Genomic DNA, 115,343 nt, shown 5'->3' on the forward strand with positions numbered 1-115,343 from the left:
TCTACGACAAGCCCTGGGAGTGCGGGCGGTTTCGGAATCGCCGGGGCCGCTTCGCAGCCCATCGCGGCCAGGTCCGCTCCTACATGGATTTCGGCGGTTCATCCCTTAACTGACTGGCATTGGGGCTAGCCCGCGATGAACGATGACGCGCAATACCTGTAAAACCGCGGCGTCCTTATCGCGGCGGTGCGGCGATCCGACGAGCCCAGCTCCTACCAAAGGGAGGTGTGCTCGGGTTTAGTGCTTGAACATCACATGCCGCACCGTCGTGTAATCCTCCAGCCCATAGGCCGACAGGTCCTTCCCGTACCCCGACAGCTTCTGCCCGCCATGGGGCATTTCGCTGACCAGCATGAAGTGGGTGTTCACCCAGGTGCAGCCGTAGTGCAGCCGCGCCGACATCCGGTGGGCGCGGCCCACGTCCCGGGTCCAGATGGATGAGGCCAGCCCGTAGTCCGAGTCGTTCGCCCAGCCCAGCGCTTGTTCTTCATCAGTGAAACGGGTAACCGAGACCACTGGCCCGAACACTTCGCGGCGTACGATCTCGTCATCCTGCTCAACGTCGGCCAGCACGGTCGGTTCGAAAAAATAACCATCGCCGTCGACCGGCTTGCCGCCCGTCACCAGGCGGATATGCGGTTGGGCGATCGCGCGTTCGACAAAGCCTGCGACCCGGTCGCGGTGCTGGGCGGTGATCAGTGGGCCCAGCTCGGTGTCCGGATTGTCCTGCAGGCCGTATTTGATGCTGCTGACCGCCATGCCGAGCTGTTCCACGAAGCGTTCGTAGATGCCGTCTTGCGCATAGATCCGGCAGGCCGCCGTACAGTCCTGCCCGGCGTTGTAGAAGCCGAAGGTGCGAATGCCCTCGACCGCCGCGTCGATATCGGCGTCGTCGAAGATGATCACCGGGGCCTTGCCGCCCAGTTCCATGTGCAGGCGTTTGACGCGGTCGGCGGTGCTGGAAATGATGTTCGAGCCGGTGGCGATGGAGCCGGTCAGTGACACCATGCGCACCTTCGGATGGTTCACCAGCGGGCTGCCGACGCTCGGGCCACGGCCGAACACCAGGTTGAGCACGCCGGCCGGGAAGATTTCATTGGCCATTTCCGCCAGCCGCAGGGCCGTCAGCGGTGTCTGCTCGGACGGCTTGAGCACCACGGTGTTGCCCGCGGCCAGGGCCGGGGCGATTTTCCAGGCGACCATCATCAGCGGGTAATTCCACGGCGCGATGGAAGCGATGACGCCAATCGGGTCGCGACGAATCATCGAAGTGTGCCCCGGCAGGTATTCGCCTGCCGCGGAACCGGCCATGCAGCGGTTGGCGCCGGCAAAGAAGCGGAATACATCGGCAATCGCCGGGATCTCGTCATTGAGCGCTGCGCTGTAAGGCTTGCCGCAGTTCTTCGATTCAAGCCCGGCCAGCTCTTCGCCGTGGGCCTCGATGGCGTCGGCGAGCTTGAGCAACAGCAGCGAGCGTTCCTTGGGCGCGGTCTGTGACCAGCTGGCAAAGGCCGTGTCGGCGGCACGTACGGCGGCGTCGACCTGGGCTTCGCTCGCTTCATTGATATCCACCAGCACCTGGCCCAGGGCCGGGTTGTAGACCGGCTGGGCGGCACCTTCGCCGTCGACCAGTTGGCCATTGATCAGCAATCGGGTTTGCATGAGGGTGTGCTCCATCAGTTATTTACCGCCACTGCCGGCCACGCTTTCACCGCCGCGGGTCAGGTAGTAGGCGCCAAGGATCGGCAGCATGGTCACCAGCATTACCAGCATGGCGACCACGTTGGTCACCGGCACATCGCGCGGCCGGCTGAGCTGGTTCAGCAACCAGATCGGCAAGGTCCGCTCGTGGCCGGCGGTGAAGGTGGTGACGATGATTTCATCGAACGACAGGGCGAAGGCCAGCATGCCTCCGGCCAGCAGTGCCGAGCCCAGGTTGGGCAGGACGATGTAGCGGAAGGTCTGCCAGCCGTCGGCGCCCAGGTCCATCGAGGCTTCGATCAGGCTCTGCGAGGTACGGCGCAGGCGGGCGATGACATTGTTATAGACGATCACCACGCAGAAGGTCGCATGACCGATGACGATGGTCAGCACGCCCGGCTCGATCCCCAGGGTCTTGAACGCCGACAGCAGGGCGATGCCGGTGATGATGCCGGGCAGGGCAATCGGCAGGATCAGCACCAGCGAAATGCTTTCCTTGCCAAAGAAGTTGCGCCGGTACAGCGCGGCCGACGCCAGGGTTCCCAGCACCAGGGCAATCAGGGTCGCCAGGCAGGCGATCTGCAGCGACAGCTTGATCGACTCCAGTACATCGGCGCGGGCGAACGCCACGTTGAACCACTTCAGGGTGAAACCCTGGGGCGGAAAGCTGAAGGCGGCGTCTTCGGTGTTGAAGGCGTACAGGAAGATGATCAGGATCGGGAAGTGCAGGAACAGCAACCCGCCCCAGGCGGCCATGCGCAGGCCCAAGGACGCTTTTTCAGAGTGCATCGAAGGCCCCCAGGCGTTTGACAATGGACAGGTAAATGGCGATCAGTACGATCGGCACCAGGGTGAATGCGGCGGCCATGGGCATGTTGCCGATGGCGCCTTGCTGGGCGTAGACCATGCTGCCGATAAAGTAGCCGGGCGGGCCGATCAGTTGCGGCACGATGAAGTCGCCCAGGGTCAGCGAGAAGGTGAAGATGGAGCCGGCGGCAATGCCCGGCACCGACAGCGGCAGAATCACCTGCATGAAGGTTTGCCGGGGCCTGGCCCCCAAGTCCGCCGAGGCTTGCAGCAGGGACGGTGGCAGGCGTTCCAGCGAGGCCTGGATCGGCAGGATCATGAACGGCAACCAGATGTAGACGAACACCAGAAAACGCCCCAGGTGCGAGGTCGACAGGGTGCTGCCGCCAACCCCGGGAATGCCCAGTATCAGTTGCAGCACCGGCTCCAGGTTCAGCTGCTGGACGAACCACTGGGCCACGCCGCCCTTGGCCAGCAGCAGGGTCCAGGCATAGGCCTTGACGATATAGCTGGCCCACATCGGCATCATCACCGCGATGTAAAAGAACGCCTTGGTTTTGCCGCTGGTGTAGCGCGCCATGTAATAGGCAATCGGGAACGCCACCACGGCGCTGGCCAGCGACACGATCACGGCCATGCTCAGGGTCCGCAGGATGATGTCGAAGTTTGACGGCTTGAACAGCGCGCTGAAGTTGGCCAGGGTCAGGTCCGGCGTCACCGCCATGGTGAAGTCGTCGAAGGTGTAGAAGCCTTGCCACAGCAAGGTCAGTAACGAGCCCAGATAAACCGCGCCGAACCAGATCAAGGGCGGAATCAACAACATCGCCAGGTACAGGTTGGGGCGCCGGTAGAGCAGGTTGGAGAAGCGCCGCAAGAGTGAATCATCCTGCGTCAGCGCCGTTTTTTTCAGGGCCAGGCTCATGTCACTGGCCCTCGCTCAAGGCGGTTTCCTGCAAAGCGGTCATGGCCTCTCGGGCCCAGCGGGCGGTCAGGCGCTGGCCGGGTTGATGGGGGCTACCGTTTTCCTGCCATTGGTTGTTGGCGTGGCTGATGGCGAGAATCTGGCCACTGTCCAGCTTCAGTTCATAGCGGGTGGCGCTGCCCTGATACTGGACATCCTGCAACAGGCCACTGACTTCGATTTCATGGCTGGCGACCGGGCCTTCGGCAAACCGGATGTGTTCCGGGCGAATCGAGAAGGGCAGGCTGCTGCCACTCAGGTGCAGGGCCTGGTCGCCACGCAGCACATTGGAAGTGCCGACGAATTCGGCGACGAAGGTAGTGGCCGGTTTCATGTAGAGGTTGCGCGGGGTATCCACCTGCTCGATGCGGCCGCGGTTGAACACCGCGACCCGGTCTGACATGGACAAGGCTTCGGTCTGGTCGTGGGTGACAAAAATAAAGGTGATGCCCAGCTGGCGCTGGAGCTTTTTCAACTCGCCTTGCATCTGCTCGCGCAGTTTCAAATCCAGTGCACCCAGCGGTTCGTCGAGCAGCAGTACCCGTGGCCGATTGACCAGCGCCCGTGCCAGGGCCACGCGCTGGCGCTGGCCGCCGGACAACTGCACCGGCTTGCGCTCGCCGTAACCGCTCAGGGCGACCATGGCCAGCGCCTCTTGCGCCCGGGCCAGGCGTTCGGGCTTGGGCACACCCTTGACCTTCAAGCCATAGGCCACGTTGTCGCGCACGTTCATGTGCGGGAACAGGGCGTAATCCTGGAACACGGTATTCACGTCACGCTTATAAGGCGGCAGGCCGGCTGCTTCCGCGCCGTGGATACGGATAGAACCGGCGCTGGGCTGCTCGAAGCCTGCGATCAGGCGCAAACAGGTGGTCTTGCCTGAACCCGAGGGGCCGAGCATGGAGAAGAACTCGCCGTCATGGATATCGATGGACACCCCGTCAACGGCCTTCACGTCGCCAAATTGTCGAGAGACTTGGGTGAACTGGACTGCAAGGGTCATGGCGTGACGCTCGGAGCTAAGAATCTTCAAGCGCCAGCCTGAAGCTTCGGAGTCGAATGGGAGGTATTCGCGGCCTAGCGTCCTCCCATGATCGCGATATAGTCCTGGGTCCAGCGGCTGTACGGCACGAACTTGCCGCCCTCGGCCTGCGGAGTTTTCCAGAAGGCGATCTTGTCGAACTGGTCGATACCGTTGGTGGCGCAGCCTTCAGCTCCGAGCAACTCGCTTCCCTTGCAGGCCGCCAGTACCGCTGGCAACGACCCGAACCAGGCCGCGACATCGCCCTGGACCTTGGGCTGCAACGACCAGTCCATCCACTTGTAGGCGCAGTTCGGGTGCTTGGCGTCGGCATGCAGCATGGTGGTGTCGGCCCAACCGGTGGCGCCTTCCTTCGGAATCGTCGAGGCCACGGGCTGGTTGTCGGCTTTCAGGCCGTTGACCATGTAGCCCCAGGAGCTGGAGGCGGCGACGCCTTCGTTTTTCACGTCGCTCATCTGCACGGTCGCGTCATGCCAGTAGCGGTGGATCAACGGTTGCTGCTTGCGCAGCAGGTCTAGCGCGGCTTTGTATTGGGTTTCGTTCAACTCGTAGGGGTTCTGGATGCCCAGTTCCGGCTTGGCCGACTTCAGGTACAGCGCCGCGTCAGCGATATAGATCGGGCCGTCGTAGGCCTGGACGCGGCCCTTGTTCGGCTTGCCGTCCGGCAGGTTCTGTGGCTCGAACACCACGCCCCAGCTGGTGGGCGGGGTCTTGAAGACGCTGGTGTTGTACAACAGCACGTTCGGGCCCCATTGGTACGGGGTGCCGTAGACCTGCTTGTTGACCACATACCAGGCGCCGTCCTGCAGGCGCGGGTCGATGTTTTTCCAGTTCGAGATCAGCGCGGTGTTGATCGGCTGCACCCGTTTGCCGGCGATCAGGCGCAGCGAGGCGTCGCCGGACGCGGTCACCAGGTCATAGCCGCCCTTGGTCATCAGGCTGACCATTTCATCGGAAGTCGCCGCGGTCTTGACGCTGACCTTGCAGCCGGTTTCCTTCTCGAAGCCCGTTACCCAGTCATAGGCCTTGTCGCTTTCACCGCGCTCGATATAGCCGGGCCAGGCAACAATATCCAGCTGGCCTTCCCCTTTGCCGACCGCCTTGAGCGGTTCGGCAGCCTGGATGGCGACACTGGCCAGCAGGGTGGTGGTCAATGCGCTGAACAGTGCAGTCTTGTGCACGAACATTGGGTATCCCTCTTGTTTAAATTAGGGTCGGGGCAACGTTGAACGGCGGACGCGGTACCGCTTGTTATAAGCGTAGTGCTGTTATCGGGGCTTAACTCGGATCACTGCGGCGAAAATAGTCCGGGACCGTTTTCTTGAATTCTGGTGTCACAATATTTGTTTATCTCCCGCAAACGTATCGTCCTACTCTGGGTGCACTTTTCCTACTCAACAGTACGGCTCCCGTGGAGGTTCCCCCCGATGATCACCCGTGGCTTGCTCGACCAATTGCTTAAATCCGGCAAGGACCTGCTGCAAAACCAGACTGCCTCGCGCCCTGGCAAATCCTCTTCATCAGGCTTGGGCAGCCTGCTTGGCGGTGCCGGTGGTGGCGCGCTGGCAGCCGGGGCCATGGGTTTGTTGCTGGGGAATAAAAAAGCGCGCAAGTACGGTGGCAAAGCCCTGACCTACGGCGGCTTGGCGGCCCTTGGCGTATTGGCCTACAAGGCCTACGGCAACTGGCAGGCGCAACAGCGCAGTGCGCCTCAGGGCGAACCGCAAACCCTCGACCGCCTGCCCGCGGCGCAGGCCGAAGAACACAGCCAGGGCATCCTCAAGGCGTTGGTGGCGGCGGCCAAGGCCGACGGCCATGTGGATGAGCGCGAGCGGGAGCTGATCGAGGGCGAGTTCGTCAAGCTCACCCAGGACCAGGACCTCCAGCACTGGCTGCACGCCGAATTGAACAAGCCGCTGGACCCGGCCGACGTCGCCCGGGCTGCCCGCACGCCGGAGATGGCGGCCGAGATGTACATCGCCAGCGTCATGCTGGTCGATGAGGAGCATTTCATGGAGCGCGCCTACCTCGATGAGCTGGCCCGCCAGCTGGCGCTGGACCCTGCCTTGAAAGTCGAGCTGGAAAATCAGGTGCGCCTGGCGACTTGAAAAGTAAGACCCAATGCCCGTCAGCGAGTAGGAGCCGGGCTTGCCCCAATACCAGTCAGTTAAGGCATAGACTTGTGGGAGCGGATTTATCCGCGAATGAGCGCACCGCGTTTTTTCAGGCATTGCGCGTCGTGTTCATTCGCGGATAAATCCGCTCCCACATGGATCTCGCCTTAACTGACCGGCATTGGGGCGAGCCCGGCTCCTACACACGGGCATTGAGACCTGTGTCCTGTTCTGTAAGTAAAAGTCCCCAAGAGTGTCAGAAAGTTAACAGCTAATCGCTATATCGCTCGGATATACTCCGCGCATTTTAGCTGGCTGGCGACCAACACTTGAGGGCTGACTGTGAAAAACTGGACTTTGCGCCAACGGATCCTGGCGAGTTTCGCCGTGATTATCGCGATCATGCTGTTGATGGTGGTTGCTTCCTACTCCCGGCTGTTGGCCATCGAATCCAGTGAACAAACAGTCCGTACCGACAGCGTCCCCGGGGTCTACTACAGCTCGATGATCCGCAGTGCCTGGGTCGACACCTATGTCCTGACCCAGCAAATCGTGGGGCTGAGCGATCAGCACGTGATTACGACTGCCGACCTTGAGCAGTACAAGAGCTTTGACGAGCGCTTGAAAACCCAGATGGAAAACTACCGTGGCACCATCAAGCGGCAGGATGATGCCGCCAATTTCGAGCAGTTCGCCCAACTGCAGGAAGCCTACGCGCTGACGATCGAGCAGACGCTGGACGCCTACCGGAACAAGGATTACGCCCTGGCTGAGCGCTTGTTGAGCGAGGAAGTCACGCCGGCCTGGATTGCCGGGCGCAAACACCTCAATGGCGTGATTGACTTCAACCGTCTCGCGGCTGATGGCGCCACCCGCGCAATCGAAGATGCAGTCGCTGAAGCGAAGATCAGTATGGTGGTGTCGCTGTTGCTGGCGATCATTGCTGCCGCCGTCTGCGGCTTGTTGCTGATGCGCGCGATCCTGTCACCGATGCAGCGCATCGTCAAAATTCTTGAAGTCATGCGTACCGGTGACCTCAGCACCCGCCTGAATCTGGACCGCAAGGACGAATTCGGCGCGGTCGAAACCGGCTTCAACGATATGATGACCGAGCTCACGGCGCTGGTTGCCCAGGCGCAGCGCTCCTCGGTTCAGGTCACCACCTCGGTGACCGAAATCGCCGCCACTTCCAGGCAGCAGCAGGCCACTGCTACCGAAACTGCCGCCACCACCACGGAAATAGACGCCACTTCGCGGGAAATCGCCGCCACCTCCCGTGATCTGGTGCGCACCATGATCGAAGTGACCTCAGCGGCCGATCAGGCCTCGATCCTTGCAGGCTCTGGCCAGCAAGGCCTGGCCCGCATGGAAGACACCATGCACCAGGTGATGGGGGCTGCCGATCTGGTCAATGCCAAGCTTGCGATCCTCAACGAGAAGGCCGGCAACATCAACCAAGTGGTGGTCACTATCGTCAAGGTCGCCGACCAGACCAACCTGTTGTCCCTCAACGCTGCCATCGAAGCCGAGAAGGCCGGTGAGTACGGCCGCGGCTTTGCCGTGGTCGCCACCGAAGTGCGTCGCCTGGCAGACCAGACTGCCGTGGCCACCTATGACATCGAACAGATGGTCCGCGAGATCCAGTCGGCGGTCTCGGCCGGTGTGATGGGCATGGACAAATTCTCCGAAGAAGTGCGCCGTGGCATGTACGAGGTCACCCAGGTCGGCGAGCAACTGAGCCAGATCATTCAGCAGGTTCAAGCCCTGGCACCGCGGGTGCTGATGGTCAACGAGGGCATGCAGGCCCAGGCCACGGGCGCTGAACAGATCAACCATGCGCTGGCACAGCTGAGCGATGCCAGCAGTCAGACCGTCGAGTCCTTGCGCCAGGCCAGCTTTGCCATCGATGAGTTGAGCCAGGTGGCCGTCGGGCTGCGTGGCGGCGTATCGCGCTTCAAAGTCTGAGCGGCCGATGAGCAAACCTGGCTTGGCAAAAAGCACCGCGAGCGCGCGGGCTGGCCGCTTGTTTCTGACCTTTCGCATCGGTGCGGAACGTTTCGCCCTGGCCGTCACTGAAGTCGCCGAAGTGCTGCCGCTGCAGACGTTCAAGCCCATTGCCCAGACCCCGCATTGGGTCCGTGGCGTGTTCGCCCATCGCGGCGAACTGGTGCCGGTGATCGACATGAGTGCCTTGAGCTTCGGTCAGTCCGCACCGCAGCGCACCAGCACACGGCTGGTGCTGGTGCATTACCGGTTTGACCCGCTGCGCCCGCAGCTGCTGCTGGGCTTGATTCTGGAGCAGGCCACCGACACCTTGCGCTGCGATCCGGCACTGTTCCGTGATACCGGCCTGGATAACCGCGACGCCCCTTATCTGGGGTCTGTGCTCGAGGATGAGAAGGGTTTGTTGCAGTGGGTCAGTGTGCAGGCGCTGTTGCCTGATTCGGTGCGAGCCTTGCTGTTCCCGCAACCGCCGGCACGGCTGCAGCTGGGCGAGGAGGGGTGATGGACCAGGAGCGGTTCTTTCGATTTCTGCAAAACCGGATCGGCCTCGATGTCGCCTCGGTGGGCGCCGGCATGATCGAACGTGCCCTGCATCAGCGCTGCAGCCTGGTCCAGGCACCCGACCTGGACGATTACTGGATGCGTTTGCAGCAATCGGCGACGGAGCAGCAGGCGCTGATCGAAGCCGTGATCGTTCCGGAAACCTGGTTCTTCCGCTACCCCGAGTCATTCACCGCCCTGACCACGCTGGCACAGGCGCGTCTGGCCGAGCTCAAAGGCGTCCGGCCGTTGCGGCTTCTGAGTTTGCCCTGTTCGACTGGCGAAGAGCCCTATTCGATCAGCATGGCCTTGCTGGATGCCGGCATCCCGGGCGCCTCGTTCAAGATCGATGCGATCGATGTCAGCCCATACTCGGTTGAGCGAGCACGGCGTGCACTCTACGGCCGCAACTCGTTCCGGGGCCATCAACTGGACTTTCGCGAGCGGCATTTCACTGCGGTTGAAGACGGCCACGCGCTGCATGAAACCGTGCGTGCTCAGGTGCGCCTGCAGGTCGGCAATGTGATGGACCCGACTTTGCTCGCGGGTGAAGCGCCCTATGATTTTGTGTTTTGCCGCAATCTGCTGATCTATTTCGATGTGCCTACCCAACAGCGGGTCTTCGAAGTGCTCAAGGGCCTGACGCGCGAAGACGGCGTGTTGTTTATCGGCCCCGCCGAAGGCAGCTTGCTGGCCCGTTTGGGCATGCGCCCGCTGGGCATCGCGCAGTCGTTCGCGTTCGTGCGCCAGAGCGAAGCGCTTCCCGTCGCAGCGACTGTTGTGCCGGTGTCGCCCGCCCAACCCTTGGCACCCGCCGTGGCCCGAGTGGTGGCGGAGCTACTGCCACGCACTCGGCCAAAGCCCTCGGTAGCGGCGCGGCCGCCACGGGTCGAACCACCGGCAGCGAAGGAATCCAGCCCAGCGTTGCTTGAGCAGATCGCAACCCTGGCCAACGAAGGCAAAAGTACCGAGGCGCGGATGGTCTGCGAGGCCTATCTGAAGCAGCACGGGCCGCATGCGCAGGTGTTTTACTGGCTTGGCCTGCTCAGTGATGTGGCCGGTGATGAGCTTCAGGCCCAGGGCTTTTATCGCAAGGCGTTGTACCTGGAGCCACAGCACGCCGAGGCGCTCGCGCACCTGGCGGTGTTATTGGCATCACGCGGCGACAGTGTGGGCGCCAGGCGCCTGCAGGAACGCGCTGCACGCAGTGAGCGCAGTAATCAAGGAAGCGCTAAACGATGATCAGCCTGACTTCGCTGAACATGATTCACCCGGATGCCGGCAGCATCGATGACTGTTGGAATCGCATCGGCGTGCATGGCGACAAGTCCTGCCCGTTGCTGGACCAGCACGTGCATTGCCGCAACTGCCAGGTGCAGGCCGCCGCGGCTACCCGTTTGCTGGATCGCTACGCGCTGTCGCGAGACACCACCCAGCTGCGGGAGGTGGAGCAGGTCAACGTCGGCTTGCGCTCTTTGTTGCTGTTTCGTCTGGGCGAGGAGTGGCTGGCCTTGCCGACGCGCTGCCTGGTTGAAGTGGCGCCCTTGCAACCGGTGCATTCGTTACCGCATCAGCGCTCGCGCGCCATGCGAGGCGTGGCCAATGTGCGTGGCGCGCTGGTGGCGTGTCTGTCGCTGAGCGAGCTGTTGGGATTGCCCGTCAGCGTAGCCGTGGAAACCGCCGCGCGGGTCATGCCGCGCATGTTGATTCTGGCGGCCGAAGGCGGATCGGTGGTGGTGCAGGTCGATGAAGTGGACGGCATTCACGGTGTCGAGCCGGCGTTGCTGGAGCGCGGCGCGGGTACCAACCCTCAGGCTGGCACGCGCTTTACCCTGGCGGTGTTGCAATTCAAGGGGCGCAGCGTGCGGGTACTGGATGAAGCGCAATTGTTGTCTGCCATGAGCCGGAGCCTGTCATGACCCCCGACCAGATGCGCGACGCCTCGCTGCTCGAATTATTCGCCCTGGAGGCCGAGGCCCAGACCCAGGTGCTCAGCGCAGGCCTGCTGGCGCTGGAGCGCAACCCGACCCAGGCCGACCAGCTTGAAGCCTGCATGCGCGCGGCGCACTCGCTCAAGGGCGCGGCGCGGATTGTCGGCATCGATGCCGGTGTGCGCATTGCCCACGTGATGGAAGATTGCCTGGTCAGTGCCCAGAACGGCCGGCTGTACCTGCAGCCCGAGCATATCGACGCCTTGCTGCAGGGCACCGATTTGCTGATGCGGATCGCCACGCCGGCCGGGGCCTCGATCGGCGCGGCGCAGATTGAAGCCTTTGAGTTGCAGTTGACCGCGTTGGTTGAAGCCGGCGCGCGAACACCCGGCACTGCGCCAGCAGCGGCACCGATGTCGCTCGAAAGTCTGCTGACGCTGCCCGCAGAACCTGCTCCAGTGCCCGCTTACGAACCGCCACCGGCACCGCCTGAGCCGGAAGCGTCGATGGACGCACCGAAAAACAAACGCATCAACGAAGGCGGCGAGCGTGTCCTGCGGGTCACCGCCGAGCGCTTGAACAGCCTGTTGGACTTGTCGAGCAAGGCGTTGGTCGAAACCCAGCGCCTCAAGCCCTATCTGGCGACCCTGCATCGCATCAAGCGCATGCAGACCCAGAGCATCCGCGCGCTGGAAGAACTGAAAACCCAGCTCGACAGCGAGGGCCAGCGCACTGAGGTGCAGGAAGCCATGACGTTGGCCTTGCAACTGTTGGGCGAAACCCGGCAGATGATGCAGGAGCAGACCGTCGCCCTTGACGAGTTCGGCTGGCAGACCGGCCAGCGCGCCCAACTGCTGTACGACACGGCGCTGGCTTGCCGCATGCGGCCCTTCGCCGATGTGCTCACCAGCCAGTCGCGGATGGTGCGCGACCTGGGCCGTTCGCTGGGCAAACAGGTGCGCCTGGACATCGAAGGCGAGAAAACCCAGGTCGACCGCGACGTGCTGGAAAAGCTCGAAGCGCCGTTGACCCACCTGCTGCGCAATGCGGTGGACCACGGTATCGAGTCCCCCGAGCAACGCCTGTTGACCGGCAAGCCGGTCGAAGGCCAGATCCACTTGCGGGCCTCTCATCAAGCAGGCCTGTTGGTGCTGGAGATCAGCGACGACGGCGGCGGTGTTGACCTGCAGCGCTTGAGTCGGAGCATTGTCGAGCGTGAATTGTCCACGGCCGAGACCGTCGCCCAGCTCAGCGAGGAAGAACTGCTGAGCTTCCTGTTTCTGCCGGGGTTCAGTCTGCGCGACCAGGTCACCGAAGTGTCCGGGCGCGGTGTTGGCCTGGACGCGGTCCAGCATAGGGTTCGCCAACTGCACGGCTCGGTCTCGCTGACCCAGGTGCGCGGGCAGGGCAGTCGTTTCCATCTGGAAGTGCCGCTGACCCTCTCGGTGGTGCGCAGCCTGGTGGTCGATGTCGGCGGTGAGGCCTATGCCTTTCCGCTGGTGCATATCGAACGCACCCTGGAGCTGCCGGCCGAGGCCATTGTCCAGCTTGAGGGCCGCCAGCATTTCTGGCATGAAGGCCGCCCTGTCGGGCTGGTCGCCGCCAGCCAGTTGCTCAACCGCCCCGCCGCTGAAGGTGGGAGTGAAACCCTCTGCGTGGTGGTGATTCGCGAGCGTGATGCGATCTATGGGGTCGCCGTGGAGCGCTTCATTGGTGAGCGCACGCTGGTGGTCTTGCCGCTGGATGCGCGCCTGGGCAAGGTACAGGACATCTCTGCCGGAGCCTTGCTCGACGATGGCTCGGTGGTGTTGATCATTGACGTCGAAGACCTGCTGCGCTCGGTGGAAAAACTCCTCAGCACCGGGCGCCTGGAGCGCATCGATCGCGGTCGGCGTGCCGTCAGCGAGGTGCAGCGCAAGCGCATTCTGGTGGTCGATGACTCCCTCACCGTGCGCGAGCTGCAACGTAAACTGCTCAGCAACAAGGGCTACGAAGTGGTCGTGGCCGTCGACGGCATGGATGGCTGGAACGCCTTGCGCGCCGAAGACTTCGACCTGTTGATCACCGATATCGACATGCCGCGCATGGACGGTATCGAACTGGTCACCCTGCTGCGCCGCGACAGCCGCCTGCAATCGCTGCCGGTCATGGTCGTCTCCTATAAAGACCGCGAGGAAGACCGTCGACGTGGACTGGATGCTGGCGCTGACTACTATTTGGCAAAGGCCAGTTTTCACGATGATGCCTTGCTCGATGCCGTGGTTGAGTTGATAGGGAGTGCACAGGGATGAGAATTGCCATCGTCAACGATATGCCGCTGGCCGTAGAGGCTTTGCGCCGGGCTCTGGCGCTGGAACCGGCCCATGAAGTGGTGTGGGTGGCCGCCAACGGCGCCGAAGCGGTGCAGCGCTGCGCCGAATTGACCCCGGACCTGATACTCATGGACTTGATCATGCCGGTGATGGATGGCGTTGAAGCCACCCGGCGGATCATGGCCGACACGCCGTGTGCCATTGTGATTGTCACCGTTGACCGTGAGCAGAATGTGCATCGGGTCTTCGAAGCCATGGGCCATGGCGCCCTGGACGTTGTCGACACCCCGACGCTGGGGGCCGGCGACCCGCGTCTGGCCGCAGCGCCGTTGCTGCGTAAAATCCTCAATATCAGTTGGTTGGTCGGCCAACGCCACGCGCCGGCCCGGCCTGTAGCGCCAACCCTGCGCGATGTGGTGCAGCGCCAGGGGCTGGTGGCGATTGGTGCTTCGGCCGGTGGGCCGGCCGCCCTGGAAATCCTCCTCAAAGGTTTGCCGAAAGATTTTACCGCCGCCATTGTGCTGGTCCAGCACGTTGACCAGGTGTTCGCCAGCGGCATGGCCGACTGGCTGGGCAGTGCCTCGGGCCTGAATGTGCGCGTGGCCCGTGAAGGCGAGACGCCGCAATCCGGCGCGGTACTGCTGGCCGGCACCAACCATCACCTGCGGCTCTTGAAAGGCGGCACGCTGGCTTACACCGAGGAGCCCGCCAATGCCATTTATCGCCCCTCGATCGATGTGTTTTTCGACAGCGTCGCCGATCACTGGAGCGGCGATGCGGTCGGGGTGCTCCTGACCGGCATGGGCCGCGATGGAGCGCAGGGGCTCAAGCACATGCGCGAGCACGGCTTTCTGACCATTGCCCAGGACCAGCAGAGCAGTGCGGTCTACGGCATGCCCAAGGCCGCCGCCGAGATCAACGCCGCCGTGGAGGTGCGGTCCCTGGACCGAATTGCTCCAAGGCTGATGGAGGTTTTTTCGAAATGAATCCGAATATTCGGCTATGCCGGATGGCAAGCAGTAATCAGGTGACAACGCATGAATGATCTACCGATCGACGGTTTCAAGACCGCCAACGAAAACGCCGCGATGGTGCTGCTGGTCGACGACCAGGCCATGATCGGCGAAGCCGTGCGCCGCGGTCTGGCCCAGGAAGAGAACATCGACTTCCATTTTTGCGCCGATCCCCACCAGGCCATCTCCCAGGCGGTCCGCATCAAGCCGACAGTGATCCTGCAGGACCTGGTGATGCCGGGCCTCGACGGGCTGACTCTGGTGCGCGAATACCGGGCCCACCCGGCCACCCGGGACATCCCGATCATCGTCCTGTCGACCAAGGAAGAGCCGTTGATCAAGAGCGCCGCGTTTGCCGCCGGTGCCAACGATTACCTGGTCAAGCTGCCAGACAATATCGAGCTGGTAGCGCGCATTCGCTACCACTCGCGGTCCTACCTGACCCTGCTGCAGCGGGACGAAGCCTACCGCGCCCTGCGGGTCAGCCAGCAGCAACTGCTGGACACCAACCTGGTGCTGCAACGGTTGATGAACTCCGATGGCCTGACCGGGCTCTCCAACCGTCGCCACTTCGACGAGTATTTGGAACTGGAATGGCGCCGTGCCCTGCGTGAGCAGACACAATTGTCGCTGTTGATGATCGATGTCGACTATTTCAAGTGCTATAACGACAACTTCGGCCATCTTGACGGCGACGAGGCCCTGCGCCGGGTGGCCGAGGCCATTCGCAACACCTGCAGCCGGCCGTCGGACCTGCCAGCCCGCTACGGCGGAGAAGAATTCGCGCTGGTGCTGCCCAACACCTCACTCGGTGGTGCGCGGCTCGTGGCCGAAAAGCTGCGCCAGACCGTCGCCGCCCTGAAAGTCCCGCACATCGCCCCTGACCCGGGCTTGCACCTGACCGTCAGCATCGGCGTCGCCACCCAGACCCCGCAGCCGGGCAGCCATTGCCGGCAATTGATCTCGGCGGCGGACAAGGGCCTGTACCTGGCCAAGCACAATGGCCGTAATCAGGTCGGGGTGGACTGAGGCAGCCGCTTTCAAAGGCCTCATCGCGAGCTTCCCCACAGATGTTGAGCGGGGGCTTTTGTAGGAGCAAAGCTTGCTCGCGATGAGGCCGGGTCTGGCAACAGCAATCCTGCCGGATCAGTTATAACCATTGCCGCAGCAACATCCTGCGGCGCCCCAATTCTCTGGGTCACCCCGTTCTCTGACCCCCAAACCCGCCAGGCGGGCTGCCGCCATCCCCCGGACTGGGGTATACTCTCCGGCTTTTGACAGCCTTACGTACGAGAACCGCCCGCCCATGGAAATCAACCCGATCCTGAACAGCATCAAGGACCTGACCGAGCGCTCCGAGTCCATTCGGGGGTATCTTTGACTACGATCAAAAGCATGACCGCCTGATCGAAGTCAACCGCGAGCTCGAAGACCCGAGCGTCTGGAACAAACCCGAGTACGCTCAGGAACTGGGCCGTGAGCGCGCTGCGCTGGCTCAGATCGTCGAGACCCTGGACGATATGTCCGGTGGCCTGAGTGATGCCCGTGACTTGCTGGATATGGCCGTCGAGGAAGATGACGAAGGCGCTGTCGCCGATGTCGTCACCGAAATCGACCGCCTGCGCGAGTCGCTGGAGAAGCTGGAATTCCGCCGCATGTTCAGCGGTGAAATGGACATGAACAACGCCTACCTGGACATCCAGGCCGGCTCCGGCGGTACCGAAGCCCAGGACTGGGCCAACATCCTGCTGCGCATGTACCTGCGCTGGGCCGACAAGCGCGGTTTCGACGCCACCATCATGGAGCTGTCCGCCGGCGAAGTCGCTGGCATCAAGGGCGCTACCGTGCACATCAAGGGCGAGTACGCCTTTGGTTGGTTGCGTACCGAGATCGGCGTGCACCGTCTGGTGCGCAAGAGCCCGTTCGACTCCGGCAACCGTCGCCACACCTCGTTCTCTGCCGTGTTCGTCTCTCCCGAGATCGACGACAAGGTGGAAATCGAGATCAACCCGGCCGACCTGCGCATCGACACCTACCGCTCCTCGGGCGCGGGTGGTCAGCACGTTAACACCACCGACTCGGCCGTACGGATTACCCACGTACCGACCAACACCGTGGTCAGCTGCCAGAACGAACGTTCCCAGCACGCCAACAAGGACACCGCCATGAAAATGCTGCGGGCCAGGTTGTACGAGCAGGAAATGCAACGCCGCAGCGCCGCGTCCCAGGCTCTGGAAGACACCAAGTCGGACATCGGCTGGGGTCACCAGATCCGTTCGTACGTGCTGGACGCCTCGCGGATCAAGGACCTGCGCACCAACATCGAGCGCAGCGACTGCGACAAGGTGCTCGACGGCGACATCGACGAATACCTGGAAGCCAGCCTCAAACAGGGGCTGTAAGCGCGACACCTGTGCTGCGGGCAGAGCACGCTTCTTGTAGGAGCAGGGCTTGCCCGCGATCCCTTGCCGCAGGCAAGGGGCAATGAACCCGTGATGGAAAATGTGACGACATGAGCGACCTCAAACTCGACCCGCAAGACCTGCAACAGGAAGAAAACACTCTGATCGCCCTGCGCAAGGAAAAACTTGCCGCAGAGCGCGCCAAGGGTCAGGCCTTCCCCAACGACTTCCGCCGTGACAGCTACTGCGATGACCTGCAGAAACAGTATGTCGACAAGACCAAGGAAGAGCTGGAAGCTGCAGCGATCCCGGTCAAGGTTGCCGGTCGCATCATGCTCAACCGTGGCTCGTTCATGGTGATCCAGGACATGACCGGGCGTATCCAGGTCTACGTCAACCGCAAGACCCTGTCGGAAGAAACCCTGGCCGCGGTCAAGACCTGGGACCTGGGCGACATCATCGCCGCCGAAGGCACCCTGGCCCGTTCCGGCAAGGGTGACCTCTACGTTGAGATGACCCGCGTGCGCCTGCTGACCAAGTCGCTGCGTCCGCTGCCAGACAAGCACCATGGCCTGACCGATACCGAGCAGCGTTATCGCCAGCGTTACGTCGACCTGATGGTCAACGAGGAAACTCGCCAGACCTTCCGCGTGCGCTCGCAAGTCATCGCCCACATCCGCAACTTCCTGATCCAGCGTGACTTCCTGGAAGTTGAAACACCGATGCTGCAAACCATTCCCGGTGGTGCGGCGGCCAAGCCGTTCGAGACCCATCACAATGCGCTGGACATGCAGATGTTCCTTCGTATCGCGCCAGAGCTGTATCTGAAGCGTCTGGTGGTTGGCGGCTTCGAGAAAGTCTTCGAGATCAACCGCAACTTCCGTAACGAAGGCGTATCGACCCGGCACAACCCCGAGTTCACCATGCTCGAGTTCTACCAGGCCCATGCCGATTACGAAGACAACATGGACCTGACCGAAGAGCTGTTCCGCGAGCTGGCGCAGCTGGTCCTGGGCAGCACCGACGTGCCGTACGGCGACAAGGTGTTCCACTTCGGCGAGCCGTTCGTGCGCCTGTCGGTGTTCGACGCGATCCTCAAGTACAACCCGGAACTGACCGCTGCCGACCTGCAAGACATTGACAAGGCTCGCGAGATCGCCAAGAAAGCCGGCGCCAAGGTGTTGGGCTTCGAAGGCCTGGGCAAGCTGCAAGTGATGATTTTCGAAGAACTGGTCGAGGACAAGCTGGAGCAGCCGCACTTCATTACCCAGTACCCGTTCGAAGTGTCGCCGCTGGCGCGCCGCAACGATGAAAACCCGAACGTCACCGACCGCTTCGAGCTGTTTATCGGTGGCCGCGAAATCGCCAACGCCTACTCCGAGCTCAATGATGCCGAAGACCAGGCCGAGCGCTTCATGGCGCAGGTGGCCGAGAAGGACGCCGGTGACGACGAAGCCATGCACTACGACGCCGACTTCGTTCGCGCGCTGGAGTACGGCATGCCGCCAACGGCGGGTGAGGGCATCGGCATCGACCGTCTGGTCATGCTGTTGACCAACTCTCCGTCGATCCGCGATGTGATCCTGTTCCCGCACATGCGTCCCCAGGCCTGACCGCCGTGAACAAGCCGCCTCCTCAGGCGGCTTTTTCTTGGCCAAAAAAAGTTGATTCGATAGACAAGTTCCGAGGGTTCGCGCAGTGACTCCTGTAATGGCTCAGCAAGGTGCCGCCGGTGTCGCCACCGCCGTGGCAGAAAGTGTTCAGTACCAGGGCCGCAAGGCCAGTCGCCAGGGCAGCGAGCTGCGCCGTCAGGAGATTCTCGATGCGGCCTTGCGCATTGTCGTGCGCGATGGCGTGCGTGGTGTACGTCACCGCGCGGTCGCCGCGCAAGCCGGTGTGCCACTGTCGGCGACCACCTATTACTTCAAGGATATTCAGGACCTGCTCAGCGATGCCTTCGCCCTCTACGTGGAGCGCAGCGCCGATTTCCTGGCCAAGCTGTGGACCAACACCGAGCTGATCCTGCGCCAGTTGATGGCCCAGGGCGATGGCAGCCCGGCCTCGCAGGCGCGGCTTGCCGATGAAGTGGCCAAGCTCACGGCCGACTACGTGGTGCACCAGATCAACACCCGGCGCGATTACCTGATGGCCGAACAGGCGTTCCGCCAGGAAGCGCTGATCAACCCGCGGTTGGCCGAATTGGTCTGCTCGCACCAGCGAATCTTGTTGCAAGGCACCTGTCAGATGCTTCAGGTCGTGGGTTCCCGCGAGCCGCAACAGGATGCCAAAGTGTTGACGGCGATTATCGGGCGGATGGAATATCAGGCTCTGCTCAATCATGCGCAGCCGCCTGCCGAGGACGAAACCCTCGCCATCCTCACTCGATATATGCATCTGGTGTTGGCGTCGACCTGAACGGCGGTCTTACAAGGAGAGCTGGATGAAAGCCTGGCGTGTCGTTTTGGCCGTGACGTTTTTGCTGTTGAGCGGGTGTCTGGTGACCTTCAAGGATCCGATCCCGGCCGATCAAGCGGCGCCGGTGGCGCTGTTGGGCAAGTGGTCCAGCAAGGATGCCTGGGGCGAGGCCCTTTACCTTGAAATCAGCCGCGACGGGCAGAACCGCTACCAGGCCGTCAGCTACCCCAAGGGCAAGAAAAGCCAGCGTCAGGCCTACCCGTTCACGGTTTCGCGGCATGGCAGCCGCTGGTACCTGTCGGCGCCGGTGCCGGATAAATACGGTGGCCATTACGCCATTGCCGGCTTCGAGCTGACCGACAACCAGGAGCTGGTGGTTTACAGCCTGGACCTGGAACGCTTCAAACTGATACTCGATCAGCGCATGATGAGCGGTGATACCTTCGAGACCGATGACGGTGACGGGGCATTCATTTCCAGCCCCTTGCCGCAGGTCTTCGCCTATCTGGATGACCCGGCCAACTCCGACGTTTTCGTCGAAGCCGCCCGTTACCAGCGACGTACAAGCAAGTAAGCCCCATAGCGTTCAAACAAGGAGCCAGGCGTGGACGAGTACCAGCAGACCATACGCGGCTTGTCCGATCGCATCGTGCTGGCGCAAACGCCGATTCGCGTGCTCGATGCAGTGAAGTGGGACGAGTCTATTCGCGACGGCTTTCTCAAGGGCAAGGGCAAGGAGCCGCCCGCGGTCGACCGTGCCTATTACCAGAGTCGGCCGCTGGGGTTCGACTCAAGCGCCGTCAAGCTTGAATTTCAGAACATCGAACGCGACATCACTCGCCAGCTGGGCCAGTTCAACCCGGTGGGGCAGATCATGCGGCGCATGTGCAAGGAATACCGCATGGTCGTGCGGATGCTCGAAGCACGCGGCACCGAGGACTTCGGGCTGATTTCCCAGGAGTTGTATGGCGCTGCCTCCGATGCCTTTCATGCCGGCGACCCGACGCTGTCGGACCTGGGCATCATGCTCTCCGACTACCTGAACAACATCGCCGGGCGCGGCGACCTCAAGGACGAGCCCAAGACCCTCACGGCGCCGCAAGCCGTTGAAATGCTCCAGCACCGGCTGAACAGGGTCTTTGGTGAAGCCGAGGAAACGGTGCGGGTGTTTGTCTCGGACGGTATCGTCGCCGATGCGGCCGCCGGCGCCGATTACATCAAGATCCGTGCCGACGCCATGTTCAACAGCCGCGACGTGCGCGCGCTGGAAGTGCACGAAGGGCTGGTGCATGTGGGCACGACCCTGAACGGCCTGAACCAGCCGATCTGCACCTTCCTGGCCAAGGGCCCGCCCTCGTCGACGGTGACTCAGGAAGGCCTGGCGATCCTGATGGAAGTGATTGCCTTCGCCTCCTACCCCAGCCGCCTGCGCAAGCTGACCAACCGCACCCGTGCGATCCATATGGTGGAAGAGGGCGCCGATTTCCTGCAGATTTTCGAGTTTTTCCGTGAGCAGGGCTTCGGCCTGCCGGAAAGCTACGGCAATGCCAGCCGGGTGTTCCGCGGGTCAGTGCCCAATGGCCTGCCGTTCACCAAAGACTTGTCCTATCTCAAGGGCTTCATCATGGTCTACAACTACATTCAGCTGGCCGTGCGCAAAGGCAAGCTGGAGCAGATCCCGCTGTTGTTCTGCGGTAAGGCCACCCTGGAAGACATGCGGACCCTGCGCCAATTGGTGGATGAAGGGCTGGTGGTGGCGCCCAAGTACTTGCCGGAGCAGTTCCGCGACCTGAACGCGCTGTCGGCCTGGATGTGTTTCTCCAACTTCCTCAACCACTTGAGCCTGGACCGGATTGAAGCCGACTACGCGAACATTCTGTAAGTTGTTGTTCCTCGCCATTACCCTGATGATGGCGGGCTGCAGCTCGCTGCTGTTCTATCCCGAGCCGGGCCAGCCTTTCACTCCCGAAAAAGCCAAGCTTGAGTACCGCGATCTGACCTTCACGGCGGCCGACGGTACTCGCCTGCACGCCTGGTGGTTGCCGGCCAAGGCGGGGGTTGAGGTCAAGGGCACGGTGCTGCACTTGCACGGCAATGGTGGCAACCTCGCGTGGCACCTGGGCGCCAGTTGGTGGTTACCGGCGCAGGGCTATCAGGTGTTGTTGATGGACTACCGCGGCTACGGTTTGTCCCAGGGCACGCCGAGCTTGCCGGCGGTGTATCAGGACGTGGCGGCGGCGCTCGACTGGTTGCAACGGGCGCCTGAAGTGAAGGGCAAGCCACTGGTGTTGCTGGGCCAAAGCCTGGGCGGTGCGGTCGGGGTTCATTACCTGGCCGGGCACCCTGAGCAGCGCCAACGCTTCAAGGCCATGGTCTTTGATGGCGTGCCGGCCAGCTATCGGGAGGTCGGCCGTTTTGCCTTGAGTACCCACTGGCTGACCTGGCCGTTGCAGGTGCCACTGTCGTGGCTGGTGCCGGACAGCGACAGCGCCATCTACGCCATCCCCAAACTCACCGGTGTGCCGCAGTTGTTCTTCCACAGCATCGATGACCCACTGGTTCCGCTTTCCAATGGCATCCGCTTGTATCAAGCTGCGTCGCCGCCCAAGGTGCTGCAGTTGACCCGCGGTGGTCACGTGCAGACCTTTACCGACCCCACCTGGCGACAGGTCATGCTGCGCTTCCTTGAAGATCCTGAGCACTTCAACGGCTTGCGTCGGCTGGCCGAAGACCCCAACTATCCGCCTTCCGCAAAATCCGAGAGTTCGCAATGAATGAAGAACGCAACGCCATCCCCCTGATCCTCACCGGCATCGGCAGCATCCTCGGCACCGTCGCTTGCCTGTGGTACTACGGCTACCTGCACTTCGCCAAGCCCGAGGACGCGCTGCTGTTGTCCGAGTTCACCATGCTCAAGACCGTGCCGGGCGAAGACTACAAGACCGCCCTGAGCCCGGCGCCGCAAGTGGCCCAGTGCATTGATGGGGTGCTGGTGTTGTTTGATACCGAACAAAAGGGGCTGACCGGGGTGCTGGTCGATGGCAAGAAGCAGGCGGTGAGATGCATGGGGCAGGAAACTCCGCAGCAGGTGCAGTAACCCGCAATTACAACCTCACCCAAGATGTGGGAGCGGATTTATCCGCGAATCCAGCCGCTGCGGTATATCAGGCAAACCGCGTCGCTGCTATTCGCGGATAAATCCGCTCCCACATTTTGAACTGCACCCCAAAGGTTGGATATCCATCTTACATTGGGGGTTCAAGCTTATTGTGTGCTGCTCACCGTCCGCGGCGCCACAGGCTGGTTATCGTTGGAAATCGTCACTTCCACCCGACGGTTCTGTGCCCGGCCAGCGTGAGGCACCGAGCCCGTGTCCGGGGCCGGTGCCTAAGGGGGGGTGAGCGCGGTAATCAGTGTTTCTTGTCGTCGATCTGCGCCGACAAATCGTGCAAGTAGCGGCGTGACAACGCGAGGAAGCGCGGAGTAGGGCCAATGTCTTCGTACAGTGGATCGCCTTCCTCATCAAGGGCCACCACTTGCTGGCCCTTGACATAGGGGAAGCTCGCTTCCAGTTCTTCCAGCGCAGCGCCGAGCAGTTCGCCCAGCAGCTCTTCAGGTTGGCGTTTGGGGTACATCTCGGCGATGGCCGCCAGCCGCGCTGCGGCCTCCACATCCAGGTGCAGCGCATAGCCGGTCTTGGTCAGACGACCCTTGGCATTTTCTTCCCAATGTTGGGCGAGTTCGCGGATTTTCATAATGACCTCATCGAATCCCGCATCCGCGGGAACTGGCGAGCCGGCGGCACGAACCGTATACGGCTTACTTGAGCTTAGCTGCGTTTGAGCAACGGCAACACCTTGGTCGCCTTGTCTACAGAGGCAAGGCTGGGGCACTCTGTTCCCCACGTTGTTTTTCCCGATGCCGGAGATTCACTGATGAGCGAGATCGATGCGCGCCTGCGTGAAGATGTGCACCTGTTGGGCGAGTTGTTGGGCAACACCATTCGTGATCAACATGGCGAGGCGTTTGTGGCCAAGATCGAACGCATTCGCCACGGCGCCAAGGCCGACCGGAGCGACGCTGAGGTCAGTGCCGAACAGTTGAGCTCAAGCCTCAATGACCTGCAGGAAGACGAACTGCTACCGGTGGCCCGGGCGTTCAACCAGTTTCTCAACCTGGCCAACATCGCCGAGCAGTACCAGACCATGCGCCGCCGCGACGCCAGTCAGCCCGAGCCGTTCGAAGCGCGAGTACTGCCGGAGTTGCTGGCGCGGCTCAAGGCCGGTGGCCACCGCGACGACGCACTTGCCCGTCAATTGGGGCGCCTGGACATCGAATTGGTGCTGACCGCGCACCCCACCGAAGTGGCCCGCCGCACCCTCATTCAGAAATACGACGCGATTGCCGCGCAACTGGCCGAAGGTGACCACCGCGACCTGATCCCGGCGGAACGCACACAGATCGCCGAGCGCTTGCAGCGGCTGATCGCCGAAGCCTGGCACACCGAGGAGATCCGCCGCGTGCGGCCGACCCCGGTCGATGAAGCGAAGTGGGGCTTTGCCGTCATCGAGCATTCGCTCTGGCAGGCCATCCCCAATTACCTGCGCAAGGCCGACAAGGACCTGCACGCCGCCACGGGCTTGCGCCTGCCGCTGCATGCCGCACCGATCAAATTTGCCTCGTGGATGGGCGGCGACCGTGACGGCAACCCAAACGTGACCGCCTGCGTGACCCGCGAGGTCCTGCTGCTGGCGCGCTGGATGGCCGCTGACCTGTTCTTGCGCGATGTCGATCGCTTGGCCGCCGAGCTGTCCATGCAACAGGCCAGCAACGCCTTGCGCCAGCAGGTGGGGGAGAGCGCCGAGCCGTACAGGGCGCTGCTCAAGCAGCTGCGCGAACGCCTGCGTGCCACCCGCAACTGGGCCCAGGCGTCGTTGCGTGAAACCCAGCCGACAACGGCCGAGGTGCTGGTCGACAACCGCGATTTGCTGGCACCGCTCGAACTTTGCTATCAGTCGTTGCACGAATGCGGCATGGGCGTGATCGCCGACGGGCCGCTGCTCGATTGCATTCGTCGGGCTGTCACCTTTGGCCTGTTCCTGGTACGCCTCGATGTGCGCCAGGACGCGGCGCGGCATGCATCCGCCTTGAGCGAAATCACCGCCTACCTGGGGCTGGGCAGCTACGGCGACTGGGATGAAGACGCGCGCATTGCGTTTCTTCAGCGTGAACTCGCCAACCGCCGGCCACTGTTGCCGACCGACTTCAATCCCGAAGACGAAACCGCTGAAGTACTCGCCACCTGCCGCGAAATTGCCGCTGCGCCGGCGGCTTCCCTGGGTTCCTACGTTATCTCCATGGCCGGTGCCGCATCCGATGTGCTGGCCGTTCAACTGCTGCTCAAGGAAGCGGGCGTGCGCCGGCCCATGCGCGTGGTGCCGCTGTTTGAGACCCTGGCGGACCTGGACAACGCCGGCCCCGTGCTTGAGCGCCTGCTCGGCCTGCCGGGTTATCGCGCCAGCCTGCATGGGCCGCAGGAAATCATGATCGGCTATTCCGATTCGGCCAAGGACGCTGGCACCACGGCGGCGGCCTGGGCCCAGTATCGGGCACAGGAAACCCTGGTGCGCATCTGCCGCGAGCAGTCGGTGGAGCTGGTGTTGTTTCATGGCCGTGGCGGCACCGTGGGGCGCGGCGGCGGCCCGGCCCACGCGGCGATCCTGTCGCAGCCACCCGGCTCGGTGGCGGGCCGGTTCCGTACGACTGAGCAGGGTGAAATGATTCGCTTCAAGTTCGGCCTGCCGGACGTCGCCGAACAGAACCTCAATCTCTACCTGGCGGCGGTGCTGGAGGCCACCTTGCTGCCGCCGCCACCGCCGGAGCCGGCCTGGCGCGAGATGATGGACCAGCTGGCGGCTGACGGGGTCAAGGCGTACCGGGCCCAGGTGCGCGACAACCCCGAGTTCGTCGAGTACTTCCGCCAGTCCACGCCTGAACAAGAACTGGGGCGCCTGCCACTGGGCAGCCGGCCGGCCAAGCGCCGCGCCGGTGGGATTGAAAGCCTGCGGGCGATTCCGTGGATTTTCGGCTGGACCCAGACGCGCCTGATGCTGCCGGCCTGGCTGGGCTGGGAAATGGCCTTGAGCAAGGCGGTAGAGCGCCAGCAAGGCCCGTTATTGGCGACCATGCGCGAGCAGTGGCCATTCTTTCGCACACGCATTGATATGCTGGAAATGGTGCTGGCGAAGGCCGATGCCGACATCGCCCGGCTATACGACGAACGTCTAGTGCAACCGCAACTGCGACCTTTGGGTACACATTTGCGCGACCTATTGTCGCAGGCCTGCGCCGTGGTGCTCGGTATAACCGGTCAGCCGGTGCTGCTGGCACACAGCCCCGATACGCTGGAATTCATCCGTTTGCGCAATACCTATCTGGACCCGCTGCATTTATTGCAGGCGGAGTTGCTGGCGCGTTCCCGAGGGCAGGAAACGACACAGGGCAGCCCTCTGGAGCAAGCGCTGCTGGTCACCGTGGCGGGTATCGCGGCGGGGTTGCGTAACACCGGTTAACGTCAAAAAGGTCTGATCAAGGGTTGCCTGAAACCCATTCGAACGCGTTCGGAATGTTGCACATTTCACGCGTTCGGATGGGGTTGCGCTCAGGGCAACCCGCTACAAAAAGCGCCCTTTGCAGGGGATTGCTCCAACTTTCGACGGCTTGTGTGGCCGGAATGTGCTGTGTATCTTGATCAGCCTTTGGCCGTATTGCGGCTTGAACAAATTTTTGCGATTAGTCCTTTTGGGCGGATCCGCCGATTTCCATATAAAAAATTGAGGAGCACATCGATGCGCGTAATTCTGCTGGGAGCTCCCGGGGCCGGCAAAGGTACTCAGGCAAAGTTCATCACTGAAAAATTCGCTATTCCCCAGATCTCCACCGGCGACATGCTGCGTGCCGCGGTCAAGGCCGGCACCCCGTTGGGCCTGGAAGCCAAGGCGATCATGGACGCCGGCAAGCTGGTCTCCGACGACCTGATCATCAACCTGGTCAAGGACCGTATCGCCCAGCCTGACTGCGCCAACGGCTTCCTGTTCGACGGCTTCCCGCGCACCATTCCCCAGGCTGAAGCCCTGGTGATTGCCGGCGTCGAGCTGGACCACGTGGTCGAAATCGCCGTTGCAGACGAAGAGATCGTGCAGCGTATCGCTGGCCGTCGCGTACACGAGGCCTCGGGCCGCGTTTACCACGTTGTCTACAACCCGCCGAAGGTTGAAGGCAAGGACGACGAAACCGGCGACGACCTGGTTCAGCGCAAGGACGACACCGAAGAAACCGTGCGTCATCGCCTGTCGGTCTACCATGAGCAGACCAAGCCACTGGTAGCCTTCTACCAGAACCTCGCCGTTGACAAGGGCAAGCCGGTCTACAGCCATATCGAAGGTGTGGGTTCGGTTGAAGCCATCACCGCCAAGGTACTCGCTGCACTGAGCTGATTCGTCGCACAGTGTTCGCCGACGGCCCGCTTGCGGGCCGTTGTTGTTTATAATGCCGCTCTTTTTCTCGCCTGGAATCACCGATGACCACCTTGTTGGCCCTGGATACCGCCACTGAAGCCTGTTCCGTGGCCTTGCTGCATGACGGCAAGGTCCTGAGCCACTACGAGGTGATCCCGCGCCTGCACGCGCAAAAACTCCTGCCCATGATCAAGGCCATCCTGGCCGAAGCCGGTACCAGCCTGTCGGCCATTGATGCGATCGCTTTTGGCCGTGGCCCAGGCGCGTTTACCGGGGTGCGCATTGCCATTGGCGTGGTTCAGGGCCTGGCGTTCGGCCTTGACCGGCCGGTGCTGCCGGTGTCCAACCTGGCGTTGCTGGCCCAACGGGCCTTGCGCGAGCACGGCGCGCAGCAGGTAGCGGCGGCGATTGATGCGCGCATGGACGAAGTGTATTGGGGCTGCTACCGCGAACAGGCCGGTGAAATGCGCCTGGTCGGCGCTGAAGCCGTGTTGCCACCGGAGCAGGCGGCGTTACCGGCGGATGCCAGCGGTGAATGGTTTGGCGCGGGTACCGGTTGGGGCTATGCCGAGCGGATCGACGTGAAACTCACTGGGCAGGATGCTTCGATGCTGCCTCATGCGCTGGACCTGCTGACTCTGGGGCGGTTTGCGTTTGAGCGTGGTGAAGCGATTGCGGCGGATCTGGCGCAGCCTGTTTATCTGCGGGATAAGGTTGCCACCCCGAAAGCGCGCTGAACCTTGGGGCTGCTTTGCAGCCCATCGCGGCCAGGTCCGCTCCCACATGTAGGAGCGGACCTGGCCGCGATGGGCCGCGAAGCGGACCCGGAAAACGCTGCTGTTCAACGGTTCACCCCCTCCGGCACTAAACCTTTAGCCGAAACTGTGGTCCAGTTACCAATCGAAAATTTGCAACACCCTTGCGGTGTCGCTAAATTGCCATCACTGGTCCTGAGTAAACCGCCATGCGTATCGAGGGTTTTGCTTCTTCGTCCTATCCGATCAAGCGCGCGCCGCGCAAACGTCCTGCGGCCAGTGCCGAGGTGGATGAAGACCTGGAGGGCGAATTCGAAACCCAGGCAGCGCCTGCCCGTGCCGGCGGCCAGGGCGAACCGAATCGGGCCTCCACCTTGCCCGCCCGCCAGCGAGACATGATCTTCCCCCGCGCCTGCAGCCGACGCACCGCCCAGGCACTGGCCAGCTACCTGAACACCGCCGGATTCGGCGATTGGGAACATGAAGTGTTGGGCCTCGATCTGTATATTTGAGCCCCATGACCAATGCCGACTTGCCGTATTTCATCGGGTGCCCGTCCTGGAGCGAAAGCGCCTGGCGCGAGTACCTGTACCCCGCAGATGCCAAACCCGCCGATTACCTGACTCTCTATAGCCAGGTGTTCAACGCCGTCGAAGGCAACACTACCTTTTACGCCAGCCCCGCGCCCGCCACCGTGCAGCGCTGGGCGGCGAGCATGCCCGAGCATTTTCGCTTCACCGCCAAGTTCCCTCGCGAAGTCAGCCATGGTGGTGACCTTGGCCAACAGGTGAGCGCCGCCGAAGACTTTATCGCGCTGCTCAAACCGCTGGGCGGGCGAGTTGCCCCGTTCTGGTTGCAACTGCCCGCCACCGTTGGCCCGCAGCAGCTTGGCCAACTGGTGGGGCTGCTGGACGCCCTGACCGTGCCGGTTGCGGTGGAGGTGCGCCATCCGGCGTTCTTCGCCAGGGGCGATGAAGAGCGCTTGCTCAACCGCCTGTTGCTCGATCGCGGTATCGAACGCATTTGCCTCGACCCGCGGGCACTGTTCAGTTGCACCTCGCAAGCGCCGTCGGTGCGCCACGCGCAAGCAAAAAAGCCGCGTGTGCCACCGCGCCCGGCCGCCTTCAGCCGATCCCCCCAAGTGCGGTTTATCGGCCACCCCGAGCTTGAGTGCAATGAGCCCTTTCTACTGCCCTGGCTGGACAAAATTGCGACCTGGATCGAAGAAGGGCGCACGCCCTATATCTTCCTGCACACCGCTGACAACCGCCTGGCCGCTGCCCTGGCGCAGCGTTTTCATCTACGGTTGATGGAACGATTGCCGGGCCTGCCGGCCTTGCCTGAACTGGACAGAGCGCCTGAGGTGCAACAGCTCGGGTTGCTTTGAATCCTGTCGGCCGATTCCAGGGGAGTATGACGATGGATGTGCAAACCCTCAGAGCAGACCTGGACGACATCCGTCGCCTGCAAGCCTTTGCCGAGGCGGGCGCCGATGTCTTGTATGGGCCGTTCGCCCAGCTCAATGCCAAGTTCAAGGGCTGATGCTCATGGGCGCCGTGCTGCGCCGCAGCCTGTTGCTGGTGCTGTTGGCAGGTTCGGGCTGGCTGATCTGGAATACCGGCTGGCGCCTGCCGGATGCATGGAACCCCTGGGCGCCGCTGGATACTGCGGCGCCCCCCAACCTGTTGACTGGCTTCAAGCTGGGGCGCCTTAAAGACAACCTTAAGCTGTGCGAACAGGTGCTCGGCACCTCCTCGCTGCGCTATACCCGTCAAGCCGATTCCGCCGCCAATGCCGCCTGCCCACTGACCAACATTCTGCGCGTGCAGGGCTCACAGGTCCGCTTGAACAGCAGCTTTCTGGCCAGCTGCCCGCTGGCTGTCGCGTTTGTGATGTTCGAGCGCCATGCCTTGCAGCCAGCGGCGCAATCGGTGTTTGGCAAAGCGGTAACCCAGGTCGATCATTTGGGCAGTTTTGCCTGTCGCAACGTCTATAACCGCGCTGACGGGCGTCGAAGTCAGCATGCAACGGCCAATGCCCTGGATATCGCAGGCTTTCGGCTGGCGGACGGGCGCCGAATCAGTGTGGCGCGGGATTGGAGCAAAGAAGGGGCTGATGCGGATTTTCTTCGCCAGGTTCACGAGGGTGCCTGCAAACACTTCAAAACGGTCCTGGGGCCCGAGTACAACGCGTCCCATCGGGACCACTTTCATCTGGACATGGGCGCCTGGTCGGCGTGCCGCTAAGGCGAGGTCAGGCAGCCAGCCGCACGTTCTGCAAGACCACCGGGCTGACCCAGCGGGTGTCAAAGTCCAGATGGCGCTGCTGCTGGTCGAGGGTCGCTTCGTCGTAAGGTTCGGCGGCGTTGTCGAGCAGGTCCGCCTCGAATTCGGCGATGGGCAGGCGCAGCGGGCGTGATTGTGGTGCCGGGCCGGGCTCGGGGATCGGCTCACCAAAGCTCATGACGATGGGGCGGCGCCAGCTGATGTCGAACTCAAGGTTCTTTTGCTGGGCGATCAATTCATCAATGGGGAAGGGTGGGGCGGGCTTGTCCAGCAGGTCCAGCTCGAACTCGGCGATCGGCAGGAACAGTGGCTCGGGCGGGTTCAAGTCAGTGTCTTTCACAGCGCACAGGCGCTGGGAGATGATCTGTGCCAGGACTTCGCTGCCGGTAATCGGCTCGCCGCTGCTGGCATCCACTTCACTGGCCAGGGCCGGAAACTGCACATCACCCTGTTGCTCGGCCAGCGCGCGGGCAAAGAAATCCTGCCAGAGCTGGCTGACGCCGCCCAGGGTCTGGATATTCTGAGCGCTGTAGCTGTCGACCGGCGACAGGTAACCTGGCGATAGGGACGTAATGTCGATCATGGCAGTCGCAGAGCCCCGGCTCTGGCAAAATGGCGATTACTGGGTTTATCGGCCGCATGTGCCGATCATTTAATGGTTGAGTGTAGAAATTCATGGTTGAGCAAGCAGCGGGCTGTCGTATTCGTGTCGAGGCCCTGGTCCCGGCGTGTCAGGCGCAGGCCGAAGAGTGGGCTGCGCGCCTCGGGTTGCCGTTGCAGGACGCTGACGCGGAGTTTGCCGTGCAAGTCGGTGAACACGGTTTGCAGGTCCAGCAACTCGGTCCGCAAGCGCCGGGCCCTGTGCGGGTGGACTTTGTCGAAGGGGCGGCGGCCCATCGGCGGTTGTTCGGCGGCGGCAGCGGGCAGATGATCGCCAAGGCGGTTGGGGTCGCACCGGGCGTGCGCCCGCGCGTGCTCGATGCCACCGCGGGGCTTGGCAAGGACGCTTTCGTGCTGGCAAGCCTGGGCTGTGAGATGAGCCTGATCGAGCGTCAGCCGCTGGTCGCCGCCTTGCTGGAAGACGGTCTGGCGCGGGCGCGGGACGACCTGGAGGTTGGCGCCATTGTTGCGCGGATGCGCCTGCTGACCGGCAACTCCATCGACCGCATCCGCCGTTGGGAAGGCGAGGCGCCGCAGGTCATTTACCTGGACCCGATGTTCCCGCACCGGGACAAAAGCGCCCTGGTGAAAAAGGAAATGCGGGTCTTCCGTCCGCTGGTCGGCGATGACCTGGACGCCCCGGCCTTGCTGGAAGCGGCACTGGCACTGGCCAGCCACCGGGTGGTGGTCAAGCGCCCGCGCAAGGCACCGTGCATCGAGGGGCCCAAGCCCAGCCACAGCCTGGAAGGCAAGTCGAGCCGTTACGACATCTACCCGAAAAAAGCCCTCAAGGCCGATAAGCCCGCATAAACAGCGCCACCACTTCCTGCACATGGGCCTCGGCCGTTGTGGCGTCCGGGGCCTCGGCGTAACCGAGCAGCAGACGGAAGTTGGCCGCGCCCTTGAGCAGGCAGAAAAAGTGCTCGGCGGCGTGGCGCGGCAGGTCGATGCGCAGCTCGCCGCGGGCATCGATGCGCTTGAGCAGCCCCTCCATCTCGTGCAGCACCCGCTGCGGGCCGGCTTCGAAAAAAATCTGGCTCAGGCGCGGGTCCTGGCTGCCCAGGGCCATGATCAAGCGGTGCAGTTTGATCGACTCGTTGCCGTTGATCAGCGCCTGAAAGCCTCGGCCGATGGTCGTCAAGACCGTCTCGATGGGCGCGCCGTCGGGCAGCTCGAAAAACAACTCGGGCAACTGCGCCTGGCACGTGGCGATCACTGCCGAAGAACACAGCGTCTCCTTATCGGTGAAGTGGCTGTAAACCGTCAATTTTGAAACACCCGCCGCAGCGGCGACAGCATCCATGCTGGTGTTGGCGTAACCGTTACTCAAAAACAGATCACGGGCGGCCTCGAGGATGGCCTGGCGCTTGGCCAGATCCTTGGGGCGGCCCGGGCCTGCCTGGATAGCTGGATCGTTTGGCATGGCTGGATGTGCACAGTGGTTTGAAACAATTGGACATCTTACATCGCCCGGCAGTTGCAGGGCATTGCCTGATCTGGACGCTTCCGTGTCTGGCGGCGCTGGATTAGTATACTGACCAGTATAAAAATTCCAGACCCCTTCTCGCGAAAGGTCAATCATCATGTTGCGCCATGCCTTGCCCCTCGCTTTGCCACTGTCCCTGGCCCTCTTGCTTGGCGCCTGTGGCCAGGAACCGACGGCCCAAGCCACCCTGCGCCCGGCGCTGGTGGTGCAACCCGAGCCTGCCACTGCCGTGGTCGACAGCTACCCCGGCGAGGTGCATGCGCGCTTCGAGCCGGCACTGGCGTTTCGCATCGGCGGCAAGGTCAGCCGCCGCTGGGTCGAAGAGGGCGACCGCGTGAAGGCGGAGCAGCCGCTGGCCGAGCTCGACCCGCAAGACGTGCGCCTGCAACTGGAAGCCTCCCGCGCCCAAGTGGCCGCCGCCGAAGCCAACCTGAACCTGGTACGTGCCGAGCGTGATCGCTACAAGACGCTGATGGACCGGCAAATGGTCAGCAAATCCCAATACGACAACGCCGAAAATCTCTTCCGTTCCGGTCAGGCGCGGCTCAAACAGATCCGCGCCGAGTTCGACGTGGCGCGCAATCAGGCCGGCTATGCGGTGTTGCGTGCCCCGGCCGATGGTGTGGTCGCGCGCCGACTGGTCGAAGTCGGCCAAGTCGTCTCGGCGGGGCAAACGGTCTTTAGCCTGGCTGCCGATGGCGAGCGTGAAGTCTCGATCAGTCTGCCGGAGCAGAACTTCGGCCGCTTCAAGGTCGGCCAGCCGGTGTCGGTCGAGTTGTGGTCGCAACCGGATGCCCGTTTCAACGGCCATATCCGAGAATTGTCGCCGTCGGCAGACCCGCGTTCGCGCACGTTTGCCGCCCGCATCGCCTTTACGGCCGGCAAGATCCCGGCGGAGCTGGGGCAGAGTGCCCGGGTGTTCATCCAGGGCGCCGCCGAGGTACCGCTGTCGGTGCCCCTTTCGGCGCTGACCGCCGAAAACGGCGTGACCTACGTCTGGCGCGTCGATGCCCACGACACCCTCAAACGCACCCCGGTCAGGGTTGGGCCTTTCGGCGAAACCAGCGTGCCGGTGCTCGAAGGCCTGAATGCCTCGGACTGGGTGGTGGCAGCCGGCGGCCATGTGCTGCATGAAGGGCAACAGATACGGCCGGTGGACCGGACCAATCGTGTGGTGAATGTAGCGGCCAAGGAGTAGGTCCGATGGGTTTCAACCTTTCCGCATGGGCGTTGCGCAATCGCCAGATCGTCCTGTTCCTGATGCTGTTGCTGGCGATCGTTGGCGCTCTTTCCTACACCAAGTTGGGGCAGAGCGAAGACCCGCCGTTCACCTTCAAGGCCATGGTGATCCGCACCAATTGGCCGGGGGCGAGTGCCGAGGAAGTCTCGCGCCAGGTGACCGAGCGCATCGAGAAAAAACTGATGGAAACCGGCGAGTACGACAAGATCGTCTCGTTCTCGCGCCCAGGCGAATCGCAGGTCACCTTTATTGCCCGCGACTCCATGCACTCCAATGAAATCCCCGAGCTCTGGTATCAGGTTCGCAAGAAGGTCAGCGACATTCGCCATACCTTGCCGCCAGGCGTTCAGGGGCCATTTTTCAATGATGAATTCGGCACCACGTTCGGCAATATCTATGCGTTGAGCGGCGAAGGCTTCGACTACGCCGTGCTCAAGGATTACGCCGACCGCATCCAGATCCAGCTGCAACGGGTCAAGGACGTGAGCAAGGTCGAGCTGCTCGGCCTGCAGGATGAAAAGATCTGGATCGAGCTCTCCAACGTCAAGCTGGCGACCCTCGGGCTGCCGTTGGCGGCGGTGCAGCAGGCATTGGAAGAGCAGAACGCAGTCAGCAACGCCGGCTTCTTCGAAACCCCAAGCGAACGCTTGCAGTTACGCGTGACCGGGCGCTTCCAGACGGTGGAGCAAATTCAGGATTTCCCGATCCGGGTCGACGACCGCACCTTTCGCATTGGCGATGTGGCGCAAGTCCGGCGTGGCTTCAATGACCCGCCCGCGCCGCGCATGCGCTTTATGGGGGAAGACGCCATTGGCCTGGCGGTGTCCATGAAGCCCGGTGGCGATATTCTGATATTGGGCAAGGCGCTGGAAACCGAGTTCGCCCGCATCAGCCAGAGCCTGCCGGCCGGCATGCAACTACGCAAGGTGTCCGACCAGCCGGCGGCGGTGAAAACCGGCGTGGGCGAGTTCGTTCGGGTGCTGGTCGAGGCATTGGCGATCGTGCTACTGGTGAGTTTCTTCTCACTGGGCCTGCGCACCGGCCTGGTGGTCGCGCTGGCGATTCCGCTGGTACTGGCGATGACCTTTGCGACCATGTACTACCTGGGGATCGGACTGCACAAGATCTCCCTCGGCGCGCTGGTGCTGGCGCTTGGCTTGCTGGTCGACGATGCGATCATTGCCGTGGAAATGATGGCGATCAAAATGGAGCAGGGCTTCGATCGCTTCAAGGCAGCCAGCTATGCCTGGACCAGCACCGCCTTCCCGATGCTGACCGGCACCCTGATCACCGCGGCGGGCTTCTTGCCGATAGCCACCGCGCAGTCCGGCACCGGCGAATACACCCGCTCGATTTTCCAGGTGGTGACCATCGCCTTGTTGGCCTCCTGGGTCGCGGCAGTGGTGTTCGTGCCTTACATGGGCGAGCGATTGCTGCCGGATCTGGCGAAATTGCATGCGGCCAAGCACGGGAAGAATGCTCATGACCCTTACAGCACGCCGTTTTATCAGCGCGTGCGGCGGCTGGTGGAGTGGTGCGTCAGCCGACGCAAGACCGTGATCGTGTTGACCATCGCCCTGTTTATCGGCTCGGTGGCGCTGTTCCGCTTTGTGCCGCAGCAGTTCTTTCCGGCCTCGGGGCGCCTGGAGCTGATGGTCGACTTGAAGCTGGCCGAGGGCGTTTCGCTGAGCAATACCGCTGAACAGGTCAAGCAGCTGGAGGCGTTGCTCAAGGAGCATGCCGGTATCGACAACTACGTGGCCTATGTCGGCACCGGCTCGCCGCGTTTTTACCTGCCACTGGACCAGCAGCTGCCGGCCGCGGGCTTCGCTCAGTTCGTGGTGTTGGCCAAGACCATTGAAGACCGCGAGGAACTGCGGAGCTGGTTGATTGAAACCCTCAACGAACGCTTCCCGGATGTGCGCACCCGCGTCACGCGCCTGGAGAACGGCCCGCCGGTCGGCTATCCGATGCAGTTCCGGGTGACCGGCGAGCACATCGAAGAAGTCCGCGCGCTGGCGCGCAAGGTGGCGGCCAAGGTGCGCGAGAACCCGCATGTGGTCAATGTGCACCTGGACTGGGAGGAGCCAAGCAAGGTTATCTACCTGAATGTCGACCAGGACCGGGCGCGTGCCCTGGGCGTGAGTACCGCGAACCTGTCGCGCTTCCTGCAAAGCGCGCTGACCGGCGCAAGCGTCAGCCAGTACCGTGAAGACAATGAGCTGATCGAAATCCTTTTGCGCGGCACCGAGCAAGAACGCACCGAACTGTCGAGCCTGCCCAGCCTCGCGGTGCCGACCGACAGTGGCCAGAGCGTGGCGCTGTCCCAGGTGGCGACCCTTGAGTACGGGTTCGAGGAAGGCATTATCTGGCACCGCAACCGCCTGCCTAACGTGACGGTGCGAGCCGACATCTATGGCAAGGAGCAACCGGCCACCCTGGTGCAGCAGATTCTGCCGACGCTGGACGGTGTGCGGGCCGAGTTGCCCCAGGGTTATCTGTTGGAAGTGGGTGGCACGATCGAGGATTCGGCTCGCGGGCAGAATTCGGTGAAGGCGGGTGTGCCGCTGTTTATCGTGGTGGTGCTGACACTGCTGATGCTGCAATTGCGCAGCTTCTCGCGCACAGCGATGGTGTTTCTGACGGCGCCGCTGGGGTTGATCGGGGTGACCTTGTTCCTGCTGGTGTTCCGTCAGCCATTCGGCTTCGTGGCCATGCTCGGGACCATCGCCTTGTCCGGGATGATCATGCGCAATTCGGTCATCCTGGTAGACCAGATCGAGCAGGACATTGCGGCGGGGCTGGACCGTTGGCAGGCGATTATCGAGGCGACGGTACGCCGTTTCCGCCCGATCGTACTGACTGCGCTGGCGGCGGTGCTGGCGATGATCCCGCTGTCGCGCAGCGTCTTCTTCGGGCCGATGGCGGTGGCGATCATGGGCGGGTTGATCGTGGCGACAGCGTTGACGCTGCTGTTCTTGCCGGCGCTGTATGCGGCGTGGTTCAGAGTCCGTAAAACCGTTTGAACCGTGGGCCGCAAAGGTTCCCAAGGCCCTGTGTGGGAGCGGATTTGTGGTAGCGTATTTATCCGCGAATAGCTTCACCGCGGTGTTTCAGGCCCACAGCGGTGAAGCTATTCGCGGATAAATCCGCTCCCACATCAGGTCTGTCGTCAGCCTCAGGTTTTAGAGCGCCCCAAACACCTTCTTGGCCAAACTGGTCGCCGCCGCCGCCGGGTTTTCCCGGATGGCCGCTTCCTGTTTGCCAATCATCTCGAACAGGCCATTGAGTGCCTGTTCCGTCACATATCCCTCGACGTTGGCATTCTTGGCATCCAGCACGCCCAGCGTCGCGGCCTGGCCGGCGAAGCTGTTGTACTGCTGGGCCAGCCCGACCTGATCGGTGGCCTGCTTGACGATCGGCAGGAACTTGACGCGGATCTGTTCGCGGCTGGTCTTGCTCAGGTACTCGGTGGCCGACTCTTTGCCACCGCTGAGAATGCCCTTGGCGTCTTCAACCGACATCTTCTTCACCGCCTCCACCAGCAGCGCCTGGGCCTGCGGTACGGCCGCTTCGGCGGCCTTGTTCATGCTTGCTTCCAGCTGGTCGACCTGGGCACCCATGCCGAATTTCTTCATGGCCTTGGCCGCCTTGCCGAGATTACCCGGCAGCTCGATGCGCACATCAGGGTTGTTGCTGAAACCACCGGGCGCCCCCAGTTGCTTGACGGCGACTTGTGCGCCCTGGGTCAAGGCATCCTTGAGACCGCCGGTGGCGTCCGTTTGCGACAGGTCGTTGAGCGAGAGGGCCAGAGCGTTGGCCGAGATCAACAGACCAGCGCACAGACCGGCAATGGAGAGGGAACGACGGAGCATGGCAGCTTCCTTAAAGGGCAGGGGCATCGACATTCAGCGCACGGCATCGACACGAATGCGCAGCGGTTGCGGGTCTTGCCCGTTCAGCTGCACACCGTGATGCTCGGTGTTGATAAACAGTAGCTCGCCATTGAGCTCAATGCGCGCACTGACCGCATAGCGATGGCCGGGTTGGATCTGGGCCGGATCGTAGGTCAGGTGGAACGGCAACGGTACCTGGCCTTTGACCGGGCCGCTCTGGCGGGCCAGGGTCAGCGCCGGGGCATCGGCCAGCGAGACATCTTGCAGGCTCACGTCCAATGTCGCTGCCGGCGGCAGGGCAATGCGCTGCAAGTAGAACACCTCGCCATCAAGGCTGGCCTGGGTCGGTGCCTGGGATGTGCTGCAGGCGCCCAGCAGGGCGGTCAGGAACAGCAACGAGAGTTTTTTCATGGGGATCTCCCTATCAATGGGTTTCAGTCAACAGGTTCGGCGACCGGGGTCTCGGTCACCTCGTCATTACGGTGCAGCGCCACCTGGCGGATCGACAGGCGAATCTCCGCGGGCAGTACACGTTTGGCAGCGCCTTCGGCCAACTCGCCAAGTACCTCAAGGTAGTTCAGCTTGCCGGCCGTATCGCGCTGCAGCACGCGCTGGTCCAGCAGGGTCTGGATAAAGTGGCGGAACAGGCTCTTGTCGAAGAATTCCGGCGCATTGAGACCCTGCAGGATCGACAGACGCTGGGCCATGACCGTGCAGAGGTCTTCGAGCTCTTCGGCGCTGATGCTGTTCTGGCCGCTGTTGAGCAACAGCGAAATAGCCATGTAGAAGCGTTGCAGGGTCTGGGCAATAGCGCGAGACAGCAGGGTCAGCAGCACGAAGTGGCGCGAGCTCGGTGCCGGGCGCAGGTACAGCTGATTCTCGAAGCGCAGCAAACCCTGGTCGACAAAGGCTTGCAGCCACTGATCGATCACCGCGTCCAGCTCATCCAGCGACCAGCGGATGAACAGCTCCGATTGCAAATACGGATACAGCGCGCGGGTGTAGCGCAGGATCTGTTCGCGGCTCATGCGCGAGGCGCTTTGAAAGAAGCTCGCCAGCAGGGCCGGCAGGGCGAAAATATGCAACACGTTGTTGCGGTAGTAGGTCATCAGGATGGCGTTCTGCTCATCCAGATAAAGAATCTTGCCCAATGCGTCGCTTTGCTCGGCGAGCAGGTCCATGTCCTTCACATGCTGGATCAGCGCCTGGCCATCACCGCTGGGCAAGGTGGTGTGCGGCGAGTAGGGCACCTGCCGCAGCAAGGCCAGGAACAGGTCGAGCACTCTGGCCATGGCGCGGTCGTCCAGCGCCAGTTTGCTGGTCGAGAGCAGCGCCAGGGCCACCAGGTTGACCGGGTTGATCGCGGCCGCTTCGTTGAGGTGGCAGGCGACTTTCTGGCCCAGGCGGTGGGTGGTTTCGTTCAGCCAGGCCGGCTTGAATTGCGGGCCGTGGCTTTGATCGCGCCAGCCGGGTTGCTGCTGGTCGAGGAATTCGGCCAGGCGGATCGGTTCGCCGAAATTGACCGCCACCTGGCCAAAACGCTGCTTGAGTGCGCCGATGACCTTGAAAATGTCGAAAATCGACTCTTTTTTCTTGCTCGCACCACGCAGCTCGCCCAGGTAGGTTCGGCCTTCCAGCACGCGTTCATAACCGATATAGACCGGCACGAACACAATGGGCATGCGTGAAGAGCGCAGGAAACTGCGCAGGGTGATCGCCAGCATCCCGGTTTTCGGCTGCAGCATGCGCCCGGTGCGCGAACGGCCACCCTCGACGAAATACTCGACCGGGAAGCCCTTGGTGAACAGGGTGTGCAGGTACTCGTTGAACACCGCCGTATAGAGTGGATTGCCCTTGAAGGTACGTCGCATGAAAAACGCGCCGCCGCGACGCAGCAGGCCGCCGATGACCGGCATGTTGAGGTTGATCCCGGCGGCAATGTGCGGCGGGGTCAGGCCATTGCGAAACAGCAGGTAAGACAGCAGCAAATAGTCGATGTGGCTGCGGTGGCACGGCACATAGATGACTTCATGGCCCTGGGCGATGCCTTGCACGCTTTCGATCTGGTTGACCTTGATGCCATCGTAGATTTTGTTCCAGAACCAGCTCAGCACCACTTCCAGGAAGCGGATCGCTGTGTAGGTGTAGTCTGAGGCGATTTCGTTGCCGTAGCGCAGGGCCAGGGCTTCGGCCTTGGCCAACGGGATGCGCTCGCGCTCGGCTTCATCGCTGATGGCCTGGCGTACCTGCGAATCGTGGATCAGGCCCTTGACCAGGTTGCGACGGTGGGAGATGTCCGGACCGATAACGGCGGCTTTCTGATTGCGAAAGTGCACCCGCAGGATGCGCTGGGTCATGCGCAAGGTGCGCTCGAGGCCCTTGTTCTGTTTGACCAGCTCGCCCAAGTGAATGGGCGTCGAGAACTGCACCCGAGTCTTGCGCCCCAGGATCAGGATGCTGACCAGCCGGCGCAGGCGCCCGGTGACCGCCCAGCTGTCGGCAAACAGCAGCTTCCACGGGCTCGACTCACTGGCCGGCGACTGGCCCCAGAACACGCTGACCGGGATGATCTGCGCATCTTCTTCGGCGTGCTGGCTGATGGCGCTGACCAGCCGCGACAGGGTCGGCGGCGCCCCCCGCTTGTCGTGGCGGCCCAGCCAGTCGGGCTCGGGTGTCAGGTAAAAGAACGCGGCCGGCTCCCGCAGCGCTCCCACCGACACCGGCAGCACCGGGCGCGGCAGGCCGGCCCTGGTGCACTCGCGATCGACCACCGCCAGGTCGCTGAGCGACGGCGACTGCAACACATAGAACACCGGACGGCTGCGGTCCAGGTTCAGCGAATAGGAGGACCGGTTGATGGTCTCGGAGCGGACCCAGAGGTACAACAGCCGGCGCAGGGCACCGAAGATAAGGCGGCGGATCGGGGAGCGGGTCATACGGCGTCTGCTTTGGGAAGAAAAGCGAGCGTTTGCTCGGTTGCACAATCGTGCCAGTGTGACGTATCTGCGCGAGTTCAGCAAAAACCGTCCCGGATCATCAAATTTGTCGCACGGCTGCCTTATACTCAGGCCGCGCGGGTTGTCGGCATGCCTGTCATCCGCGTTCCAGCAGGTGTCGGTGAACACCTGCGCCAGGGCGAATCCAAAATAAAAAACTGGAGTAGTACAGATGTCGTCTCGTGAAACTGGAAGTGTAAAGTGGTTCAACGATGCCAAAGGTTATGGCTTTATTTCCCGTGAGGGCGGTGCGGACGTGTTTGTGCACTATCGCGCGATTCGCGGTGAGGGCCACCGCTCGCTGGCAGAAGGGCAGCGCGTTGAATACGCACTGGTCGAAGGGCAGAAAGGGCTGCAGGCTGAAGACGTCGTCGGACTCTGAGGCTGTTGAGAAGGCCCGCTGTCCCACAGGGCTGGCGGGCCTTTTCGCAGGTGCCAGGTCAGTTTTCCGCAGGTGGCCGTCGTCGCCGGGGTGTGACGCATGGGTGACGTCTGGGCTGTCTGTCAGGTACAATTCCCGGCTATTTTTCGGCGGGCGTACGCCCCGCAGCCTTTTTGAGTGTTGATCCGTGAGTGATTTGAGTCATATCCGCAATTTCTCCATCATCGCCCACATTGACCATGGCAAGTCGACGCTGGCTGACCGCTTCATCCAGATGTGCGGTGGCCTGGCCGATCGCGAGATGGAAGCCCAAGTCCTCGATTCCATGGACCTGGAGCGTGAGCGCGGCATCACCATCAAGGCCCACAGCGTGACCCTGTACTACACGGCACAGGACGGCATCACCTATCAGCTGAACTTCATTGACACCCCTGGCCACGTTGACTTCACCTACGAAGTCAGCCGCTCGCTGGCGGCCTGCGAAGGCGCGCTGCTGGTGGTCGATGCCGGCCAGGGCGTCGAGGCGCAATCGGTCGCCAACTGCTACACCGCCATCGAGCAGGGCCTGGAAGTCATGCCGGTCCTGAACAAGATGGACCTGCCCCAGGCCGACCCGGACCGGGTAAAAGACGAAATCGAGAAAATCATCGGTATCGACGCCACCGACGCCGTGGCCTGCAGCGCCAAGAGCGGCATGGGCGTCGATGAAGTGCTCGAGCGCCTGGTGAAGACCATCCCGGCCCCGACCGGTGAAATCGACGCGCCGCTTCAGGCGCTGATCATCGACTCCTGGTTCGACAACTACCTGGGCGTTGTCTCCCTGGTGCGCGTGCGTCACGGCCGCGTCAAGAAGGGCGACAAGATCCTGGTCAAGTCCACCGGCAAGGTGCACCTGGTCGACAGCGTCGGTGTATTCAACCCCAAGCACACCCAGACCGCCGATCTGAAGGCCGGTGAAGTGGGCTTCATCATCGCCAGCATCAAGGATATTCACGGCGCGCCAGTGGGCGACACCCTGACCTTGAACTCGACACCTGACGTCGAAGTGCTGCCGGGTTTCAAACGCATTCAACCGCAAGTGTATGCCGGCCTGTTCCCGGTCAGTTCCGACGATTTCGAAGATTTTCGTGATGCGTTGCAGAAACTGACCCTGAACGACTCGTCGTTGCAATACTCGCCGGAAAGCTCCGACGCACTGGGCTTCGGCTTCCGTTGCGGCTTCCTCGGCATGCTGCACATGGAGATCATCCAGGAGCGCCTGGAGCGCGAATACGACCTGGACCTGATCACCACCGCGCCTAGCGTGATCTTCGAAGTCGTGCTCAAGACCGGTGAGACGATCTACGTCGATAACCCGTCCAAGCTGCCGGATGTCTCCTCGGTCGAGGACTTCCGCGAGCCGATCGTGAGTGCCACCATCCTGGTGCCGCAGGAGCACCTGGGCAACGTCATCACCCTGTGCATCGAGAAGCGTGGCGTTCAACGCGACATGCAGTTCCTCGGCTCCCAGGTGCAGGTCCGCTACGACCTGCCGATGAACGAAGTGGTGCTGGACTTCTTCGACCGCCTGAAATCCACCAGCCGTGGCTACGCCTCGCTGGACTACCATTTCGATCGATACCAGTCGGCCAACCTGGTCAAGCTGGACGTCCTGATCAACGGCGACCGGGTGGATGCCCTGGCCCTGATCGTGCACAAGGACAACGCCCACTACAAAGGCCGGGCGCTGACTGAGAAGATGAAGGAACTGATTCCTCGGCAGATGTTCGACGTGGCAATCCAGGCCGCTATTGGCGGGCAGATTGTGGCGCGTACAACTGTCAAGGCGCTCAGAAAGAACGTACTGGCCAAATGCTACGGCGGTGACGTAAGCCGTAAGCGCAAGCTGTTGGAAAAGCAGAAGGCCGGTAAGAAACGCATGAAGCAGGTCGGCAACGTGGAAATCCCACAAGAAGCCTTCCTTGCCGTGCTCAGGTTGGATAGCTAGGTCCTATGTCATTAAATTTTCCGCTGTTGCTGGTCATTGCTGTAGCCGTCTGCGGTTTGCTGGCCCTGGTCGATGTGCTGTTCCTTGCGCCACGCCGGCGGGCAGCCATCGCCAACTATCAGGGCAGCGTCACGCAGCCCGAGATAGCAGTGGTCGAGCAGCTGAACAAGGAGCCGTTGCTGGTCGAGTACGGCAAATCGTTCTTTCCGGTGCTGTTTATCGTACTGGTGCTGCGTTCGTTCCTGGTTGAACCGTTCCAGATTCCTTCCGGGTCGATGAAACCGACCCTGGAAGTAGGCGATTTCATTCTGGTCAACAAGTTCTCCTATGGCATCCGCCTGCCGGTGATCGACCAGAAGGTCATCCCGGTCGGTGAGCCGCAGCGCGGTGACGTGATGGTGTTTCGCTACCCCAGCGACCCGAACGTGAACTACATCAAGCGGGTGGTCGGCCTGCCGGGTGACCAGGTTCGCTATACCAGCGACAAGCGCCTGCTCGTCAATGGCCAGTCGATTGCCGAGCAATTGGTCGGCAGCGAGCCAGGGACCTTGGGCAGCGCTGAGCTGTACAAGGAAAAACTCGGCGAAGCCGAACACCTGATCCGCAAGGAAATGACCCGCTACCGCATGTCCCCCGACCAGCAGTGGACGGTGCCTGCCGGGCACTACTTCATGGTGGGCGACAACCGCGACAACTCCAACGACAGTCGCTACTGGGACGACCCGACGATTCCAAAGAATCTGCTGGGCATGGTTCCGGACCAGAACATCGTCGGCAAGGCGTTCGCCGTGTGGATGAGCTGGCCTGAACCTAAACTGAGCCACTTCCCGAATTTCTCTCGGGTCGGGCTGATCAAGTAAGTCAATCGCGGCGCTGTCCTGGGACAGCGCCGAATGCTTTTCTGGCATAGGCTGTGTGCAAGGGTTTTCGACCCTTTCGAGTGCACGGCTGCTGTCATCGGGCGTGTCGCTCAACCGTTTTCAGGAATTGGATTTGAACAAGGCGTTAAGCGTGAGAGTGCACCAGACACAGGTTCTGGTGCCTGCAAATCAAGCAATGTGTGAGTTGCGCAGCCTTGCTGCCCAACTGAAAATCGACCACGAACTGCGCGTGGGTACACTGTGAGCGTTTCCCTGAGCCGTCTCGAGCGCAAGCTCGGTTATACCTTCAAGGACCAGGAGCTGATGCTGCTGGCCCTGACTCACCGCAGCTACGCGGGCCGCAATAACGAGCGGCTGGAGTTTCTCGGTGATGCCATCCTCAACTTCGTCGCCGGCGAAGCGTTGTTCGAACGCTTTCCCCAGGCCCGCGAAGGGCAGTTATCGCGCTTGCGTGCACGACTGGTCAAAGGCGAGACCCTGGCCTTGCTGGCCCGCGGCTTCGACTTGGGCGAGTACCTGCGGCTGGGTTCCGGTGAGCTGAAAAGTGGTGGTTTCCGTCGCGAGTCGATCCTGGCCGATGCCCTGGAAGCCCTGATCGGCGCCATCTACCTGGATGCCGACATGGAAACCGCACGTGACCGGGTACTGGCCTGGCTGACCAGCGAGTTCGACAGCCTGACCCTGGTCGACACCAACAAAGACCCAAAGACCCGTCTGCAGGAGTTCCTGCAGTCGCGTGCCTGTGAACTGCCACGCTACGAAGTGGTGGATATCCAGGGCGAGCCGCACTGCCGGACGTTCTTCGTCGAGTGCGAAGTGACCCTGCTGTCTGAAAAGAGCCGTGGCCAGGGCGTGAGCCGGCGCATCGCCGAACAGGTGGCTGCCGCCGCCGCATTGATCGCCCTGGGCGTGGAGAATGGCAATGACTGATACAAACCTGACCCGCTGCGGCTATGTCGCCATCGTCGGCCGCCCGAACGTGGGCAAGTCCACGTTGCTGAACCATATCCTGGGGCAGAAGCTGGCGATCACCTCGCGCAAGCCGCAGACCACCCGCCACAACATGCTCGGGATCAAGACCGAGGGTGATATCCAGGCGGTCTATGTCGACACCCCAGGCATGCACAAGAGCAACGAAAAGGCGCTCAACCGCTACATGAACAAGACCGCTTCGGCTGCCCTGAAGGATGTCGACGTGGTGATCTTCGTGGTCGACCGCACCAAGTGGACCGACGAAGACCAACTGGTGCTGGAGCGCGTCCAGTATGTGCAGGGCCCGGTGATCCTGGCGATCAACAAGACCGACCGTATTGAAGAAAAGGCCGATCTGATGCCGCACCTGCAGTGGCTGCAGGGGCAACTGCCGAACGCCGAGATCGTGCCGATTTCCGCGCAGCACGGGCACAATCTGGACGCACTGGAAGCCTTGATCGCCAAGCACCTGCCGGAAAACGAGCACTTTTTCCCGGAAGACCAGATCACCGACCGCAGCAGCCGTTTTCTGGCCGCCGAGCTGGTTCGCGAGAAGATCATGCGCCAGCTGGGCGCCGAGCTTCCGTACCAGATCACCGTCGAGATCGAAGAGTTCAAGCAGCAGGGCAAGACCCTGCACATCCATGCCCTGATTCTGGTCGAGCGCGATGGCCAGAAGAAGATCATCATTGGCGACAAGGGCGAGCGAATCAAACGCATCGGCACCGAGGCGCGCAAGGACATGGAGCTGCTGTTCGACGCCAAGGTCATGCTTAACCTGTGGGTCAAGGTCAAGGGTGGCTGGTCCGACGACGAGCGCGCCCTGCGCTCGCTGGGCTACGGCGACCTGTAACAGGCGGGCGAGGGCGTTCGGCACCTGTCCGCGCGCCCTCTGTCCGAATCCCCATGACCTCCAGTGTCCCTGAAGCCCAACCGGCTTACGTCCTGCATAGCCGGGCCTATCGCGAATCCAGCGCGCTGGTCGACTTTTTCACGCCTCAAGGCCGCTTGCGCGCGGTGCTGCGCAGTGCGCGTGGCAAGGCAGGGACCCTGGCACGGCCATTTGTGCCGCTTGAAGTGGAATTCCGTGGCCGCGGCGAGCTGAAAAACGTTGGCCGCATGGAAAGCACCGGCATTAATGCCTGGATGGTCGGTGATGCGCTGTTCAGCGGCCTGTACCTCAATGAACTGCTGATCCGCGTCCTGCCTGCCGAAGACCCGCAACCCTCGCTGTTCGAACATTACGCTGCCACCGTGCAGGCCCTGGCGGCCGGTCGCCCGCTGGAGCCCTTGCTGCGGGCGTTCGAATGGCGCTTGTTGAGCGAGCTGGGCTACGGTTTTGCCCTGGGCGTGGACGTCAATGGTGAGCCCATCGAAGCGGGCGGCCTGTATCGCCTGCAAGTGGACGCGGGGCTTGAGCGGGTCTGGCTGATCCAGCCCGGTCTATTCAATGGCACCGAGCTGTTGGCCATGGCCGAAGCTGACTGGACGGCACCCGGCGCTCTGTCCGCTGCCAAGCGTTTGATGCGCCAGGCGCTGGCTGTTCATTTGGGCGGTCGGCCATTGGTCAGTCGGGAACTGTTTCGCAAGCCGTAAGCTCGTCGTATGCTGTAACGCTTAATTTTCTGGAGAGCTCCCGTGACCCACAGCAACCGCATGCTTCTTGGCGTGAACATCGATCACGTCGCCACCCTGCGCCAGGCCCGTGGTACCCGTTATCCTGACCCGGTGAAAGCGGCGCTGGATGCCGAAGAGGCGGGTGCCGACGGCATCACCGTGCACCTGCGCGAAGACCGCCGGCATATCCAGGAACGCGATGTGTTGCTGCTCAAGGACGTGCTGCAAACGCGCATGAACTTCGAGATGGGCGTCACCGAAGAGATGATGGCCTTCGCCGAGAAAATTCGCCCGGCGCACATCTGCCTGGTCCCGGAAACCCGTCAGGAGCTGACCACTGAAGGGGGCCTGGACGTGGCAGGCCAGGAAGCGCGGATCAAGGCAGCTGTGGAGCGCCTGTCGCGCCTGGGCGCGGAAGTGTCGCTGTTTATCGACGCCGACGAGCGTCAGATCGAAGCGTCCCGTCGAGTGGGCGCGCCGGCCATCGAGCTGCATACGGGTCGTTATGCCGATGCGCAAACGCCAACCGAAGTGGCTGAAGAGCTCAAGCGTGTGGCCGACGGCGTGGCCTTTGGTCTGGGCCAGGGCCTGATCGTCAATGCCGGCCATGGCTTGCATTACCACAACGTTGAAGCCGTGGCGGCGATCAAGGGCATCAACGAATTGAACATCGGCCACGCGCTGGTGGCGCATGCGTTGTTTGTGGGCTTCAAGTCGGCGGTGGCCGAGATGAAGGCGCTGATTATGGCGGCCAGCCGGTAAGATTCTGAATCTGCGGTGAGCCGATTCGCGGATAAATCCGCTCCCACATTATTCCCCGCATAACTTAGCGGGGGCTTTTATGTGGGAGCGGATTTATCCGCGAATAGCCTCACCGCAAACATCAGGCGAAACACCGTCAGCTCATTCTCCCCGCTGCTCACCTCAACTGTCCCGCCATGCAAATCCATGATCGAGCGCACGATCGCCAGCCCCAATCCGGTGCCCCCTTCAAGCCGTGAGCGGCTGTTGTCCGCGCGGTAGAACCGTTCGAACACTTGCGGCAGATGCTCCCCAGCAATGCCCTTGCCGCGATTGCTGACTTCAAGGCCCAGCATGCCCTTGCGCGGCGCAATGCTGATCCGGACCTGTTCGCCGTCAGGGCTGTGGCGGATCGCATTGGACACCAGGTTCGACAGCGCCCGCTGCACCATCAGCCGATCACCCTGGATCGACGCCTGGCCGCTGACGATCAATTCTATACCTCGGTCTTCGGCGCTCAAGCTGAAGAGGTCCATGACTCGTTCGGCTTCTCGGGCAAGCTCGATGGGCTCGAACGTGATCTGAGCCACCGGATGGCTGACCTGGGCCAGAAACAACATGTCGGTAATGATCCGGCTCAGGCGCTCCAACTCCTCGACACTCGATTCCAGCACCGCGCGGTATTCGGCGGCCGACCGGTCCCGGGTGAGCGTGACCTGAGCCTTGCCCATGAGGTTGCTGATCGGGGAGCGCAGCTCATGGGCCAGATCATCGGAGAACTGGGTCAGTTGCTGCACGCCCTGGTCGAGACGTTCCAGCATGAAGTTGATGGCGCGGGCCAGCTCGCTCAGCTCTTGCGGCAGCTTGTCGACCGTCAGTCGATGGCTGAGGTCTTGCGCCGAGACCTTGGCAGCGATCCGGCGAAATTGACGCAGCGGTTGCAAGCCGCGTCGGACCAGCCACCACGCGGTAATACCGATCAGCAGCAACAGGATCGGGACGGCAATCAGGGTCGATTTCAGGTAGGCATTCAACAGATTGCGATCGTCCGCGCGGTTAACCGATAGCAACACCCGAACCCGTTGGCCATTGGGCAGTGCCATCAATTGGGAGGCAGTGAGCAGACGCGCGCCGCTCTGCGCGGACCAACTCTGAAAGTTCAGCCTCGCGCTGGCGGGAATTTGCGCGATCTGGTTGTCCAGCCCGAAACCCAGCGACATCAGGCGTGCGCGTTGTGGCGGTGGGCCATAAAGGGTGAGGTTGAGGTTGTCGTGAGCGCTGATCAGATCTTGCAGTGCATGGGCCCGCGCCGACAGCTCGATGTTGCCTGCATCGACACTGAGGTAGTGGCGAATCTGTTCCATCTTGTTTGCGAGGTTGGTGTGCTCTCGCTCGTTCAATTCATGGCTCAAGGCCAGGACCGCGAGGGTCGCCAGCAGCAGCACCAGGCCAGCCCCCATCAGGCTGACGCTCAGGCCCAGGCGCAATGACAGGCGCGCAGGCTTCATTCGCGGGCTTCCAGCACGTAGCCGACGCCGCGCAGGGTATGAATCAACTTGTCGTCGAAAGGGTCATCGATTTTTGCACGCAAGCGTCGGATGGAGACCTCGACCACGTTGGTGTCACAGTCGAAGTTCATGTCCCAGACCAGCGAAATGATCTGCGTGCGCGACAGCACTTCGCCGTGGTGACGCATCAGCAAGTGCAGCAGGGCGAACTCCTTGGCCGTCAGGTCGATGCGCCGGGTGCCGCGGTAGGCGCGGTGCTTGCCCGGGTCCAGTTCCAGATCAGCGACGCGCAGGGTCGGGGTTGCCAGGGTTTGCTCGCTGCGTCGCAACAAGGTGCGTATACGGGCCAGCAGTTCGGGAAATTCGAAGGGTTTGACCAGATAATCGTCGGCGCCCAGGTCCAGGCCTCGCACTTTGTCGTTGAGTCGCCCGCGTGCGGTCAGCATCATGATGCGTGAGGTGCTGCTCATGCGCAGCCGCTCAAGTACGCCCCAACCGTCCAGTTGGGGCAGGTTGACGTCGAGAATAACCAGGTCGTAGCGGTGTTGGCCGGCCAGGTGCAGGCCGTCGGCACCGTTATTGGCGCCGTCGACGATGTAGCCGTTTTCCGTCAGCCCCTGATGCAGGTATTCAGCTGTTTTAACTTCGTCCTCGATAATCAGGATTCGCATGTAAGTTCACTCATGGCAGTTGTTCGAGACGACGCGAGAAAACCCACTGATAAGTTGCCGAGGGTTATTGTTCGGGCGTAGCGTGAAGGCTGAAGCGGCTTCAGGGTCAAGCCGCAGGTGATTGTTTTTGTTTCGGTTTGTTACTTGCAAGTTGCTGGTCATAAATTATAAACGACTGAAAAGTCAGCACTTGAAGTCTTACGGATTTGTAATCTTCGCGTCACCCTGTCGATAAACACCGCCACTTAAAGTCGCCTCCTGAAAGAGAAAGGAGTGCGCCCGTGAAGTGGAATTTCATATCCCGACAGACTTTATTGACCCTGTGTCTACTCGCCGCGCTGCCGCTCCAGGCGGCCGAAAAAAGCGTTCTGAGCCTGGACCAGGCGTTGCAGGCCGCCTTTGCCAATAACCCGGACCTGGCTGTAGCACAAGGCGGTCTCGGTGTCGCTCAGGGCGAGCGTGAGCAGGCCGGGTTGATCCCCAACCCGGAGCTGGCCTGGGAGGCCGAAGACACCCGGCGCGATTCACGCACCACCACGGTAACCCTCAGTCAGACCCTGGAGTTGGGTGGCAAGCGGGGTGCCCGTGTCGAAGTGGCCAGCCAAGGTCAGGCGCTGGCGCAGGTGCAGCTTGAGCGTCAACGCAACACCTTGCGTGCCGAGGTGATCGGTGCGTACCAGGGTGCGCTCCGCGCCCAGCAGCGCGAACATCTCGCGGGCCAGTCTCAAGCCCTTGCCGAGCGTGGGTTGAGGGTTGCCCAGGGCCGGATCAACGCGGGCAAGGCCTCGCCCATCGAGGCTTCGCGGGCGCAGGTGTTTCTTGCTGAAGTACAGCTGGAGCGTCGCCGCGCGGCGGATGAACGGGCCAGCGCCTATCAACGTCTGGCCGAACTGACCGGGGCAGCTTACGCAGCGTTCGAGCGTCTGGAGGAAGCCACTGAGCCGGCACCGGCAGTTCCAGAGACCCTGGCCTTGCTTGAGCGCTTGAATGAGACCGCCGACCTGCGCCTGGCCCAACTGCAGATCGATCAGGGTGACGCGGCGCTGGGGCTGGAGCAGCGTCGGCGGATTCCCGACCTGACCGTCAGCATCGGCAGCCAGTACAGCGCCACCGACCGCGAGCGGGTCAATGTGCTCGGGCTGTCGATGCCGTTGCCGCTGTTCGACCGTAATCAGGGCAATGTGCTCGCCGCTTCGCGTCGTGCCGATCAGGCCCGCGACCTGCGCAATGCCGCCGAGCTGCGCCTGCGCACCGAGTTGCGTCAGGCGCTGGATCAGTGGCGCACCGCCGAGCAGGCGCTGGTCAGTTTCGATCAGGTCATCCTGCCGTCCGCCCAGCGCGCAGTGGACGCCGCCAGCCGTGGATTCGAGGCGGGCAAATTCAACTTCCTCGACGTACTCGACGCCCAGCGCACCCTGATCAGCGCCCGCGACCAATACCTGCAGACCGCGACGCAACTCACCGAGGCCCGTGTGCGGGTAGAGCGAGTGTTTGGCGACTTGTCTGCATGGGTTCCGGCGGTGTGACGCCTTCTTTCCCGATTTTTGAATGCTCGCAGGAGTTTGTATGGACAAGAAAATCATCCTGATCGTCGCCGTGGCCCTCGGGCTCGGCATCGGGATCGGGGCATGGAGCCCGCTTGATAATCATGGTGCGGATGACGATGGCCATGGTCATGAAGAACAGGCCGATGGGCATGGCCATGATGAGTCCGCCAAAACGGAGCAAGAGCCCGCTCTGCACTTGAGCGCGGCGCAGATCGAGGCGGCGGGTATCGAGTCGGTCCAGGCCGGCCCGCGCGAGCTGGCCAACACCTTCAGCGTGCCCGGTGAAATTCGCTTCGACGAAGACCGCACAGCCCATGTGGTGCCACGGGCCGGCGGGGTGGTCGAGTCGGTCAAGGTCAACCTTGGCCAGACAGTCAAGCAGGGCGACTTGCTGGCGGTGATCGCCAGCTCGCAAATCTCCGAGCAGCGCAGCGAGCTGGCGGCCAGCCAGCGGCGGCTTGAGCTGGCGCGAACAACCTTCGAGCGCGAGCGCCAGCTTTGGCAGGAACAGATTTCCCCCGAGCAGGATTATCTGCAGGCACGCCAGGCCCTGCAGGAAGCAGAAATTGCGCTGGGCAATGCGCGGCAAAAGATGAGCGCCCTCAGTGGTGGCGTGGTCTTGACCGGTGGCAATCGCTACGAGTTGCGGGCGCCGTTCGATGGCGTGGTGGTGGAGAAGCACCTGGTGCCCGGTGAGGTGGTCAGCGAGGCGAGCAGCGCCTTCACCCTGTCTGACTTGTCCCGGGTCTGGGCGACCTTCGGGGTCTCGCCCAGGGACCTTGGCAAGGTGCAGGTCGGCGAGACGGTGCGCATCAGCGCGGTCGAACTGGGCCAGCAGGTCACCGGCACCGTCAGCTACGTGGGCAGCCTGCTGGGTGAGCAGACTCGCACCGCCAGCGTTCGTGTGGCGCTGGAAAACCCCGAAGGCGCCTGGCGGCCAGGCCTGTTTGTCGACGTGCAGCTGGCCAGCGCTCGTCAGCACGCGGCAGTGACGGTGCCGGAACAGGCCGTCCAGACCCTGGAGAACCAGCCCACGGTATTTGTTCGCAGCGAACAGGGCTTTGTCCCTCAGCCGGTGGTGCTGGGCACCCGCGACAACGGCTATGTCGAGGTTCGCGAGGGCCTGAAGGCTGACCAATGGGTGGCCTCGGCGGGCAGTTTCATTCTCAAGTCGGAGCTGGGCAAGGCTGAAGCCGAGCACGCCCATTGATCCGCTCATCCTCTGTGAGATGCCCTTATGTTTGAACGCCTGATTCAATTTGCCATCGAGCAACGCGTCATCGTGCTGCTGGCGGTCCTGCTGATGGCCGCGCTGGGGATTGGCAGTTACCAGAAACTGCCGATCGATGCGGTGCCCGACATCACCAACGTGCAGGTCCAGATCAATACCGCCGCCGCCGGCTTTTCGCCGCTGGAAACCGAGCAGCGCATTACCTTTGCCATCGAGACAGCCATGGCGGGTTTGCCGGGCCTGCAGCAAACCCGTTCTTTGTCGCGTTCGGGCCTGTCGCAGGTGACCGTGATTTTCAATGACGGCACCGATCTGTTCTTTGCCCGCCAATTGGTCAACGAACGGCTGCAAGTGGCTCGTGAGCAATTGCCCGAAGGCGTGGAGGCGGTCATGGGGCCGATTTCTACCGGCCTGGGCGAGATTTTTCTGTGGACGGTCGAGGCCAGGGAAGGCGCCTTGAAGGCAGATGGCAGCCCCTGGACGCCCACCGACCTGCGCGAAGTGCAGGACTGGATCATCAAGCCGCAGCTGCGCAACGTGCCGGGCGTAGCGGAAATCAACAGCATCGGCGGGTTTGCCAAGGAGTACCAGATCGCCCCCGATCCCAAGCGGCTGGCGGCTTACAAGCTGACGCTCAATGACCTGCTGGCTGCACTTGAGCGCAACAATGCCAACGTCGGTGCCGGCTATATCGAACGTAACGGCGAACAGCTGTTGATTCGTGCGCCGGGCCAGTTGGCCGGTACGATAGACATCGCCAACAGTGTGATCGCCAATGTCGACGGCACGCCGATTCGCGTCAGCGCCGTGGCCGAGGTGGGTATCGGCCGTGAACTGCGCACCGGCGCGGCCACCGAGAATGGTCGCGAAGTGGTGCTGGGCACGGTGTTCATGCTGATCGGCGAGAACAGCCGCACGGTTTCCCAGGCGGTGGCGGCAAAACTGGCCGAGATCAACCGCACCCTGCCAGAAGGTGTGGTGGCGGTGACCGTGTATGACCGCACGACGCTGGTCGACAAGGCAATTGCCACGGTCAAGACCAACCTGATCGAGGGCGCGATTCTGGTGATCGCGGTGCTGTTCCTGTTCCTGGGCAATATCCGCGCGGCGCTGATCACCGCGATGGTCATCCCGTTGGCGATGCTGTTTACCTTTACCGGCATGTTTGCCAACAAGGTCAGTGCCAACCTGATGAGCCTCGGCGCGCTGGACTTCGGCATCATCGTCGACGGCGCGGTGGTGATCGTCGAGAACGCGATTCGGCGTCTTGCCCATGCGCAGCAACAGCGCGGCCGCCTGCTCACCCGCAGCGAGCGCATGCACGAGGTGTTCAGCGCGGCGAAAGAAGCGCGCCGGCCGCTGATTTTCGGCCAGTTGATCATCATGGTGGTGTACCTGCCGATCTTCGCCCTGACCGGGGTGGAGGGCAAAATGTTCCACCCGATGGCCTTTACCGTCGTCATCGCCTTGTTCGGTGCGATGCTTCTCTCGGTAACCTTTGTGCCGGCCGCCATCGCGCTGTTTGTGACGGGCAAGGTGAAGGAGGAAGAAAACCTGCTGATGCGCAGTGCCAAGCGGGGCTATGCACCGGTCTTGAAGTGGGTGATGAGCAATCGCTCGATTGCTTTTGGCCTGGCGCTGTTGGCGATCGGTGCCTGCGGGCTGGTCGCCAGCCGCCTGGGCAGCGAATTCGTGCCGAGCTTGAGCGAAGGCGACTTCGCATTGCAGGCCTTGCGGGTGCCGGGCACCAGCTTGACGCAGTCGGTGCAGATGCAGCAACAGCTGGAAAAGGCGGTGTTGCGGCAGGTGCCGGAAGTCGAGCGGGTGTTCGCCCGTACCGGCACCGCCGAGATCGCCTCGGACCCGATGCCGCCGAACATCTCCGACAGCTATGTGATGCTCAAGCCGCAGAGCCAGTGGCCTGACCCTGGCAAAAGCCGCGAGCAGCTGATTGCTGATATCCAACGTGCCAGCGCCCTGGTGCCGGGCAGCAACTTTGAGCTGTCACAGCCGATCCAGTTGCGTTTCAACGAACTGATCTCCGGGGTGCGCAGCGATGTGGCGGTCAAGGTTTTCGGCGATGACATGGACGTGCTCAACAACACCGCCGCGCAGATTGCCCAGGCGCTGCAGGGTGTATCCGGGGCGTCTGAAGTGAAGGTCGAACAGACTTCCGGTCTGCCGGTGCTGACCATCGACATCGACCGCGACAAGGCGGCGCGTTATGGCCTGAACATCGGCGATGTCCAGGACACCGTGGCGGTGGCCGTGGGCGGTCGCCGAGCGGGCACGCTGTATGAAGGCGATCGGCGTTTCGACATGGTGGTGCGCCTGTCCGACACCTTGCGCACCGATATCCAGGGGCTGTCGCAATTGCTGATCCCGGTCCCGGCCACATCAGGCAGCAGCGGTATTGGCTTTATTGCCTTGTCTCAAGTCGCAAGCCTGGACCTGGTGCTCGGCCCCAACCAGATCAGCCGCGAAAACGGCAAACGGCTGGTGGTGGTGAGCGCCAACGTGCGCGGGCGTGATATCGGCTCGTTTGTGGAAGACGCCCAGGCCAGCCTCGATCGCCAGGTGCAGGTCCCGGCCGGTTACTGGACCAGTTGGGGTGGGCAGTTCGAGCAATTGCAATCGGCGGCCAAGCGTCTGCAGATCGTGGTGCCGGTGGCCTTGCTGCTGGTGTTCGCCTTGCTCTTCATGATGTTCAACAACCTCAAGGATGGCTTGCTGGTGTTCACCGGTATCCCGTTCGCCTTGACTGGCGGCGTCATGGCCTTGTGGCTGCGGGATATCCCGCTGTCGATCTCCGCCGGGGTCGGCTTTATTGCCTTGTCCGGGGTGGCAGTGCTGAATGGGCTGGTGATGATTGCCTTTATCCGCAACCTGCGCGAGGAGGGACGCAGCCTCGGTGCGGCCATCAATGAAGGCGCGTTGACGCGGCTGCGACCGGTATTGATGACGGCACTGGTGGCCTCCCTGGGCTTTGTTCCCATGGCCCTGGCGACGGGTACGGGTGCCGAGGTTCAGCGGCCGCTGGCAACGGTGGTGATTGGCGGGATCCTGTCCTCCACCGCACTTACATTACTGGTATTGCCGGCGTTGTATCACTGGGCGTATCGCAAGGAAGAAGACGCGGAAGAACAGCCGTCGAAAGTGTCGTAATTGTAATGTTCGGATCATCTTGAAGTTATCGCTGACTTGCGAGGATAGGGCGTCACCGTTATGTCGGTGACGTCCTTTTTGCGTCCACCCACAAAAATACTCCCGAGGACGCATATAACAATTAAAACTGCCCAGCAGTGAGGATGATTTCATGGGGAAAGTAACCACTACATCATTGGCAGCGGTTGCGGTGATGCTGGCGACTTATGCTCAACACGCCAGTGCACAAGAACCCGTCGAAGGGTTTGTCGAGGGCAGCCAGTTGACGGTGCTCAACCGCAATTTCTATTTCAATCGCGACCCTCGAAAAGGCCAGAGTGCGCCCAGTGGCAACGGTTATTCCGAAGCCTGGGCCCACGGCATCCTCGGCCGTTTCGAGTCCGGGTTTACTCAAGGTACGGTAGGCGTCGGGGTCGATGCCTACGCGATGCTCGGCCTGAAGCTCGATACCGGTGATGGCCGCAATGGTGGGCGCAGCTCGTTCGAGATGTTACCGGTCGACCGCGACGGCAAGGCCGCCGACACCTTCAGCAAAGTCGGCGGGGCCGCGAAGCTGCGGGCCTTTGATACGGTGGTCAAGGTCGGTGATGTGTTCCCGATGACGCCGGTGGTGCACTACGGCGACTCACGCCTGTTGCCTGAAAGCTTCACGGGTGTCACCGTGGAAAACACCAGCGTGACCGACCTTACGCTACAAGGCGGCCGCCTGCATGCCATGAGCCAGCCGTTGTCGAGCAACCGCCGCGATGGCTTCGTGACCTTCTATGGTGGTGCCGTGGACGCCCCTTGGGTAGGCTACTTTGGCGGTGACTACGCTGTCGGTAAAAACCTGGCGTTCAGCCTGTATTCCAGTCGCCTGAAGGATGTCTGGAACCAGTACTACACCGGTGTCAGCTACAAGCATCCGATCTCCTCGTCACTGTCGATGTTTGCCGGTTTCAACTTCTATCGGGCTCAGGATGAAGGCAAGCAATGGCTCGGCGAGTTCGACAACGACATTTGGAGCAGCAAGTTGGGCATGAGCTATGGCCCGCACACCCTGGCGCTGTCCCACCAGCGCAACAACGGTGACAACGACTTCGATTATCTGCGCCAGTCCGACTCGATCTACCTTGATAACTCGATCCAGTACAGCGACTTCAACTCGCCCAAGGAGCGCTCGTGGATGTTGCGCTATGACCTCGACATGGCCGCTCTTGGAGTGCCGGGGCTGTCGTTCATGACGCGCTACGGCAAAGGCACCGGGGCTGATTACAGCAACGCCAACGCGACCTATATGCGCCGCGATGCCAATGGCGATCCGTTGACCGATCAGAAGCGTTGGGAGCGCGACATTGAGGTCAAGTACGTGATGCAAGGCGGTTCGTTCAAGGATATGTCGTTCAGAGTGCGTCAAGCCACGACTCGAGCCACGGCTTTCGAGTCGGACCTTAATGAAGTGCGGGTCATCATCGAGTACCCCTTGGCGTTGTTGTAATGATGTGACTGGACGTTTCTGAGTATTTCAAATTTGTAATGTGGCGCTCATGCGCTTGTTAGTTGCCCCTCTTTATCATTGAGCCATACACAAAGAGCAGAAGAGGTCAGCTTAATGAAAACGATCAAGTTGCTGGTAATCAGCGTGTTGCTGTTGGGTTCTACCGCAGCAATGGCAGAGGGTGGCGCTGAGCGCTCACAGGAATTCTGGAAGCAGTTCAAGTTAAGCCAGGAGAAAACGCATGGTGATAAAGGTCAGCCAGTGGCCGAGAACGATCAAGTGAAGAAGTAATTGTCAATTCACCTTTGAAGCCTTGCGCTCCTTTGGGAAGGTGAACTTTTGGCGCCCTTGTGATGGGCGCCTTTTTTATTGGCCAGTCTTTTGGACTGTGGTGGACCTATTCGCGGATAAATCCGCTCCCACATAAAGCTCCCCGCATAGTTCGAGCGGGGAATGTGGGAGCGGATTTATCCGCGAAGCTTTTGACTTACTTGCGAGCCACCATCACCGCCCGCATCGGCGCAGGCAGGCCTTCGATGGTCTTGCAATGGTCGTCGGGGTCGAGGAAATCGCCCAGCGACTGATAGCGCATCCAGTCGGTGCTGCGCTGTTCTTCAACGCTGGTGACGCTCACGTCCACGCAGCGCACATCCTTGAAACCTGCGCGGCGCAGCCACAGTTCAAGTGCCGGCACCGAGGGCAGGAACCAGACGTTGCGCATCTGCGCGTAGCGGTCTTCCGGTACCAGCACCTGATGCTGATCCCCTTCAACCACCAGGGTTTCCAACACCAGTTCGCCGCCCTTGACCAGGCAATCCTTGAGCGCCAGCAAATGCTCGATCGGCGAGCGGCGATGGTAGAACACGCCCATGGAAAACACCGTGTCGAAGCCTTCCAGGTTGGCGGGCAAATCTTCGAGGGCGAAGGGCAGGTGCCAGGCGGGAAGGTCGGGCAGGTAGCGTTGGACGGCCTGGAACTGGCAGAAGAACAGCCAGTTGGGGTCCACGCCGATCACGCTGTCGGCGCCGGCACCGAGCATCCGCCACTGGTAATAACCGTTGCCGCAACCCACATCGAGGATGCGCTTGCCGCGCAGGTCCAGATGCGGGGAGACCCGCGACCATTTCCAGTCCGAACGCCATTCGGTGTCCACGTGTACGCCAAACAGATCGAATGGCCCCTTGCGCCACGGCGACAAGCCCATCAAGGCCTGATGCATGCGTTCGCGGGTGTCGCTGTCGCAGTCGGTGTCCAGGGTCAGGCCATTGACCAGATCGATTTCAGTCGGGGTCAGCTCCGGCAGCGCGTTGAGCGCGCTTTGCCAGCGCTCCAGATCGCCATGGCCTTTCTCCATCCTGGCATCGAGCTGCGCTTGCAGGCCATTGGCCCAGGCGGCCAGGGGAGTACCCGCCAAACGGCGGACCAACGGGGACAAATCAATCATGGCAGGGCAATCAACGAGGCAAAGTTAAGGCATTGGAACCAGGGCACGACTTTCGAGAAGCCGGCCGCCAGCAGGCGTTCGCGATGTTCTTCGAGGCTGTCGGGTTTCATCACATTTTCGATGGCGCTGCGCTTCTGGGCAATTTCCAGGTCACTGTAGCCATTGGCGCGCTTGAAGGCGATGTGCAGGTCGGTGAGCAGGGCGTGTTCATCGCGGTCATTGAAGCGCAGCTTCTCCGACAGGATCAGCGCGCCGCCGGGCACCAGCGCCTGGCGGATGCGGGCGAGCAGGGCCAGGCGCTGATCCGGGGCGATGAATTGCAGGGTGAAGTTCAGCGCCACGACCGAGGCTGGCTGAAACTCGAGGGCGAGAATATCGCCTTCGACCACCTCGACCGGCAGCAACTCCTGGAACATCGAGTCCTGGGCGTTGAGGTATTCGCGGCAGCGCTCGACCATGGCCGCAGAGTTGTCCACGGCGATCACCCGGCAGTCTTCGCTGCGCACGTGGCGGCGCAACGCCTGGGTGACCGCACCCAGCGAGCTGCCCAGGTCATAGAGCACGCTGTGCGGCTGGGCGAACTGGGCGGCCAGTACACCGAGGTTCTCGACAATGGTCGGGTAGCCGGGCACCGAGCGCTTGATCATGTCCGGGAACACCCGGACCACGTCTTCGTTGAAGGCGAAGTCGGGGACCTGGTCCAGCGGCTGGGCGAATAGGCGATCGGGCTCTTTGCTCACGGCAATTCCAACGGCAGAGGGTAAAAGGCGGGCATTTTAGCCAAGTTGGCCGGTGGATGCATCGCTGGCGGATGAACGCCGCCTTGTCTGCCCGGCCGAGGCGGCGGTACTCGCTCGCCAAGCCACCTCGTGCGCGTCGGTCATTTCACACTGATCGCACAGTCGAAGGTCTCGGCGGGTCGCACTTCCGGGGCCCAGGGTTGCTGATAAACCAGAAGCAAGTGGCCTTCGCCGGCATTTTGCGCTTGAAAGCGCCACACAGACTGGCCTCCACTGCCGACCAGCCCAGCGTCTTCAGGGTTGGTGTAAACCTCGGGGCTCAAGCTGCGCAGGATGCTGCCCGCCGGGTTTTGCACCAGCCAGCGAAAGCCGGTGGTGGGGTTGCTGGGTAGAGTGAGGGTGAGCTTCTGGCCGACGTGCAGCGGCATAGGGCATTGGGATTGCTTGTGCAGATCGACATTCTGGGGGGGCGTGGAAGCGCAGGCGGCGAGCAGGGTGAGGCTTAGCGGAACGAGCAGGCGGACGGTGGGCATAAGGGCTCCGGTCGGGCTTGGACCTTCCAAGCATAACCGAAGCATCGGGTTGTATTGTGTTTAGCTTCAAACGCGAAATATGTAGGAGCGGACCTGGCCGCGATGGGGCGCGCAGCGGCCCCGGGGGGCTGCTTCGCAACCCATCGCGGCCAGGTCCGCTCCTACATTCGATATCGTGATTCGGTCAGAACAGCACCTTGGCCACATCCGCAAAGCGCCTGGCGAAGTGCACCGTGATGCCTTCCTTCAAGTAATCCGGCAGTTCTTCGAAGTTGCCGCGGTTGGCCTCTGGCAAAATCAGTTCGAAAATCTTCTGCCGCCGCGCTGCAATGACCTTCTCGCGCACGCCACCAATGGGCAGCACATGCCCGGTCAGGGTCAATTCGCCGGTCATGGCCACGCCTTTTTTCGGCTCCTGGTCGCGTGCCAGCGAGAGCAGGGCGCTGGCCATGGTCACGCCGGCGCTAGGGCCATCCTTGGGCGTCGCGCCTTCGGGCACATGCAGGTGCACGAAAGCTTCGTCGAAGAATTTCGGGTCTGCGCCAAACTGCCTGAGGTGAGAGCTGACGTAACTGTGAGCGATCTCTGCCGATTCCTTCATGACATCGCCCAGTTGGCCGGTCAGCTTGAAGCCGCGGTTGTGGGTGTGGATGCGCGTGGCCTCGATCGGCAGCGTTGCACCGCCCATGCTGGTCCAGGCAAGGCCGGTGATAACGCCTTTGCCGGACAGCACTTGCTCACTGCGGAACACCGCCATGCCAAGGGACTCTTCAAGATCCTTGGGCCCGATCCTGATCTTGGCGTCGGGGTTGTCGAGCAGTTTCACTACAGCCTTGCGTACCAATTTGCCCAGCTGCTTTTCCAGCTGCCGCACGCCGGCCTCGCGGGCATAGCCTTCGATGACCGCGCGCAGGGCGGAATCGCTGATGCTCAGGTGGGTCTTGGCGACGCCGGCCTTGTTCAGCTGCTTGGGCCACAGGTGGCGTTTGGCGATGGCGAGTTTTTCTTCGGTGATATAGCCCGACAGGCGAATCACTTCCATCCGGTCCAGCAAGGGGCCGGGTATTGAATCCAGTGTGTTGGCGGTGCATACGAACAGCACCTTGGACAGGTCCAGGCGCAGGTCCAGATAATGGTCCAGGAAGTCGACGTTCTGTTCCGGGTCCAGGGTTTCGAGCAGTGCCGAGGCCGGGTCGCCCTGGTAGCTCTGGCCCATCTTGTCGATTTCGTCGAGCATGATGACCGGGTTCATCACCTCCACGTCTTTGAGGGCCTGCACCAGCTTGCCCGGCTGGGCACCGATGTAGGTGCGGCGGTGGCCCTTGATCTCGGCTTCGTCACGCATGCCGCCGACGCTGAAGCGATAGAACGGCCGCCCCAGGGATTCAGCGATGGACTTGCCGACGCTGGTCTTGCCCACGCCGGGCGGGCCGACCAGCAACACAATGGAGCCGCTGATCTCGCCCTTGTAGGCGCCCACGGCGAGGAACTCAAGGATGCGGCTCTTGATGTCGTCGAGCCCGGCATGGTGCTTGTCGAGCACCTTGCGGGCGTGCTTGAGGTCGAGTTTGTCCTTGCCATAGATGCCCCAGGGCAGCGCCGTGGCCCAGTCCAGGTAGTTGCGGGTGACAGCGTATTCCGGCGAGCCGGTTTCCAGGATCGACAGCTTGCCCATCTCTTCGTCGATGCGCTTTTTCGCGGCCGGCGACAGGGTTTTGCCTTTCAGGCGCAGTTCGAATTGCTCGACGTCGGCGCTGCGGTCGTCCTTGGTCAGCCCCAGCTCTTGCTGAATGACTTTCAGTTGTTCCTTGAGGAAGAACTCGCGCTGATGTTCGCCGATCTGGCGGTTCACCTCGGCGGAAATTTCATTTTGCAAGCGCGCGACTTCGACTTCCTTGCGCAGCATCGGCAAGACTTTTTCCATGCGCTTGAGCATGGGCACGCAATCGAGCACCTCCTGCAGTTCATTGCCGGTGGCGGAGGTCAGCGCGGCGGCGAAGTCGGTCAGCGGCGACGGGTCGTTGGGGCTGAAGCGGTTGAGGTAGTTCTTCAGCTCTTCGCTGTACAGCGGGTTGAGCGGCAGCAGCTCCTTGATCGCGTTGATCAGGGCCATGCCATAGGCCTTGACCTCATCGGTGGGCTGGGCCGGCTGGTGCGGGTATTCGACTTCCACCAGGTACGGTGGGCGATGGTGCTTGAGCCAGCTGCGGATGCGCACGCGGGTCAGGCCTTGGGCGACGAACTGCAGTTTGCCGTTCTCGCGGCTGGCGTGATGGACCTTGACCAGGGTGCCATACAGCGGCAGGCGCGAGGTGTCGAAGTGACGATGGTCTTCCAGCGGCGTGTCCATGAAGAACAGCGCCAGTGAGTGATGCGGGGCCTTGGTTACCAGGTCGAGGGTTTCGGCCCAGGGCTCTTCGTTGACGATGACGGGCAGCACCTGCGCCGGGAAAAACGGCCGGTTATGGATCGGAATGATGTAGACCTTGTCCGGCAGACTGTGGTCAGGCAGCGCCAGGCGGGTCTTTGAGTCGCTGGCTTGATCGAGAGGTTCTGATTCGCTGTGTTCGTCGGGGTGGTCTGTTCGGGCTTGCTGGTCGCTCATGGGGCACCTGCGCAAATGACTATGGAGCTTAGATGGGGCAACCTGGCACTGGTTTCAATGGAAGCGTGGGCACAAAAAAGGCGGCTGCCCGTAAAGGTAGCCGCCTTTTTTGTTACTTGAAGGGCTCAAAAAGCTTCGCGGATAAATCCGCTCCCACATAAAAGCGACGCGATCGGTGCATTGTGTGGGAGCGGATTTATCCGCGAATTGACCCGCCGCGTTTAAGGCAGTTTATAGGCGATCACATAGTCACCCATCTTGGTCCCCAGCGAGCCATGGCCGCCGGCAGTGACCAGCACGTATTGCTTGCCGTCCTTGCCGGTGTAGGTCATCGGCGTGGATTGACCACCCGCCGGCAGGCGCCAGGCGCCCAGTTCCTTGCCGTTTTTCACGTCGTAGGCACGCAGGTATTGGTCCAGGGTGCCGCTCAGGAAGCCGACGCCGCCTGCGGTGACGATCGAACCACCCATGCTCGGCACGCCCAGTGGCACGCCGATCGGCAGCGGCGAGCTGTCGCGGGTGGTGCCGTTCTTGCGTTTCCATACCACTTTACCGCTGGTCAGGTCGATCGCGGCGACATAGCCCCAGGCCGGGGCCTGGCACGGTACACCGATCGGCGACATCAACGGGTGCATGATCACCGCGTAAGGCGCCCCCGTGTTCGGCTGTACGCCGCTGGTTTCGCTCTCGCGCTTGCTGCCTTCAGCAACGTCGGCGCGTTTCACCATCTTCGACACGAACGCCATGTAGTTCGGGGTGGTGAACAGCAGTTGGCGAACCGGATCGACCGATACGCTGCCCCAGTTGAAGACGCCCACGTTGCCCGGATAGACAATGCTGCCCTGCTCCGATGGGGGGGTGTACTGGCCTTCGTAGCGCAGCGAGCGGAACTGGATGCGGCAGAGCATCTGGTCGAACGGCGTAACGCCCCACATGGATTGCTCGGTCAGGTCCGGGCCCAGCAGGTTCAGGTCCGAGCGGGCCTGGGTCGGTGCGGTGTGGTCGCCTGGCACGGCACCGGACGGTGCCGGGATTTCGCGGATCGGGATGATCGGCGTGCCATCGCGACGGTCCAGCACGTACAGGCTGCCTTGCTTGGTCGGGGCGATCAGTGCCGGTTTCACGCCCTCTGCGGTTTTCATGTCCAGCAGGGTCGGTTGGCTGCCGACGTCCATGTCCCACAGGTCATGGTGAGTGAACTGGTAGTTCCAGCGTACCTTGCCCGACTCCAGGTCCAGCGCAACCAGGCCGGCGCTGAATTTCTCGGATTCCGGGGTACGGCCGCCGCCCCATTGATCAGGGGTCTGGTTGCCCAGTGGCAGGTAAACCATGCCCAACTTCTCGTCGACGCTGGCCAGCGACCACATGTTCGGCGAGTTGCGGGTGTAAAGCTGGCCATCCTGCAGCGGTTCGGTGGCCTCCGGGTTGCCGGCGTCCCAGTTCCAGACCAGGTGACCGTCGTGCACGTCGAACGCGCGAATCACGCCGGAAGGCTCGTTGATCGACTCGTTGTCGGTCACGTGGCCGCCCAGGATGACCAGGTTACGGGTGATGGCCGCCGGCGAGGTGGAGTAGTAACCACCGGCGGTGAACGGGCCGATGCCGTGGGTCAGGTCAACCACGCCCTGGTTGCCGAAGCTTTCGCAGACCTTGCCGGTGTCGGCGTTCAAGGCGATCAGGCGCGCATCGGCGGTAGGCAGGAACAGACGGCGCGGGCATGCGGCAGCTACAGCCTTGCCAGCCTCACTCAAGGCTGCCAGGGTGCTGATGGCGCTGCTGTTGGCGTAGCTGTTTTCGTCGTAGTAGGAGACGCCGCGGCAGGTCATGTGGGCGAAGCCCTTGAAACCCACCGGGCTCTTGATCTGCGGGTCGAAACGCCAGATTTCCTTGCCGGTGTCCGGGTCCAGGGCCAGCACTTTGCTGTGCGCGGTGCAGGCATACAGCATGCCGTTGACCTTCAGCGGCGTGTTCTGGTTGGTCAGCTCAACCGGGTCATCGGCGGTCGGCAGGTCGCCGGTGCGGATGCGCCAGGCTTCCTGCAGGTTCTTGGCGTTGTCCGGGGTGATTTGCGTGAGCGGCGAGTAGCGGTCACCGAACTCGGTGCGGCCGTAAGCCTGCCATTCGCCCTCGGGCATGGCCGGGGCCGTGCTTGGCATGTCGGCGCTGTCGCGGTCGAACTGGCCATGGATTTCACCGGGATTGGTGAATAGGCTGGCGACGGCGGTGGCGCCGGCCAGGACCACGGCCACGCTCAGGGCGCCGGTTGCCAGCGGGGCAGGGGCGTTGCGCTGCAGCGGGCGGCGGAACCAGGGCAGCAGCAACACCACGCCCAGGGCGAACCACAGCGACAGGCGCGGCACCAGTTGCCACCAGTCCAGGCCCACTTCCAGCAAGGCCCAGACGGTGCTGGCGAACAGCGTGATGGCGTACAGACCCAGCGCGGCGCGGTGGCCGAGCAGCAGCAGAATGCCCGTCACGGCAAAGCCGATACCGGCCAGCACGTAATACAGCGAGCCGCCCAGCGAGCTCAATTTGATCCCGCCGGCCAGCATGGCCAACCCCATCAGCAACAGCAGCACGCCGAGCAGGCCCGGCAGCAGGCGGTTGCGGTTTGAAGCACCCTCAGTGCCCATAGTTGTGTTCTCCGTAAAGTTAACAGCAGGCGGGCAGCGCCCGCGTCGGTCAGTCGTCGAGCGTTTTAAAACGAGCTCTGGATTTTCAGGCCGGCAATCAGCGCGTCATCGACCTGCTCGACACCGCCGGGGTGGCGGATGTATTGCAGGTTCGGGCGCACGGTCAACCAGTCGGTCAGGTGCACGCCGTAATAGAATTCGGCGCTGTATTCGGTGTCCTGCGGCGGCAGGAAGGTGAGGTCGTCGTAGTCCTGGACGGCGTGGGCGCGGTTGCTCGCCTCGGCGTTCTTGCGATAGGCCGGGTTGACGTGCACGCGGGCCAGGGCGAAACCGATATCGTCTTTGGCGCGGGCATCGAACAGACCTTTGTAAACGACGCCGGCCTGCACGTAGTTGTCGATGGCATTGGTCTTCTTGTCATGCATCGTTGCATTGGCAAACACACTCAACCCCCGCGAGTGATCACTCGCCGCACTGGTCAGTTGCTGTTGCACTCCCAGCCAGACGCCATGCTTGCTCGAGCGGCTGCGATACGCCTGCCCGCTGAGCGCCGCTGGTTGGTCATTGCTGTCCTTGTAGACGTCAGAAGCCTTGGCACTACTGTAGTAGTAACCGGCGCGATATTCCCCCGCCAGGCCGTTCGGGCGGGGTGTCCAGACCAGCTCCACTGGCAGCACGGCGCCCTGGGTGCCGCTGCCGCTGAGCTTGAAGCCATTGCCGCGCTCAAGGTTGGAGGGGTTTTGTTCGTAGGCACCCACCTGCGCGTAGAGTTCAGGGGTCACATGATATTTGACCCGCAGCGCCCACTGGCTGACCGGCCAGTTGTACCAGATGCTGCCGGCCCAGTTACCGACTTGCGAGCCGCAGAACGCCAGGTTCTGGAAGTCGCAGGGGAAGCTGTTGAAGTCTTCGCCTTCGCCGAAACGGCCGACCTTGATATCGAGTTTGCGATCGAAAAAGGCTTGCTGGTACCACATCTGCGTCAACCGCCAGGTCTGGCCGCGGCCCCAGACTTCCTGGGCCGAGGTGAAGCCGCCGACCCGCGGGTCGTTGATGCGGTCGTTGCTGATGTTGTTGCCGTGGCGCTCGGTCACGGTCAGCTGGAATTCGGCGGCCTCCCAACCGAGGATCCTCTGCAAATCCAGATGAGTGCCCAAGACAAACTGATCGCTGTAGCGCGCGGTGCGGTCGTTGTCGTAACCACCACCGAGGTTGGCGCCCATTTCGCCGGTGTAGTCCAGCTTGAAGCTGTAGCCCTTGGCCGCCAGTTCGCTGCGGGTCCCATTCCAGTCGCCGAGCATCCACGGTGAGTCGGCATCGAACATCGCAGCGTTGCCGGTGCTGAGCCAGCCAAGCGCGGTAAGGCCGCCGATCAAATTGAGGGCTTTGGCCCGGCGTGAAGCGTGTGGCAGGCGAAATGAAGGTAAATCGTGCATGAGATAGCGCTGTCTTTTAATTTTTCGACAAAAGTGCCGCCGCTGTAGCGATGCGGTGATCTTGTTTGAACTGGTTGGTTAATTACGCGAAGTGAAGCGATTCAGCGTGGGTGAGTGCAAGGATATAGCGGTCGTTCGAAGAAAAAAAGACAAAATGTCGCAGGAGGTCATTGCTCGAATCGCAACAATAACCGTGAGCCAAGCCTTCAAAACTGTGGGAGCGGATTTATCCGCGAATAAAGGCACCGCGGTGTATCCGGTAAACCGCGGTGCCTTTATTCGCGGATAAATCCGCTCCCACATTAGAGGGGCAGCGATGCGCTGTTGGTTAGAAGGTTGTACGCAGGCCCAGCTCTACGCTACGCCCAGGCGCCGGGGCGATGTCGCGCAGGATTGAGCTTGCATAGCGCACGGTCTGGTCGGTGAGGTTTTCGCCTTTGACGAAGGCCAGCCACTGGCTGTCGCCGACGTCGAAGCGGTAACCGACACTGGCGCCCAGGGTGGTGTAACCGTCGGTGCTGGTCTCGTTGTCCGGCTTCCTGTGTTGGCTACTGGCGTGGTGCACATCCAGCCGTGCCTGCCATTGCTCGCGCTCCCACAGCAGGCCGCTGCCCAGGCGCAACGGGGCGATGCGCGGCAGGTCTTCGCCGGTGTCGAGGTTCTTCGCTCGGGTGTAGTCGCCCGACAGTTCGAGGGCAAACTTGCCGTAGGCGTTTTCAGCCAGACGCCAGTGGTCCTGTGCCTCAATACCGGCAAAGCGCGCCCGCACGCCGCTGTACAGGAATTCCGGAATGCCATCGGCGGATTCTTCGCCGTCCTCGTCCAGCGTGCGGCCGCTACCGAGCAAGCCAATGTAATCGGAGAAGTGGCTGTAAAACACGCCGACGCTGCCTTTGTGAACGCCATTGTCGAACCGTAGCGCCAGGTCGCTGGACACCGCCTTTTCCTTGGACAGGCTGGCGTCACCGACCTCAAAGGTGCCGGTGGCGACGTGCGCGCCATTGGCGTAGAGCTCGTAGAAGGTCGGGGCACGTTCGGTGTAACCGAGGGTGGCCGCCAGCGACCAGACCGGCGTCAGGCGATAGACCGCACCCGAAGACAGGCTGCCGGCGGTAAAGCTGGCGCCGCGGTCCGCCTCGAAGCGCTCGTTGCCAGCGGCGTCCGGGTCAACCCGAGTGTGCTCCAGCCGCCCGCCCAGGCTCAGGGCCAGGCGGTCGCTGGCTTGCCACTGCTCCAGCACAAACAGCGCCGCGCTGTCGGTATCGGTCTGGGGCACGAAGGCTTCCTCACCCAAGGCCGAGAATTCGCTGCGGTTGAGCTGCATGCCGATCACACCTTCCAGCGGCCCGATCGGTTGATGCCGGGCTTCTACACGGGCCTCGTAACCCTTGTTCTTGAAGATCGTGCCGACTTCACCGCCTTCGATTTCCCGGTGCTCGTAGTCGGTGTAGCCGGCATTGAGCTTGATCGAGGAGAAGGGGCCTTGCAGGTTGCGGATTTCCGAGGCGAAGGCGTAGTGATCCTGTTGCATGCGCAGGCGCACGTCTTCTTCGGCGGGAGAGCCGTAGTTGGCGTTGTAGTTACTGTAGGAAAGCCCGGCATAGCCATCGTCCCAGATGTAGGAACCGCCCACTGCGCCACCGTCCTGGCGCCCGTCGCTGTTGCCCAAGCGGTGTTTGCCACCTTCGTCGTCTTCGCTGCCAACCTTTGAACTGTGGGCATCACCGGGAATGCGCAGGTCGTTGAATGCGCGCGAGTTGGCATCCAGGTGCAGGGCGAAGCGACCGTCGCCGGCTTCGAGCCTGCCGGCAGCGCTGCGGGTGGTGTCGGCACCACCGTAGCGCAACTCGCCGGCGCCATGGATACCGTCGATGGCCTCGGTAGGGATGCGGTTATCGAAGGTATTCACCACGCCGCCGATGGCATTGCCGCCGTACAACAAGGCTGCCGGGCCACGGACAATCTCGATCCGCTCGACGTTGACCGGGTCCAGCGGCACGGCGTGGTCGTAGGACAGCGATGATGCATCGAGGGCGCCGACGCCGTTGCGCAGCAGGCGAATGCGGTCGCCGTCCAGGCCGCGAATGATCGGCCGGCTCGCACCCGGCCCGAACCAGGAGGAAGACACCCCGGGCTGATTATTGAGGGTTTCACCCAGGCTGCCTTTTTGCGCCAGGGTCAGGTCATCGCCTTGCAGGGTGGTGCTCGGCGCGGCCAGCTGGGCACTGCCCAGCGGGTTGGCGGTGACGACCTGGGGTTGCAGCTCCAGCGCAGTGGCCGGGTTAGACGCCAGCAGCAGGGCGGCCGCGAGGGGCGGCAGGCCCATCACGAGAGGGCGGGTGGGGGAGGAGGACATCCAGGTTTCCTTGAGGCGCTTGATTAAAACGAAACAATATAACATCCCGTTTGTACGCGACAATAACCCAACCGGCAAACACGCCATCAGACACTAGAATCTCTGGATAAGGATTGGTCCTACGGAATGGACCTACGACAAAATCAGAACCATGGCTGATGTTATTGCGCTGGACTGCCGCGTAATCTCTTCCCGCTGCCAAGCGCCTCAGCTAAGGTGCGTGCCCTTTCCCTCGGCTGGAGCCCTGGCATGACTGCACAGAACAAAAATCCCCTGCACGGCGTCACGCTGGAGCAGGTTCTCACGGCGCTGGTCGCGGAGTACCAATGGGACGGGCTGGCCGAGCGTATCGACCTGCGCTGCTTCAAGAGCGAGCCGAGCATCAAGTCGAGCCTGACGTTCCTGCGCCGCACGCCCTGGGCCAGGGAAAAGGTCGAGTCCCTGTACTTGTACATGCTGCGCCATAAAGCCAAAGGTTGACCCTCAAGGATTTCAGGCATGCTCAGCGACGCCCCGCACCTCTCCCCTCGAATGCTGCTGTTCATCAAGGTCGCCGCCGGCCTGGGCTGGTTGGCGCTGGTAATTCAGCTGTACCTGATCTTCGCCTCACGGCTGGCCAACGACGCCAGCCTGCTCGGCGGGCTGTTGAATTTCTTCAGCTACTTCACCATCCTCACCAACACCCTGGTCGCCACGGCCCTGACCCACGCCGCCTTTGGCCGAGAGGGCACGATGCGGCGGTTCTTCCTCGCGCCGTGGGTGGTGTCGGGCATTACCGTCAGCATCATCATGGTGGCCTTGACCTACAGCCTGTTGCTGCGCCACCTGTGGGACCCTCAAGGCTTGCAGTGGCTGGCCGATGGCCTGCTGCACGATGTGATGCCGCTGCTGTTCGTGGTGTATTGGTGGCTGTGTGTGCCAAAGGGCACCTTGCGAGTCGGGCATTTGCTGCCCTGGGCGCTGTATCCGCTGGTGTATTTTGCTTATGCGCTGATGCGCGGGCACTGGATCGGGGTTTACCCGTACCCTTTTATCGATGTTGGCACGCTGGGGTATGGGCGGGTGATGGTCAATGCGCTGGTGATTTTGCTGGTGTTTCTGTTATTGGCACTGATGCTGATCGCGGTTGATCGCTGGCAGGGCAGGCGCCTTGCGGTGAGAGCATTGTAGGAGCATGGCTTGCCAGCGATGGCCTCACCGCGGTGCATCAGATACTACGCCTCGCGGGCAAGCCCCGTAGGAGCCGGGCTTGCCCCAATGCCAGTCAGTTAAGGCACAGACTCTGTGGGAGCGGATTTATCCGCGAATCCATTCACCGCGGTTTTTCTGGCATTGCGCGGTGCCTTCATTCGCGGATAAATCCGCTCCCACATAGATCTCGCCTTAACTGACTGGCATTGGGGCTTGCCCGCGATAAGGACGCCGCGGTTTTACAGGTATTGCGCGTCATCGTTCATCGCGGGCGAGCCCGGCTCCTACAGCCTCGTCATTCTCATCCAGACGCCAGTAACCGGCCGCCTTCACCTGGCTTTCCTGCAGGCCCATGCCATCCAGCAGCACGCGGCGAAGCTTGCGCGACAGCGCGGCTTCCGTCGCGATCCAGGCATACAGTTCACCTTCCAGGCGCGACAGGCTGCTGACCACATCCAGCAACGATTTTTCATGACGCGGTACCCAGATCACCTGGACGTGGGCCGCGCTCTGCAGGGGCTGTTGTTCCTGGGCATCTTCGATCTCGATCACCACCTGCACCTGACGCCCCGCGGGCAGTTCTTCCAGGCGGCGGGCGATGGCCGGGATGGCGGTTTCATCGCCGATCAGCAGGTAGCTATCGAATACATCCGGCACGATCATCGAACTGCGCGGGCCGGCCACCCACAGGTCCTGGCCGGGCGCGGCCTGTTCGGCCCAGGTCGAGGCAGGGCCATCGCCATGCAGGACAAAATCGATATCCAGCTCACCGGCTTCACGGTCAATGCGCCGCGGGGTGTAGTCGCGCATGGCCGGTTTTGCACCTTCCGGGGCGGGGCCACCCAGGCGCATGCCTTCAAGGGCTGCCTGTTCTTGCGCGTTGGTGGCGAACAGCAGCTTGATGTGGTCGTCGCTGCCCTGGCTCAGAAAGCCTTCAAGTTCCGGGCCGCCGACCGTGATGCGGCGCATCCGTGGGGTCAGGTCGACCACCTGCAGCACTTGCAGCCGGCGACGTTTGATTTCATGCATGACGCGGTGGATTGCATCGGTAGCACTGGCAGTCATTCAGCGTTCTCCTGGGTAGGGATAGTGTGTACGGGCCCTGCCGCGATGGCTTTAGCCGTCTCGTTGAGCAAGTCGCGAACCCGCAGGATTTCCTCCGGGCTCCAGCGACCGTGGTGCATTTGCAGGGCGTGGCGCAGGTTGTGAACCGCTTCATGGATCTCCGGCGGGCGGTCGTAGCCGCGCAGGGCGCGCTTGCTCACTTCCATGCGCATGCGCACACCGTCCAGGGCCACCGCTTGTTCACTCAACGACTGTTGCCCCGCTGCGGTAATGCTGAAGCGCTTCTTGCCGCCATCGGCGTCGCTGGTAATCAGTTCGCTTTCTTCCAGAAAGGTCAGGGTCGGGTAGATCACGCCCGGGCTTGGGCTGTAGGCGCCGTCGAACATGCCTTCGATCTGGCGGATCAGGTCATAGCCGTGGCAAGGCTGCTCGGCAATCAATGCCAGTAGCAGCAATTTGATGTCTCCGGGAGCGAACACCCGGGGTCCGCGACCGCGTTCACGGCCGCTTGGCCGGCGTTCGAACAGATCGTGGCCTTCAGGGTGGTCACGATGGAGGTGATGGTCTTTCATGCGTGCGCTCCATGTGTCGAGATATTACTTAAGATGTAACTTAAGATATATCTTTATGGAGTGCAAGCGAGAATTATTCTTGATTGACGAGCGGTGCGGATGAAAGAGGCCGCCGGTGTGCAGGCGGCCAACGATCAGCGGAGGTTTGAGACGATGGCCGTCTGGCCCGCTTCAGCTTTGGGCGGGACTTTGCACAGCGTGTTGGTGCCGGGTGCCAGGTACGGCGTCAAGAACGGCGCCATGCCCTTGAGCACCTGCACCGGCAAGGCCGAGGTGAACTTGAAGGTTTCGGCCGCCCGGCCCGGTACGAAGGCGGTCAGGGTGCCGAAGTGGTGGTCACCGATGTAGAACACGAAGGTGGCGGTGCGGTTGAGCGAGCGCGAACCGATCATCCGCCCCCCGGCACCAAAGCTCTCGATCCGGTTATCACCCGTACCGGTCTTGCCGCCCATCACCAGCGGCGTGCCGTCGGCCAGCTTGAACGTCCCTTGCACGCGCCGCGCGGTACCGGCATCGACCACTTGCGAGAGGGCCCCACGCAGGGCCGCGGCGACTTCCGACGACAACACCCGCCGACCTTTGTCCGGGTCACTGACCACCTGGGTTTCATAGGGGGTGTTGGCGGCAAAGTGGAGGGTATCGATGCGCAGGGTCGGCATGCGAATTCCGTCGTTCTGGATGATCCCGACCAATTCGGCGAGCGCCGCGGGGCGGTCGCCCGAGCTGCCAATGGCGGTGGCCAGCGACGGCACCAGGTGATCGAACGGGTAGCCTACTCGCTGCCAACGACGGTGAATGTCGAGGAAGGCTTCGATTTCAACCATGGTCCGTACCCGACTGTCGCGGGCGCCCTTGTGCTTGCTCTTGAACAGCCAGCCATAGACTTCCTGGCGCTCGAAACGGCTGGCCTTGACCGCGTCCTTGAACTGCGCGTCCGGGTTTTCCAGCAGGTAGCCGAGCAGCCACAGGTCCAGCGGATGGGAGCGGGCGATATATCCCTGGTCAGGCAGGTCGAACTTGCCCGGGCCGTAGGCGTAATACATATCGTCCAGCTTCTTGTCGGTGACGGTGTCTTTTTTCAGGTGTGCCCGCACGAAGCTGTTGAAGGTCGTTTGATCGGCATTCGGGAACAGGTAGCGGTGCACGGCTGCCAGGCGGATCGGCGTCACGTGCAGGCTATCGAGGAAGGTGTCCAGGCGTTGTTGTGAGGTTTTGCGCTGGTACTTTTTCCAGAACCTGAGCAGGTAATCGGTGCCTTCCTTGTCAGCAAAATTGGCCAGGTATTCCTGGCGGCGCATGTCGCTGTCATCCCTGAGCAATGCCCCGCTGTTTTTCGGCGCCTGGTAGACGCTGTAGCGCACCAGGTCGCGCATCAGGCGGATAAAGGGCAGGTTGATCGATTCGCGCAGGGCTTCCTTGAGGGTCGGGTTGCGACCGTTGTCCTCGCGACGAAAGTTGGCGAATACGTGCATGCCGCCACCGGTGAAAAACGCCTCGCCGGGGCTGGCCGAGTACTTGCGCTCAAGCGCCGCATCGAGCATGGCCGGCAGGTTGCGGTCCTTGTTCTGGATCAGATAGTCGACAGCCCAGCGTGTCAGCCGGTCCAGGTCTTCGACCGGCACCTTCTTGAGCTCGGCCGCAGGCATGCTGGCGTACTTGTCGTGCATCTCGGCGATGATTTCAAGGTAGGTCGTCAACACCCGCAGTTTGGCCGTGGAGCCCAATTCCAGCTTGCTGCCTTCGTTGATATCGAAAGGCTGGTCGGTGCTGTCGGTTTGTACCCGCACCCGCGAACCGTCAGGGGTGCGCTCAAACAGGGTGAAGCTGTAGCGCACTTGAGTGGTGGTGGTCGGCGTCAGTAGGCGCTCTCCCATCAGGCCGATTTTAGTGGCGAAGGCCGGGTCGGCCAGTTCGCGCAAATATTGGCTGGCCTGGCGCTGCAGGTCAGATTGCAGGGTGGTGGTGGCCGACAGGTCGAGACGGTCAAGGTCATACAGAGGACGGTTGAGCATCGACGAGAGCCGACTGCGCGCCACGCTGATGCCCTTGTTGGTGACGATGGGCTGGATGGTCGGTTGCTGCACCCAGTCGCGGTAGGTGACCTGGCTCTTCAACGCAGCCTCCGTCAGCGGCTTGTCGATGATGTTGTTGGCGCCCAGCAGGCGAATATGGCTGTCGGTCAGCAGGGCCAGTTCATCGTGCCCCTTGGAAAGGAAGTGCGAAGGGCGGCGCTGGGCGATCATCAATGACAGTACCTGGCGCAAGGCCAGGCCGCGGGCGGCGAGGCTGGCCGGGTCTTGGGCGGTGGACGACAGCGCCTGGTTGACCTGGGCGAAATCGGCGCCATACCAGACCCGCAAGCCTTCAGCCATGCCGTGAACTTCACCGTGGCCGGGCACCGCCGACAGCGGCACGCTGTTGAGGTAGTCGCGAACGATTTTTTGCCGTGCCACCAGCGTTTCCGGCCCTCCCTGATAGGCGCGCACGCTGGCAGAAATCATCTGCCGGATTTTTTCACCGCCCGAAACGGTCAGGCCGTTGGGTGAGTGTCGGTATTTCTCCAGTTGCGTGGCCAGGGTACTGCCACCCGCCGATTGGCCGGGCAGGGCGAGCATCCTGGCCAGCTGGGTATATGCGGCCATGGCAAAGCGAGGCCAATCCACCGCCGGGTTGGCCAGCGGCTCATCGGTATCGAGCAGTTCACGGTTTTCGATGAACAGCAAACTGTGCACCATCAGCGGTGGGATCGCGGCGAAGCTGCTGTAGAGCATTTGCGGATAACGGTATTGGTACAAGGTGTCGCCGGTGCAGTCGGTGATCGACAGGCCGGCCTGGCTTTTTTCCGCGTACGGCACGAAAAATCCGTGTTCGCTGTAGTTCATCAGGGCAGGGGAGAAGCGCGTCTGTTCCTTGATCACGTAATCGCGCTTCATCAGCCGGGGCAGGAATTCACTCAGGGCGCTGTAGCCCAGGCGCTTGTCGAATGGGCCGGAGCCTGGATAAAGCATGGCGTCGGTCGGGCCGGCATGCATGGAATAGCTGAGCGTGGCCGCATAGCGGCTGAACTCGCGGGCTTGCAATTTGGAGGTGCGGACTTCTTCTGAAATCGCATAGGCCAGAGCAATGATCGCCAGCAACAGCAGTAACCAGAACAGACGCCACCACAGGCGGCGTTTGCGAGGTGTTGAGGGCGGCGCGTGATCCAGATTTTCAGAAGGAACCTCGTTCCTTGTTGGTTCGGATTGCGGCAATGCGCCCATAGTTTTTTTAGCCCGATCACGAATAATGCACACACTTGCCTGAAGCTTAGACGCTGGCCGGCGATGGTGAAAATTTTGTCGCGGTTAGATCGGAAGTTTCCTAAAAAAATGTGGCTCATCGCTCATTTGTACAAGTGGCTTTAGCCGCGAAGGTTAGGCGCCCCCGCCCAAGCGGCGTCTACCCCGGCAAGTTTTTTGTCGCTTGTACTGGCCTCATCGCTAGCAAGCTCTGCTCCCACGCCCATCTCCAGTCCTGCCGAAATTGCGCGTGGTGCTTTTGATCTAGATGTAGGAGCAAGGCTTGCCTGCGATGAACGATGACGCGCAATACCTGTAAAACCGCGGCGTCCTTATCGCGAGCAAGCTCGGCTCCTACATCAAAAAAATTGCAGTCAACCACAGAATCTCTCACATCCCCTCACGAAAGCCGATTCAGCACCATTGCTGTCAAACCACCGGCACCTGCGCCGGCCGGCTCAGGCGCTTGTTCAGATCCAGCCACAGCGCCAGCACGACCATCAGCGCAACCCCCGCCAGGGCCGTGAAGACCTGCATCGGCCAACGATCACCGCCGAGCGCATTGGCCATGTCGGCCAGCGGTGCCAGCAGCACACCAAAGCAGAATACCTCCAGCGAATAGCGCCCCATCCGGCAACTTTGCCGCGCCAGCCAGTGTTCGACCCACGGTCCACTGGGCAACAGTTTGGCCGTGCAATAGGCCAGCGCCAGAAAATGCAGGAGCCGTGCCGGCGACAGGTTGGTCTTGTTGATCGGGTACAGCCATTCGGCCAACAGCCGTGGCATGAAAGCGTCATGCACGTGCGGCCATTTCCACGACAACGCGATCAGACCTGTCATCAGCAGGTAAAGCGCGCACGCCACAAACAACGGTTGCCGCAACACCGGCCGCGGGCTGCTGGCCGGTTGCCCCTGAGTCGCCGCCGCACCGCCCAGGATAAACAGCAACTGCCAGGCCAGAGGATTGAAGAACCACACGCCGCCTTCCTGCGCGGCCAGGTTCCACTGAAACAGCGGCGCCAGGACATACAACAGCACCGACAGGCCCACCACGTATTCGGCCCGGCGCAGCATCAGTGGCAACACCATCGGCAGCCCGAGCAGCAACAGGATATACAGTGGCAACGGGTCCATCAGGTTGGGTTTGAAGCGCAGCAGCAGCTCATCCACCAGCGCTTGCTGCGGGTTGCTGAGGAAGTAGTAGAGGCCCATCTCCTGAATCATGTCGCGGGTTTCGACATGGTTGTTGGCAACGAAGACGATGCCCATCAGCAGCACCAACAGGAAAATGTGCACCACATACAGCACCCAGGCGCGGCGCAGGATGCGTACGCAGGCCACCAGGTAGCCGTCGCGCTGAGCGATCCTGCCGTAGGCCAGGACGGCCGCATAACCGGCCAGAAACACAAAGATCTCCGCCGCATCGCTGAAGCCGAAGTTGCGCACGGTCAGGTTGGCCAAGGGGTTTTGCGGTATGTGATCCCAGAAAATGAAGATCAATGCCAAACCCCGAAAGAAATCGATCCGATGGTCTCGACCGTTAATCATGGCGCGGACTCTTGCCGGTGAAGTATTCAAGGGGAACGCCTGCGGTTCCGTGAGGCTGACCGATGCCGATCAGCGGCGCGGAGGGTGGCGTTTTTAGATGGAGATTGCAAAGGATGGGTATTTCCGAATGTCTCAAACCTACCCGCTAAAACCTTTTTCTTCCCTGCGCCACCGCGATCTCCCGCCCTATAAGCAAAGCTGACAACCCCAATCTCATAGGCCATGGCACGTTGCAACAAATGTGGGAGCGGATTTATCCGCGATGCGCCGCGCGGGCGGCGCTCGATCTCAAGAACAATGAAAAAACCAAGGCAGGCACCTCCCACGGCGCATGCGATCTGCTGGCTGGCCACCCTCGCCTTGCCCATCAGAATGAAGAGGGTTGCCTGAGGGCCGTATCAAGGCTTCCAAGTGCTTGCCTTGGCTTTTCCGGCGCCGCCGAAATCGAGCGCCGCCCGCGCGGCGCATCGCGGATAAATCCGCTCCCACATTTGTTGCAACGTGCCATGGCCTGTGAGATTGGGGTTGCCAGTCTTGTTTGTTCGGCTTTAGATCTGTGTGGTTTCGGTGTGGCTATCCCGCAATCGCGCGATGAACCTAAAATGTGGGCTTCACACATGGCGAACGAGCGCATCGCGCAAACTCGCCGCCTCGACTGCTTCAAGCTCCAGCCAATAGGCGGCGGCACCCGCGACCTGCGCCGCCGCCGGCACGCCATCGCGATACACCAGCCGATTGCCGCCTATCGCCGGGACTTTGCTGCCGGGCAGCAGCGTGCCGACCAGGTTGAGCGGGTCGCTGGCGCTGATGGCGATCAGGCTGCCGTCCAGCGGTCGCCTGCGTACATTACGCAGCAGCGCAATGGCCTCGGGCAGGGCGAATTGCTCGCCGGCCAGGCCGCTGACAAAGCGCCCGCCACGAATTTCGCCGCGGGCTTCAAGGCGGTGGAAAGTGCGCAGCAACTCGCGCCATCTCGGCAGCCAGTCCGCTTCGCGCTCCAGCAGGCGCCAGAACACCACGCCATATCGGCGCAACAGGGTGCGGGCGATGTGCTCGAGGGTTTCGCTGCGGTCGCTCTCGACGCTGCGGCGCAGCAAGGCCCAGCGTCCGGCGTCGTCCATGCCACCGATAAAGGCGCCACGCCCGCGCCGGCTGCTGCGAGCCTGGCGCTTGCTGGCAGGGGTGATCAGGGCGCGCAGCCCGGCAAAGCTGTCGGCGTTCACCAACCCTGCGGCCACCAGTTCCTGCAGGGCGTTTTCAAGCTCGGTGCGCAGTAAATGCGCTTCGCCCGTCAGCTCATCGAAAAACATCGCGCCGTGTTCACTCAAGGCGCTCAGAACGTTGCGTGCGCGTTGGGACAGTTCGCTGCTGTCGGGGGTTGCGCTCAGGCCGCGCCACAGCTGCAGGCGGGGGCGCGGCAGCAGGACGATCGGTGTGCTGCGCAAAGTGGCGGCCGCGCTTTTACCGGTGCCTCCAAGGCGCGCCCAGACGGTCTTGCCACTGCGGCAGACGTCGTCCAGCCAGGTCACGGCGTAGTCTTCAAGGCGGCTGGGCAGCAGGTCGCTTTCCCAACCACTGGCCGGCGCGGGATAACCTTCAAACTGGGCCAGCAGCTCGGGCAGCGCGGCCTGGCCTTGCAAGCGGGTGTCGGCCGACAGGTGCTGCCAGTCGAACAGAAAACGCATGAAATCCTGTAGCGAGACCGGTTCGATTTCTCGTCGCAGACGCCTGACCGTGTAGCGATGTATACGTGCCAACAGGTGTCGCTCACACCACTGGGTAGCCGGCTGCGCCGGGTTGAACTGTCCACGCAAGACATAACCTTCGGCCTCCAGTCGCAGCAGGGCTTGCTCGATCGCGGTGGCTGGCAGGCGCAAGGGTTGTGCAATTTGCGACAGGGTCAGCGGCCCGAAACCACTGAGACGCGCGCGCAATATTTCAACCAGGGCGGTTTCTGATTCGACGGGCGCGTCAAATCCCGGCAAGGCCTGCAATGGCGGTTGCGCAGGCTGATTCGGGTAAAGCGCTTGCGCCCAGTTCAAGCGCTCCACTGCCAGCCACAGGCCTTGCAGGCGAGTGGCGCGGCCTGAGTTGGCCAATTGATCAAGCCATGTCTGCCAGTGCAGGTTGGCCGCCACCTCGGTCTCGCTGATCAGCGCCAGTGACACCAGCGCCTCCTGCATTTCATCCACGCTGGAAGGCGCCGGCCACGCTTCCATGGCAACGGCCTCGATGGCGTCGCGGTCCAGCGCACCCAACTCATCACCCGACTGCGGCTCGTTCCAGCGCCGGTTAATGACCGCCTGGGTGCGACGCTCTTCCAGCGGCGCATCGTCGAGGAAGGCATAGGGGCGAGCGTTGAGGATCGCCGCCGCCAGTGGCGAAGGGGCCGGCAGATCACGACTGATCAGTCGGACTTCGCCGTTCTCCATGCGTCGCAGCAATCGCAGCCAGCCCTCGGTATCCAGCGCATCGTGCAGGCAATCGTCCAGTGTCTGTTCCACCAGTGGATGGTCTGGAATCTCACGCTCGCCAGCGAGGTTTTCAAGGCAGGCGATCTGGTCGGGGAAGATGCTGGCGATCAGGTCTTCGCTTTTCATCCGCTGGATCTGCGGCGCCACTTTGCGCCCGCCGCTATAGCGGGGCAGGGCCAGGGATATCCCGGCATTCCAGCGCCAGCGCACGCCGAACAGCGGTGCTTCGATCACGGCTTGAATGAGGATCTGCTCGGCCGTGGCCGAGTGCAGATAACGCCAGACGTCATCGAGTTCAAAGCTGTGGGTGATCGACAGCGACAGCACGATGGCGTCTTCGCTGGCCGCGGCCTGCAACTCGAAGTTGAAGGTGCGGCAAAAACGCTTGCGCAGGGCCAGGCCCCAGGCGCGGTTCAGGCGGCTGCCGAAGGGCGAGTGGATGATCAGTTGGGTGCCACCGGACTCGTCGAAAAACCGCTCCATGATCAGCGTGTCCTGGGACGGCAGGGCGCCGAGTACCTGGCGGGTTCGGGCCAGGTAGTCGATCAGTTGCGCCGCGCTGTCGGCATTGAGCCCCAACTGCTCGCACAGCGCGTCGATGACCGGTTGCGGCAGGTCGCCACTCAACGCCAATAGCGCGTCGATGTGCGCCTGCAGACGGGCCACCGCAACCGACAATTCGTCACTGCGCCCCGGTGCCTCACCCAACCAGAACGGGATATTCGGCGGCTGGCCCTGGGCATCTTCGACCCGCACCCGGCCGGTCTCGACTCGAATGATGCGGTAGGCGGTATTGCCCAGCAGGAACACATCACCGGCAATGCTCTCGACCGCGAAGTCTTCATTGACGCTGCCGATGTTCAAGCCTTGCGGCTCGAGGATCACGCTGTAATCGGCGTTGTCGGGGATCGTGCCACCACTGGTGACCGCCGCCAGCTGGCTGCCACGGCGGCCACGCAGGGTGTGGCTGACGTGGTCGCGATGCAGGTAGGCACTGCGTACACCCTGACGGCTGTTATAGCCTTCGCTGAGCATGTTCAGCAGGTCTTGATAATGGCGCAGGTCCAGCTCGGCATAAGGCATGGCCCTGCGGATCAGCTCGAACAGCGCCTGCTCCGGCCACGCCTGGCAGCTGACTTCGGCGATGATCTGCTGGGCCAGGACATCCAGCGGCGCGCTGGGCATATGCAAAATATCCAGCTCACCGCGGCGCACGCAGTCGAGCAGGGCGGCGCATTCGATCAAGTCATCCCGCGAGGTGGCAAACAACCGCCCCTTGGGTGTGCCGCCGACCTGATGGCCGCTGCGACCGACGCGCTGCAGGAAAGCGGCAATCGAGCGCGGCGAGCCGATCTGGCACACCAGTTCGACTTCGCCGATATCGATACCCAGTTCCAGCGAGGCGGTGCTCACCAGCACTTGCAGCTCACCGCGCTTGAGCCGTTGCTCGGCCTTGAGCCGTTGCTCGCGGGCCAGGCTGCCGTGGTGAGCGGCGACCGCGTCGCGGCCCAGGCGCTCGCTCAAGTGCCGGGCGAGGCGTTCAGCCAACCGCCGGGTGTTGACGAACACCAGCGTGGTGCGATGCTCGCGCGCCAAAGCGGCCAGGCGGTTGTAGACCAACTCCCAGACGTCGTTGGCCATCACCGCCCCCAGCGGCACCGGCGGCACTTCAATGCCCAGGTCGCGCGGCCGTGCATGGCCGATATCGACAATCGCGCATGCTCGCTGATGCCCCACCAACAGCCTGGCCACCGCTTCGACCGGGCGCTGGGTGGCCGACAGCCCGATGCGCCGCAACGGCTGGCTGCACAAGCCCTGCAGGCGCTCAAGGCTCAGCGCCAGATGGCTGCCGCGCTTGCTGGCGGCGATGGCATGGATTTCGTCGATGATGACCGTATGGGCACTGCCGAGCATGCCGCGACCGGAGCTGGAACCGAGTAGCACGTAGAGGGATTCAGGGGTGGTGACGAGAATGTGCGGGGCATATTTGCGCATCGCCACCCGTTCTTTCTGCGGTGTGTCGCCGGTGCGCACGGCGGTGCGAATCTTCACCGGCGCCAGGCCCATGCGCTCAAGCTCGGCGGTGATGCCGGCCAGCGGGTGCTGCAGGTTGATCTGGATATCATTGGACAGCGCCTTGAGCGGCGACACATACACCACCAGCGTCTGCTTCGGCAGCTCGCCACCCGCGGCCACGCCCAGGCGGACCAGCTCATCGAGCACTGCAAGAAAGGCCGTCAGCGTCTTGCCGGAGCCCGTGGGTGCGGCCACCAGCGTCGATTGCCCGGATTGAATCAACGGCCACGCCTGGGCCTGGGCGGGAGTGACCGCGGGGAAATGCCGGTTGAACCAGGCCTGCACGGCCGGGTGGAAGGTGTCTGGCGCCATGACCCCGCTCTCGAACGATTGCCACTGTCATGGCCAAGCCTAACCGCTAATTGTCAGCCCGGCCCATGCATGTGATCCTTTGCCGCCTTTTTCAGCCGTGACCGACCCCCATGACCAAGATCATCCACATCGCCGCCGCGCTATTGCTTAACACTCAAGGCCAGACCCTACTGGTGCGCAAGCGCGACACCCAGGCCTTCATGCAGCCTGGCGGCAAGATCGAAGCACATGAACAACCGGTCATGGCCCTGGCCCGCGAACTGGAAGAAGAACTGGGGTTGGTGATCGATACTGCGAGTGCCGAGTACCTGGGGCAGTTTTCTGCACCGGCCGCCAACGAGCCGGGGTTTGAGGTGGTCGCCGAACTGTTCCTGCTGATGATCACTGACACGGTAAAGCCTGCTGCCGAGATCGAAGAAGCCGTCTGGATCGATCCGGTCGTCGATAGCGAGCGGGTGTTGGCACCATTGACACGGGATCTGATCCTGCCGTTCTATCGCTTGTCTCTGGCCGCCACGGCCTGACGCTGACTTTAGCAAGGACTGCTCATGATTCCCGCCCAAGACCTGTTGCTGTTCGCCGCCGCCGCACTGTTGATGGTGCTGACCCCGGGACCGAACATGATTTACCTGATTTCCCGCTCTATCTGCCAGGGCCCGAAGGCCGGGGTGGTGTCGCTGCTCGGCGTGGTGGGCGGTTTCTGCGTCCATCTGTTTGCCGCGGCGGCAGGGCTGACGGCAGTGTTTCTGGCTGTGCCGATGGCCTATGAAGTGTTGAAGTGGGCCGGTGCCCTGTACCTGCTGTGGCTGGCCTGGCAGGCAGTCAAGCCGGGCGCGCGCTCACCGTTCCAGCCCGAGCAATTGCCGGCGGATTCGTCATCGAAGCTCATCGTGATGGGCTTTCTCACCAGCGCGCTGAACCCCAAGATAGCGGTGTTTTACCTGTCGGTGTTTCCCCAGTTCATCACCCCGGAGCATGGCTCGATATTTGTCCAGAGCGTGACCCTGGGGCTGGTGCAGATTGGCGTGAGCTTTTCGGTCAACCTGTTGATCGCGCTGTTTGCCGGCGGGCTGGCGACCTGGTTTGTGCACAACCCGCTGTGGTTGGCGGTGCAGCGGTATTTCATGGGTTTTGTGTTGGCGGGGTTGGCGGTGCGGTTGATGCTGGAGCAGCGGCGGGCCGCCTGAGAGCCCCTCTCCCTCACCGCACCGCACTGACCCCATCCAGTGTCGAAAACGACGTGTCCTTGGCCGTCAGCAGAAAATCGCGCATATACGGCGCATCGAGCATATCGGTGCGCACCGCCGCGTACAGCGTCGCAAACAAGCCTTTCTCTCCCAGCCGGCGGGCTTTCACATAGCCGCGCGAGCTGTATTCATGCAACGCCCAATGGGGCATCCCGCACACGCCACGACCACTGGCGACCAGCTGCATCATCATCACTGTCAGCTCCGAGGTGCGCACTTGCGCAGGCTCCACGTCGGCCGGCTCCAGGAAGCGGGTGAAGATGTCCAGGCGGTCGCGTTCCACCGGGTAGGTGATCAGGGTTTCGCTGGCCAGGTCCTGCGGCACGATGTAGGGCTTGGTGGCCAAGGGATGCTGGTTGGCCACGGCCAGCATCGCTTCATAGGTAAACAGCGGCACATAGGTGATGCCCGCCAGGTCCAGCGGGTCGGACGTCACCACCAGGTCGAGGTCGCCCCGGGCCAGGGCGGGCAAGGGCGCGAAGGCGAAGCCCGAGGCCAGGTCCAGTTCCACTTCCGGCCAGGCATCGCGAAACTGGTCGATGGTCGGCATCAGCCATTGAAAGCAGCTGTGGCATTCAATCGCCATGTGCAGCCTGCCCGCCGTGCCACCGGCCAGGCGGCCCAAGTCGCGTTCGGCGCTGCGCAGCAGAGGCAGGGTGGCATCGGCCAATTGCAGCAGGCGCAGGCCGGCGCTGGTAAAGCGCACCGGCTTGGTCTTGCGGGCGAACAACTGCATGCCCAGGCGCTCTTCCAGCTCCTTGAACTGATGGGACAGCGCCGATTGAGTCAGGTGCAGGCGCTCGGCGGCTTCGACCAGGCTGTCGGCGTCGCGCAAGGCGTGCAGGGTTTTCAAGTGACGAATTTCAAGCACGGAAGGCACCATGAGTAAACTTTGAGATCAACACGAATTTATTGAGTTTGTCTCATGTTGGTCTGTCTGTCGACAATAGCGCCATTATTTACATGGAGATCGCTTGTCATGGCATTGGCCCACACCCTTGGTTTTCCGCGCATCGGCGCTGACCGCGAACTGAAAAAAGCCCAGGAAGCCTATTGGAAGGGCGACATCGATCAGGTTGCGCTCCAGGTGGTCGGCCGTGATCTGCGTGCCCGCCATTGGCAAGTGCAAAAAGACGCCGGTATCGAGTTGCTGCCGGTCGGCGACTTCGCCTGGTACGACCAGGTGCTGAGCCATTCGCTGGCCTTTGGCGCAATCCCCGAGCGCTTTGCCGCTGCCCGTGGTGCTGACGGCCTGCCGACCCTCGATACCCTGTTCGCCATGGCCCGTGGCGCCAGCAGCTGCTGTGGCGGTGCCCACGGCCAGGCTCAGTATGCGCAGGAGCTGACCAAGTGGTTCGACACTAACTACCACTATCTGGTCCCGGAATTCAGCGCCGACCAGCGCTTCCTGCTCAGCTGGGAGCAATTGTTTGAAGAAGTCGCCGAAGCCCAGGCCCTGGGCCACAAGGTCAAGCCGGTGCTGATCGGCCCGCTGACTTACTTGTGGCTGGGCAAGGCCAAGGGCGAAGGCTTCGACAAGCTCGACCTGCTCGAACGCCTGCTGCCGGTGTACGGCGAAATCCTCAGCCGCCTGGCGCGTCAGGGTGTGGAGTGGGTACAGATAGACGAACCGATCCTGACCCTGGACCTGCCACAGGAATGGAAAAACGCTTTCGAGCGCGCTTACCACATCCTGCAGTACTCGCCGCTCAAGAAGCTGGTCGCCACCTACTTCGGCGGCCTGGAAGACAACCTTGGCCTGGCGGTCGGCTTGCCGGTCGATGGCCTGCACATCGACCTGATACGCGCCCCGGACCAACTCCCCGCCGTGCTGGACCGCTTGCCGACCTACAAAGTGCTGTCGCTGGGTGTGGTAAACGGTCGTAACGTCTGGCGCTGTGATCTGGAGCGTGCGCTGGAGCAACTGCAACAGGCTCGCCAGCGATTCGGCGCCAACCTGTGGGTGGCCGGTTCCTGTTCGCTGTTGCACAGCCCCGTCGACCTGAACCGCGAAAGCCAGCTCGATGAAGAACTGAAAAGCTGGCTGGCCTTTGCCGTGCAGAAGTGTGGCGAAATCGCCATGCTTGCCCAGGCCGTGGACAACCCGCAGGCTCCCCGCGTGGTCAATGCCCTGAGCGTCAGCCGCCAGGTTCAGCTCGGCCGCGAGCAGTCCTCGCGCATTCACAAGCCCGAAGTCCAGGCTCGACTCAAGGCCGTTACAGCGGCAGACAGCCAGCGCCAATCAGCCTTTGCCCAGCGGATCGAGCTGCAGCGTGCGCGCCTGCAACTGCCGGCTTTCCCGACCACCACCATCGGCTCGTTCCCGCAGACCTCAGCCATTCGCCTGGCCCGCCAGGCCTACAAGCAAGGCAAGCTGTCAGCCAACGATTACACCGACGCGATGCACAGCGAAATCCGCCATGCGGTGCAGGTGCAAGAGCATCTGGGGCTGGATGTGCTGGTCCACGGCGAAGCCGAACGCAACGACATGGTCGAATACTTTGCCGAGCAACTGGACGGCTACCTGTTTACGCGCTTTGGCTGGGTCCAGAGCTACGGTTCGCGCTGCGTGAAACCGGCCATCATCTACGGTGACCTGAGCCGTCCGCAGGCCATGACGGTCAGCTGGATCGAGTACGCCCAGACCCAGACCGACAAGGTGATGAAGGGCATGCTGACGGGCCCTGTGACCATGCTGATGTGGTCGTTCCCGCGCGAAGATGTGCCGCGTGAAGTGCAGGCCCGGCAACTGGCCCTGGCGATTCGCGATGAAGTGGTCGACCTGGAAAAGGCCGGCATCAAGATCATCCAGATCGACGAAGCCGCGTTCCGCGAAGGCCTGCCGCTGCGCCAGGCGCACTGGAAGTCGTACCTGGACTGGGCGGTGGAGGCGTTCCGGCTGTGCGCCAGTGGTGTGCGCGACGAAACCCAGATCCACACCCACATGTGCTACAGCGAGTTCAACGATGTCATCGAAGCCATCGCCGCCATGGATGCCGACGTGATCACGATCGAAACCTCGCGCTCGGACATGGAACTGCTGGAAGCCTTCGAAGCGTTCAACTACCCGAATGACATCGGCCCAGGGGTTTACGACATCCACTCGCCACGGGTGCCGGACACCGTCGAGATGGTCAAGTTGATCCACAAGGCGGCCAAGCGCATTCCGGCCGAACGGTTGTGGGTCAACCCCGATTGTGGCCTGAAAACCCGCGCCTGGGCCGAGACTGAAGCGGCACTGGTGAACATGGTCGCCGCCGCGCGCCAACTGCGCAGCCAACTGGCGTGAGGGCAGCCCTCGCGCCGGTGGCTTGAGGGTTAGCTGAATAACGCTTCGAAGTGCTTGCGTGCCAGTTCAAGGCCCAGATCGCCACGCCAGATCGGCGCGGCATTCGGGCCCTGGGCTTGCTGCCAGCGCAGCCCCAGGTGGCGCTGGTCGGCACGTTTCACATGGGCTTTGACGAAATCGGCAAAGCCCGGTGTGGCGTGCTTGTAATGGAAGTGCACATACCAGAGCGGCGCGTTCGAGGTGCGGTTGAAGGCTTCAAACTCCTGAAGATAGCCGCCGCTCTCAAGCTTCTGCAGCGCACCCAGGCGCTTGAGTCCCAGTACGCGCTGATCCAGCAGATAGTCCAGATAGCCGGCCGTGGGTGTGTCGCTGGCCAGGCATTGATCAATGCGTGCTTGCCGCCCCTCGTTGACCAGCAATCTGGCGGCTTGCTCCAGCTGATCGATCAGTCCGGCCGGGCGACCCTGGCCTGCGGCTTCGCTGATCCTGCTGGCTCGGCCCGCAGTTCCCTGGCCTCACCCAGCAGGATGTCCTCAAGGTCGGCCGGCAGCATTTTCTGCTGGCTGTACTGCGCCACACGGGCCCGGAACCTGGGCAGTTGCTCCAGTCGCCGGGTGGCTTCAGTGGTCAGTTGGGCCAGGTCTGCGTCGGATTCGAACCTCGGTGGTGCGCTTGCGGTTTCCTTTCGGTATTGATTGTTGGCCGTTTTGCGGTACAGCTCGGTGTGCCCGTCGACGCCCTCGATCACCATGACATCGGGGCGATTGGGAGCGGGCTCACCAATCAGCACTTGGCTTTCTTCGGTTTCGAATACGCGTTTGGTCGATCGATGGGTCCCAGGCACTTGGGCGGGCGGGGGGCTGCTCAGTTGAGTCCGGGCGCGTTCCTGCATGCGCTCCATTGCGGTGATGAGCCGTTCGAGCGTGTCAGCGTCAAACAGCTCGGGATAGCCGGCCGACCATCCCCGCAGGTGGGTCGTGAACCTGGCATACGCCTCGATGCACTGCTGCAGCAGTTTTTGCCGGTGTGCCTTGGCCGGGCTGACCTCCAGCAGGCCATGTTGTGACTTGAGCAGCCGATCGACGTTTTCGCGTGCCGGTTTGAAGCTCTGGCGCAAGTAGCTCCAGGAAGTTTCACCGACATGGGTGTCGTTGAACACCAGCTCCATCAGCTGACTGGTTTTCAAGTAGTCGGCGCGCTCGGGGGTGAACAGCTGCGTCACCTGCTCATAGCCCTCGCGGATTCGCAGCCGCAGCTCTGGCTTGCGGATGTGCGGGTACCAGTTTTCCAGTTGCCGAACGATGCTCTCAACCGATTCGAGCCCGTTCAAAGACGCTATCCGCTCGACTCTCACCTGCTTGATGATTGCCTGGCTCTGTTGATGAAGCTGCGCAAAACTCAGCTCGCCGGCCCGATACCGGGCATTGGCCGCCTCGCTGGATTGCCATTGCACTGCAATCTCATCGATACGCTCAACCACCCGCGCGCGCGCGAATTGCGAGCGGGTGATCAGGCGGTCGCAGATCACCATGGCAACCCGGCTTTGCTGGTCTTCGACGGCGACCTTGTTGCGCCTGGACAACTGCTGCAGATAGCTGCCGAGCGTGTCGAACAGCGCGCTGGCCATTTTAAGGTCCTGTTTGCAGGCAGTGTCCGCGGTGAGGGTGGCGGCCCTGGACGGGCTGTCGTTGTAAGCCTGAAGTTTCAAATTGCTGTTGTCGACATGCTCGACAAAGGTGATCCAGTCGGCCTCGGCCTTGCTCTTGATCTGTTGGTGGCGGCGATAGACCGGGTCCGTCCACCAGCGCGGCAGATGCTGGCGCATGGCGTCGGGAAAATAAGGGTCGGCCTGGTCCAGCAGGCGCCCGATCATGCCCCCACCGCCGTGCAATCCGCCGTCAACCAGGCTGCCGTAAAGCGTACCGTGGGTTTGCCATACGCCCGCGCTGTCGAGGGCAATGGGTTGCCGGTAAGAGCGGGTGCTTGTAGGCATCAGGCGCCAGGTGGCATAGCTGGCATCCCAGCTGACCGGATACACCGCCGTTGCGCGCTGGATGAATTCGCCGTCGGCATGGCGGTAGACACCCCGATGGCGCCCTTGGGTGCCGGGTTGCAAACCATACAAGGAAACATCGACGGCGTACCCCTTGAACGGGGCGTTGGCGCGCAGCACCGAGGCGCTGCTCAGGCGGTGCAAGTGCGCAGTGGCGGTGGTCAGCGGGCTTAGCCGGCTGGCTCGATGCAGCGCGGCAAGACGGCCGACGCCCGCGGGGACGGTTGGCAGCAGGTCGATCAGACCGCCGACCAGCGACAGCAGCACCGATTCGGTTTCATCGACGGCCTGCTTGACGTCTCCACGCAGCAGCGCGGAGACCGCGTTGTGGGTCGACACCGCCGCGTCGGCAAAGGCAATCACCGTGCCGATCACCGGCAGTACGCTGTAGACCATCTTCAGGTAATTGAACACGCGCCCGTGGGCCAGCGATGCGGCTTCCATCCACAGGTCGTTGTTGGAGCGTGACGTGTCACGGTGGGCAATCACCAGGCGCCCCCATTGCGCATCGACCAGCTGTTGCGCCAACGACGTGGTCACCGGCCAGGCGGCGCCAATGCCCACGAAGTCACGAAAGCCGCTGGCCAGGGCCCGGTTGATCCGGCTGGCATGCCCGCTGGGGGCGCCCGACACGGCACGTCCGGCCAGATAGGTGGCGAATGTGCTGTTCAGGCACAACGCGGCCAGGCCTTCGCGGGCGCTTTGCAGGTCCGGATATTGGCGCAACACGGTGTGATCAGGAGCGTCGGGCAGGAAAAGCAGGGCTTTGCCGCTGTCGCGGTCATGGATGAAGTTAACACCCAGCAGCGTAGGACCACGGCTGTCGTCGGCCTCATCGACCAGCTCCAGGTACGCGGGTCGCAGCTCAATGTCGCGACCATATTGTGTCCAGTCGGCCGCACTGGCAGCGGTGCTGGCGATGCTGAGCAGCTCTTCGCCATCTTTGTCCAGTTGGCCTTGCTTGAAGGCGATGAATCGATACAGATCGAGCATCTTCTCGAAGGGCAGCCTGAGCGTTTGCTGGCGTTGCTGTGTCGCTTCGCGGGTTTCGCCCTCGGCCTTTTTGTAGACGGCCAGAAGCCGATTTTCATAGTGCTGAGCCAAATCAAGCGAGCTCGCGGCGGCCTGCAGCCTTGGCTTGTCGATGGCCGCCAGCAGGCGTGCTGCATCAGGCGTATCCGTCGGGGTGACGGTGATCTGCAGGTAATCGAGCCGCTGCGCCATGTGTTCATCAATGTTCTGCATCAACAGCGCTTCCAGGCTCAGCTTTACACGCTGGCTGGACGGTCGGGGTACAAGGCGCGCGGGCGTACCGGGGCCGGCTGCAATGTCAATCAAGGTTTTTACCCAATCGACCTTTTCAGGCAGGTCGATCTGGATGGCGCAAGGCTCGATGAGGTCGAAGGTGTCGATCAGGTGCTGGCGCACCCGAGTGGCGGCAAAGTCGTCCCGCGCCGGCAGATCACGTTCAAGAATCACCTGCGCAGCCTGGGTCGCCAGGCGAAGGTCATCAATCCGGCTTTTCAGGTCCTCGCGTTCTGTCTCGTCCAGGGCTTCTATCCAGCCGGGTTGTTCAAGCCCCAGGATCACCATGCGGTTGTGCTCACGCACGCGGACCATCGCCAGCTCCCGCGCGGCCATGGCGGGTATCGCGACCGCCTCCCTGAGCGTCAGCGCCAATTGCTCAAGGGCCTCCTGACGCAAGGAGGGCTCGGCGTAGTCGGGATCGTTTTCAATCTGCATCGCCTGCGATTGGCCCTGCAGCAGTTGATAGAACAAGCCGGTGTGAAACAGGTTGCCTTGCTCGGGTTGGAGCCTGAGCGTGCGCTCATCTGCGGCTTCGAGTTGAATCTCCAGTCGATGCAGCAAGGCCGCCTGGGAGGCAAACGCCAACAGGGCGCCTGTGCGTCCTGGCCAGTACAGCAACAGTGGGCCATCGGTACTTGGCGACTGTGACAGCGCCCCAACGGGGGCGATGATCACCACGCCTTCCAGTTTCTGCCGATGGGTGCCTTGTTCGAGCCAAAGGCTCGCCAGGGTGTAGCGCTCTGGCAGGTCGCTGTTGTTTTTCAGCGCCTCAACGCACTCGCTGAGCATCTGCCAGGTCGCAGCGTCCAGCACGCCCAGTTGCCGCTGGAGTTCACCCTCCAGGCTTACGGCTTCAAGGCGGGCTTTCAACAATGTCTTGTAGGGCTGTGCGAAGGCATTGATGCCTTTTGCCAGCCGACGGCCGCGTAGCAGCTCGGCGGCGGTGTGATCGAAGATCGATTGTTGCCGTTCAAACTGATCAAGGGTTTGCTGCCAGCGCTGGTAGGTGGGGGCGTTTCGAGCATCAAAGTCTTCGCCCAGCATGGCCTGGATCAAATCAAGCTGTGCGTCGATTGCCTGAGCGTCCATGCCCCAGGCGCTGGGCGATGGTTCCTGTTTGCCCAGGTGTTCGGGCAGCTCGAAAGGTGTCAGGGCAACGCTCAGGGTTGGCGGCTGTTCGTTAGGGGGAGTCATCAATGGGCATTCTCTCTGTGGCGTGATAAAGGCCTCATTGAATGCGCAAGGCGTATCGGGTTGGGGCTACTTATGTAGTGAAACATTGCCCCTTGAAACGTCACACCGTTCGGCGGCCTTCATCAAACTGTCATGGTTTTGTGGCAGCGCGCTGCTACGAAGTTCATCAGAATCGCGTCTTGTTGGGGATTTGCGTTCTGGTGTTTTTCCATGCGGGTATTTGTCTTTCTGGCCGCACTGCTGTGCGGCCTTTCTTCTTTTGCAGCGTCGCGCTGCAGTGTCGATGTGCCTACCGAACGGGTCGAACTGGCTGAGGTCAGCCTGGCCTATCAGAGCATTGGTCGTGACTCGGACCCGGCGCTGTTGCTGGTCATGGGACTCGGTGGCCAATTGATTCACTGGCCCGATGAAGTGGTTGCGGCCCTGTGTCAGCAGGGCTTTCGGGTGATTCGTTACGACAACCGCGATGTCGGCCTGTCGACCTGGACCCAGGCCCCGCCCGGCGCCAACCTGACCTTCGAGGTGTTGCGCTACAAGCTTGGCTTGCCGGTTGCGGCGCCTTATACCCTGACCGACATGGCCGATGATGCGCTGGGCCTGATGGACGCGCTGCAGGTGGAGCAGTTCCATGTGCTGGGGGCGAGCATGGGCGGCATGATCGCCCAGCACCTGGCGTACATGGCGCCGCAGCGGGTCGAAAGCCTGACCTTGATCATGTCCAGCTCTGGCGCGGCCGGATTGCCGGCGCCCAACGCCGCGCTGTTACAACTGCTGGCCAAGCGCGGCGCACCGAACCGTGAGCTGGCATTGGAACAGCAGGCCGACCTGCTTGCGGCGCTGGGCAGCCCGCAGGTCAAGGACGACCGTCAGGTGTTGTTGCATCAGGCGGCGCAGTCCTATGACCGGGCCTTCAACCCAGAAGGGGTCAAGCGCCAGATACTGGCGATACTGGCCGAACCCAGCCGGGTCGAACTGCTCAACCGGCTGCGGGTACCGACGCTGGTGGTGCACGGTACCGCCGACCCGCTGCTGCCGGTGATGCACGGGGTGCACCTGGCCGCGCATATCCAGGGCAGCCAGCTAAGGCTGATTCCGGGGTTCGCCCATCGCTTTCAGGAGCGCTTCAAGGAGCCTTTGCTGGCGGCTGTGTTGCCATATCTAAGGGCTCACAGGCAGGACGTCAGCCGTTGGGCTCAGCTGTAAAAACGGGTGGGAAATCCTTTGTTCGGCTCCTACACCGATCTACATAATTGCCGAAACTGCGGTGCTTTTGATTGTGGGAGCAAGGCTTGCCCCAATGCCGGTCAGTTAAGGAATAGAACGACGAAACCCTTGTAGGAGCGGACCTGGCCGCGATGGGCTGCGCAGCAGCCCCCGAGGCCGGTGATATCAACGACAAGCCTTGGGAGTGCGGGTGGTTTCAGAGTCGCCGGGGCCGCTTCGCAGCCCATCGCGTCCAGGTCCGCTCCTACATGGACGTCTGTGTTCCGATCCTTAACTGACTGGCATTGAGGCTTGCCCGCGATGGCATCACCGCGGTGTATCTGATACAGCGCATCGCCTGCATCGCGAGCAAGCTCGGCTCTCATAGAACAAAATTTATCTCATTGATTTTTAAAGATAAATTTTTTGCCGATTTATCGGCATGTTCTCTGCGCGACAGCGCAGCCTCAAAGAGGCGGGGCGGACTCCTACAGGGGAAGCTGCCAGGCATGGAGTCCCCCGCAGTCAGCCCAACCCGTATTTCTTGACCTTGTCAAACAGCGTGGTCTTGGCCATGCCCAGTTCCAGGCTGGCCTGGCTGAGGTTGCCGCCGCTGCGTTGCAGGGCATCGCTGAGCAGGTTGCGTTCGAAGGCTTCAACCGCTTCGGCAAAGCCCAGGCCCTGCGCCTGGCTGCTGCCGCCGGCCTTCTTGAAGGCTGGCAGGCCCAGGGCGTAGCGCTCGGCGACGTTGCGCAGTTCACGCACGTTACCGGGCCAGTCGTGCGCCATCAGGCGTGACAGGGTCTGGCTGTCCAGTTCAGGGATTTCGCGGTCAAAGCGCAGCGACGCCTGTTCGAGGAAGTGCTCGAACAGTTGCAGGATGTCTTCGCGGCGCTCGCGCAGTGGCGGCAGTTCCAGGGTGACAACGTTGAGACGGTAATACAGGTCGCTGCGGAACTGGCTGGCCTGGCTCAAGGCATCGAGGTCCGACTTGGTCGCCGCGATAACGCGGCAGTCCACGGCGATGCTCTGGTTTGAGCCCAGGCGCTCCAGCGTGCGCTCCTGCAACACCCGCAGCAGCTTGATCTGCAGGTTGATCGGCATGCTTTCGACTTCATCGAGGAACAGCGTGCCGCCGTTGGCGTGTTCGATTTTGCCGATCCGGCGCTTGCCGGCGCCGGTAAAGGCGTTGGCTTCATGGCCGAAGATTTCGCTTTCGAACAGGTTTTCCGGCAGGCCGCCACAGTTGAGCGCAACGAACGGCTGGCCCTGGCGGCGGCTGAAGTCGTGCAGGCAGCGGGCGACCAGTTCCTTGCCGGTGCCGGTCTCGCCTTCGATCAGCACATTGGCCGAGGTGTCGGCGACGTTGGCGATCAGTTCGCGCAACTCCTGGATGGCGGCCGAGTGGCCGATGATTCGGCCTTCCAGCGAACTGCGCTCGGCCAATTGCCGACGCAGGGAAAACACTTCGCGGGCCAGGCTGCGCTGCTCGAGGGCGCGGCGCACCACATCGACCAGGCGTTCGGGCGAGAAGGGTTTCTCCATGAAGTCATAGGCGCCATTGCGCATGGCGCCGACCGCCATGTTGATATCGCCGTGGCCGGTGATCAGCACCACCGGCAGGCTGCGGTCACGGGCCTTGAGGCGGGTGAGCAGTTCCAGGCCGTCCATGCCCGGCAGGCGGATGTCGCTGACGACGATACCGGCGAAGTCATCGCCAATGCGCTCCAGCGCTTCTTCGGCGCTGCCGACGCCTTCACAGGCAATATCTTCCAGGGTCAGCGCCTGCTGGCACCCGAGCAGTACATGCGGATCGTCTTCGACGATCAGAACGGTGAGGGGCGATGGGTTCATAGCGGCTCGGCTGGCAAGGTTGGGGCGGTGAGCAGCGGCAGGCTCAGGGTGAATGCGGTCCCGCCGCTGGCAGGATGTTCAACGCTGAGGGTGCCGCTGGCGGCGGCCGCCAGACTGGCGGACAGGGTCAGGCCAAGGCCCAGCCCCTGTTCCCCGGGCTTGGTGGTGAAAAAGGGCTCGAACAGGTGCTTGCGGGCTTCGCTGTCGATGCCGTGGCCATTATCGCGCACCCGCAGGCGGTACTTGTCGCCGCTGGTCTCGCCTTCAAGCCAGAGCTCGGCCTGCGGTTGCGCCCGCATGGCGTCCAGGGCGTTGCCGATCAGGTTGACGAGAATCTGCTCCAGGCGAGTCTGGTCGATTTTCAGGGCCACATCGCTGAAGTCGCGGTGCAACTGCAGCTGGCTGTTTTCCAGCCGGGGGGTCAGGACTTGCAAGGTGGCATCGACCGCCTTGCCCAACGACGCTTCACCGCGATCTTCGCCGCGGCGGGCGAACGAGCGCAGGCTGGCGGTGATGCGACCCATGCGGTCGATCAGGTCGTTCATGGTCCGAAGGTTAGTGCTGGCGGTGTCCAGTGCGCCGCGTTCAAGGAATCGCACGGTATTGCCAGAGAGGGTCCGCAAGGCGGCCAGCGGTTGATTCAATTCGTGGGCGATGCTGGTGGACATCTGCCCGATGGCAGCCAGCTTGCCGGCCTGGACCAGCTCATCCTGGGCCCGGCGCAGGGTTTCTTCGGCATGGCGGCGTTCGCGAATCTGGCCCTTGAGGCGTTCGTTGCTGGCGCGCAGGTCAGCGGTGCGTTCGGCAATCCGGCGCTCCAGTTGGCTATTGGCTTCTTCCAGCGCTTCGCGCGCGGCCAGGCGGGTGGCAATCACCTTGCGCCGTTCGTTCCAGGCAATCAACAGGATCGCCAGCAGCGCGAACGCGACGCCGGCCAGCACGCCCTGGATGGTCGCCTCACGGCGCAAATCCTGGAGTGGGGTCAGGAGGGTGAAGTGCCACGGTGTATCACTCAGTCGGCGGGTCTGTGCCAGATAGCTGACTTCGTGCTTCTCGGTGCCCAGCTCGGCGTTGCCGGGGAAGGTGAGCTTTTCGACGCCTTCGCTGAGCTTTTCCCGCGCAAGTGGTTGCAGTTCGTTGAGTGGCCACCAGTAATACTGCAGGCTGCGGGCCAGGCGTTCCTTGGTTTCCTGGGTCAGCGGGCGTACCGACTTGAGACGCCGGGCCGGGTCGCTGGAGAGAATGATGATGCCGTTCTCGTCACTGACAAAGGCTTCCAGGCGGGCGCGCTGCCAGCGTTCTTCCATGGCTTCCAGGCGTACCTTGATGACGGCCACGCCGATCACCTTGCCATGTTCCTCCAGGCCGTGGGCCAAGTAATAACCTGGCTCGCCGGTGGTGCTGCCGATGCCGTAGAAACGGCCCGGCTGGCCGCGCACGGCGTCCTGGAAATAGGCCCGGAATGACAGATCTTCGCCCAGGTAACTGTCGGCATCGCGCCAGTTGCTGGTGGCCTGGACACGGCCGGTGGTGTCCAGCACATAGATGGCTCGACTGCGGCTGCGCCGGTTCAGGCCTTCGAGGTATTCGTTGACGGTCTGGCGGTGTTCGCCATCGGGCTCGGTCAGCAGCGAGGAGACACTGTTTTCCAGCTCCAGCAGACTCGGCAAATAGGTGTACTTGTTGATTTCGCTCTCGACTGCGCGGGCATGCAACTCCAGCTGCCGCTCGCCGTTTTCGCTCAGCGCCCGAATGCCATTGCGTTCACTGACCAGATAGCCGGCGTAACCCAGGCCGATCATCAGCAGGATGATCAACGGGGGCAGGAACAAGTGACGAATCAGACGGGGTTTCACGGCTAGTGCAGGCTTGGATGCGCGATAACGAGTGGGGTCGCATTTCATCACAGTCGCCTTGGAACGACCAGTTGCCCGTGCGCACCTCAAGGTGCGCACGGGCAAGCGGGCTTAGTGCTGCAGGATCTTGTTGAGGAAGTGTTGTGCACGCTCGGAGCGGGCGTTGACGTCCCCGAAGAACTCCTCTTTCTGGCAATCTTCGATGATCTGCCCCTGGTCCATGAAGATCACCCGGTTGGCAACCTTGCGGGCGAAGCCCATTTCGTGGGTCACGCACATCATGGTCATGCCTTCGTGGGCCAGCTGCACCATCACGTCGAGCACTTCGTTGACCATCTCCGGGTCCAGCGCCGAGGTGGGTTCGTCGAACAGCATGACGATCGGATCCATCGACAGTGCCCGAGCAATCGCCACACGTTGTTGCTGACCGCCAGACAATTGCCCCGGATGCTTGTGGGCATGAGCGCTCAGGCCAACCCGTTCAAGCAACTGCAGGCCCTTTTTGGTCGCTTCTTCCTTGCTGCGGCCCAGCACCTTGATCTGCGCGATGGTCAGGTTTTCGGTGATGGTCAGGTGCGGGAACAGTTCGAAGTGCTGGAACACCATGCCCACCCGGGAACGCAGTTTGGGCAGGTTGGTCTTGGGGTCGGCAATGGAGGTGCCATCGACGACGATGTCGCCTTTCTGGAACGGCTCAAGTGCGTTGACGCACTTGATCAGGGTCGACTTGCCCGAGCCCGACGGCCCGCAGACCACCACCACTTCACCTTTTTTGACTTCGGTGCTGCAGTCGGTCAGCACCTGGAAGTCTCCGTACCACTTATTGACGTTCTTGATAGAAATCATACGGCTAACCTTTTTTGCAGATGCTTGACCAGGATGGAGGCGGAAAAGCTGATAACGAAGTAAACGGCACCGGCGAAGACCAGGAACTCGTTGGAACGCCCGATGATATCGCCGCTGGCGCGGGCCGAGTTGAGGAAATCAACCAGGCCGACGGTGTAGACCAGCGAGGTGTCCTGGAACAGGATGATGCTCTGTTGCAGCAACAGCGGCGTCATCTTGCGAAAGGCTTGCGGCAGGATGATCAGGCGCATGGTCTGGCCATAGCTCATGCCCAGGGCTTGGGCGGCGCCCATCTGGCCCTTGGAGATCGACTGCACGCCGGCTCGGACGATTTCGCAGAAGTACGCGGCCTCGAACATCATGAACGCCACCAGGCACGAGGTGAAGGCCCCGACCGGGGTGTCTTCACCGGTGATCCAGCGCAGCACGAACGGCACCGCCAGGTAGAACCAGGTAATCACCAGCAGCAGCGGGATGGAACGGAAGTAGTTCACGTAACCGCCGGCGATGTTGGCCAGCAGCTTGCTCGACGACAGCCGCATCAGCGCCAGGATAGTCCCCAGGGCGATACCGCCGATCACCCCCAGCACCATCAGCTGCAGGGTCATGAGCATGCCGTTCCAGAGGCCCGGGATCGCCGGGATGATTCCACTGAAGTCCATTATTTACCCCCCACGGAGATCAGGCCCGGTACGGCGACTTTCTTCTCGACCATGCGCATCAGCAACATCAGGCTCATGTTCAGGGTGAAGTAGATCAGGGTTGCCAGGGTGAAGGCCTCGAACAGGTTGGCCGAGAATTCGGCAGTCTGTTTGGTCTGGGCCAGCAGCTCCATCAGGCCGATCAGGGACGCGACCGAGGAGTTCTTGAACACGTTCAGGAACTCGGAGGTAAGCGGCGGAATGATGATCCGGTAGGCTTGCGGCAGCAGAACGTTCCAATAAGTCTGCGGCAGGCTGAAACCCATGGCGCGGGCGGCCGATTCCTGGCCACGCGGCAGCGCCTGGATACCGGTGCGCACTTGTTCGCAGACACGGGCGGCGGTGAACAGGCCCAGGCACACCACCACACTCAAGAACGCCGAGGTGGTCGGGTTGAGGTCCTGCTTGTACCACTCCTGCAGGTTTTCCGGCAGCAGGTCAGGTACCAGGAAGTACCAGATAAACAGCTGCACCAGCAGTGGCACGTTACGAAAGAGTTCCACATACGCGGTGGCAATGCCCGATACCCAGCGGTTCGGAACCGTGCGCATCACGCCGAGCACCGAGCCCAGCAGCAAGGCGACGATCCAGGCAGCCACGGCAATGGCGATGGTCCAGCCCAGACCGGTAAGGTACCAGTCCAGATAGGTCTCGCTGCCCACGCCGGTGGACTTGAAGAACACGCCCCAGTCCCAGTTGTAATTCATCAGGGTCTCCCCTCGGATTCGTTCGATTCACGGGCACCTTCGAGCTCTCGAGAGCGCGCGGCGCTCTCGAGAGAAAGGTTAGTCTCAGGTCAGGACTTTTTTTCGGGTGCGGGTTTGTCGTTAGGGTTGGCGATCAGCGCCTTGAGCTCTTCGCTCATCGGGAACTGCAGGTTCAGGCCTTTTGGCGGGATAGGGGACTGGAACCACTTGTCGTAGATCTTGTTGATCTCGCCCGACTTGTAGGTGGCGACAATGGCGTCGTCGACTGCTTTCTTGAAGGCCTCGTCACCCTTGCGGACCATGCAGCCGTAGACTTCATAGGACTGAGGGGTACCGGTGACGTTCCAGACCGCAGGCTGCTTGGCCTTGGCCATTTCACCGGCGAGCAGGGCGTCGTCCATCATGAAGGCGACTGCACGGCCTGTTTCCAGCATCTGGAACGATTCGCCGTGGTCCTTGGCCGAGATGACGTTCATGCCCATCTGCTTATCGGCGTTCATCGACTTGAGGATGCGCTCGGACGTGGTGCCCGCGGTGGTCACGACGTTTTTGCCCTTCAGGTCGGCGAAGTCCTTATACGGGGAGTCTTTCTTGGCCAGCAGTTTGGTGCCGATCTCGAAGATGCCGACCGAGAAATCCACTTGTTGTGCGCGCTCGGCATTGTTGGTGGTTGAACCGCATTCCAGGTCAACGGTACCGTTCTGCACGAGCGGGATACGGGTCTGGGAGGTGACCAGGTTGTACTTGACCTTCAGGTCTGGCATGCCCAGGTCCTTTTTCAGGGCCTCGACGACTTTCAGCTGGATGTCGTGGGAGTAGCCAACCGGTTTGCCCGAGGCATCAGCGATGTAGGAAAAGGGAATGGAAGCGTCACGGTGCCCCAGGGTAATGGTGCCGGACTCTTTGATTTTCTTGAGGGTGCCAGTCAGCTCGGCGGCGAAAACCGGAGTAGAAATCAGAGCGGCAGCAATAGCTGCGCCCAACAGATGGGGAACGATACGCATCAAATTGTCCTCGACCTTTGTTTTTTTTATGGAGCCTTAGAATGGCCCTTTCGTTCAGCGAATACGTCAAGTGTTGGGATTGCGCATTCGTGTGAGAGTGTAGAGCATGACTCGTGCCAGTCAGATGGCAACCTATTAAGTTTATGATTTATAAGGTTTATTTATTTTTTGTAAGTCGTTTTAACACTGTTTTTGTCCGGATCGCCGAATGTTGAAAGTTGTGCTGTTCGGAAATCCGAATGTGACAGCCATCACAAAGAAAAACGCCCCGCAAAGTCTGCGGGGCGTTTTTCGGTTGTTTGCTATTCAGGCGGCCTGAATCCTGGCTTTGCTGGCTTTAACCTTGTTCAGGTAGTCCTGCAAGCGCTGCTGCTCGTCAGCGGTGGTAAACAGGCCCAGCTTGGTCCGCCGCCACAGAATGTCGTTGGCGGTGACAGCCCATTCTTCATTGCACAGGTAGTCGACCTCACGGGTATAGAGCCCGGCACCGATCAGTTGGCCAAGATCGTCCGGGCCCTGCACGCCTTCGAGCAGCCGCCAGATGCGGCTACCGTAAGTCAGTGCCCAGCGCCGGGCGACCTGGGCGGGCAGCCAGCCAAAACGTGCCAGCAGGGCATCGCTCAGTGCCGAGGGTGTGCTCATGTCTTCGCCGCCCGGCAGCGTCGCCTTGGCAGTCCAGCAGTCTTTCATGTCCGGGAAGAAGGGCGCCAGCTGCGCCAGCGCCGACTCGGCCAGCTTGCGATAAGTGGTCAGCTTACCGCCGAACACCGACAGCAACGGCGCATCGCCCGCCGCGGCAGTCAGCGCCAGGGTGTAATCACGGGTGATCGCCGAAGGATTGTCGGATTCATCGTTGCACAGCGGCCGCACGCCGGCAAAAGTGCTCAGGATTTCTTCGCGGCCCAGCTGCTTTTTGAAGTGCGCATTGACGACCTTGAGCAGGTAGTCGGTTTCTTCTTCGCTGATGGCCACTTTCGCCGGGTCGCCCTGGTATTCGCGGTCGGTGGTACCGATCAGCGTGAAGCGTTCCAGATACGGGATAGCGAAGACGATGCGCTGGTCTTCGTTCTGCAAAATGTAGGCGTGTTCACCCTCATAAAGCTTCGGCACGATCAGGTGGCTGCCCTGGATCAGGCGAATGCCGTACGGGGAGTCGAGCTTCAGATCATCTCGAATGAATTTGGCGACCCAAGGGCCCGCCGCGTTGACCAGCGCCTTGGCGCGAATCGAATACAGGCTGCCGTCGGTGCGCTCCAGGTGGACGTGCCACAGGCCTTTGATGCGGCGAGCGTTGATGCAGCGGGTCAGCGTATGAATATGAGCACCTTGTTCGCGGGCAGCCATGGCATTGAGCACCACCAGCCGAGCATCGTCCACGGCGCAGTCGGAATATTCGAAACCGCGCACAATGTTCGATTTGAGCGGGCTATTTTCATCGAAGCGCAGGTTGCGCGAGGCCGCCAGCTTCTCGCGCTTGCCCAAGTGATCGTAAAGGAACAGGCCGGCACGAATCATCCAGGCCGGGCGCAGGTGAGGGCGGTGCGGCAGCACGAAACGCATGGGCTTGACGATATGCGGTGCCTTGGCGAGCAGGACCTCGCGCTCCGCCAGTGCTTCGCGCACAAGGCGGAATTCGCAGTGTTCCAGATAGCGCAGGCCGCCGTGGATCAGCTTGCTGCTGGCCGAGGAGGTATGGCTGGCCAGGTCATCCTTTTCGCAAAGGAACACCGACAGACCGCGCCCGGCCGCATCCGCTGCGATCCCAACGCCATTGATGCCACCGCCAATGACAGCCAGGTCATAGACTTCGGCCAAGGGGGGGATCGGCATGGTGGTATGGGGCATTGGGCGGCCTCCTGCGTGTACCGTTGAAAATTAAATCGAACATTAATGTTCACTTTCGAAAATGGTAGCGCAATAGGGGAGGGCTTTCCAGTCATCAGTGATTGAAAATATTGATAGCAGTCAAGAAATGAAAATAATCGAACAATTGTGGTGGGGCGCTGTAGGAGCGGACCTGGCCGCGATGGGGCGCGTAGCGGCCCCAGGAATTGATTGACCACAACAATGTGGGGCTGCTACGCAGCCCATCGCGGCCAGGTCCGCTCCTACATTAGAAGGAGGTCAAACCACCTCAAGCCGAATCTTGTGCTGGCTCAGCAACTGCGTCAGCGCCGGCACCGGCTGCTGATCCGTCACCAGACAATCAATCAGGCTGATCGGCCCCAGCCGCACCATCGCATTGCGCCCGAACTTGCTTGAGTCAGCGGCCAGGATCACCTGGCGGGCATTGGCGATAATCGCCTGGGATACCCGCACTTCCTGGTAGTCGAAATCCAGCAGGCTGCCGTCTTCATCAATGCCGCTGATGCCTACCAGGGCAAAGTCGACCTTGAACTGGTTGATAAAGTCGACACTGGCCTGGCCCACCACACCGCCGTCGCGGCGTACGTTGCCGCCGGCCAATTGCACCTCGAAATCATCCTTGCCGCTGAGGATCGAGGCTACATGCAGATTATTGGTGATGATCTTCAGGTGGTTGTGGTTGAGCAGGGCGCGGGCGATGGATTCGGTCGTGGTACCGATATTGATGAACAACGAGGCGTGATCGGGAATCAGCTCGGCGATTGCTTCGGCGATGCGCTGTTTTTCATCACGCATCTGATCGGCGCGCATGGCATACGCCGTGTTCTCGATGCTGGAGTCATAAGCCGCGCCGCCGTGGTAGCGGCGCAACAGGTTCAGTTCGGCCAGCTGATTGATATCGCGGCGAATGGTTTGTGGGGTCACCACGAACAGCTGGGCCATCTCTTCGATGCTGACATAGCCGCGCTCGCGGACCAGCTCGAGAATTTGCTGCTGACGAGGAGGCAGGTTCATGGGCTTTCCTTAGGCTGCCATACAAAATTCGCCCATGATGCCGCATGAAACCCCTGACTGCTACCGCGGTCAGGGGCGCGTGACTCAATGCTCTTCGTGCGGTTCCCAGTCGCGGGTACGGCTCACGGCCTTGAGCCAGCCAGCGTAGAGTTTTTCCTTCTGGGTTTCGTCCAGCTGCGGAGCGAACTCGCGCTCGATCACAGCCTTGCCGCGCAGCTCGTCCAGGCTGGCCCAGAAGCCGCAGGCGAGGCCCGCCAGGTAGGCGGCACCGAGGGCTGTGGTTTCGCGCATTTGCGGGCGTTCCACCTGGGTGCCGAGGATATCGGCCTGGAACTGCATCAGGAAATTGTTGGCCACCGCGCCGCCGTCAACACGCAGGGCGCTCAGGCGCTCGCCGCAGTCCCGCTGCATGGCGTCGAGCACATCGCGGGTCTGGTAGGCGATCGATTCCAGGGCGGCGCGAATGATGTGATCGACCTTTACTCCACGGGTCAGGCCAAACAGTGCGCCGCGGGCGTACGGGTCCCAGTAGGGCGCGCCCAGCCCGGTAAAGGCTGGCACCAGGTAAACGCCGTTGCTGTCCTTGACCTTGTTGGCAAAGTATTCGGTGTCGTGGGCGTCATTGACGATTTTCAGTTCGTCACGCAGCCATTGCACAGTCGAGCCACCGTTGAACACGGCGCCTTCCAGGGCGTAGGCCACTTCGCCCCGTGGGCCGCAGGCGATGGTGGTGAGCATGCCGTGGCGGGAGGTCACGGCCTTGGTGCCGGTGTTCATCAGCAGGAAGCAGCCGGTGCCGTAGGTGTTTTTCGCCTGACCAGGTTCCACGCACATCTGGCCGAACAGCGCCGCCTGTTGATCGCCGGCGATACCGGCAATGGCGATACCGCTTTTGGTGTGGCCATAGACTTCGGACGATGAGCGCACCTGCGGCAGCATTTCCCGGGGGATATCCAGCACTTCAAGCATCTTTTCATCCCATTGCAGGGTATGGATGTTGAAGAGCATGGTGCGCGAGGCGTTGGTGTAGTCGGTGACGTGGGTCTTGCCGCCGGAGAATTTCCAGATCAGCCAGCTGTCGACAGTGCCGAACAGCAGCTCGCCACGGCGCGCGCGCTCGCGGCTGCCTTCGACGTTGTCGAGAATCCACTTGAGCTTGGTGCCGGAGAAGTATGGGTCGGTGACCAGGCCCGTGGTCTCGCGGATATATTCTTCCAGGCCATCACGCTTGAGTTGCTCGCAGATCTCGGTGCTGCGCCGGCATTGCCAGACAATGGCGTTGTAGACCGGGCGCCCGGTGGTCTTGTCCCACACCACGGTGGTTTCGCGCTGGTTGGTGATGCCGATGGCTGCAACCTGATCGTGGCTGATCCCGGCCTGGGCCAGGGCTTCGACCATGGTTGCGCTTTGGGTGGCGAATATTTCCATCGGATCGTGCTCGACCCAGCCCGCTTGCGGGTAGTGCTGGGCGAACTCGCGCTGGGAGGTGCACACGACGTTGGCGTCACGATCAAAAATGATGGCTCGCGAACTGGTGGTGCCTTGGTCCAGAGCGATGATGTAGTTCTTGTTCTGAGTGTCTGTCATGTCGTTGGCCTTGCACTTGAATAGGGTGGTCAGGGGCGGCAGGGCAAGCTCGCGGGCTTGCCGGGTCGGGCATCAGGATGCCTGGACCTTCCCCTTCGGATTGTCTTCAGTCTGCGCGCCTGCTTCAGCGGTGCCTGGCAGGTTGCGGGCGATCAGGCCGCGATACAGCACGGCACCGAGGGATGCCCCTATGATTGGCGCAAAAACAGGAATCAGGAAGTAGGGAATATCACGTCCGCCGGTGAGGGCCACTTCACCCCAGCCGGCCAGGAAGGTCATCAGCTTGGGGCCCAGGTCGCGCGCCGGGTTCATGGCAAAACCGGTCAGCGGGCCCATGGCGCTGCCGATCACGGCGATCAGCAGGCCGATCAGCAGTGGCGCGATGGCGCCCCGTGGCAAACCGTTGTTGTCATCGGTCAGGGCCATGATCACGCTCATCAGGATAGCGGTAATGACCACTTCCACCAGAAACGCCTGGCCAGTGGAGATTGCCGGATGCGGGTAGGTCGAGAACACCGAGGCCAACTCAAGGCTGGCCTGGCTGCCGCGAATCAGCTGATGGGTTTGTTCATAATCGAAGAACAGATTGCTGTACAGCGTGTAGACCAGCGCAGCGCCGCAGAAGGCGCCAGCGATCTGGGCGACGATATAGAAGGGTAGTTTGTGCTTTTCGAAACCGGCGAACAGGGCCAGGGCAATGCTGACGGCCGGGTTCAGGTGCGCACCGGAAACACCGGCGGTGAAGTAGATGGCCATCGCCACCCCGACACCCCAGATGATGCTGATTTCCCATAATCCGAAGCTGGCACCGGCGACTTTGAGCGCTGCGACGCAGCCAGTGCCGAAAAAGATCAGCAGTGCAGTCCCTAGAAATTCAGCCATGCACTGGCTGGACAGTGTCGGTTGTTGTAGCGCAGTCGTCATGCTTGACCTCGATTTTTTGTTGTTTTGGCGCCTGTGGCGCTCGACGTTAAACCGACAGAAACTTCCAGGTTCTGCCCGAATCCTGCGCAGGCTCGCACCGTGGTGGGGCGCAGTATATTCGCAAACGAAAAAATATAGACAAGAAGTACTGATGTCAAAGGTCGAAAGTGAACCGTCATTCACAATCTGACTGGTCGTCACATAAACGATTCCAAACGCGGGTTGTGCGAGCGTTCGTTGATGACTTGCGAAATGCCCTTGCAGGCTGGTGAGCAAGTGGCTGTCTGGGCTGCAGTATTTTTTCGTGCGATCCCCTACAGTAGAGTCCTGCTGAATCTCCCTGTCGCCTTTGGAGCCCCGCATATGACGCCCGCGTTGGATTTGTTGAAGAAAGTTCGTGCCGAACATCGCATCCACAGTTACGAACATGACCCCAAGGCCGCTTCCTATGGTTTGGAAGCTGCGGAGAAACTGGGGCTGAACCCGGCCCAGGTGTTCAAGACCCTGTTGGCCAGCAGCGAGAAGCACGAACTGTTGGTGGCGGTGGTGCCGGTAGCCGGCACTCTGGATCTCAAGGCCCTGGCCCAGGCGGCCGGTGTGAAGAAGTGCGAAATGGCGGACCCTGCAGCCGCCCAGCGGGCAACCGGCTATCTGCTGGGGGGCATCAGCCCGCTGGGCCAGAAAAAACGCCTGCGCACTTTTATTGACCAGACCGCTCAACCTCAGCCGACGGTGTTTGTCAGTGCCGGCCGGCGCGGCCTGGAAGTGGAACTGTCGGCCACCGTGCTGGCTGAACACACCGGCGCGAAGTTTGCGGATATCGGTCGTCAGTAACGGCGTCCGTATTCTGAAATTTCTGTCGGGAGTTGTTTTGCCGGCTGGCGAAAACCTGTGGGAGCGGATTTATCCGCGAATGAACGATGACGCGTAATGCCTCAAACCGCGGTGTTTTCATTCGCGGATAAATCCGCTCCCACATGTTCTGCGCCTTAACTGACCGGCATTGAGGCAAGCCTGGCTTCCTACACACCCATTTGCCAATGCCGCGGGGGTATCAGGCCGCCGAAGCCTGCTGCGCCGCTACGCTGCCGGGAGCCTGGAACAACACCAGGTGATCGGCCGACACCTTGATACCCACCTCAGTGCCAGGCACATGGTCGATATGGCTCGCGAAGATCGCTTCCAACTGGGTGCCGGTCGGCAGTTGCAGGCGATACAGGGTGGATGCGCCCTGGAAGCTCTTGCCGATAATCCGGGCCTTCAAGGCGCTGTGCGGCGCGTAGACGATGTCGTCGGGGCGCAGCAAAACATCCACCGCGCTGCCGTGGGACCAAGTGTAAGCCCGGTTGCCACGCAACTCGCCCAATTCCGTTTGCACGGTTTCCGGGCTGCTCAGCTGCCCACGAATGAAGTACCCCTGGCCAATAAAGCTGGCCACGAATGGGGTCAAGGGTTCGTGGTAGAGGTTGAACGGGGTGTCCCACTGCTCCAGTCGGCCTTCCTTGAACACGCCGACATGGTCACTGACGGCAAAGGCTTCTTCCTGGTCGTGGGTGACCAGAATGGCGCTGGTGCCACGGCTCTTGAGGATATCGCGGACTTCATGGCTGAGGCGCCGACGCAGTTCAACGTCCAGGTTGGAGAACGGCTCATCCAGCAATAGCAGCTGCGGCTCCGGCGCCAGTGCGCGGGCCAGGGCAACGCGTTGTTGCTGGCCGCCCGACAGCTCGTGGGGGAAACGCTCGCCCAGGCCACCGAGGTTGACCAGCTCGAGCATCTCGGCGATCACCCTGGCTTGCTGCGGGTGCTTGCGAATGCCGAAGGCAATGTTCTGTGCCACGGTCAGGTGCGGAAACAGGGCGTAATCCTGAAACACCATGCCGATGCGGCGTTTCTCCGGGGCCAGGGTAAACCCGGCCTTGGAGATCACTTCACCGGCCAGCTGGATTTCGCCTTCATGGATCGGCTCGAAGCCCGCGATGGCACGCAGGGTGGTGGTTTTACCGCACCCGGACGAGCCCAGCAGGCAGCCGATGTCTCCGGCATTGAGGTGCAGATTGAGGTTCTGGACAACGCGCTGGCCTTGGTACCCACAGGCCAGGTTGCGAAGGTTAAGCAGTAAGGGTTGACTCATGCGTGGTGATAGGCCGGTTCAACGAGAAATTCAAGCAGCGCTTTTTGCGCATGCAGGCGGTTTTCAGCTTGATCCCAGGCGACCGAACGCGGGTCGTCGAGCAGGTCCATGCTGATCTCCTCGCCACGGTGGGCGGGCAGGCAATGCATGAACAGGACATCCTCGGCGGCAAGGTCGAGCAGCGCACGGTTGACCTGGTAAGGCGCAAACAGCGCCAGGCGGCGTGCAGTTTCCTCTTCCTGGCCCATGGAAGTCCAGACGTCCGTGCTGACCAGGTGAGCGCCGGCAACGGCGTCTTTCGGATCACGGAAGATCTTCACCCGGTCACCGGCCTGCTCAACGAATACAGGGTTGGGCTCATAGCCTTCAGGGCAGGCAATGCGCAACTGGAAGTCGAACTGGATGGCCGCTTCTATATAGGTGTTGCACATGTTGTTGCCGTCGCCGATCCAGGCCACGGTCTTGCCCTGGATCGAGCCGCGGTGTTCGAGGAAGGTTTGCATGTCGGCCAGCAACTGGCATGGGTGCAGGTCATCGGACAGGCCGTTGATCACCGGTACACGAGAGTTGGCCGCGAATTCGGTCAGAGTGCTGTGGGCGAAGGTACGGATCATCACCGCATCGAGCATGCGTGACATCACGATGGCGCAGTCGCCGATCGGCTCGCCACGGCCCAGCTGGGTGTCGCGCGGGGACAGGAAGATGGCCTGGCCGCCGAGCTGGATCATGCCGGCTTCGAACGACAGGCGAGTACGGGTCGAGGATTTCTCGAAGATCATCCCCAGCACACGGTTTTTCAGAGGCTCGAAGAGTACGCCGCGGTTACGCAGGTCCTTCAGCTCGATACCTCGACGAATCACACTGACCAACTCGTCTGGTGTGCAATCCATCAGGGAGAGAAAGTGCCTTGCGCTCATCATTGACTACCTTTTTGCAACAGACCGCAGATGCTCGAAACCAGGTTTTTACGGGAAAACGTGGGAGACCTGCGGCGTAAGCCGCACGGGGCGACGAAATAGGGGAAGGCGCGATCTTATAATTAAATGTCGCGCCTTACCAATAGGGGCCGACGGTATGGAGGCAACTCAATGTGTCTGCTACCAAGGCAAAATCTTCGCCAAGCCAGGCGACAGTTGTACACCGAGCCTGTCCGGCATTGCAAACGACGGCGCCATCCATCGGCCTGAATGCCGTTTGTCGAGCAAACGATAGCATCATGCGTGGCGTGAGCATGCAGTTGCCTGATGCCGCAGGATTCATGCGGCGAAGGGTTCTGGTGACCTGATGGGGCCGGCGCCATAGTCGGCTTTTGGCGCCTGCTCACGGGCGCCCGCGACGACGAGGCTGGCCATGACCAAGACGCTGCATCACCGTGCATGCCATCTGTGCGAAGCCATCTGTGGCTTGAGTATCGAGACCACCGCCATTGAAGGCGAGCCGGTGCGGATCACCTCGATCAAGGGCGATGCCGACGACACCTTCAGCCGTGGGCATATTTGCCCCAAGGCGGTTGCCCTGCAGGATATCCAGAATGACCCGGATCGCTTGCGTCAGCCCATGCAGCGGGTCGGCAATGAGTGGCATCCGATCGATTGGGAGGATGCCTTCAAGTGGGTGGCGGAGCGTCTGTCAGACATCCAGCAGCGCCATGGCAAAAATGCCGTCGCGGTGTATCAGGGCAATCCGAGTGTTCACAACTACGGTTTGATGACGCACAGCAATTACTTTCTTGGCTTGCTGAAAACCCGCAATCGCTATTCGGCCACGTCCGTCGACCAGTTGCCCCAGCACCTGACCAGCTACCTGATGTACGGCCACGGCCTGCTGTTGCCGATTCCGGACGTGGATCATACCGACTTCATGCTGATACTGGGCGGCAACCCGCTGGCGTCCAACGGCAGCATCATGACCGTGCCGGATGTGGAAAAGCGCCTCAAAGCCATCCAGGCACGAGGCGGCAAACTGGTGGTGGTTGATCCAAGGCGCAGCGAGACGGCGGCCATTGCTGACCAACACCTGTTCATCCGCCCCGGTGGCGATGCGGCGTTGTTGCTGGGCCTGCTCAACACCTTGTTCCGTGAAGGCCTCACGCGCGATCCGGGCTTGCCGGTCGCCGGGCTCGAGCAGGTGCGCGAGGCGGTGGCGCCGTTCACGGCGCAGGCCATGAGTGCGCTGTGTGGAATTGCTGCGCCGCAGATCGAACAGTTGGCCCGAGACTTCGCGGCGGCCGACAAGGCCGTGTGCTATGGCCGCATGGGGGTGTCGACCCAAGCGTTCGGCACCCTGTGTCATTGGCTGGTGCAAATGATCAATCTGCTCAGCGGCAATCTGGACCGGGTCGGTGGCGCACTCTGCACCGAGCCTGCGGTAGACCTGGTGGCCAGCACTTCGGGCGGGCACTTCAACCTTTGGCAAAGCCGCGTGTCGGGACTGCCTGAGTACGGCGGCGAACTGCCGGTGGCGGCACTGGCCGAAGAAATGCTCAGCGAAGGCGAGGGGCAGATTCGGGCGTTGATCACGGTCGCGGGTAACCCGGTGTTGTCCACGCCCAACGGCCGTCGTCTGGAACAAGCGCTGGACGGCCTGGAATTCATGGTCAGCGTGGATCTGTATATCAATGAAACAACGCGCTATGCCGACCTGATCCTGCCGTCGACCTCAGCGCTGGAGACCGATCACTACGACACCACCTTCAATATGCTTGCGGTGCGCAATGTCAGCCGTTTCAACCGCGCCATACTCGCCAAGCCCACCGGTGCGCTGCATGACTGGGAAATTTTTGTCGGCCTGGCGCAAGCCTTTGCGCGCCACAATGCGCTGGACCTCAAGCCAGCCCTGCCACCTGCGCAACTGATCGACATGGGTCTGCGTCGAGGGCGATATGGTGAGGGGGCGGCCTTCGGTCTTTGCGTCGAAACGTTGCACGAATTCCCACACGGCATTGACCTGGGGCCGCTGCAACCGAACCTGGCCGCGCGGTTGAAAACGGCTGATGGGCGGATCCAGGCGGCCCCGCAGGTCATTCTCGACGACCTCAAGCGCTTTACTGCCCAGCAGTTGCCGCAGGAGGGCGAGTTGTTGCTGATCGGCCGCCGCCATGTGCGCAGCAACAACTCCTGGATGCACAACTATCACCGGCTGGTCAAAGGCAAGCCTCGGCACCAGTTGCTGATGAACCCCGACGATCTGGCCCGCCACGGGCTGGACGATGGCCAGCGGGTGCGGGTCAGCTCGCGCGTGGGCGTGATCGAAGTGGAGGTGCAGGCCAGCAGCGACATGATGCCGGGCGTGGTCAGCCTGCCCCATGGCTGGGGGCATGCCAGGCCCGGCGTGCGGTTGGAGATCGCCCAGGGCCAGCCGGGTGCCAGTGCCAACGATCTGACCGATGAGCGTCATTTTGATGCGGTGTCTGGCAACGCGGCCCTCAACGGTGTACCGGTGCGGGTGGTCGCCGCTTGAGCGCTGCGATAGTCTATGGGGCAAGGCCGAGCACCGCGCTCGGGTTTCCGATACAATGCGCCACCGTGCCGGCCAGCATGCCGGAAAGTTCAGCTGAGGTGTTCCATGGATATCATCGAAACGATTAAAGAGCAGATTGCCAACAACACCATTCTGCTTTACATGAAAGGCTCGCCAAATGCTCCGCAGTGCGGCTTTTCGGCAAAGGCAGCTCAGGCTGTCATGGGTTGCGGCGAAAAGTTTGCTTACGTGGACATCCTGCAGAACCCTGAAATCCGCGCCAACCTGCCCAAGTACGCCAACTGGCCAACCTTCCCGCAACTGTGGGTGGCGGGTGAGCTGGTCGGTGGCAGCGACATCATGGCTGAAATGTTCGCCAACGGTGAACTGCAGACCCTGATCAAGGAAGCAGCCGCCAAGGCTGAAGCCGCCAAGGCCTGATTCGGCCCTGAACGAAAAAGCCCCGCACTCTGCAAAGAGGCGGGGCTTTTTTGTGGGCGTTGTGGGCGCCGAATTACTCGTCCATGTGCGACTGCAGGTAGTTTTCCAGGCCGACCTTGTCGATCAGACCCAGCTGGGTTTCCAGCCAGTCGATGTGCTCTTCCTCGGACTCGAGGATACCTTCGAGCAGCTCTCGGCTGCCGAAATCGCCTACGGTTTCGCAGTGAGCAATGGCGGCCTTGAGGTCAACCACGCCGGTTTGTTCGATCTTCAGATCGCACTCGAGCATTTCACGGGTGTGCTCGCCAATCAGCAGCTTGCCCAGGTCCTGAACGTTAGGCAGGCCTTCGAGAAACAAAATACGCTTGATCAGTTTGTCAGCGTGTTTCATCTCATCGATGGACTCCTTGTACTCGTGCTTGCCGAGTTTGTTCAGGCCCCAGTCCTCGTACATCCGTGCATGCAGGAAATACTGGTTGATAGCGACCAGCTCGTTTCCGAGGATCTTGTTGAGATGCTGGATGACGCTAATGTCGCCTTTCATGATGGGGTCCTGCCCTTGCGTTATGTGCCTATGTATGGAAGTTTGAGCCTCGATACTATTACTGTCAAACTTAAGTTATTGAATAATAAGTAAAAATTAATCGGAATAAGAATGTTTGAGTTCTGCATCTGGACGCTAACTTCTTGAATTGCAGGCATAAAAAAACCGGACGCGAGGTCCGGTTCTTCGAAAGGGGGCAAATCAGGCGGCGGTAAATTCTACAGGGTAGGGCAGGGCGGCCTGGGTGGACTGCAGTTGAGCCAGGGTTTCACGCACCACCTGCTTGGCCAGGCACGCGCATTTTCCGCATTGAGTGCCCACGTTGGTGGCCTCACGAACTTCACGGTAGTTGCAGCAACCATCATAGATAGCATCGCGGATCTGACCGTCGGTGACGCCTACGCAAAGACAAACATACATATGTGAGAACCATCGTTGGTGAGTGCTCAATGCCCAGAAGCTTAATGGTAATGAGAATGCTTGTCAAAACAACGTTGGAAACGGGCAGGCTAGAGCTGCTGCTGACCTGCGGAGGGTGGCCGTTAATTGGCTTTTCATCTCGAAATTCGGCGTCGGCGCGATCGCGGTGTATGATGGTCAATTCATGCAATACGGTGCAGGCCTTCATGGCGTGTCGTGTATTTCATTCAAAACACATCAGGAGATAACGAATGAGCGTGCTCGTTGGCAAAAAAGCCCCAGACTTCGACGTCGCTGCCGTACTTGGCACTGGCGAGATCGTAGACAGCTTCAAGCTGTCCGAGGCGATCAAAGGCAAATTTGGCCTGGTGTTCTTCTACCCGCTGGACTTCACCTTCGTCTGCCCGTCCGAGCTGATTGCTCTGGACCACCGCATCCCTGAGTTCAAGGCGCGTAACGTTGAAGTGATCGGTGTTTCCATCGACTCCCACTTCACTCACAACGCCTGGCGCAACACCCCAATCGAAAAAGGCGGCATCGGCCCGGTCCAGTACACCCTGGCTGCCGACATGACCCACGAAATCTGCAAGGCCTACGACGTTGAGTCCGAAGGCGGCGTAGCCTTCCGTGGCGCCTTCCTGATCGACACCAACGGTGTCGTGCGTTCGCAAATCGTCAACGACCTGCCACTGGGTCGTAACATGGACGAACTGCTGCGCCTGGTCGACGCTCTGCAATTCCACGAAGAGCACGGCGAAGTCTGCCCTGCCAACTGGAAAAAAGGCGACAAGGGCATGACCGCTTCGCCAGAAGGCGTTGCTGCTTACCTGAGCGAGAACGCTGGCAAGCTGTAATCGCCAAGCGCATAAAAAAAACCGGCCTGATGGCCGGTTTTTTTATGTAGGAGCCGAGCTTGCTCGCGATGACGTCAGCATGGATAACAAGGGATTCGGACTTGCGCATAAAAAAAACCGGCCATGATGGCCGGTTTCTCGAGGTCGGATGTCGATCAGTTGTCGAAATCGTGCCAACCGCCCATTTGTTTCCAGCGGTTGACGATGCCGCAGAACAGCTCTGCGGTCTTTTCGGTATCGTAGCGAGCCGAGTGTGCCTCGCGCCCGTCGAAATCGATGTCGGCGCTCTGGCAGGCCTTGGCCAATACGGTTTGACCGTAGGCAAGCCCGGCCAGGGTGGCGGTATCGAAGCTCGAGAACGGGTGGAACGGGTTGCGCTTCATGTCATTGCGCGTCACGGCGGCATTGAGGAAGTTCAAGTCGAAGCTGCTGTTGTGGCCAACCAGGATCGCCCGCTTGCAGCCATTGGCCTTCAACGCCTTGCGTACGCCACGGAAGATATCGGTCAGGGCGGTCTCTTCGCTGACGGCCATGCGCAGTGGATGATCGAGCTTGATGCCAGTGAATTCCAGGGCGGCCGCTTCGATGTTGGCGCCCTCAAACGGTTCTACACGGAAGAAATAGGTGTGGTCTGGGTAGACAAAACCTTTTTCATCCATGCCGATGGTGACGGCGGCGATTTCCAGCAGGGCGTCGGTGGCGCTGTTGAAGCCACCCGTTTCGACGTCCACGACAACCGGCAGGTAACCACGAAAACGCTCAGCCATCGGGTGGCGCGAGCCAGCACCGTGACCGTCCTGCTCGTCATCAAAATGATCTTCGCTCACACCGACTCCTCCAGCACGCGCCACTGCAGGGTTTCACCGGCACGCAACGGGATAACGCTCAATTCACCAAACGGAAGGGTGGCCGGGGCAGTCCATTTTTCGCGAACCAGGGTGATGCGCTCGCTGTTTGCCGGCAGGCCATAGAAGGCAGGGCCGTGCAGGCTGGCAAAACCTTCGAGCTTGTCCAGCGCATTGCGCTGTTCGAAGGCTTCGGCATACAACTCGATGGCGGCGTAGGCGGTGTAGCAGCCGGCGCAACCACAAGCCGCTTCCTTGGCATGCTGAGCATGTGGCGCCGAGTCGGTGCCGAGGAAGAATTTCGGGCTGCCGCTGGTCGCGGCATCCAGCAGGGCGACCTGATGGGTGTTGCGCTTGAGGATCGGCAGGCAATAGAAATGCGGGCGAATGCCACCGACCAGCATGTGGTTACGGTTATACAGCAGGTGGTGCGCGGTGATGGTCGCGCCCACATTGCTCGACGCTTCGTTGACGAACTGCACGGCATCGGCCGTGGTGATGTGTTCGAACACCACCTTGAGCGTCGGGAAGCGCTCGACCACGCGGCGCATGTGCTCATCGATGAACATCTTCTCGCGGTCGAACACGTCGATCTCGCTGCGGGTCACTTCGCCGTGCACCAGCAGTGGCATGCCGACCTCGGCCATGGCTTCGAGCACCGGGAAAATGATGTCGATGCTGGTAACACCGGAATCCGAGTTGGTGGTCGCGCCAGCCGGGTACAGCTTGGCTGCGTGCACGAAACCGCTGGCCTTGGCCGCGCGGATCTCCTCGGGTTGGGTCCGGTCGGTGAGGTACAGCACCATCAGCGGCTCGAACTGGCTGCCGGCCGGGCGGGCGGCAAGAATACGCTGGCGGTAGGCATCGGCTTCGGCGGCATTGCGCACCGGAGGCACAAGGTTGGGCATGATGATTGCGCGGCCAAAGGTACGCGCAACGTCGGCAACGGTGTGGGGCAGCACGGCGCCATCGCGAAGATGGATGTGCCAGTCGTCGGGACGCAGAAGGGTCAGGCGGTCGGACATTGGGGATTCCAGGCGGGTCGAACTCCCGGCGAATGCTACCGGAAAAGACTCTGCGGGGCACTCGCTATCAAGTTTTGCCGTGGCGGACCGATACGCCGTCAGTGTGTCGTGAATTTTGTGGAGCCACCCGTGCGCCAGCGTTATCTAGCCCTGCTCAGTATGTTTGCCAGCCTGCCGGCTGTGGCCTTGACCTTCCAGACGCGCCTGGAAAACATCGAGTGGCGTGTCGAAGGTGATCAGTTTGAGTGTCGGCTGATCCAGCCGATCACCGATTTCGGCACTGGCGAGTTCGTGCGCCGGGCTGGCGAGCAGGCCACCTTTCAGCTTAAATCCAGCAGCCACGCACTGGGCACGGGGCCGGCAACCCTGCTGTCCGCCGCGGCGCCCTGGCAGCCGGGGCGGGGTGATATCAACCTCGGTGCGGTTCAGGTTCGACGGGGGGCGGTCGTACTGGACAGCACCCAGGGCCAGGCCAGCCGCCTGATCAACGGTTTGCTGGACGGGCGCAGCACCGTGGTTCGCAACGCTGGCGGTGAAGCGGGGCGACCGTTGGAAGTGCGTCTGTTGCCGGTCAAGTTCAGCAAGGCCTATGGCGACTATCAAGCCTGTGCCAGCAAATTGCTGCCGATGAACTATGACCAGGTTCGCCAGACCCGGGTCGGTTTCCCTGGCGGCGGCATCGACCTGGATGCCGATGCCCGTGCTCGCCTGGACGTGGTGCTGGAGTTCATGAAGGCTGATCCGAGCGTCAATCACATCGAACTGGACGGGCATTCGGACAACAGCGGCAATCGCCTGACCAACCGTGACCTTTCCCGGCGCCGGGCGATTGCGGTGATGGACTACCTCAAGGCCAATGGCATCAGCGAAGAGCAGATCACCCTGCGTTTTCACGGTGAGCGTTATCCATTGGCAGCGAATACCACCACCGCCAACCGGGCGCGCAACCGGCGGGTCAATATCGAGCTGGATCGCGTCGCTGTCGCGCCAAAACCGCCGGTACCGGCCGTGCAGGCCGCCGCGCCCGCACCCGCGGTGGTCGCACCGCTTCCCGCAGCCTCTGCGCCCACGGCTCCGGCAACGCTGTCGGCGCAGCAGAATCCGTCGCGCCTTCGACAATAACTGTCGCTTCATCGTCACAAGCTGTCGCGCCACTGTAAATTCAGCGGCCAGACCGGTAGAATCAACGGTTTTCCGTACAACCCCGTGGAGTGATGGCATGGCGGACGTAAACAAGGTCGTTCTGGCGTATTCCGGCGGCCTGGACACTTCGGTGATCCTCAAGTGGCTGCAGGACACTTATAACTGTGAAGTGGTGACCTTCACCGCAGACCTGGGACAAGGCGAAGAGGTAGAGCCTGCACGTGCCAAGGCGCAAGCCATGGGCGTGAAAGAAATCTACATCGATGACCTGCGCGAAGAATTCGTCCGCGATTTCGTCTACCCGATGTTCCGCGCCAACACCGTCTACGAAGGCGAGTACCTGCTGGGTACTTCCATCGCACGTCCGTTGATCGCCAAGCGCCTGATCGAAATCGCCAACGAAACCGGCGCTGATGCCATCAGCCACGGTGCCACCGGCAAAGGCAACGACCAGGTTCGTTTCGAGCTGGGCGCGTATGCGCTCAAGCCAGGCGTCAAGGTCATCGCCCCATGGCGCGAGTGGGACCTGCTCTCGCGTGAAAAACTGATGGACTACGCCGAGAAGCACGCGATCCCGATCGAGCGTCACGGCAAGAAAAAGTCGCCGTACTCGATGGATGCCAACCTGCTGCACATCTCCTATGAAGGCGGCGTGCTGGAAGACACCTGGACCGAGCACGAAGAAGACATGTGGCGTTGGACCAAGTCGCCGGAATCGGCGCCGGACGTTCCGACCTACCTGGAACTCACCTACCGCAACGGCGACATCGTTGCCCTGGACGGCGTTGAAATGTCGCCGGCCACCGTACTGGCCACCTTGAACCGCATTGGCGGCGAGAACGGCGTGGGTCGTCTGGACATCGTCGAAAACCGCTATGTGGGCATGAAGTCTCGCGGCTGCTACGAGACCCCTGGCGGCACCATCATGCTCAAGGCCCACCGTGCGATCGAATCGATCACCCTGGACCGTGAAGTGGCTCACCTCAAAGACGAGCTGATGCCCAAGTACGCCAGCCTGATCTACACCGGTTACTGGTGGAGCCCGGAGCGAGTGATGCTGCAGCAGATGATCGACGCTTCGCAGGCCAACGTGAACGGTGTGGTTCGCCTGAAGCTGTACAAAGGCAATGTCATCGTGACCGGCCGCAAGTCCGACGATTCGCTGTTTGATGCCAACATCGCGACCTTTGAAGAAGACGGTGGTGCCTATAACCAGGCCGACGCGGCGGGCTTCATCAAGCTCAACGCCCTGCGCATGCGCATTGCTGCCAACAAGGGCCGCAAGCTGTTCTGATGCTGCTTGAGT

At 61.8% G+C, this 115,343-nt stretch carries 92 protein-coding genes and 3 pseudogenes; 50 read left to right on the top strand and 45 right to left on the bottom strand.

Going from position 1 to position 115,343, the window contains the following annotated elements:
* Nucleotides 1-237: 237 nt before the first annotated feature.
* The 5 genes from GUY40_RS05845 to ydcS all read right to left on the bottom strand — a co-directional run bounded on the left by GUY40_RS05845 (nucleotide 238) and on the right by ydcS (nucleotide 5,698).
* A complete protein-coding gene (locus tag GUY40_RS05845) occupies nucleotides 238-1,662 on the bottom strand; it encodes a gamma-aminobutyraldehyde dehydrogenase (RefSeq protein ID WP_166568000.1) in 1,425 nt (474 codons plus the stop codon).
* 18 nt (nucleotides 1,663-1,680) lie between these two features.
* Nucleotides 1,681-2,490, bottom strand: coding sequence for an ABC transporter permease (locus GUY40_RS05850; protein WP_166568001.1), 810 nt, complete (start codon nucleotides 2,488-2,490; stop codon nucleotides 1,681-1,683).
* A complete protein-coding gene (locus GUY40_RS05855) occupies nucleotides 2,480-3,430 on the bottom strand; it encodes an ABC transporter permease (protein WP_166568002.1) in 951 nt (316 codons plus the stop codon). Before GUY40_RS05855 ends, GUY40_RS05850 begins: the two co-directional genes overlap by 11 nt.
* 1 nt (nucleotide 3,431) lies before the next feature.
* Nucleotides 3,432-4,472, bottom strand: coding sequence for an ABC transporter ATP-binding protein (locus GUY40_RS05860; protein ID WP_166568003.1), 1,041 nt, complete (start codon nucleotides 4,470-4,472; stop codon nucleotides 3,432-3,434).
* Between the two features lie 74 nt (nucleotides 4,473-4,546).
* Nucleotides 4,547-5,698 (bottom strand): putative ABC transporter substrate-binding protein YdcS, encoded by a 1,152-nt coding sequence (gene ydcS, locus GUY40_RS05865; protein WP_166568004.1) that lies wholly within the window; start codon nucleotides 5,696-5,698, stop codon nucleotides 4,547-4,549.
* A gap of 240 nt (nucleotides 5,699-5,938) precedes the next feature.
* Here ydcS and GUY40_RS05870 point away from each other — a divergent pair, with 240 nt between their 5' ends.
* The 16 genes and pseudogenes from GUY40_RS05870 to GUY40_RS05940 all read left to right on the top strand — a co-directional run bounded on the left by GUY40_RS05870 (nucleotide 5,939) and on the right by GUY40_RS05940 (nucleotide 22,339).
* The gene (locus tag GUY40_RS05870; protein ID WP_166568005.1) at nucleotides 5,939-6,619 is read left to right on the top strand and encodes a tellurite resistance TerB family protein; all 681 of its coding nucleotides are present in this window, start codon (nucleotides 5,939-5,941) and stop codon (nucleotides 6,617-6,619) included.
* Between the two features lie 408 nt (nucleotides 6,620-7,027).
* Nucleotides 7,028-7,438, top strand: a pseudogene (locus GUY40_RS28700) (MCP four helix bundle domain-containing protein); the annotation flags it as partial.
* Nucleotides 7,412-8,590, top strand: a pseudogene (locus tag GUY40_RS05875) (methyl-accepting chemotaxis protein); the annotation flags it as partial. The pseudogenes GUY40_RS28700 and GUY40_RS05875, both read left to right, overlap by 27 nt.
* Nucleotides 8,591-8,597: 7 nt before the next feature.
* On the top strand, nucleotides 8,598-9,131 hold the full coding sequence (locus tag GUY40_RS05880) for a chemotaxis protein CheW (protein WP_166568007.1): 534 nt from the start codon (nucleotides 8,598-8,600) through the stop codon (nucleotides 9,129-9,131).
* A complete protein-coding gene (locus tag GUY40_RS05885) occupies nucleotides 9,131-10,411 on the top strand; it encodes a protein-glutamate O-methyltransferase CheR (protein ID WP_178117703.1) in 1,281 nt (426 codons plus the stop codon). Before GUY40_RS05880 ends, GUY40_RS05885 begins: the two co-directional genes overlap by 1 nt.
* Nucleotides 10,408-11,088, top strand: coding sequence for a chemotaxis protein CheW (locus GUY40_RS05890; protein WP_166568009.1), 681 nt, complete (start codon nucleotides 10,408-10,410; stop codon nucleotides 11,086-11,088). Before GUY40_RS05885 ends, GUY40_RS05890 begins: the two co-directional genes overlap by 4 nt.
* Complete coding sequence (locus tag GUY40_RS05895) at nucleotides 11,085-13,391, top strand: hybrid sensor histidine kinase/response regulator (RefSeq protein WP_166568010.1); 2,307 nt, start codon at nucleotides 11,085-11,087, stop codon at nucleotides 13,389-13,391. The genes GUY40_RS05890 and GUY40_RS05895 overlap by 4 nt, the downstream gene beginning before the upstream one ends.
* Nucleotides 13,388-14,398 (top strand): chemotaxis response regulator protein-glutamate methylesterase, encoded by a 1,011-nt coding sequence (locus GUY40_RS05900; RefSeq protein WP_166568011.1) that lies wholly within the window; start codon nucleotides 13,388-13,390, stop codon nucleotides 14,396-14,398. Before GUY40_RS05895 ends, GUY40_RS05900 begins: the two co-directional genes overlap by 4 nt.
* A 51-nt stretch (nucleotides 14,399-14,449) precedes the next feature.
* Nucleotides 14,450-15,454, top strand: coding sequence for a PleD family two-component system response regulator (locus GUY40_RS05905; RefSeq protein WP_166568012.1), 1,005 nt, complete (start codon nucleotides 14,450-14,452; stop codon nucleotides 15,452-15,454).
* A gap of 277 nt (nucleotides 15,455-15,731) precedes the next feature.
* Nucleotides 15,732-16,827, top strand: a protein-coding gene (gene prfB / locus GUY40_RS05910) for a peptide chain release factor 2 (protein WP_166568013.1) whose coding sequence is annotated in 2 segments (ribosomal slippage) — nucleotides 15,732-15,803 and nucleotides 15,805-16,827 — 1,095 coding nt in all. Because the reading frame shifts where the segments join, the coding sequence is not laid out codon by codon here.
* A 110-nt stretch (nucleotides 16,828-16,937) separates the two neighbouring features.
* Nucleotides 16,938-18,440 (top strand): lysine--tRNA ligase, encoded by a 1,503-nt coding sequence (lysS, locus tag GUY40_RS05915; protein WP_166568014.1) that lies wholly within the window; start codon nucleotides 16,938-16,940, stop codon nucleotides 18,438-18,440.
* A gap of 97 nt (nucleotides 18,441-18,537) precedes the next feature.
* The gene (locus GUY40_RS05920) at nucleotides 18,538-19,242 is read left to right on the top strand and encodes a TetR/AcrR family transcriptional regulator (RefSeq protein WP_166568015.1); all 705 of its coding nucleotides are present in this window, start codon (nucleotides 18,538-18,540) and stop codon (nucleotides 19,240-19,242) included.
* Between the two features lie 25 nt (nucleotides 19,243-19,267).
* Nucleotides 19,268-19,816: a hypothetical protein gene (locus tag GUY40_RS05925; RefSeq protein WP_166568016.1), complete on the top strand. Its 549-nt coding sequence runs from the start codon at nucleotides 19,268-19,270 to the stop codon at nucleotides 19,814-19,816.
* Between the two features lie 30 nt (nucleotides 19,817-19,846).
* The gene (locus tag GUY40_RS05930) at nucleotides 19,847-21,124 is read left to right on the top strand and encodes a flavohemoglobin expression-modulating QEGLA motif protein (RefSeq protein ID WP_166568017.1); all 1,278 of its coding nucleotides are present in this window, start codon (nucleotides 19,847-19,849) and stop codon (nucleotides 21,122-21,124) included.
* Nucleotides 21,096-22,016 (top strand): alpha/beta hydrolase, encoded by a 921-nt coding sequence (locus GUY40_RS05935; protein WP_178117704.1) that lies wholly within the window; start codon nucleotides 21,096-21,098, stop codon nucleotides 22,014-22,016. Before GUY40_RS05930 ends, GUY40_RS05935 begins: the two co-directional genes overlap by 29 nt.
* The gene (locus GUY40_RS05940) at nucleotides 22,013-22,339 is read left to right on the top strand and encodes a hypothetical protein (RefSeq protein ID WP_166568018.1); all 327 of its coding nucleotides are present in this window, start codon (nucleotides 22,013-22,015) and stop codon (nucleotides 22,337-22,339) included. The genes GUY40_RS05935 and GUY40_RS05940 overlap by 4 nt, the downstream gene beginning before the upstream one ends.
* Nucleotides 22,340-22,506: 167 nt before the next feature.
* Here the strand turns inward: GUY40_RS05940 and GUY40_RS28705 are convergent.
* A pseudogene (locus tag GUY40_RS28705) lies at nucleotides 22,507-22,599 on the bottom strand (hypothetical protein); the annotation flags it as partial.
* Nucleotides 22,600-22,652: 53 nt separating this feature from the next.
* On the bottom strand, nucleotides 22,653-22,997 hold the full coding sequence (locus tag GUY40_RS05945) for a pilin assembly protein (protein WP_166568019.1): 345 nt from the start codon (nucleotides 22,995-22,997) through the stop codon (nucleotides 22,653-22,655).
* A 180-nt stretch (nucleotides 22,998-23,177) separates the two neighbouring features.
* Here GUY40_RS05945 and ppc point away from each other — a divergent pair, with 180 nt between their 5' ends.
* The 7 genes from ppc to GUY40_RS05975 all read left to right on the top strand — a co-directional run bounded on the left by ppc (nucleotide 23,178) and on the right by GUY40_RS05975 (nucleotide 29,760).
* Nucleotides 23,178-25,814 carry a phosphoenolpyruvate carboxylase gene (gene ppc, locus GUY40_RS05950; protein ID WP_166568020.1) on the top strand — a complete coding sequence of 879 codons (2,637 nt, stop codon included), beginning with the start codon at nucleotides 23,178-23,180 and terminating at the stop codon, nucleotides 25,812-25,814.
* 276 nt (nucleotides 25,815-26,090) lie between these two features.
* Nucleotides 26,091-26,738: an adenylate kinase gene (adk, locus tag GUY40_RS05955; protein WP_166568021.1), complete on the top strand. Its 648-nt coding sequence runs from the start codon at nucleotides 26,091-26,093 to the stop codon at nucleotides 26,736-26,738.
* 83 nt (nucleotides 26,739-26,821) lie between these two features.
* The gene (gene tsaB / locus GUY40_RS05960; RefSeq protein ID WP_166568022.1) at nucleotides 26,822-27,496 is read left to right on the top strand and encodes a tRNA (adenosine(37)-N6)-threonylcarbamoyltransferase complex dimerization subunit type 1 TsaB; all 675 of its coding nucleotides are present in this window, start codon (nucleotides 26,822-26,824) and stop codon (nucleotides 27,494-27,496) included.
* 227 nt (nucleotides 27,497-27,723) lie between these two features.
* A complete protein-coding gene (locus tag GUY40_RS05965) occupies nucleotides 27,724-28,026 on the top strand; it encodes a hypothetical protein (protein ID WP_166568023.1) in 303 nt (100 codons plus the stop codon).
* 5 nt (nucleotides 28,027-28,031) lie between these two features.
* Nucleotides 28,032-28,901, top strand: a complete 870-nt coding sequence (locus tag GUY40_RS05970) for a DUF72 domain-containing protein (RefSeq protein WP_166568024.1) — start codon at nucleotides 28,032-28,034, stop codon at nucleotides 28,899-28,901.
* Between the two features lie 32 nt (nucleotides 28,902-28,933).
* Nucleotides 28,934-29,056, top strand: coding sequence for a hypothetical protein (locus GUY40_RS28180; RefSeq protein WP_256675653.1), 123 nt, complete (start codon nucleotides 28,934-28,936; stop codon nucleotides 29,054-29,056).
* A gap of 5 nt (nucleotides 29,057-29,061) precedes the next feature.
* Nucleotides 29,062-29,760, top strand: a complete 699-nt coding sequence (locus tag GUY40_RS05975; RefSeq protein ID WP_166568025.1) for an extensin family protein — start codon at nucleotides 29,062-29,064, stop codon at nucleotides 29,758-29,760.
* 7 nt (nucleotides 29,761-29,767) lie between these two features.
* Here the strand turns inward: GUY40_RS05975 and GUY40_RS05980 are convergent, their stop codons facing one another.
* A complete protein-coding gene (locus GUY40_RS05980) occupies nucleotides 29,768-30,382 on the bottom strand; it encodes an energy transducer TonB (RefSeq protein ID WP_166568026.1) in 615 nt (204 codons plus the stop codon).
* 92 nt (nucleotides 30,383-30,474) lie between these two features.
* Here GUY40_RS05980 and GUY40_RS05985 point away from each other — a divergent pair, with 92 nt between their 5' ends.
* A complete protein-coding gene (locus GUY40_RS05985) occupies nucleotides 30,475-31,269 on the top strand; it encodes a class I SAM-dependent methyltransferase (RefSeq protein ID WP_166568027.1) in 795 nt (264 codons plus the stop codon).
* Here GUY40_RS05985 and GUY40_RS05990 read toward each other — a convergent pair.
* Nucleotides 31,247-31,882: a TetR/AcrR family transcriptional regulator gene (locus GUY40_RS05990; protein WP_166568028.1), complete on the bottom strand. Its 636-nt coding sequence runs from the start codon at nucleotides 31,880-31,882 to the stop codon at nucleotides 31,247-31,249. The two genes, GUY40_RS05985 and GUY40_RS05990, sit on opposite strands and share 23 nt — an antisense overlap.
* A 160-nt stretch (nucleotides 31,883-32,042) precedes the next feature.
* Here GUY40_RS05990 and GUY40_RS05995 point away from each other — a divergent pair, with 160 nt between their 5' ends.
* Together GUY40_RS05995 and GUY40_RS06000 are read left to right on the top strand one after the other, a co-directional pair.
* On the top strand, nucleotides 32,043-33,143 hold the full coding sequence (locus GUY40_RS05995; RefSeq protein WP_166568029.1) for an efflux RND transporter periplasmic adaptor subunit: 1,101 nt from the start codon (nucleotides 32,043-32,045) through the stop codon (nucleotides 33,141-33,143).
* A gap of 5 nt (nucleotides 33,144-33,148) precedes the next feature.
* Complete coding sequence (locus GUY40_RS06000; protein WP_166568030.1) at nucleotides 33,149-36,211, top strand: efflux RND transporter permease subunit; 3,063 nt, start codon at nucleotides 33,149-33,151, stop codon at nucleotides 36,209-36,211.
* 159 nt (nucleotides 36,212-36,370) lie between these two features.
* Here GUY40_RS06000 and GUY40_RS06005 read toward each other — a convergent pair whose 3' ends face one another.
* From GUY40_RS06005 to plsB, 3 genes are read right to left on the bottom strand one after another with little or no spacing between them, the layout of a single operon-like run.
* A complete protein-coding gene (locus GUY40_RS06005; protein ID WP_166568031.1) occupies nucleotides 36,371-37,060 on the bottom strand; it encodes a DUF4197 domain-containing protein in 690 nt (229 codons plus the stop codon).
* 33 nt (nucleotides 37,061-37,093) lie between these two features.
* Nucleotides 37,094-37,492 carry a YbaY family lipoprotein gene (locus tag GUY40_RS06010; protein WP_166568032.1) on the bottom strand — a complete coding sequence of 133 codons (399 nt, stop codon included), beginning with the start codon at nucleotides 37,490-37,492 and terminating at the stop codon, nucleotides 37,094-37,096.
* Nucleotides 37,493-37,515: 23 nt separating this feature from the next.
* On the bottom strand, nucleotides 37,516-40,017 hold the full coding sequence (plsB, locus tag GUY40_RS06015) for a glycerol-3-phosphate 1-O-acyltransferase PlsB (protein WP_166568033.1): 2,502 nt from the start codon (nucleotides 40,015-40,017) through the stop codon (nucleotides 37,516-37,518).
* 232 nt (nucleotides 40,018-40,249) lie between these two features.
* On the opposite strand from plsB, the gene GUY40_RS06020 reads away from it, so the two are divergent.
* From GUY40_RS06020 to pdxJ, 7 genes are all read left to right on the top strand, one after another.
* Entirely contained in the window at nucleotides 40,250-40,459 is a 210-nt protein-coding gene (locus tag GUY40_RS06020; protein ID WP_166568034.1) for a cold-shock protein, read from the top strand.
* 187 nt (nucleotides 40,460-40,646) lie between these two features.
* Entirely contained in the window at nucleotides 40,647-42,446 is a 1,800-nt protein-coding gene (gene lepA / locus GUY40_RS06025) for a translation elongation factor 4 (RefSeq protein ID WP_166568035.1), read from the top strand.
* A 5-nt stretch (nucleotides 42,447-42,451) separates the two neighbouring features.
* Nucleotides 42,452-43,306 (top strand): signal peptidase I, encoded by an 855-nt coding sequence (lepB, locus tag GUY40_RS06030; RefSeq protein WP_166568036.1) that lies wholly within the window; start codon nucleotides 42,452-42,454, stop codon nucleotides 43,304-43,306.
* A 261-nt stretch (nucleotides 43,307-43,567) separates the two neighbouring features.
* Entirely contained in the window at nucleotides 43,568-44,257 is a 690-nt protein-coding gene (gene rnc / locus GUY40_RS06035; protein ID WP_166568037.1) for a ribonuclease III, read from the top strand.
* A complete protein-coding gene (gene era, locus GUY40_RS06040) occupies nucleotides 44,250-45,152 on the top strand; it encodes a GTPase Era (RefSeq protein WP_166568038.1) in 903 nt (300 codons plus the stop codon). The genes rnc and era overlap by 8 nt, the downstream gene beginning before the upstream one ends.
* Nucleotides 45,153-45,205: 53 nt before the next feature.
* Nucleotides 45,206-45,895 (top strand): DNA repair protein RecO, encoded by a 690-nt coding sequence (gene recO / locus GUY40_RS06045; protein ID WP_166568039.1) that lies wholly within the window; start codon nucleotides 45,206-45,208, stop codon nucleotides 45,893-45,895.
* A gap of 60 nt (nucleotides 45,896-45,955) precedes the next feature.
* Nucleotides 45,956-46,678, top strand: a complete 723-nt coding sequence (gene pdxJ / locus GUY40_RS06050; RefSeq protein WP_178117713.1) for a pyridoxine 5'-phosphate synthase — start codon at nucleotides 45,956-45,958, stop codon at nucleotides 46,676-46,678.
* A 77-nt stretch (nucleotides 46,679-46,755) separates the two neighbouring features.
* On the opposite strand, the gene GUY40_RS06055 is transcribed toward pdxJ, so the two are convergent.
* Both GUY40_RS06055 and GUY40_RS06060 read right to left on the bottom strand, forming a co-directional pair.
* Nucleotides 46,756-48,165, bottom strand: a complete 1,410-nt coding sequence (locus tag GUY40_RS06055; RefSeq protein WP_166568041.1) for a heavy metal sensor histidine kinase — start codon at nucleotides 48,163-48,165, stop codon at nucleotides 46,756-46,758.
* Entirely contained in the window at nucleotides 48,162-48,836 is a 675-nt protein-coding gene (locus GUY40_RS06060; RefSeq protein ID WP_166568042.1) for a heavy metal response regulator transcription factor, read from the bottom strand. Before GUY40_RS06060 ends, GUY40_RS06055 begins: the two co-directional genes overlap by 4 nt.
* Nucleotides 48,837-49,117: 281 nt before the next feature.
* On the opposite strand from GUY40_RS06060, the gene GUY40_RS06065 reads away from it, so the two are divergent.
* The 5 genes from GUY40_RS06065 to GUY40_RS06085 all read left to right on the top strand — a co-directional run bounded on the left by GUY40_RS06065 (nucleotide 49,118) and on the right by GUY40_RS06085 (nucleotide 56,547).
* Nucleotides 49,118-50,362, top strand: a complete 1,245-nt coding sequence (locus GUY40_RS06065; protein WP_166568043.1) for a TolC family protein — start codon at nucleotides 49,118-49,120, stop codon at nucleotides 50,360-50,362.
* 40 nt (nucleotides 50,363-50,402) lie between these two features.
* The gene (locus tag GUY40_RS06070; protein ID WP_166568044.1) at nucleotides 50,403-51,593 is read left to right on the top strand and encodes an efflux RND transporter periplasmic adaptor subunit; all 1,191 of its coding nucleotides are present in this window, start codon (nucleotides 50,403-50,405) and stop codon (nucleotides 51,591-51,593) included.
* A 27-nt stretch (nucleotides 51,594-51,620) separates the two neighbouring features.
* Nucleotides 51,621-54,779: a CusA/CzcA family heavy metal efflux RND transporter gene (locus GUY40_RS06075; protein ID WP_166568045.1), complete on the top strand. Its 3,159-nt coding sequence runs from the start codon at nucleotides 51,621-51,623 to the stop codon at nucleotides 54,777-54,779.
* A gap of 151 nt (nucleotides 54,780-54,930) precedes the next feature.
* Nucleotides 54,931-56,256 carry an OprD family porin gene (locus GUY40_RS06080; protein WP_166568046.1) on the top strand — a complete coding sequence of 442 codons (1,326 nt, stop codon included), beginning with the start codon at nucleotides 54,931-54,933 and terminating at the stop codon, nucleotides 56,254-56,256.
* 114 nt (nucleotides 56,257-56,370) lie between these two features.
* Complete coding sequence (locus GUY40_RS06085; protein ID WP_166568047.1) at nucleotides 56,371-56,547, top strand: co-regulatory protein PtrA N-terminal domain-containing protein; 177 nt, start codon at nucleotides 56,371-56,373, stop codon at nucleotides 56,545-56,547.
* A 196-nt stretch (nucleotides 56,548-56,743) separates the two neighbouring features.
* On the opposite strand, the gene cmoB is transcribed toward GUY40_RS06085, so the two are convergent.
* The 7 genes from cmoB to GUY40_RS06120 form a co-directional block, all read right to left on the bottom strand.
* Nucleotides 56,744-57,700 (bottom strand): tRNA 5-methoxyuridine(34)/uridine 5-oxyacetic acid(34) synthase CmoB, encoded by a 957-nt coding sequence (gene cmoB / locus GUY40_RS06090; protein WP_166568048.1) that lies wholly within the window; start codon nucleotides 57,698-57,700, stop codon nucleotides 56,744-56,746.
* A complete protein-coding gene (gene cmoA, locus GUY40_RS06095; RefSeq protein ID WP_166568049.1) occupies nucleotides 57,697-58,440 on the bottom strand; it encodes a carboxy-S-adenosyl-L-methionine synthase CmoA in 744 nt (247 codons plus the stop codon). The genes cmoB and cmoA overlap by 4 nt, the downstream gene beginning before the upstream one ends.
* Nucleotides 58,441-58,580: 140 nt before the next feature.
* Nucleotides 58,581-58,973 carry a protease inhibitor I42 family protein gene (locus GUY40_RS06100; protein WP_166568050.1) on the bottom strand — a complete coding sequence of 131 codons (393 nt, stop codon included), beginning with the start codon at nucleotides 58,971-58,973 and terminating at the stop codon, nucleotides 58,581-58,583.
* A gap of 184 nt (nucleotides 58,974-59,157) precedes the next feature.
* On the bottom strand, nucleotides 59,158-61,578 hold the full coding sequence (lon, locus tag GUY40_RS06105; protein ID WP_166568051.1) for an endopeptidase La: 2,421 nt from the start codon (nucleotides 61,576-61,578) through the stop codon (nucleotides 59,158-59,160).
* Between the two features lie 221 nt (nucleotides 61,579-61,799).
* A complete protein-coding gene (locus GUY40_RS06110) occupies nucleotides 61,800-64,211 on the bottom strand; it encodes a glucose/quinate/shikimate family membrane-bound PQQ-dependent dehydrogenase (protein ID WP_166568052.1) in 2,412 nt (803 codons plus the stop codon).
* A gap of 65 nt (nucleotides 64,212-64,276) precedes the next feature.
* Complete coding sequence (locus GUY40_RS06115; protein WP_166568053.1) at nucleotides 64,277-65,647, bottom strand: carbohydrate porin; 1,371 nt, start codon at nucleotides 65,645-65,647, stop codon at nucleotides 64,277-64,279.
* A 328-nt stretch (nucleotides 65,648-65,975) separates the two neighbouring features.
* Complete coding sequence (locus tag GUY40_RS06120; protein ID WP_166568054.1) at nucleotides 65,976-68,003, bottom strand: TonB-dependent receptor; 2,028 nt, start codon at nucleotides 68,001-68,003, stop codon at nucleotides 65,976-65,978.
* Between the two features lie 249 nt (nucleotides 68,004-68,252).
* Between GUY40_RS06120 and GUY40_RS06125 the strand changes: the two genes are divergently transcribed.
* Nucleotides 68,253-68,483, top strand: a complete 231-nt coding sequence (locus GUY40_RS06125) for a VF530 family DNA-binding protein (protein WP_166568055.1) — start codon at nucleotides 68,253-68,255, stop codon at nucleotides 68,481-68,483.
* An 18-nt stretch (nucleotides 68,484-68,501) separates the two neighbouring features.
* Entirely contained in the window at nucleotides 68,502-69,173 is a 672-nt protein-coding gene (locus tag GUY40_RS06130) for a Pr6Pr family membrane protein (protein WP_166568056.1), read from the top strand.
* Nucleotides 69,174-69,449: 276 nt separating this feature from the next.
* On the opposite strand, the gene GUY40_RS06135 is transcribed toward GUY40_RS06130, so the two are convergent.
* From GUY40_RS06135 to GUY40_RS06155, 5 genes are all read right to left on the bottom strand, one after another.
* A complete protein-coding gene (locus tag GUY40_RS06135) occupies nucleotides 69,450-70,259 on the bottom strand; it encodes a siderophore-interacting protein (protein ID WP_166568057.1) in 810 nt (269 codons plus the stop codon).
* Nucleotides 70,256-70,831 (bottom strand): PadR family transcriptional regulator, encoded by a 576-nt coding sequence (locus GUY40_RS06140; protein WP_166568058.1) that lies wholly within the window; start codon nucleotides 70,829-70,831, stop codon nucleotides 70,256-70,258. Before GUY40_RS06140 ends, GUY40_RS06135 begins: the two co-directional genes overlap by 4 nt.
* A 134-nt stretch (nucleotides 70,832-70,965) precedes the next feature.
* The gene (locus GUY40_RS06145) at nucleotides 70,966-74,091 is read right to left on the bottom strand and encodes a transglycosylase domain-containing protein (RefSeq protein WP_166568059.1); all 3,126 of its coding nucleotides are present in this window, start codon (nucleotides 74,089-74,091) and stop codon (nucleotides 70,966-70,968) included.
* A gap of 447 nt (nucleotides 74,092-74,538) precedes the next feature.
* Nucleotides 74,539-75,657 (bottom strand): OpgC family protein, encoded by a 1,119-nt coding sequence (locus tag GUY40_RS06150; RefSeq protein ID WP_166568060.1) that lies wholly within the window; start codon nucleotides 75,655-75,657, stop codon nucleotides 74,539-74,541.
* A gap of 611 nt (nucleotides 75,658-76,268) precedes the next feature.
* Nucleotides 76,269-80,519, bottom strand: coding sequence for a DEAD/DEAH box helicase (locus tag GUY40_RS06155; RefSeq protein ID WP_166568061.1), 4,251 nt, complete (start codon nucleotides 80,517-80,519; stop codon nucleotides 76,269-76,271).
* A gap of 110 nt (nucleotides 80,520-80,629) precedes the next feature.
* Here GUY40_RS06155 and GUY40_RS06160 point away from each other — a divergent pair, with 110 nt between their 5' ends.
* Entirely contained in the window at nucleotides 80,630-81,043 is a 414-nt protein-coding gene (locus GUY40_RS06160) for an NUDIX domain-containing protein (protein WP_166568062.1), read from the top strand.
* Nucleotides 81,044-81,067: 24 nt separating this feature from the next.
* The gene (locus GUY40_RS06165) at nucleotides 81,068-81,706 is read left to right on the top strand and encodes a LysE family translocator (RefSeq protein WP_166568063.1); all 639 of its coding nucleotides are present in this window, start codon (nucleotides 81,068-81,070) and stop codon (nucleotides 81,704-81,706) included.
* Between the two features lie 13 nt (nucleotides 81,707-81,719).
* On the opposite strand, the gene metR is transcribed toward GUY40_RS06165, so the two are convergent.
* Nucleotides 81,720-82,637, bottom strand: coding sequence for a transcriptional regulator MetR (gene metR, locus GUY40_RS06170; protein WP_166568064.1), 918 nt, complete (start codon nucleotides 82,635-82,637; stop codon nucleotides 81,720-81,722).
* A 108-nt stretch (nucleotides 82,638-82,745) separates the two neighbouring features.
* Between metR and metE the strand changes: the two genes are divergently transcribed.
* Nucleotides 82,746-85,055, top strand: coding sequence for a 5-methyltetrahydropteroyltriglutamate--homocysteine S-methyltransferase (metE, locus tag GUY40_RS06175; RefSeq protein ID WP_166568065.1), 2,310 nt, complete (start codon nucleotides 82,746-82,748; stop codon nucleotides 85,053-85,055).
* Nucleotides 85,056-85,084: 29 nt separating this feature from the next.
* On the opposite strand, the gene GUY40_RS06180 is transcribed toward metE, so the two are convergent.
* On the bottom strand, nucleotides 85,085-85,474 hold the full coding sequence (locus GUY40_RS06180; protein WP_166568066.1) for a hypothetical protein: 390 nt from the start codon (nucleotides 85,472-85,474) through the stop codon (nucleotides 85,085-85,087).
* Between the two features lie 26 nt (nucleotides 85,475-85,500).
* Nucleotides 85,501-89,610 carry a dermonecrotic toxin domain-containing protein gene (locus GUY40_RS06185; protein ID WP_166568067.1) on the bottom strand — a complete coding sequence of 1,370 codons (4,110 nt, stop codon included), beginning with the start codon at nucleotides 89,608-89,610 and terminating at the stop codon, nucleotides 85,501-85,503.
* A 210-nt stretch (nucleotides 89,611-89,820) separates the two neighbouring features.
* On the opposite strand from GUY40_RS06185, the gene GUY40_RS06190 reads away from it, so the two are divergent.
* Nucleotides 89,821-90,813, top strand: a complete 993-nt coding sequence (locus tag GUY40_RS06190) for an alpha/beta fold hydrolase (RefSeq protein ID WP_166568068.1) — start codon at nucleotides 89,821-89,823, stop codon at nucleotides 90,811-90,813.
* A 525-nt stretch (nucleotides 90,814-91,338) separates the two neighbouring features.
* On the opposite strand, the gene GUY40_RS06195 is transcribed toward GUY40_RS06190, so the two are convergent.
* The 10 genes from GUY40_RS06195 to GUY40_RS06240 all read right to left on the bottom strand — a co-directional run bounded on the left by GUY40_RS06195 (nucleotide 91,339) and on the right by GUY40_RS06240 (nucleotide 103,172).
* A complete protein-coding gene (locus tag GUY40_RS06195) occupies nucleotides 91,339-92,667 on the bottom strand; it encodes a sigma-54 dependent transcriptional regulator (protein ID WP_178117706.1) in 1,329 nt (442 codons plus the stop codon).
* Nucleotides 92,664-94,571: an ATP-binding protein gene (locus GUY40_RS06200; RefSeq protein ID WP_166568069.1), complete on the bottom strand. Its 1,908-nt coding sequence runs from the start codon at nucleotides 94,569-94,571 to the stop codon at nucleotides 92,664-92,666. The genes GUY40_RS06195 and GUY40_RS06200 overlap by 4 nt, the downstream gene beginning before the upstream one ends.
* Nucleotides 94,572-94,634: 63 nt before the next feature.
* Nucleotides 94,635-95,369: an amino acid ABC transporter ATP-binding protein gene (locus GUY40_RS06205; RefSeq protein WP_166568070.1), complete on the bottom strand. Its 735-nt coding sequence runs from the start codon at nucleotides 95,367-95,369 to the stop codon at nucleotides 94,635-94,637.
* Nucleotides 95,366-96,034: an ABC transporter permease subunit gene (locus tag GUY40_RS06210; RefSeq protein WP_166568133.1), complete on the bottom strand. Its 669-nt coding sequence runs from the start codon at nucleotides 96,032-96,034 to the stop codon at nucleotides 95,366-95,368. Before GUY40_RS06210 ends, GUY40_RS06205 begins: the two co-directional genes overlap by 4 nt.
* On the bottom strand, nucleotides 96,031-96,777 hold the full coding sequence (locus GUY40_RS06215) for an amino acid ABC transporter permease (RefSeq protein WP_166568071.1): 747 nt from the start codon (nucleotides 96,775-96,777) through the stop codon (nucleotides 96,031-96,033). The genes GUY40_RS06210 and GUY40_RS06215 overlap by 4 nt, the downstream gene beginning before the upstream one ends.
* 89 nt (nucleotides 96,778-96,866) lie before the next feature.
* Entirely contained in the window at nucleotides 96,867-97,781 is a 915-nt protein-coding gene (locus tag GUY40_RS06220; RefSeq protein ID WP_166568072.1) for a glutamate/aspartate ABC transporter substrate-binding protein, read from the bottom strand.
* Between the two features lie 306 nt (nucleotides 97,782-98,087).
* A complete protein-coding gene (gene glpD / locus GUY40_RS06225; RefSeq protein ID WP_166568073.1) occupies nucleotides 98,088-99,626 on the bottom strand; it encodes a glycerol-3-phosphate dehydrogenase in 1,539 nt (512 codons plus the stop codon).
* 279 nt (nucleotides 99,627-99,905) lie between these two features.
* On the bottom strand, nucleotides 99,906-100,661 hold the full coding sequence (locus GUY40_RS06230) for a DeoR/GlpR family transcriptional regulator (RefSeq protein WP_166568074.1): 756 nt from the start codon (nucleotides 100,659-100,661) through the stop codon (nucleotides 99,906-99,908).
* Nucleotides 100,662-100,745: 84 nt separating this feature from the next.
* Entirely contained in the window at nucleotides 100,746-102,248 is a 1,503-nt protein-coding gene (gene glpK, locus GUY40_RS06235; RefSeq protein WP_166568075.1) for a glycerol kinase GlpK, read from the bottom strand.
* Between the two features lie 72 nt (nucleotides 102,249-102,320).
* Nucleotides 102,321-103,172 (bottom strand): MIP/aquaporin family protein, encoded by an 852-nt coding sequence (locus tag GUY40_RS06240; RefSeq protein WP_166568076.1) that lies wholly within the window; start codon nucleotides 103,170-103,172, stop codon nucleotides 102,321-102,323.
* A 363-nt stretch (nucleotides 103,173-103,535) separates the two neighbouring features.
* On the opposite strand from GUY40_RS06240, the gene ybaK reads away from it, so the two are divergent.
* A complete protein-coding gene (gene ybaK, locus GUY40_RS06245; protein WP_166568077.1) occupies nucleotides 103,536-104,006 on the top strand; it encodes a Cys-tRNA(Pro) deacylase in 471 nt (156 codons plus the stop codon).
* Between the two features lie 220 nt (nucleotides 104,007-104,226).
* Here the strand turns inward: ybaK and GUY40_RS06250 are convergent, their stop codons facing one another.
* Together GUY40_RS06250 and argF are read right to left on the bottom strand one after the other, a co-directional pair.
* Complete coding sequence (locus tag GUY40_RS06250; protein ID WP_166568078.1) at nucleotides 104,227-105,306, bottom strand: ABC transporter ATP-binding protein; 1,080 nt, start codon at nucleotides 105,304-105,306, stop codon at nucleotides 104,227-104,229.
* A complete protein-coding gene (gene argF / locus GUY40_RS06255; RefSeq protein WP_166568134.1) occupies nucleotides 105,303-106,223 on the bottom strand; it encodes an ornithine carbamoyltransferase in 921 nt (306 codons plus the stop codon). Before argF ends, GUY40_RS06250 begins: the two co-directional genes overlap by 4 nt.
* A 433-nt stretch (nucleotides 106,224-106,656) precedes the next feature.
* Here argF and GUY40_RS06260 point away from each other — a divergent pair, with 433 nt between their 5' ends.
* Together GUY40_RS06260 and grxD are read left to right on the top strand one after the other, a co-directional pair.
* Nucleotides 106,657-108,765 carry a molybdopterin oxidoreductase family protein gene (locus GUY40_RS06260; protein WP_166568079.1) on the top strand — a complete coding sequence of 703 codons (2,109 nt, stop codon included), beginning with the start codon at nucleotides 106,657-106,659 and terminating at the stop codon, nucleotides 108,763-108,765.
* Nucleotides 108,766-108,870: 105 nt separating this feature from the next.
* Nucleotides 108,871-109,206, top strand: a complete 336-nt coding sequence (grxD, locus tag GUY40_RS06265) for a Grx4 family monothiol glutaredoxin (RefSeq protein WP_028943477.1) — start codon at nucleotides 108,871-108,873, stop codon at nucleotides 109,204-109,206.
* A 73-nt stretch (nucleotides 109,207-109,279) separates the two neighbouring features.
* Here the strand turns inward: grxD and bfr are convergent, their stop codons facing one another.
* Nucleotides 109,280-109,750, bottom strand: a complete 471-nt coding sequence (bfr, locus tag GUY40_RS06270) for a bacterioferritin (RefSeq protein WP_166568080.1) — start codon at nucleotides 109,748-109,750, stop codon at nucleotides 109,280-109,282.
* A 201-nt stretch (nucleotides 109,751-109,951) separates the two neighbouring features.
* Entirely contained in the window at nucleotides 109,952-110,170 is a 219-nt protein-coding gene (locus GUY40_RS06275; protein WP_166568081.1) for a bacterioferritin-associated ferredoxin, read from the bottom strand.
* A gap of 251 nt (nucleotides 110,171-110,421) precedes the next feature.
* Between GUY40_RS06275 and GUY40_RS06280 the strand changes: the two genes are divergently transcribed.
* A complete protein-coding gene (locus GUY40_RS06280) occupies nucleotides 110,422-111,024 on the top strand; it encodes a peroxiredoxin (protein ID WP_166568082.1) in 603 nt (200 codons plus the stop codon).
* Nucleotides 111,025-111,179: 155 nt separating this feature from the next.
* Here GUY40_RS06280 and rnt read toward each other — a convergent pair whose 3' ends face one another.
* Together rnt and pyrC are read right to left on the bottom strand one after the other, a co-directional pair.
* Nucleotides 111,180-111,851, bottom strand: coding sequence for a ribonuclease T (gene rnt, locus GUY40_RS06285; RefSeq protein WP_166568083.1), 672 nt, complete (start codon nucleotides 111,849-111,851; stop codon nucleotides 111,180-111,182).
* Nucleotides 111,848-112,894, bottom strand: a complete 1,047-nt coding sequence (gene pyrC, locus GUY40_RS06290) for a dihydroorotase (protein ID WP_166568084.1) — start codon at nucleotides 112,892-112,894, stop codon at nucleotides 111,848-111,850. Before pyrC ends, rnt begins: the two co-directional genes overlap by 4 nt.
* Nucleotides 112,895-113,023: 129 nt before the next feature.
* Between pyrC and GUY40_RS06295 the strand changes: the two genes are divergently transcribed.
* Both GUY40_RS06295 and GUY40_RS06300 read left to right on the top strand, forming a co-directional pair.
* The gene (locus GUY40_RS06295; protein ID WP_166568085.1) at nucleotides 113,024-114,016 is read left to right on the top strand and encodes an OmpA family protein; all 993 of its coding nucleotides are present in this window, start codon (nucleotides 113,024-113,026) and stop codon (nucleotides 114,014-114,016) included.
* Nucleotides 114,017-114,113: 97 nt separating this feature from the next.
* Nucleotides 114,114-115,331: an argininosuccinate synthase gene (locus GUY40_RS06300; RefSeq protein WP_166568086.1), complete on the top strand. Its 1,218-nt coding sequence runs from the start codon at nucleotides 114,114-114,116 to the stop codon at nucleotides 115,329-115,331.
* Nucleotides 115,332-115,343: the final 12 nt, after the last annotated feature.

The organism is Pseudomonas sp. R5(2019) (assembly GCF_009905435.1).
In the GTDB taxonomy this organism is placed as follows: domain Bacteria; phylum Pseudomonadota; class Gammaproteobacteria; order Pseudomonadales; family Pseudomonadaceae; genus Aquipseudomonas.

Excerpts from the sequence above, each read along its gene's own strand:
- GUY40_RS05885 (WP_178117703.1), top strand. The coding sequence starts at position 9,131 with ATGGACCAGGAGCGGTTCTTTCGATTTCTGCAAAACCGGATCGGCCTC.
- GUY40_RS06125 (WP_166568055.1), top strand. The coding sequence starts at position 68,253 with ATGACTGCACAGAACAAAAATCCCCTGCACGGCGTCACGCTGGAGCAG.
- GUY40_RS06055 (WP_166568041.1), bottom strand. The coding sequence starts at position 48,165 with ATGAAGCCTGCGCGCCTGTCATTGCGCCTGGGCCTGAGCGTCAGCCTG.
- GUY40_RS06250 (WP_166568078.1), bottom strand. The coding sequence starts at position 105,306 with ATGAGTCAACCCTTACTGCTTAACCTTCGCAACCTGGCCTGTGGGTAC.
- recO (WP_166568039.1), top strand. The coding sequence starts at position 45,206 with ATGACCTCCAGTGTCCCTGAAGCCCAACCGGCTTACGTCCTGCATAGC.
- GUY40_RS06240 (WP_166568076.1), bottom strand. The coding sequence starts at position 103,172 with ATGACGACTGCGCTACAACAACCGACACTGTCCAGCCAGTGCATGGCT.
- plsB (WP_166568033.1), bottom strand. The coding sequence starts at position 40,017 with ATGACCCGCTCCCCGATCCGCCGCCTTATCTTCGGTGCCCTGCGCCGG.
- metE (WP_166568065.1), top strand. The coding sequence starts at position 82,746 with ATGGCATTGGCCCACACCCTTGGTTTTCCGCGCATCGGCGCTGACCGC.
- GUY40_RS06150 (WP_166568060.1), bottom strand. The coding sequence starts at position 75,657 with ATGATTAACGGTCGAGACCATCGGATCGATTTCTTTCGGGGTTTGGCA.
- GUY40_RS06205 (WP_166568070.1), bottom strand. The coding sequence starts at position 95,369 with ATGATTTCTATCAAGAACGTCAATAAGTGGTACGGAGACTTCCAGGTG.
- GUY40_RS06140 (WP_166568058.1), bottom strand. The coding sequence starts at position 70,831 with ATGAAAGACCATCACCTCCATCGTGACCACCCTGAAGGCCACGATCTG.
- lon (WP_166568051.1), bottom strand. The coding sequence starts at position 61,578 with ATGAGCGACCAGCAAGCCCGAACAGACCACCCCGACGAACACAGCGAA.
- GUY40_RS06275 (WP_166568081.1), bottom strand. The coding sequence starts at position 110,170 with ATGTATGTTTGTCTTTGCGTAGGCGTCACCGACGGTCAGATCCGCGAT.
- GUY40_RS05850 (WP_166568001.1), bottom strand. The coding sequence starts at position 2,490 with ATGCACTCTGAAAAAGCGTCCTTGGGCCTGCGCATGGCCGCCTGGGGC.
- GUY40_RS06230 (WP_166568074.1), bottom strand. The coding sequence starts at position 100,661 with ATGAACCTGCCTCCTCGTCAGCAGCAAATTCTCGAGCTGGTCCGCGAG.
- grxD (WP_028943477.1), top strand. The coding sequence starts at position 108,871 with ATGGATATCATCGAAACGATTAAAGAGCAGATTGCCAACAACACCATT.
- GUY40_RS05995 (WP_166568029.1), top strand. The coding sequence starts at position 32,043 with ATGTTGCGCCATGCCTTGCCCCTCGCTTTGCCACTGTCCCTGGCCCTC.
- cmoB (WP_166568048.1), bottom strand. The coding sequence starts at position 57,700 with ATGATTGATTTGTCCCCGTTGGTCCGCCGTTTGGCGGGTACTCCCCTG.
- GUY40_RS05880 (WP_166568007.1), top strand. The coding sequence starts at position 8,598 with ATGAGCAAACCTGGCTTGGCAAAAAGCACCGCGAGCGCGCGGGCTGGC.
- GUY40_RS06020 (WP_166568034.1), top strand. The coding sequence starts at position 40,250 with ATGTCGTCTCGTGAAACTGGAAGTGTAAAGTGGTTCAACGATGCCAAA.
- glpD (WP_166568073.1), bottom strand. The coding sequence starts at position 99,626 with ATGCCCCATACCACCATGCCGATCCCCCCCTTGGCCGAAGTCTATGAC.
- GUY40_RS06190 (WP_166568068.1), top strand. The coding sequence starts at position 89,821 with ATGCGGGTATTTGTCTTTCTGGCCGCACTGCTGTGCGGCCTTTCTTCT.
- GUY40_RS06085 (WP_166568047.1), top strand. The coding sequence starts at position 56,371 with ATGAAAACGATCAAGTTGCTGGTAATCAGCGTGTTGCTGTTGGGTTCT.
- GUY40_RS06300 (WP_166568086.1), top strand. The coding sequence starts at position 114,114 with ATGGCGGACGTAAACAAGGTCGTTCTGGCGTATTCCGGCGGCCTGGAC.
- ybaK (WP_166568077.1), top strand. The coding sequence starts at position 103,536 with ATGACGCCCGCGTTGGATTTGTTGAAGAAAGTTCGTGCCGAACATCGC.
- GUY40_RS06185 (WP_166568067.1), bottom strand. The coding sequence starts at position 89,610 with ATGACTCCCCCTAACGAACAGCCGCCAACCCTGAGCGTTGCCCTGACA.
- GUY40_RS06005 (WP_166568031.1), bottom strand. The coding sequence starts at position 37,060 with ATGCTCCGTCGTTCCCTCTCCATTGCCGGTCTGTGCGCTGGTCTGTTG.
- GUY40_RS05925 (WP_166568016.1), top strand. The coding sequence starts at position 19,268 with ATGAAAGCCTGGCGTGTCGTTTTGGCCGTGACGTTTTTGCTGTTGAGC.
- GUY40_RS06165 (WP_166568063.1), top strand. The coding sequence starts at position 81,068 with ATGATTCCCGCCCAAGACCTGTTGCTGTTCGCCGCCGCCGCACTGTTG.
- GUY40_RS05945 (WP_166568019.1), bottom strand. The coding sequence starts at position 22,997 with ATGAAAATCCGCGAACTCGCCCAACATTGGGAAGAAAATGCCAAGGGT.
- GUY40_RS05975 (WP_166568025.1), top strand. The coding sequence starts at position 29,062 with ATGGGCGCCGTGCTGCGCCGCAGCCTGTTGCTGGTGCTGTTGGCAGGT.
- GUY40_RS06000 (WP_166568030.1), top strand. The coding sequence starts at position 33,149 with ATGGGTTTCAACCTTTCCGCATGGGCGTTGCGCAATCGCCAGATCGTC.
- GUY40_RS05920 (WP_166568015.1), top strand. The coding sequence starts at position 18,538 with ATGGCTCAGCAAGGTGCCGCCGGTGTCGCCACCGCCGTGGCAGAAAGT.
- GUY40_RS06010 (WP_166568032.1), bottom strand. The coding sequence starts at position 37,492 with ATGAAAAAACTCTCGTTGCTGTTCCTGACCGCCCTGCTGGGCGCCTGC.
- GUY40_RS06100 (WP_166568050.1), bottom strand. The coding sequence starts at position 58,973 with ATGCCCACCGTCCGCCTGCTCGTTCCGCTAAGCCTCACCCTGCTCGCC.
- GUY40_RS05870 (WP_166568005.1), top strand. The coding sequence starts at position 5,939 with ATGATCACCCGTGGCTTGCTCGACCAATTGCTTAAATCCGGCAAGGAC.
- era (WP_166568038.1), top strand. The coding sequence starts at position 44,250 with ATGACTGATACAAACCTGACCCGCTGCGGCTATGTCGCCATCGTCGGC.
- bfr (WP_166568080.1), bottom strand. The coding sequence starts at position 109,750 with ATGAAAGGCGACATTAGCGTCATCCAGCATCTCAACAAGATCCTCGGA.
- GUY40_RS06130 (WP_166568056.1), top strand. The coding sequence starts at position 68,502 with ATGCTCAGCGACGCCCCGCACCTCTCCCCTCGAATGCTGCTGTTCATC.
- GUY40_RS05965 (WP_166568023.1), top strand. The coding sequence starts at position 27,724 with ATGCGTATCGAGGGTTTTGCTTCTTCGTCCTATCCGATCAAGCGCGCG.
- GUY40_RS06110 (WP_166568052.1), bottom strand. The coding sequence starts at position 64,211 with ATGGGCACTGAGGGTGCTTCAAACCGCAACCGCCTGCTGCCGGGCCTG.
- GUY40_RS05985 (WP_166568027.1), top strand. The coding sequence starts at position 30,475 with ATGGTTGAGCAAGCAGCGGGCTGTCGTATTCGTGTCGAGGCCCTGGTC.
- GUY40_RS05940 (WP_166568018.1), top strand. The coding sequence starts at position 22,013 with ATGAATGAAGAACGCAACGCCATCCCCCTGATCCTCACCGGCATCGGC.
- GUY40_RS06280 (WP_166568082.1), top strand. The coding sequence starts at position 110,422 with ATGAGCGTGCTCGTTGGCAAAAAAGCCCCAGACTTCGACGTCGCTGCC.
- GUY40_RS05970 (WP_166568024.1), top strand. The coding sequence starts at position 28,032 with ATGACCAATGCCGACTTGCCGTATTTCATCGGGTGCCCGTCCTGGAGC.
- argF (WP_166568134.1), bottom strand. The coding sequence starts at position 106,223 with ATGAGCGCAAGGCACTTTCTCTCCCTGATGGATTGCACACCAGACGAG.
- GUY40_RS05890 (WP_166568009.1), top strand. The coding sequence starts at position 10,408 with ATGATCAGCCTGACTTCGCTGAACATGATTCACCCGGATGCCGGCAGC.
- GUY40_RS05855 (WP_166568002.1), bottom strand. The coding sequence starts at position 3,430 with ATGAGCCTGGCCCTGAAAAAAACGGCGCTGACGCAGGATGATTCACTC.
- GUY40_RS05895 (WP_166568010.1), top strand. The coding sequence starts at position 11,085 with ATGACCCCCGACCAGATGCGCGACGCCTCGCTGCTCGAATTATTCGCC.
- GUY40_RS05905 (WP_166568012.1), top strand. The coding sequence starts at position 14,450 with ATGAATGATCTACCGATCGACGGTTTCAAGACCGCCAACGAAAACGCC.
- GUY40_RS06060 (WP_166568042.1), bottom strand. The coding sequence starts at position 48,836 with ATGCGAATCCTGATTATCGAGGACGAAGTTAAAACAGCTGAATACCTG.
- GUY40_RS05860 (WP_166568003.1), bottom strand. The coding sequence starts at position 4,472 with ATGACCCTTGCAGTCCAGTTCACCCAAGTCTCTCGACAATTTGGCGAC.
- GUY40_RS06080 (WP_166568046.1), top strand. The coding sequence starts at position 54,931 with ATGGGGAAAGTAACCACTACATCATTGGCAGCGGTTGCGGTGATGCTG.
- lepB (WP_166568036.1), top strand. The coding sequence starts at position 42,452 with ATGTCATTAAATTTTCCGCTGTTGCTGGTCATTGCTGTAGCCGTCTGC.
- GUY40_RS05900 (WP_166568011.1), top strand. The coding sequence starts at position 13,388 with ATGAGAATTGCCATCGTCAACGATATGCCGCTGGCCGTAGAGGCTTTG.
- pyrC (WP_166568084.1), bottom strand. The coding sequence starts at position 112,894 with ATGTCCGACCGCCTGACCCTTCTGCGTCCCGACGACTGGCACATCCAT.
- GUY40_RS06070 (WP_166568044.1), top strand. The coding sequence starts at position 50,403 with ATGGACAAGAAAATCATCCTGATCGTCGCCGTGGCCCTCGGGCTCGGC.
- tsaB (WP_166568022.1), top strand. The coding sequence starts at position 26,822 with ATGACCACCTTGTTGGCCCTGGATACCGCCACTGAAGCCTGTTCCGTG.
- GUY40_RS06260 (WP_166568079.1), top strand. The coding sequence starts at position 106,657 with ATGACCAAGACGCTGCATCACCGTGCATGCCATCTGTGCGAAGCCATC.
- GUY40_RS06120 (WP_166568054.1), bottom strand. The coding sequence starts at position 68,003 with ATGTCCTCCTCCCCCACCCGCCCTCTCGTGATGGGCCTGCCGCCCCTC.
- GUY40_RS06115 (WP_166568053.1), bottom strand. The coding sequence starts at position 65,647 with ATGCACGATTTACCTTCATTTCGCCTGCCACACGCTTCACGCCGGGCC.
- GUY40_RS06155 (WP_166568061.1), bottom strand. The coding sequence starts at position 80,519 with ATGGCGCCAGACACCTTCCACCCGGCCGTGCAGGCCTGGTTCAACCGG.
- GUY40_RS06145 (WP_166568059.1), bottom strand. The coding sequence starts at position 74,091 with ATGGGCGCATTGCCGCAATCCGAACCAACAAGGAACGAGGTTCCTTCT.
- GUY40_RS05990 (WP_166568028.1), bottom strand. The coding sequence starts at position 31,882 with ATGCCAAACGATCCAGCTATCCAGGCAGGCCCGGGCCGCCCCAAGGAT.
- GUY40_RS05845 (WP_166568000.1), bottom strand. The coding sequence starts at position 1,662 with ATGCAAACCCGATTGCTGATCAATGGCCAACTGGTCGACGGCGAAGGT.
- GUY40_RS06220 (WP_166568072.1), bottom strand. The coding sequence starts at position 97,781 with ATGCGTATCGTTCCCCATCTGTTGGGCGCAGCTATTGCTGCCGCTCTG.
- GUY40_RS06075 (WP_166568045.1), top strand. The coding sequence starts at position 51,621 with ATGTTTGAACGCCTGATTCAATTTGCCATCGAGCAACGCGTCATCGTG.
- GUY40_RS06160 (WP_166568062.1), top strand. The coding sequence starts at position 80,630 with ATGACCAAGATCATCCACATCGCCGCCGCGCTATTGCTTAACACTCAA.
- GUY40_RS06200 (WP_166568069.1), bottom strand. The coding sequence starts at position 94,571 with ATGAAATGCGACCCCACTCGTTATCGCGCATCCAAGCCTGCACTAGCC.
- ppc (WP_166568020.1), top strand. The coding sequence starts at position 23,178 with ATGAGCGAGATCGATGCGCGCCTGCGTGAAGATGTGCACCTGTTGGGC.
- GUY40_RS28180 (WP_256675653.1), top strand. The coding sequence starts at position 28,934 with ATGGATGTGCAAACCCTCAGAGCAGACCTGGACGACATCCGTCGCCTG.
- pdxJ (WP_178117713.1), top strand. The coding sequence starts at position 45,956 with ATGCTTCTTGGCGTGAACATCGATCACGTCGCCACCCTGCGCCAGGCC.
- GUY40_RS05980 (WP_166568026.1), bottom strand. The coding sequence starts at position 30,382 with ATGATCGACATTACGTCCCTATCGCCAGGTTACCTGTCGCCGGTCGAC.
- GUY40_RS06195 (WP_178117706.1), bottom strand. The coding sequence starts at position 92,667 with ATGAACCCATCGCCCCTCACCGTTCTGATCGTCGAAGACGATCCGCAT.
- lysS (WP_166568014.1), top strand. The coding sequence starts at position 16,938 with ATGAGCGACCTCAAACTCGACCCGCAAGACCTGCAACAGGAAGAAAAC.
- glpK (WP_166568075.1), bottom strand. The coding sequence starts at position 102,248 with ATGACAGACACTCAGAACAAGAACTACATCATCGCTCTGGACCAAGGC.
- GUY40_RS06135 (WP_166568057.1), bottom strand. The coding sequence starts at position 70,259 with ATGACTGCCAGTGCTACCGATGCAATCCACCGCGTCATGCATGAAATC.
- ydcS (WP_166568004.1), bottom strand. The coding sequence starts at position 5,698 with ATGTTCGTGCACAAGACTGCACTGTTCAGCGCATTGACCACCACCCTG.
- GUY40_RS06215 (WP_166568071.1), bottom strand. The coding sequence starts at position 96,777 with ATGAATTACAACTGGGACTGGGGCGTGTTCTTCAAGTCCACCGGCGTG.
- adk (WP_166568021.1), top strand. The coding sequence starts at position 26,091 with ATGCGCGTAATTCTGCTGGGAGCTCCCGGGGCCGGCAAAGGTACTCAG.